The organism is Streptomyces pallidus (ex Mingjun et al. 2026) (assembly GCF_051550185.1).
Taxonomy (GTDB): domain Bacteria; phylum Actinomycetota; class Actinomycetes; order Streptomycetales; family Streptomycetaceae; genus Streptomyces.
In genome coordinates this window covers 6,264,502-6,360,000 of record NZ_CP196181.1, presented here as the reverse complement: position 1 = coordinate 6,360,000, position 95,499 = coordinate 6,264,502, and the positions used below count along the sequence as shown (strand labels likewise).

At 74.2% G+C, this 95,499-nt stretch carries 85 protein-coding genes and 1 riboswitch (2 of these 86 cut by a window edge); of the genes, 36 read left to right on the top strand and 49 right to left on the bottom strand.

Translation table 11 applies throughout. From position 1 onward, the window contains the following. Positions 1–1,344, top strand: partial view of a phosphoenolpyruvate--protein phosphotransferase gene (ptsP, locus tag ACSHWO_RS28275; RefSeq protein ID WP_438316095.1) — the 3' portion only. The gene continues 327 nt to the left of window position 1, outside the view; the window shows 1,344 of its 1,671 coding nt (coding positions 328–1,671); the start codon falls outside the window, past its left edge; its stop codon occupies positions 1,342–1,344. Positions 1,345–1,448: 104 nt separating this feature from the next. Here ptsP and ACSHWO_RS28270 read toward each other — a convergent pair whose 3' ends face one another. Together ACSHWO_RS28270 and ACSHWO_RS28265 are read right to left on the bottom strand one after the other, a co-directional pair. Next, positions 1,449–2,441, bottom strand: a complete 993-nt coding sequence (locus tag ACSHWO_RS28270; protein ID WP_438316092.1) for a hypothetical protein — start codon at positions 2,439–2,441, stop codon at positions 1,449–1,451. Between the two features lie 63 nt (positions 2,442–2,504). Beyond that, the gene (locus tag ACSHWO_RS28265) at positions 2,505–4,499 is read right to left on the bottom strand and encodes an acetoacetate--CoA ligase (RefSeq protein WP_438316089.1); all 1,995 of its coding nucleotides are present in this window, start codon (positions 4,497–4,499) and stop codon (positions 2,505–2,507) included. Positions 4,500–4,708: 209 nt separating this feature from the next. Between ACSHWO_RS28265 and ACSHWO_RS28260 the strand changes: the two genes are divergently transcribed. Continuing rightward, positions 4,709–7,216: a glycoside hydrolase family 31 protein gene (locus tag ACSHWO_RS28260; RefSeq protein WP_438316086.1), complete on the top strand. Its 2,508-nt coding sequence runs from the start codon at positions 4,709–4,711 to the stop codon at positions 7,214–7,216. 45 nt (positions 7,217–7,261) lie between these two features. Further along, complete coding sequence (locus tag ACSHWO_RS28255; protein WP_438316083.1) at positions 7,262–7,408, top strand: hypothetical protein; 147 nt, start codon at positions 7,262–7,264, stop codon at positions 7,406–7,408. On the opposite strand, the gene ACSHWO_RS28250 is transcribed toward ACSHWO_RS28255, so the two are convergent. Continuing rightward, positions 7,399–7,908, bottom strand: coding sequence for an NUDIX domain-containing protein (locus ACSHWO_RS28250; RefSeq protein WP_385805300.1), 510 nt, complete (start codon positions 7,906–7,908; stop codon positions 7,399–7,401). The genes ACSHWO_RS28255 and ACSHWO_RS28250 overlap by 10 nt on opposite strands. A gap of 29 nt (positions 7,909–7,937) precedes the next feature. On the opposite strand from ACSHWO_RS28250, the gene ACSHWO_RS28245 reads away from it, so the two are divergent. Genes ACSHWO_RS28245 through ACSHWO_RS28235 form a run of 3 tightly spaced genes read left to right on the top strand, consistent with a single transcriptional unit; the run spans position 7,938 to position 10,368 of the window. Next, positions 7,938–8,627, top strand: a complete 690-nt coding sequence (locus tag ACSHWO_RS28245) for a M15 family metallopeptidase (protein WP_438316080.1) — start codon at positions 7,938–7,940, stop codon at positions 8,625–8,627. A 38-nt stretch (positions 8,628–8,665) separates the two neighbouring features. Beyond that, positions 8,666–9,175, top strand: a complete 510-nt coding sequence (locus ACSHWO_RS28240) for a Zn-ribbon domain-containing OB-fold protein (RefSeq protein ID WP_438316077.1) — start codon at positions 8,666–8,668, stop codon at positions 9,173–9,175. Then, entirely contained in the window at positions 9,172–10,368 is a 1,197-nt protein-coding gene (locus tag ACSHWO_RS28235) for a lipid-transfer protein (RefSeq protein WP_438316074.1), read from the top strand. Before ACSHWO_RS28240 ends, ACSHWO_RS28235 begins: the two co-directional genes overlap by 4 nt. Before the next feature lie 234 nt (positions 10,369–10,602). On the opposite strand, the gene ACSHWO_RS28230 is transcribed toward ACSHWO_RS28235, so the two are convergent. The 4 genes from ACSHWO_RS28230 to ACSHWO_RS28215 all read right to left on the bottom strand — a co-directional run bounded on the left by ACSHWO_RS28230 (position 10,603) and on the right by ACSHWO_RS28215 (position 14,962). Continuing rightward, positions 10,603–11,229 (bottom strand): GTP-binding protein, encoded by a 627-nt coding sequence (locus ACSHWO_RS28230; protein ID WP_361091207.1) that lies wholly within the window; start codon positions 11,227–11,229, stop codon positions 10,603–10,605. Next, on the bottom strand, positions 11,210–11,629 hold the full coding sequence (locus tag ACSHWO_RS28225) for a DUF742 domain-containing protein (RefSeq protein WP_361091732.1): 420 nt from the start codon (positions 11,627–11,629) through the stop codon (positions 11,210–11,212). The genes ACSHWO_RS28230 and ACSHWO_RS28225 overlap by 20 nt, the downstream gene beginning before the upstream one ends. A gap of 79 nt (positions 11,630–11,708) precedes the next feature. Further along, the gene (locus ACSHWO_RS28220) at positions 11,709–12,146 is read right to left on the bottom strand and encodes a roadblock/LC7 domain-containing protein (protein ID WP_361091210.1); all 438 of its coding nucleotides are present in this window, start codon (positions 12,144–12,146) and stop codon (positions 11,709–11,711) included. Continuing rightward, the gene (locus ACSHWO_RS28215) at positions 12,143–14,962 is read right to left on the bottom strand and encodes a nitrate- and nitrite sensing domain-containing protein (protein ID WP_438316069.1); all 2,820 of its coding nucleotides are present in this window, start codon (positions 14,960–14,962) and stop codon (positions 12,143–12,145) included. The genes ACSHWO_RS28220 and ACSHWO_RS28215 overlap by 4 nt, the downstream gene beginning before the upstream one ends. Positions 14,963–15,381: 419 nt before the next feature. Between ACSHWO_RS28215 and ACSHWO_RS28210 the strand changes: the two genes are divergently transcribed. Then, complete coding sequence (locus ACSHWO_RS28210; protein WP_438316066.1) at positions 15,382–15,861, top strand: hypothetical protein; 480 nt, start codon at positions 15,382–15,384, stop codon at positions 15,859–15,861. 55 nt (positions 15,862–15,916) lie between these two features. On the opposite strand, the gene ACSHWO_RS28205 is transcribed toward ACSHWO_RS28210, so the two are convergent. The 4 genes from ACSHWO_RS28205 to ACSHWO_RS28190 form a co-directional block, all read right to left on the bottom strand. Then, positions 15,917–20,602 carry a hypothetical protein gene (locus ACSHWO_RS28205; RefSeq protein WP_438316063.1) on the bottom strand — a complete coding sequence of 1,562 codons (4,686 nt, stop codon included), beginning with the start codon at positions 20,600–20,602 and terminating at the stop codon, positions 15,917–15,919. A gap of 75 nt (positions 20,603–20,677) precedes the next feature. Continuing rightward, positions 20,678–21,577: a hypothetical protein gene (locus ACSHWO_RS28200; protein ID WP_385805294.1), complete on the bottom strand. Its 900-nt coding sequence runs from the start codon at positions 21,575–21,577 to the stop codon at positions 20,678–20,680. Continuing rightward, positions 21,574–21,723 (bottom strand): hypothetical protein, encoded by a 150-nt coding sequence (locus ACSHWO_RS28195; protein ID WP_438316060.1) that lies wholly within the window; start codon positions 21,721–21,723, stop codon positions 21,574–21,576. Before ACSHWO_RS28195 ends, ACSHWO_RS28200 begins: the two co-directional genes overlap by 4 nt. Further along, positions 21,720–23,225, bottom strand: a complete 1,506-nt coding sequence (locus ACSHWO_RS28190) for a hypothetical protein (RefSeq protein WP_385805292.1) — start codon at positions 23,223–23,225, stop codon at positions 21,720–21,722. The genes ACSHWO_RS28195 and ACSHWO_RS28190 overlap by 4 nt, the downstream gene beginning before the upstream one ends. Before the next feature lie 134 nt (positions 23,226–23,359). On the opposite strand from ACSHWO_RS28190, the gene ACSHWO_RS28185 reads away from it, so the two are divergent. The 5 genes from ACSHWO_RS28185 (at position 23,360) to ACSHWO_RS28165 (ending at position 27,041) form a co-directional block, all read left to right on the top strand. Further along, positions 23,360–24,121 (top strand): LamB/YcsF family protein, encoded by a 762-nt coding sequence (locus tag ACSHWO_RS28185; RefSeq protein ID WP_438319293.1) that lies wholly within the window; start codon positions 23,360–23,362, stop codon positions 24,119–24,121. Continuing rightward, the gene (locus ACSHWO_RS28180) at positions 24,118–24,735 is read left to right on the top strand and encodes a 5-oxoprolinase subunit B family protein (protein WP_385805291.1); all 618 of its coding nucleotides are present in this window, start codon (positions 24,118–24,120) and stop codon (positions 24,733–24,735) included. Before ACSHWO_RS28185 ends, ACSHWO_RS28180 begins: the two co-directional genes overlap by 4 nt. Beyond that, a complete protein-coding gene (locus tag ACSHWO_RS28175) occupies positions 24,732–25,646 on the top strand; it encodes a biotin-dependent carboxyltransferase family protein (protein ID WP_438316055.1) in 915 nt (304 codons plus the stop codon). Before ACSHWO_RS28180 ends, ACSHWO_RS28175 begins: the two co-directional genes overlap by 4 nt. Before the next feature lie 76 nt (positions 25,647–25,722). Further along, on the top strand, positions 25,723–26,304 hold the full coding sequence (locus tag ACSHWO_RS28170) for an RNA polymerase sigma factor (RefSeq protein ID WP_385805289.1): 582 nt from the start codon (positions 25,723–25,725) through the stop codon (positions 26,302–26,304). Continuing rightward, the gene (locus tag ACSHWO_RS28165; protein WP_438316051.1) at positions 26,301–27,041 is read left to right on the top strand and encodes a hypothetical protein; all 741 of its coding nucleotides are present in this window, start codon (positions 26,301–26,303) and stop codon (positions 27,039–27,041) included. Before ACSHWO_RS28170 ends, ACSHWO_RS28165 begins: the two co-directional genes overlap by 4 nt. Before the next feature lie 91 nt (positions 27,042–27,132). Here the strand turns inward: ACSHWO_RS28165 and ACSHWO_RS28160 are convergent, their stop codons facing one another. Then, a complete protein-coding gene (locus tag ACSHWO_RS28160) occupies positions 27,133–28,530 on the bottom strand; it encodes a HEAT repeat domain-containing protein (RefSeq protein WP_385805287.1) in 1,398 nt (465 codons plus the stop codon). 352 nt (positions 28,531–28,882) lie between these two features. Next, positions 28,883–29,305 carry an ankyrin repeat domain-containing protein gene (locus tag ACSHWO_RS28155; RefSeq protein ID WP_361091244.1) on the bottom strand — a complete coding sequence of 141 codons (423 nt, stop codon included), beginning with the start codon at positions 29,303–29,305 and terminating at the stop codon, positions 28,883–28,885. 270 nt (positions 29,306–29,575) lie between these two features. Between ACSHWO_RS28155 and ACSHWO_RS28150 the strand changes: the two genes are divergently transcribed. Further along, positions 29,576–29,770 (top strand): hypothetical protein, encoded by a 195-nt coding sequence (locus tag ACSHWO_RS28150; RefSeq protein ID WP_030162614.1) that lies wholly within the window; start codon positions 29,576–29,578, stop codon positions 29,768–29,770. A gap of 40 nt (positions 29,771–29,810) precedes the next feature. Further along, positions 29,811–31,484, top strand: a complete 1,674-nt coding sequence (locus ACSHWO_RS28145) for a hypothetical protein (RefSeq protein ID WP_385805286.1) — start codon at positions 29,811–29,813, stop codon at positions 31,482–31,484. Positions 31,485–31,488: 4 nt separating this feature from the next. Here ACSHWO_RS28145 and ACSHWO_RS28140 read toward each other — a convergent pair whose 3' ends face one another. Then, a complete protein-coding gene (locus ACSHWO_RS28140; protein ID WP_438316046.1) occupies positions 31,489–32,991 on the bottom strand; it encodes a PLP-dependent aminotransferase family protein in 1,503 nt (500 codons plus the stop codon). A 266-nt stretch (positions 32,992–33,257) separates the two neighbouring features. Here ACSHWO_RS28140 and ACSHWO_RS28135 point away from each other — a divergent pair, with 266 nt between their 5' ends. The 3 genes from ACSHWO_RS28135 to ACSHWO_RS28125 all read left to right on the top strand — a co-directional run bounded on the left by ACSHWO_RS28135 (position 33,258) and on the right by ACSHWO_RS28125 (position 36,196). Beyond that, positions 33,258–34,028, top strand: coding sequence for a glycerophosphodiester phosphodiesterase (locus tag ACSHWO_RS28135; RefSeq protein ID WP_438316043.1), 771 nt, complete (start codon positions 33,258–33,260; stop codon positions 34,026–34,028). 67 nt (positions 34,029–34,095) lie between these two features. Beyond that, positions 34,096–35,475 carry an MFS transporter gene (locus tag ACSHWO_RS28130; RefSeq protein WP_385805284.1) on the top strand — a complete coding sequence of 460 codons (1,380 nt, stop codon included), beginning with the start codon at positions 34,096–34,098 and terminating at the stop codon, positions 35,473–35,475. Between the two features lie 346 nt (positions 35,476–35,821). Further along, positions 35,822–36,196: an RNA polymerase-binding protein RbpA gene (locus ACSHWO_RS28125; RefSeq protein ID WP_007262928.1), complete on the top strand. Its 375-nt coding sequence runs from the start codon at positions 35,822–35,824 to the stop codon at positions 36,194–36,196. A 180-nt stretch (positions 36,197–36,376) separates the two neighbouring features. Here the strand turns inward: ACSHWO_RS28125 and fxsA are convergent, their stop codons facing one another. The 4 genes from fxsA to ACSHWO_RS28105 all read right to left on the bottom strand — a co-directional run bounded on the left by fxsA (position 36,377) and on the right by ACSHWO_RS28105 (position 40,383). Continuing rightward, positions 36,377–36,961 carry an FxsA family membrane protein gene (fxsA, locus tag ACSHWO_RS28120; protein WP_361091259.1) on the bottom strand — a complete coding sequence of 195 codons (585 nt, stop codon included), beginning with the start codon at positions 36,959–36,961 and terminating at the stop codon, positions 36,377–36,379. A 107-nt stretch (positions 36,962–37,068) separates the two neighbouring features. Further along, a complete protein-coding gene (locus tag ACSHWO_RS28115; RefSeq protein WP_385805282.1) occupies positions 37,069–37,860 on the bottom strand; it encodes a polyprenol monophosphomannose synthase in 792 nt (263 codons plus the stop codon). 295 nt (positions 37,861–38,155) lie between these two features. After that, positions 38,156–39,805 (bottom strand): amidohydrolase, encoded by a 1,650-nt coding sequence (locus ACSHWO_RS28110; RefSeq protein ID WP_438316037.1) that lies wholly within the window; start codon positions 39,803–39,805, stop codon positions 38,156–38,158. Between the two features lie 137 nt (positions 39,806–39,942). After that, entirely contained in the window at positions 39,943–40,383 is a 441-nt protein-coding gene (locus ACSHWO_RS28105; RefSeq protein WP_179178588.1) for an Lrp/AsnC family transcriptional regulator, read from the bottom strand. Positions 40,384–40,601: 218 nt separating this feature from the next. On the opposite strand from ACSHWO_RS28105, the gene ACSHWO_RS28100 reads away from it, so the two are divergent. Then, positions 40,602–41,042, top strand: a complete 441-nt coding sequence (locus ACSHWO_RS28100) for a hypothetical protein (RefSeq protein ID WP_361091265.1) — start codon at positions 40,602–40,604, stop codon at positions 41,040–41,042. A 71-nt stretch (positions 41,043–41,113) separates the two neighbouring features. On the opposite strand, the gene ACSHWO_RS28095 is transcribed toward ACSHWO_RS28100, so the two are convergent. Both ACSHWO_RS28095 and ACSHWO_RS28090 read right to left on the bottom strand, forming a co-directional pair. Then, positions 41,114–42,223, bottom strand: coding sequence for a phosphotransferase family protein (locus ACSHWO_RS28095; RefSeq protein ID WP_438316033.1), 1,110 nt, complete (start codon positions 42,221–42,223; stop codon positions 41,114–41,116). Between the two features lie 41 nt (positions 42,224–42,264). Then, the gene (locus ACSHWO_RS28090) at positions 42,265–43,398 is read right to left on the bottom strand and encodes a hypothetical protein (protein ID WP_385805279.1); all 1,134 of its coding nucleotides are present in this window, start codon (positions 43,396–43,398) and stop codon (positions 42,265–42,267) included. A 218-nt stretch (positions 43,399–43,616) separates the two neighbouring features. On the opposite strand from ACSHWO_RS28090, the gene ACSHWO_RS28085 reads away from it, so the two are divergent. Beyond that, positions 43,617–43,844 carry a hypothetical protein gene (locus tag ACSHWO_RS28085; RefSeq protein WP_438316030.1) on the top strand — a complete coding sequence of 76 codons (228 nt, stop codon included), beginning with the start codon at positions 43,617–43,619 and terminating at the stop codon, positions 43,842–43,844. 50 nt (positions 43,845–43,894) lie between these two features. Here ACSHWO_RS28085 and ACSHWO_RS28080 read toward each other — a convergent pair whose 3' ends face one another. From ACSHWO_RS28080 to ACSHWO_RS28060, 5 genes are all read right to left on the bottom strand, one after another. Beyond that, positions 43,895–44,251, bottom strand: a complete 357-nt coding sequence (locus tag ACSHWO_RS28080) for a DUF6185 family protein (RefSeq protein ID WP_438319292.1) — start codon at positions 44,249–44,251, stop codon at positions 43,895–43,897. Positions 44,252–44,288: 37 nt separating this feature from the next. Continuing rightward, positions 44,289–45,461 (bottom strand): acyl-CoA dehydrogenase family protein, encoded by a 1,173-nt coding sequence (locus ACSHWO_RS28075; RefSeq protein ID WP_361091274.1) that lies wholly within the window; start codon positions 45,459–45,461, stop codon positions 44,289–44,291. Between the two features lie 429 nt (positions 45,462–45,890). Beyond that, positions 45,891–46,043 carry an SCO1431 family membrane protein gene (locus ACSHWO_RS28070; RefSeq protein ID WP_385805276.1) on the bottom strand — a complete coding sequence of 51 codons (153 nt, stop codon included), beginning with the start codon at positions 46,041–46,043 and terminating at the stop codon, positions 45,891–45,893. Positions 46,044–46,227: 184 nt separating this feature from the next. Then, positions 46,228–46,647, bottom strand: coding sequence for an SPW repeat protein (locus ACSHWO_RS28065; protein ID WP_361091280.1), 420 nt, complete (start codon positions 46,645–46,647; stop codon positions 46,228–46,230). 116 nt (positions 46,648–46,763) lie between these two features. Next, complete coding sequence (locus ACSHWO_RS28060; protein WP_438316026.1) at positions 46,764–48,236, bottom strand: peptidase C39 family protein; 1,473 nt, start codon at positions 48,234–48,236, stop codon at positions 46,764–46,766. A 133-nt stretch (positions 48,237–48,369) separates the two neighbouring features. On the opposite strand from ACSHWO_RS28060, the gene ACSHWO_RS28055 reads away from it, so the two are divergent. After that, positions 48,370–49,023, top strand: a complete 654-nt coding sequence (locus ACSHWO_RS28055) for a uridine kinase family protein (protein ID WP_438316023.1) — start codon at positions 48,370–48,372, stop codon at positions 49,021–49,023. A gap of 377 nt (positions 49,024–49,400) precedes the next feature. Further along, the gene (locus ACSHWO_RS28050) at positions 49,401–51,353 is read left to right on the top strand and encodes an AAA family ATPase (protein ID WP_438316020.1); all 1,953 of its coding nucleotides are present in this window, start codon (positions 49,401–49,403) and stop codon (positions 51,351–51,353) included. A gap of 922 nt (positions 51,354–52,275) precedes the next feature. Here the strand turns inward: ACSHWO_RS28050 and ACSHWO_RS28045 are convergent. The 10 genes from ACSHWO_RS28045 to ribD all read right to left on the bottom strand — a co-directional run bounded on the left by ACSHWO_RS28045 (position 52,276) and on the right by ribD (position 60,884). Then, positions 52,276–53,340, bottom strand: a complete 1,065-nt coding sequence (locus ACSHWO_RS28045) for a hemolysin family protein (protein WP_385805271.1) — start codon at positions 53,338–53,340, stop codon at positions 52,276–52,278. Then, complete coding sequence (locus ACSHWO_RS28040) at positions 53,337–54,689, bottom strand: hemolysin family protein (RefSeq protein ID WP_361091292.1); 1,353 nt, start codon at positions 54,687–54,689, stop codon at positions 53,337–53,339. Before ACSHWO_RS28040 ends, ACSHWO_RS28045 begins: the two co-directional genes overlap by 4 nt. Before the next feature lie 208 nt (positions 54,690–54,897). Continuing rightward, a complete protein-coding gene (locus tag ACSHWO_RS28035) occupies positions 54,898–55,362 on the bottom strand; it encodes a PH domain-containing protein (RefSeq protein WP_385805270.1) in 465 nt (154 codons plus the stop codon). 78 nt (positions 55,363–55,440) lie between these two features. Beyond that, positions 55,441–56,289: an ATP phosphoribosyltransferase gene (gene hisG, locus ACSHWO_RS28030; protein ID WP_361091298.1), complete on the bottom strand. Its 849-nt coding sequence runs from the start codon at positions 56,287–56,289 to the stop codon at positions 55,441–55,443. Positions 56,290–56,339: 50 nt separating this feature from the next. Then, the gene (locus ACSHWO_RS28025) at positions 56,340–56,621 is read right to left on the bottom strand and encodes a phosphoribosyl-ATP diphosphatase (protein ID WP_361091301.1); all 282 of its coding nucleotides are present in this window, start codon (positions 56,619–56,621) and stop codon (positions 56,340–56,342) included. A gap of 35 nt (positions 56,622–56,656) precedes the next feature. Then, positions 56,657–57,142 carry a 6,7-dimethyl-8-ribityllumazine synthase gene (gene ribH / locus ACSHWO_RS28020; RefSeq protein ID WP_179176489.1) on the bottom strand — a complete coding sequence of 162 codons (486 nt, stop codon included), beginning with the start codon at positions 57,140–57,142 and terminating at the stop codon, positions 56,657–56,659. Between the two features lie 93 nt (positions 57,143–57,235). Next, positions 57,236–58,531, bottom strand: a complete 1,296-nt coding sequence (locus ACSHWO_RS28015) for a bifunctional 3,4-dihydroxy-2-butanone-4-phosphate synthase/GTP cyclohydrolase II (RefSeq protein ID WP_361091305.1) — start codon at positions 58,529–58,531, stop codon at positions 57,236–57,238. Beyond that, complete coding sequence (locus tag ACSHWO_RS28010; RefSeq protein ID WP_361091308.1) at positions 58,528–59,181, bottom strand: nicotinamide mononucleotide transporter family protein; 654 nt, start codon at positions 59,179–59,181, stop codon at positions 58,528–58,530. Before ACSHWO_RS28010 ends, ACSHWO_RS28015 begins: the two co-directional genes overlap by 4 nt. After that, positions 59,178–59,816 (bottom strand): riboflavin synthase, encoded by a 639-nt coding sequence (locus ACSHWO_RS28005; protein WP_361091311.1) that lies wholly within the window; start codon positions 59,814–59,816, stop codon positions 59,178–59,180. Before ACSHWO_RS28005 ends, ACSHWO_RS28010 begins: the two co-directional genes overlap by 4 nt. Further along, entirely contained in the window at positions 59,817–60,884 is a 1,068-nt protein-coding gene (ribD, locus tag ACSHWO_RS28000; protein WP_438319291.1) for a bifunctional diaminohydroxyphosphoribosylaminopyrimidine deaminase/5-amino-6-(5-phosphoribosylamino)uracil reductase RibD, read from the bottom strand. It abuts the gene before it with no gap. A gap of 223 nt (positions 60,885–61,107) precedes the next feature. Then, positions 61,108–61,237, bottom strand: a riboswitch (FMN riboswitch). A 270-nt stretch (positions 61,238–61,507) separates the two neighbouring features. Between ribD and ACSHWO_RS27995 the strand changes: the two genes are divergently transcribed. The 3 genes from ACSHWO_RS27995 to ACSHWO_RS27985 all read left to right on the top strand — a co-directional run bounded on the left by ACSHWO_RS27995 (position 61,508) and on the right by ACSHWO_RS27985 (position 65,803). After that, a complete protein-coding gene (locus tag ACSHWO_RS27995; protein WP_438316011.1) occupies positions 61,508–63,913 on the top strand; it encodes a chitinase C-terminal domain-containing protein in 2,406 nt (801 codons plus the stop codon). 171 nt (positions 63,914–64,084) lie between these two features. Continuing rightward, positions 64,085–65,002: an RNA polymerase sigma factor SigJ gene (gene sigJ / locus ACSHWO_RS27990; protein WP_438316008.1), complete on the top strand. Its 918-nt coding sequence runs from the start codon at positions 64,085–64,087 to the stop codon at positions 65,000–65,002. 54 nt (positions 65,003–65,056) lie between these two features. Beyond that, positions 65,057–65,803 carry an SDR family oxidoreductase gene (locus ACSHWO_RS27985; protein WP_438316005.1) on the top strand — a complete coding sequence of 249 codons (747 nt, stop codon included), beginning with the start codon at positions 65,057–65,059 and terminating at the stop codon, positions 65,801–65,803. 78 nt (positions 65,804–65,881) lie between these two features. Here the strand turns inward: ACSHWO_RS27985 and ACSHWO_RS27980 are convergent, their stop codons facing one another. Beyond that, complete coding sequence (locus ACSHWO_RS27980; protein WP_438316002.1) at positions 65,882–67,033, bottom strand: ROK family transcriptional regulator; 1,152 nt, start codon at positions 67,031–67,033, stop codon at positions 65,882–65,884. 59 nt (positions 67,034–67,092) lie between these two features. Here ACSHWO_RS27980 and ACSHWO_RS27975 point away from each other — a divergent pair, with 59 nt between their 5' ends. The 4 genes from ACSHWO_RS27975 (at position 67,093) to ACSHWO_RS27960 (ending at position 71,234) form a co-directional block, all read left to right on the top strand. Continuing rightward, a complete protein-coding gene (locus ACSHWO_RS27975) occupies positions 67,093–68,310 on the top strand; it encodes an MFS transporter (protein WP_438315999.1) in 1,218 nt (405 codons plus the stop codon). A gap of 84 nt (positions 68,311–68,394) precedes the next feature. After that, positions 68,395–69,822 (top strand): uracil-xanthine permease family protein, encoded by a 1,428-nt coding sequence (locus ACSHWO_RS27970; RefSeq protein WP_438315996.1) that lies wholly within the window; start codon positions 68,395–68,397, stop codon positions 69,820–69,822. 66 nt (positions 69,823–69,888) lie between these two features. Beyond that, positions 69,889–70,539, top strand: coding sequence for a DUF5995 family protein (locus tag ACSHWO_RS27965; RefSeq protein WP_438319290.1), 651 nt, complete (start codon positions 69,889–69,891; stop codon positions 70,537–70,539). Positions 70,540–70,595: 56 nt separating this feature from the next. Next, positions 70,596–71,234, top strand: coding sequence for a hypothetical protein (locus tag ACSHWO_RS27960; RefSeq protein WP_438315993.1), 639 nt, complete (start codon positions 70,596–70,598; stop codon positions 71,232–71,234). Between the two features lie 61 nt (positions 71,235–71,295). Here the strand turns inward: ACSHWO_RS27960 and ACSHWO_RS27955 are convergent, their stop codons facing one another. Both ACSHWO_RS27955 and ACSHWO_RS27950 read right to left on the bottom strand, forming a co-directional pair. After that, the gene (locus tag ACSHWO_RS27955; RefSeq protein ID WP_361091332.1) at positions 71,296–72,993 is read right to left on the bottom strand and encodes a flavin monoamine oxidase family protein; all 1,698 of its coding nucleotides are present in this window, start codon (positions 72,991–72,993) and stop codon (positions 71,296–71,298) included. Positions 72,994–73,078: 85 nt separating this feature from the next. Next, positions 73,079–73,879 (bottom strand): carbon-nitrogen hydrolase family protein, encoded by an 801-nt coding sequence (locus tag ACSHWO_RS27950; RefSeq protein ID WP_438315989.1) that lies wholly within the window; start codon positions 73,877–73,879, stop codon positions 73,079–73,081. A gap of 418 nt (positions 73,880–74,297) precedes the next feature. Here ACSHWO_RS27950 and ACSHWO_RS27945 point away from each other — a divergent pair, with 418 nt between their 5' ends. Both ACSHWO_RS27945 and ACSHWO_RS27940 read left to right on the top strand, forming a co-directional pair. Continuing rightward, on the top strand, positions 74,298–75,020 hold the full coding sequence (locus tag ACSHWO_RS27945) for a GNAT family N-acetyltransferase (RefSeq protein WP_385805261.1): 723 nt from the start codon (positions 74,298–74,300) through the stop codon (positions 75,018–75,020). Between the two features lie 128 nt (positions 75,021–75,148). Beyond that, positions 75,149–75,475, top strand: coding sequence for a WhiB family transcriptional regulator (locus tag ACSHWO_RS27940; protein WP_438315986.1), 327 nt, complete (start codon positions 75,149–75,151; stop codon positions 75,473–75,475). Between the two features lie 133 nt (positions 75,476–75,608). Here ACSHWO_RS27940 and ACSHWO_RS27935 read toward each other — a convergent pair whose 3' ends face one another. Next, a complete protein-coding gene (locus ACSHWO_RS27935) occupies positions 75,609–76,064 on the bottom strand; it encodes an Lrp/AsnC family transcriptional regulator (protein ID WP_007262967.1) in 456 nt (151 codons plus the stop codon). Between the two features lie 10 nt (positions 76,065–76,074). Continuing rightward, on the bottom strand, positions 76,075–77,544 hold the full coding sequence (locus ACSHWO_RS27930; protein WP_361091344.1) for an amino acid permease: 1,470 nt from the start codon (positions 77,542–77,544) through the stop codon (positions 76,075–76,077). Positions 77,545–77,852: 308 nt separating this feature from the next. Here ACSHWO_RS27930 and ACSHWO_RS27925 point away from each other — a divergent pair, with 308 nt between their 5' ends. The 6 genes from ACSHWO_RS27925 to ACSHWO_RS27900 all read left to right on the top strand — a co-directional run bounded on the left by ACSHWO_RS27925 (position 77,853) and on the right by ACSHWO_RS27900 (position 84,622). After that, positions 77,853–78,869, top strand: a complete 1,017-nt coding sequence (locus ACSHWO_RS27925) for a GDSL-type esterase/lipase family protein (RefSeq protein ID WP_438315981.1) — start codon at positions 77,853–77,855, stop codon at positions 78,867–78,869. A 125-nt stretch (positions 78,870–78,994) separates the two neighbouring features. Next, on the top strand, positions 78,995–79,963 hold the full coding sequence (locus ACSHWO_RS27920) for an SCO0930 family lipoprotein (RefSeq protein ID WP_438319289.1): 969 nt from the start codon (positions 78,995–78,997) through the stop codon (positions 79,961–79,963). Positions 79,964–80,082: 119 nt separating this feature from the next. Next, entirely contained in the window at positions 80,083–80,955 is an 873-nt protein-coding gene (locus tag ACSHWO_RS27915) for a LytR/AlgR family response regulator transcription factor (RefSeq protein WP_438315977.1), read from the top strand. Between the two features lie 174 nt (positions 80,956–81,129). Further along, positions 81,130–81,405, top strand: a complete 276-nt coding sequence (locus ACSHWO_RS27910; protein WP_438315971.1) for a hypothetical protein — start codon at positions 81,130–81,132, stop codon at positions 81,403–81,405. Between the two features lie 164 nt (positions 81,406–81,569). Further along, on the top strand, positions 81,570–83,393 hold the full coding sequence (locus ACSHWO_RS27905; RefSeq protein WP_438315968.1) for a cation acetate symporter: 1,824 nt from the start codon (positions 81,570–81,572) through the stop codon (positions 83,391–83,393). Beyond that, positions 83,390–84,622, top strand: a complete 1,233-nt coding sequence (locus ACSHWO_RS27900; protein ID WP_438315965.1) for a sensor histidine kinase — start codon at positions 83,390–83,392, stop codon at positions 84,620–84,622. The genes ACSHWO_RS27905 and ACSHWO_RS27900 overlap by 4 nt, the downstream gene beginning before the upstream one ends. A gap of 120 nt (positions 84,623–84,742) precedes the next feature. Here the strand turns inward: ACSHWO_RS27900 and ACSHWO_RS27895 are convergent, their stop codons facing one another. The 9 genes from ACSHWO_RS27895 to ACSHWO_RS27855 all read right to left on the bottom strand — a co-directional run. Then, on the bottom strand, positions 84,743–86,191 hold the full coding sequence (locus ACSHWO_RS27895; protein WP_385805321.1) for a GuaB1 family IMP dehydrogenase-related protein: 1,449 nt from the start codon (positions 86,189–86,191) through the stop codon (positions 84,743–84,745). A 221-nt stretch (positions 86,192–86,412) separates the two neighbouring features. Next, entirely contained in the window at positions 86,413–87,786 is a 1,374-nt protein-coding gene (locus ACSHWO_RS27890; protein WP_404238662.1) for an IS701 family transposase, read from the bottom strand. A gap of 71 nt (positions 87,787–87,857) precedes the next feature. Beyond that, on the bottom strand, positions 87,858–88,505 hold the full coding sequence (locus ACSHWO_RS27885) for a TMEM175 family protein (RefSeq protein WP_385805254.1): 648 nt from the start codon (positions 88,503–88,505) through the stop codon (positions 87,858–87,860). A gap of 82 nt (positions 88,506–88,587) precedes the next feature. Further along, positions 88,588–88,929, bottom strand: a complete 342-nt coding sequence (locus ACSHWO_RS27880) for a nuclear transport factor 2 family protein (protein ID WP_361091375.1) — start codon at positions 88,927–88,929, stop codon at positions 88,588–88,590. A gap of 12 nt (positions 88,930–88,941) precedes the next feature. After that, positions 88,942–90,513: an ATP-binding protein gene (locus ACSHWO_RS27875; protein ID WP_438315960.1), complete on the bottom strand. Its 1,572-nt coding sequence runs from the start codon at positions 90,511–90,513 to the stop codon at positions 88,942–88,944. Continuing rightward, a complete protein-coding gene (locus ACSHWO_RS27870) occupies positions 90,510–91,784 on the bottom strand; it encodes an MFS transporter (protein ID WP_438315957.1) in 1,275 nt (424 codons plus the stop codon). The genes ACSHWO_RS27875 and ACSHWO_RS27870 overlap by 4 nt, the downstream gene beginning before the upstream one ends. A gap of 35 nt (positions 91,785–91,819) precedes the next feature. Beyond that, complete coding sequence (locus tag ACSHWO_RS27865) at positions 91,820–92,647, bottom strand: FAD binding domain-containing protein (protein WP_361091385.1); 828 nt, start codon at positions 92,645–92,647, stop codon at positions 91,820–91,822. Continuing rightward, positions 92,644–95,091: a xanthine dehydrogenase family protein molybdopterin-binding subunit gene (locus ACSHWO_RS27860; protein WP_438315954.1), complete on the bottom strand. Its 2,448-nt coding sequence runs from the start codon at positions 95,089–95,091 to the stop codon at positions 92,644–92,646. Before ACSHWO_RS27860 ends, ACSHWO_RS27865 begins: the two co-directional genes overlap by 4 nt. A 4-nt stretch (positions 95,092–95,095) precedes the next feature. Further along, a protein-coding gene (locus ACSHWO_RS27855) for a (2Fe-2S)-binding protein (protein ID WP_361091389.1) crosses the window boundary here: on the bottom strand, positions 95,096–95,499 show its 3' portion. It continues 151 nt past the right edge of the window; only the last 404 of its 555 coding nucleotides appear in the window; the start codon falls outside the window, past its right edge; its stop codon occupies positions 95,096–95,098.

Below are 95,499 nucleotides of genomic sequence, written 5' to 3'. Positions count from 1 at the left end.
CGCGACCTGCTCGCGGGGGCCGGGGAGTACATGGCCGGGCGGGTGGCCGACCTGGACGACGTACGCAACCGCATCGTGGCGCGCCTGCTGGGCGTGCCGATGCCGGGCGTACCGGACAGCAACGAGCCCTACGTGCTGATCGCGCGGGACCTGGCACCCGCCGACACGGCGCTGCTCGACCCGTCGCTGGTGCTCGGCTTCGTCACCGAGGAGGGCGGCCCGACCAGCCACAGCGCCATCCTCGCGCGGGCGCTGGGCGTACCCGCGGTCGTGGCGCTGCCGGGCGCCGGCGAGATCGCGGAGGGCACCGTGGTCGCCGTGGACGGCTCGACGGGTGAGGTCTTCGTCGAGCCGAGCGACGAGAAGAAGGCCGGGCTGGAGGCCGCGGCCGCCGAGCGCAAGGCTGCGCTGGCCGCCTCGTCCGGTCCGGGTGCGACGTCCGACGGGCACAAGGTGCCGCTGCTCGCCAACGTCGGCGGGCCGGCGGACGTCCCGGCCGCCGTCGAGGCCGGGGCGGAGGGCGTGGGTCTGTTCCGCACCGAGTTCCTCTTCCTGGACGACGGCAAGAAGGCGCCGTCCGAGGAGAAGCAGGTCGAGTCCTACCGCAAGGTCCTCGAGGCCTTCCCCGAGGGCCGGGTCGTCGTGCGTGTGCTGGATGCCGGCGCCGACAAGCCGCTGGACTTCCTGACGCCGGCCGACGAGCCGAACCCGGCGCTGGGCGTGCGCGGCCTGCGCACCCTGCTGGACCACCCGGAGGTGCTGCGGACCCAGCTGACCGCGCTGGCCAAGGCGGCCGACGGCCTGCCGGTCCACCTGGAGGTCATGGCGCCGATGGTGGCCGACCGGGTCGACGCGAAGGCGTTCGCCGACGCCTGCCGTGCGGCCGGGCTGCAGGCGAAGTTCGGGGCGATGGTGGAGATCCCCTCCGCTGCGCTGCGGGCGCGCTCGATCCTGCAGGAGGTCGAGTTCCTGTCGCTGGGCACCAATGACCTGGCGCAGTACACCTTCGCCGCCGACCGGCAGGTCGGTGCGGTGTCGCGGCTCCAGGACCCGTGGCAGCCGGCGCTGCTCGACCTGGTCGCCATGGCGGCCGAGGCCGCCCGGGCCGAGGGGAAGAGCTGCGGCGTCTGCGGTGAGGCCGCTTCCGACCCGCTGCTGGCCTGTGTGCTGACGGGTCTGGGGGTCACCTCCCTGTCGATGGGTGCTGCTTCGATCCCGTACGTGCGGGCGACGCTCGCCAAGTACACGCTGGCCCAGTGCCGGCGGGCGGCGGCCGCGGCGCGTGCGGCGGACAGCGCCGAGGAGGCGCGGGTCGCCGCGCAGGCGGTGCTGTCCGGCGAGTAGCCGGTCGGTGCATCCGGTTCCGGCGTCGGTGTGACCCCGGTCCGGTCGAGGGGCCTTCGCCGTGCCGGCGGGGGCCCTCGACCGTTCCGTCCGGGTCCGGCCGGCTACCTCGGGCCGTGGTGCGGGTCGGGGCCGTCCACCTCGTATCCCGGGCAGTATTCGACGCCGTGCTCCGGGGCCACGGGTTCCCCGGTGTCGGCGTCGGTGCAGTACGCGTTGAAGACCGCCGCTGCGGAGAGCGCCACCAGGCGGCCCCGGTCGAGGCGCCATCCGTGGACGCGGTCGCCGGAGTCGGCGCCGGTGGTGCGCAGTACCAGTCCCCCGGGGCCACCGAGGGCGAGGCCGGCGGCCAGGACGGTCACGAAGTCGAGGCTCTCGCGTCCGTCGAACCACGGCGTGGCGTCCGAGTCGCCCCGGCCGCCCGGTGCGTCCGGGCCGGGGACGGTGACCGGTAGGTGCCCGGGCGGGGGTGGGGGCGTCTCGGTGTGGAGCACCGCGACGAGCTGCTGGTCCTGGGTGGGGATGCTGCAGACGAGGTGGTGGTGGCCCGGCCCGGCTCCCCGGACGAGCCGGGTGAGCACGTCGGCGGCCCGTTCGAAGGAGGAGCGGCCGATGTCCTCGCCGCAGTCGGCGCAGGTGCCGACGTCGGAGAGCAGCGTGGTGGCGTACTCCCACGTGGCCTGGCGGACGGCCTCGTCCATCAGGAGCGGGACGATCTCCTCGATGGGACGGCCCGTGTAGGGCAGGCCGGGTCCGGTGCCGGCGAGTTCGGCGGTGTAGCGGCTGCGGGATGCGGGGCTGTCCGGGTCGAGGCGCTGCTCGGCGCAGAAATCGGCGTACGCCTCGGGCTCGAAGAGGGCCACGGTCGTGTGGATGCCCTGGGCGGCGAGGGACCTGAGGAGGTCGTCGACGTGGCGCAGGTAGTCCTGGTGGTCGTCGAAGGCGAAGCTGCCGTAGCGGCGCATGGCCGCGAAGTCCCCGGGGTCGGCGAGGAGGCCGACGGTGCCGGGGATCTCGCGGCGCAGCATGCGGCGCTTGGCCGGGCCGCTGGTGCGGTCAGTGGTGGTGTCGCTGGTGGTGTGGTGCGTGCCGGACATGCTTCCCCCCTGGGTGCGCAATCAATTGCTCACCCAGGGTAATCGCGGCCACTGACAGTGACCTCAGGAGCCGTTGCGGGCACCGCTGCGGCTGCGGGCCAGCTCCTCGTAGAAGTGCAGGAGGTCGAGGTCGTCGACCGAGCCCGGGTTGACGGCCTTCTCCATGGGCGTGCCCTGGAGCAGGCGCTTGACCGGGACCTCGATGCGCTTGCCGGTGAGGGTGTGCGGGATGCCCGGCACCTCGATGACCTCGTCGGGCACGTGCCGCGGGGAGAGCTCCTCGCGGATCGTGGCCTTGATGCGGCCGCGCAGGTCGTCGTCGAGGGTGGCGCCCGGCGCGAGGTGGACGAACAGCGGCATCCAGTAGCCGCCGTTCGGCTCCTCCAGACCGATGACCAGCGACTCCTTGATCTCGGGAAGGCGTTCGACGGCCTCGTAGATGTCGGCCGAGCCCATCCGGACGCCCTGCCGGTTGAGGGTGGAGTCCGAGCGGCCGTGGATCACCACCGAGCCGTGGTCCGTGAGGGTGATCCAGTCGCCGTGCCGCCAGACGCCCGGGAACATCTCGAAGTAGCTGTCGCGGTAGCGGCTGCCGTCCGGGTCGTTCCAGAAGTAGATCGGCATGGAGGGCATGGGGTTGGTGACGACGAGCTCGCCGACCTCCCCGCTGAGCGGCTTGCCGGAGGGGTCCCACGACTGCAGGTCCGTGCCCAGGCAGGGGGCCTGGAGCTCGCCGATGTGGACCGGGAGGGTGGGGACGGCGCCGGCGAAGCAGCTGCAGACGTCCGTGCCGCCGCTGACGGAGGCGATCCACAGGTCCTCCGCGACCTCGTCGTGCAGCCAGCGGAAGCCGTCGGGCGGCAGCGGCGAGCCCGTGGTCGCGACGCACTTCACGGCGGACAGGTCGTGGTCGCGCGAGGGGTGGACCCCGGCCTTGCGGCAGGCCATGACGTAGGCGGCCGAGGTGCCGTACAGGGTGGCCCGGGTCCGCTCGGCGATGCTCCACTGGGCGCCGGTGTCGGGGTAGCCGGGGCTGCCGTCGTAGAGGACCACGGTGGTGCCCGTCAGCAGGCCGGATACGAGGAAGTTCCACATCATCCAGCCGGTGGAGGTGTACCAGAAGAACCGGTCCTCCGGCCCGAGGTCGCAGTGCAGGCCCAGCTGCTTGAGGTGCTCCAGGAGGATGCCGCCCTGCGACTGCACGATCGCCTTGGGCAGGCCGGTGGTGCCGGAGGAGTACAGCACCCACAGGGGGTGGTCGAAGGGGACCGGCTCGAACACCGGCTCGGTGCGGGCGGAGGTCAGGTCCGCCCAGGTCAGGGCGCCGTCGGGGGACGGCGTGCCGAGCAGCGGGATGTGCACGACGGCGCGCAGCGAGGGCAGGTCCGCGCGGAGCTCGGTGACGGTGTCGCGGCGGTCGTGCTCCTTGCCGCCGTAGCGGTAGCCGTCGACGGTGAACAGGACGACCGGCTCGACCTGCTGGAAGCGGTCGAGCACGCTGCGGGCGCCGAAGTCGGGGGCGCAGGAGGTCCAGACCCCGCCGACGGCGGCGGTGGCGAGGAGCGCGACGACGGCCTCGGGGATGTTGGGGAGGTAGCCGCTGACCCGGTCGCCGGGGCGCACGCCGAGGGCGCGCAGCTCGGCGGCGAGCGCGCCGACCTGGCCGCGGAGGTCGGCCCAGGTGAGGGGGGTGGTGTCGTGGGTCTCGTCCACGTACAGCAGGGCGGCGTCCTCGGCGCGGGCCGGGTCCTCGGCGGCGCGCAGGGCGTGCTCGGCGTAGTTGAGGGTGGCGCCGGTGAACCAGCGCGCGCCCGGCATGGAGCGGTCCGCGAGGACGGATGCGTACGGGGTGGTGAACCGTACGTCGAACCACTCGGCGACGGCCTGCCAGAAGGTGTCGAGCTCGGCGACGGACCAGGCGTGCAGCGCGGGGTAGCCGCCGTCCGCGGGGGCCCCGTGGTGCTCGGCCGCCCACGCCTGGAAGGCGGTGATGCGGGCCCCGGCGATCCGGTCGGGCCCCGGGGACCAGAGGGGTTCCGGCTGGGTGGTCGAGGTCATGGGTCGGCTCCCGGTCAGTCTGCGGCTCGCGTGGGTGCGCGCGGGGTGTGCGTACCGTGCCATCGCGCGGTGGGTGTGTGCGCGGCGGCACACAGGGACGATGCCATGTGATCCACCTCCGCACCAGAGGTGCCGGGGAGCTCGATGGACGGGTGAACGGAAGCTGAACGCAGCCCGCTGGGTCGGCGGCCGGTGGCAGGGTGATCGGCATGAACGGTCGCGAACTGGTGCGTGCGGTGAAAGAGATCGGTACGGAGCGCGGGCGGCGCGCCTGGCGTTCGGCGCTGCGCCACCGGCGCGCGGACGCGGTGGGACTGCCGCGCCGGGGGCGGGAGCGGGCGCGCGTGCCGGGGCTGCTGACGGGTGCGGAGGCGAGGCCGGGCGGCGGGGTCCTGCGGTTCGCCCGTTCGGAGCTGCTCGTACGGATCGCGGCGGGCGGGGTCGTGTTCTGGAGCTGGGACGGGGCCGCGGCGACGCCCTCGTACGCGGTGGTCGGCGACGGGCCGGAGCCCGACCCCCGGGCCGTGCTGGAACCGGACACCGGCGGCGGGTGGCGGGTGGTGTCGGAGCGGGTCACGGTGGCCGTGTCCCGGCACGGCGCGGTGGAGGTGCGCACACCGGGCGGCGTGGTGCTGCGACGGGAGCGGCCGCCGCGGTGGTGGGAGGCGGAGGGCGCCGCCGGCGGTGGGGCGCGGTGGGCCGTGCGGGCCGAGGTGCCGGCCGACGCCCGGTTCTTCGGACTCGGCGGGCGGGCCTCGGGGCCGAGGCTGCGCGACGGCGCGTACCGGCTGTGGAACACCGACCCCAAGGGCGGCTTCGGCCCCGGCGACGACCCCCTGTACATCACCATGCCGGTGCAGATGGTGGTCGCGGACGCGGGCACCCACCTGGTCTTCCACGACAACCCCTGGGACGGGCGGGTGGTGCTCCGGGAGGGCGCGGAGGGCGCCGGCTCCGGTCCCGACCGGCCGGGGGCGTGCGAGCTGCGCATGGGCGGCGGGCCACTGCGGTGCTGGGTGCTGGTCGGCGCACCGGCCCGGATCCTGCAGGGCTGGTCGGCCCTGACCGGCGCCCCCGCCGTTCCGCCCGCCTGGGCGCTGGGCTACCAGCACGCGCGGTGGGGGTTCGGCAGCGCGGAGGAGGTGCGGCGCGTGGTGTCCGGATACCGGGAGCGCGGGCTCGCGCTGTCGGCCGTGCACCTGGACATCGACCACTACGCGCAGCACCGGGTGTTCACCGTGGACGGCGAGCGGTTCCCGGACCTGCCCGGGCTGGCCCGGGAGTTGCGGGAGCAGGGCGTACGGCTCGTGTCGATCATCGACCCGGCGGTGAAGGTCGGCGACCCGGTGCACACCGCCGGCCGGGCGGTGGGGCCGGCCGGGGCGTTCGTACGGGATGCCCGGGGGGAGGAGGTGCGGGGCGAGGTCTGGCCGGGCGAGTGCGCGTACCCGGACTTCACTGATCCGGCGGTGCGCGAGTGGTGGGGCGGGCTGTACGAGGAGCGGCTGGCGCAGGGGTTCTCCGGGGTCTGGCACGACATGAACGAGCCCGTGTCCTTCGCCCCGTTCGGGGACCCGACGCTGCCCAGGTCGGCCCGGCACGCCATGGACGGGGCCGGCGGGGACCACCGGTCCGGGCACAACGTGTACGCGCTGGGCATGGCCCGGGCCGGGTGGGAGGGTCTGGTCCGGCTGCGGCCGCACGAGCGGCCGTTCCTGTTCTCCCGGTCCGGGTGGGCGGGCATGCAGCGGTACGGGGGCACCTGGTCGGGGGACGTGGAGACCGGCTGGGCGGGGCTGCGGGCCTCACTGGCGCTGGTGCTGGGGCTGGGACTGTGCGGGGTGCCGTACTCGGGGCCGGACGTGGGCGGGTTCGGCGGTTCGCCGTCGCCGGAGCTGTACCTGCGGTGGCTGCAGCTGGGCGCCTACCTGCCGCTGTTCCGGACCCACTCGGCGATCTGGGCGGGGCGGCGGGAGCCCTGGGAGTTCGGGCCCGAGGTGGAGCGCAGCGCCGGGACCGTACTGGCGGAGCGGGAGCGGCTGCGGCCGTACTTCCTGACGTTGGCGCAGCTCGCGCGGCGGACCGGGGCCCCGTACGTGCGGCCGCTGTGGTGGGGGGCGCCCGAGGACCGGGCGCTACGGGACTGCGAGGACGCGTTCCTGCTGGGCGACGCCCTGCTGGTGGCGCCGGTGCTGGAACCAGGCGCCGACCGGCGGGCCGTCCGGCTGCCGCGGGGGCGCTGGTACGACACCGCGACCGGGACGGCGTACGAGGGCCCGGGCCGGATCCTGCTCGACGCCCCGGCGGACCGGATCCCGGTGCTGGCGCGGGCGGGCGCCGTCGTCCCGGTCCGCGGGCCCGGGGGCGAGGGGGTGGCCCTGGAGGCGTGGGCGCCGGAGCGCGGGCGCACGGGGGGCGGGGTGCTGATCCGGGACCCGGGGCCGGGCTTCGGGCCGGGCGAGGTGGAGCGGTACACGGTGCGGTGGGCCGGGGATGCGGTGGTGGTGGAGCACGAGAGCGGGGGGCGGGTCGCGGGGGCTGTGGTGCGAGGGGTGGGCGCGGGTGCCCAGGATGGGGTGGATGCGGATGCGGATGCGGATGCGGGTGCGGGAGTCGGTGCGGGCGCGAGTGGGGGTGCGGGTGTCGGCACTGGCTCGGATGCGACCGGTGCTCTCGCGTACGAGCCCGACTCCGCGGACGATGTAGGTCCGCTATAGGGGCTCGGGGGACCCGCCCGAGCGCGGCGCACCGGCCGTGCCGCAGTGGAGCGGCCGTACGAGGTGGACGCGTGCCAGCTGCTCGCGGTGTGGGCGCTGGTCGTCGCCGCGGGCTTCGTACTGGAACTGCCGGTGCAGGCGGCGGGAGGAACGGCGAGGCCCTGCTCCGCCGTGGCCCCCGCTCAGGTGTAGGTGCCCGCGAACCAGGCTGCGGCTGCGCGCGTGTGGAGGGGGAAGGCCAGTTCGGCCGGGGTGCGCAGGACGTGCCAGCCCTCGGTTTCGGCCGTGGGCGTCGACGGGGGCAGGGTCGTCACCGGGCGCGGCGGGAGGAGGCCGAAGACCAGCAGGTGGCCGCCCGGGGAGCTCATGGCGTCGGCGAGGGTGACGTCCTCGGCGCGGGCGTGGACGCCCGTCTCCTCGCGCAGTTCGCGGACGACCGCCTCGTGCCAGTCCTCGCCGAAGTCCATGAAGCCGCCCGGGAGGGCGATGCCGCCCAGGGCGGGTTCGATGGTGCGGGTGATCACCAGCAGGCCGGTGCCCGCGGTGTCCTCGACGGGCAGCAGGGCGACCGCCACCGGGAGCGGGTTGCGGTAGGTGACGACCCCGCAGGCGCCGCACGTACGGGGCCAGTCGGCGGTGTCGAACAGTGCTCCGCACGTGGAGCAGTGCGAGTCCCTCAGGTGTGGCGGCATCCCGCGATGGTATGCCAAGGGGCATGCGGATGGCGGTGGTTGCGGGGTGCGTGGCGGTGCTGGCCGGCGGGTCGGGCGCGACGGGGTTCGCGGTGCTGGCGGACGTGGATCCGACCATCGGCCAGGACGTCCGGTACGCCACCCCGCACAATTTCACGGGCCGCGCCGTCGACGGCTACGAGGAACCGACGTGCCTGCTGGCCCGGCCGGCGGCCGAGGCGTTGCGCAGGGCCCAGCGGGCGTTGCTGGTGCGGGGGTACTCGCTGCTGGTGTACGACTGCTACCGGCCGCAGCGGGCCGTCGACCGGTTCGTGCAGTGGGCCGCCGACCCGGAAGACCATGGGACGAAGGCCGAGTTCTACCCGCGGGTCGACAAGGCGCGGCTGATCCCGGACGGGTACATCGCCGAGCGGTCCGGGCACAGCCGTGGGAGCACGGTGGACGTGACGCTGGTGCGGCTGCCGCTGCGGCGCGCGGTGGACATGGGGACGCCGTTCGACCTCTTCGACCCGCTGTCGCACACCGACGGCCCCCGCGTTCCGGCCGCCGCGCGGGCCAACCGGCAGTTGCTGAAGCGGGTGCTCGGGGCCGAGGGGTTCGTGAACCTGCCCGCGGAGTGGTGGCACTTCACGTTCGAGCCGGAGGCGTTTCCCGACACCTACTTCGACTTCCCGGTCGCTGTGCGTTCCGTGCGCGGCGTGGCAGACTGCGACTCCTGACGCTCCATCAGATGGTTCTGTGCTGCTCGGGAGGGGTCTTGGAACGCACAGCTGCACCCGTCGTGGACGGGTGGTTCACCGACACCGGAGCGAAGGGCGGCTTCCGGCTGCTCGGCACCCGGTGCTCCGCCTGCGCCGCGGTGTTCTTCCCGCGCGAGGACGCCCACTGCCGCAACCCCCGCTGCCCCGGCGACGGCGAACTGGCCGAGGTGCCGCTGTCGCCGCGGGGCCGGGTGTGGTCGTACACCGACGGGCGCTACCGGCCGCCCGCACCGTACGTGTCCGATCCGGACGTGCCCTGGGAGCCGTACACCCTGGTCGCGGTGGAGCTGGAGGCCGAGGGGATGGTCGTGCTCGGGCAGGGCGCGCCCGGGGTCACGGTCGCCGACCTGGCGGTGGGGATGGAGGTCGAGGTCGTCGGCGGGGTGCTGGAAGGCGACGGCCGGGGTGCCGGTCCGGTCGACGGCCGGGGCGGCGCGGTACCGGGTCCGTACACCACCTGGTGGTTCCGGCCCGTCACCGCAGCCGCAGCGGGCGGTGCCTCGTGAGCGGGGCCGCCGATGTCGCCGTGCTCGGGGCCGGGATGCATCCGTGGGGCAAGTGGGGCCGCGGCTTCGTCGTGTACGGGCGCGTGGCCGCGCGGGCGGCGCTCGCCGACGCGGGGCTGGACTGGACCGACGTCCGGTCCGTCGTGGGGGCGGACACGGTGCGCTCCGGCTACCCCGGTTACGTGGCCGGGGCGACCTTCGCCCGGGCGCTGGGCTGGCAGGGCGCGCGGGTGACCAGCGTGTACGCGGCGTGCGCTTCGGGGGCCCAGGCGATCGGTGCGGCCCGGGCGCAGATCCTCGCGGGGCTCGCGGACGTGGTGCTGGTGGTCGGGGCGGACGCGGCGCCGAAAGGGTTCTTCGCCCCGGCGGGCGGGGACCGGCCGGACGATCCGGACTGGCTGCGGTTCCGGCTGCTGGGGGCCACCAATCCGGCCTATTTCGCGTTGTACGCCCGCCGCAGGATGGCGCTGTACGGGGACACGCCGGAGGACTTCGCCCGGGTCAAGGTCAAGAACGCGGCGGCGGGCGCCCTCAACCCCCTCGCCCGCTACCGCAAGGCGGTGACCGCCGGGGAGGTGGCGGCGTCGGCGGTGGTGGCCGATCCGCTGCGGCTGCTCGACATCTGCGCGACGTCGGACGGGGGTGCGGCGCTGGTGCTGAGCAGCATGGACTTCGCGCGTGCGCGCGGGGTGGCGGACCCGGTGCGGATCCGGGCGGTGTCGACGGTGACTCCGGTGTACCCGCGGACGGTCCTGGACCTGCCGGACATCGCCACCGACGCGCGGACGGGTGCGACGCCGGCGCCGGACTCGTTCCGGGCGTCCATCGCCCGGGCCGCGTACGAGGAGGCCGGTATCGGGCCGGAGGACCTCTCGCTCGCCGAGGTGTACGACCTGTCCACCGCGCTGGAGCTGCAGTGGTACGAGGACATCGGCCTGTGCGGGCAGGGCGAGGGGGCGGCGCTGCTGCGCAAGGGGGTGACCGCGCCGGGCGGCCGGGTGCCGGTCAACTCCAGTGGCGGGCTGGCCTCCTTCGGGGAGGCGGTGCCGGCGCAGGCGATCGCGCAGGTGTGCGAGCTGACGTGGCAGTTGCGGGGTACGGCCGGGGAGCGGCAGGTGCCGGGGGCACGGGTCGGGATCACCGCGAACCAGGGGCTGTTCGGCCACGGGTCGGCGGTCGTCGCCGTACGGTGACGGGCCCGCCGTACGGTGACCGACCTCTCGGCGGAGGGCCCGGCGGGTCGGTACAGGACGTCCGAAACGAGTACTGCGCTCGTGCTTGACGGCCCCCGGCGGCGGGTTCACACTCGCTCCACGGTCTCGCGCGCAGGCCCGGATCCCCCCCCATGAGAGCCGCGGCCCGTACCCCAGTCGGCGGGGGTACGGGCCGCCTGCGCGCGGTGGGCGGCTCCGTACGGCGCCGTGTGCTCAGGTGCCCGCGGGCAGGCTCCGGCGGCGGGCGCGCGCCAACGACATCGCGTGCTCCACGACCCCGACCAGGACGTCCTTGACGGACTCCCGGTCGCGCGCGTCGCACAGCAGCACCGGTACCCCGGGGTCGAGGTCGAGTGCCTCGCGCACGGACACCACCGGGTGGCGGTCGGCGCCGTCGAAGCAGTTGACGGCGACCGTGAAGGGGATCTCGCGGCGTTCGAAGTAGTCCACGGCCGCGAAGCAGTCGGCGAGGCGGCGGGTGTCGGCGAGGACGACCGCGCCGAGCGCGCCCTGGGCCAGTTCGTCCCAGAGGAACCAGAAGCGGTCCTGGCCGGGGGTGCCGAAGAGGTACAGGACCAGGTCCTCGCGCAGCGTGATGCGCCCGAAGTCCATGGCCACCGTCGTGGTGCTCTTGCTCTCCACTCCCCCGGTGTCGTCGATGCCGACGCCGGGCTCGGAGAGGTCCTCCTCGGTCCGCAGCGGTCTGATCTCGCTGATGGCGCCGACCAGGGTGGTCTTGCCGACCCCGAAGCCGCCCGCGACGAGGATCTTCAGGGTCAGTGGCTCGACCGGGGACACGGCGTGCATGGCACCGGTGCGGCTAGAGCGCCCGAAGGCCATCGATCACCTCACGCAGAATGGATTCATCGGGTAGTTCGGCCGGCGGTACCGGCCGGGTCACATGGACCAGTTCCTCGTCGGCCAGGTCCCCGATCAGGACCCGTACGACACCGACCGCGAGGTCGAGTTCGGCCGCGAGCTCGGCGACCGACTGCGGCCGCTCGCGGCACAGGTCGAGGATGTGGCCGTGCTCCGGGGACAGGTTCATCTCCCAGACCGGATCGTCGGCCGCCGGTTCGGCGACGACGAGCGCGATCAGGTCGAGGCGGTGCTGGCCGGCGTGGCTGGTCCGGCCGCGGGTCATCGCGTACGGGCGGACGACCGGGCCGGCTTCGTCGTCGAACCAGTGGGCGTGGGCGGGGTCCGGTGCGGCGCCCGCACCGTGGCCACGGTGATCCATGTAGTCCCCGTGGTTGCTGTGGTTCCCGTGGTCCGGCTGGTCCCGGTGGTCCTGGCCTGGATCGCTCATACGGTCCGTTTCACCCCCCGGCTGGCAGCCCGGAGCGCGGTGCGGTCGACAGGTGGTCGCCCACCCGCTTGACCATCAAGGTCATCTCGTAGGCGACCTGCCCCACGTCGGAGTCGGCGTCGGAGAGCACGGCCAGGCAGCTGCCCTCCCCGGCGGCCATGACGAACAGGAAGGCCTCGTCCAGCTCGACCACGGTCTGGCGGACGCTGCCGGAGTCGAAGTGCCGTCCGACGCCCTTGGCCAGGCTGTGGAAGCCGGAGGCCACGGCGGCCAGGTGCTCGCTGTCCTCGCGGGTCAGGTCCTTGGAGCTGCCGGTGGGCAGGCCGTCCCCGGAGAGGATCACTGCCTTTCGGATGCTGCCGACCCGGTCGACGAGTTCGTCGAGCAGCCAGTTGAGCTGACCGGAGCCGCGGCTCCGGGTGTCGTTTCCGGTCTGCGGTGCGGTCATCGACCGTCCCCCTCGTTCTCGTTCTCGCTCTGGTGCGCAGGACCGGTGGCGGAGCTGGTCCCCGTCCCGGCCTCGTACTGCTGCTGGGCCTGCTGTTCACGGCCCGCCGTCCAGCCTCGCTGGAGGGCGGACATGCGCTTGCGTACTTCCTCGGCGTCCCGGTCGGTCACCGGGTCGGCCGCGGCTTCGGCGGGTGCCGTGCCCCGGTCCTTCCTCAGCTGCGGCGCCAGGCTGGCCTGGCGGATGCGCTTGGGCAGTACGCCGGGGCCGGCGGCTGCCTGGGGCGGCTGGGCAGGTGCCTGCCGGGGGGCCTGCCCGGGATCACCCGCGGGCCGCCCCGGCTGGACCGCGGAGACCGGGCGGGGCTCCACCCGGCGGCCGTGCTCGGCGACGAGCGTCGGAGTGGGGCGGCGGCGCGGCAGGGGCACGGGGCCGGAGCCCCGGGCGCCGTCGGGGCGGGAGCCGCGCAGCGGGTCGGAGCGGTGGCTGTCGAGCCTGACCGGGCCGGTGGGGGACAGCGGCTCCCGTTCGCGGTCCCGGCCCGTCCCCCGGTCGGAATGCGCCCGGTCGGCGGGGTGGAGTCCCAGCAGGGCGCTGCGCGGGGTGCCGCGGGGCGGGGTCTCGTCGTCGAGGGTGGCCATGGCAGGGCTGCCGACGGCGCCGTTCAGCCCGCCGATGCCGGGGGCCGCCCCGTCCAGGGCGGCGGGATCGTCGAGGCCGTCGAGGTCGAGCGCGCCGAGGGGGGCCTCCAGCTCGACGGGGCGGCGGCGGTCCCCGGAGCGCAGGGGCCGGCCGGCGGCGGGGGCGTGCCGCAGGGCCGTCGGGGCGGTGCGGGCGGGCCGCTTGCCGCCGGCGCCGGGCGCGGAGCCGGGCCTGCCGTGCTTGGCGTCGCCGACGCGGAGGCCGGTGCCGTTGGTGTCGGGGGCGTCGGTCAGCAGGGCGGCGGGGAGGAAGACCACGGCGGTGGTGCCCCCGTACGGGCTGGGCTGGAGGACGACCTTGACGCCGTGGCGCTGGGCGAGGCGGCTGACGACGAAGAGGCCGAGGCGGTCGGTGTCGGACAGCTCGAACTCGGGGGTCTCGGCGAGCCGGAGGTTCGCGTCGAGCAGGGCTTCGGGGTTCATGCCGAGGCCGCGGTCGTGGATCTCCAGGGTGAAGCCGTTGGCGACGTGCTCGCCGTGCACCTGGACCGCGGTGTGCGGGGGCGAGAAGACGGTGGCGTTCTCGAGGAGTTCGGCGACGAGGTGGGTGACGTCGGCGACGGCGGGGCCGGCGATGCCGAGGCGCGGCAGTCGGCGTACCTCGATGCGCTCGTAGTCCTCCACCTCGGCGACGGCGGCCCGGACGACGTCCATGAGCTGGACGGGCTTGCGCCACTGCCGGGACGGGGCGGCGCCGGAGAGGATGACGAGGCCCTCGGCGTGGCGGCGCATGCGGGTGGTCATGTGGTCGAGGCGGAAGAGGTCGGCGAGCTCCTCGGCGTCCTCGGTGCGCCGTTCCATGGTGTCGAGCAGGGTGAGCTGGCGGTGCAGGAGGACCTGGTTGCGGCGGGCGAGGTTGACGAAGACCTCGGAGACGCCCTTGCGGAGCTCGGCCTGTTTGACGGCTGCCTCGACGGCCGCGCGCTGGAGGGTGTTGAGGGCCTGGCCGACCTGGCCGACCTCGTCCTTCTCGTATTCGAGGCGGGGGGCCTCGGTCTCCACGTCGACGTGTTCGCCGGCGGCGAGGCGGCGCATGACGGCGGGCAGCCGGACGCCGGAGACCTCGTGGGCCTCCTTGCGCAGCCGGGACAGGTCGCGGACGAGGTCGCGGCCGATGCGCACGGAGAGGACGACGGAGACGAGGAGGGCGAGGAAGCCGATGACGCCGGCGACGGCCGCCTGGAGGAGGACGCTCTTGGCGACGGGCTCGACGCGCTTCTGGTAGCGGTCGCCGGCGGCCGTGCCCATGGTGGCGAGGTCGTCGAGGACCTTGTTCGCGGCCTCGTCCCACTGGGCCGGGGTGATGCTGCGCGGGTTCTTGCCGGCGCCGCCGGCGAGGAACCGTTCCTCCGCGTCGCGCAGGGGCTTGGTCTGGGGGCCGCTCCAGTACTGCTCGAAGATCTCCCGGTCGGTGGCGGGGAGGATGGCGAGGTTGAAGCCGTAGAGCAGGTTCCGGTTGGCGGCGAGGTCCGAGACGTGCCGGAGGTCGGCGGTGGCGACGTTGCGGGCGGCGAGGGCGGAGGCGATGACGGCGTCCTCGCGGGAGAGCGTCTCGCGGGCGCGGGTGATGCCCACGAGGGCGCGGCCCTGCTTGTCCATCTCCACGTTCTCCAGGGCGTGGAGGTTCATGAGGAAGTCGTAGCAGGGGTCGACCAGGCGGCTGTAGAGCTCCAGCGCCTGGTTGGGGTCGAGGGTGTTCTGGTCGACGGAGCGGCGCAGTGCGCCGATGCCGTGGAAGGCGTCGAGGATGGAGTTCAGCCGCTGGGCGGCCGGGGTGGTGAGCTCCTCGGAGACCTCGGGGTCCTTGGCGTTCTTGCTGATGCGGTCGACGAGTTCGTCGGTGGCGGCGCGCCGCTTGGCCAGTTCGGCGGTGGCGGCGGAGGCGCGGGGGTCGCCGATGACGACCAGGGTCTGGCGGCGTTCCTTCTGCAGGACGCGGACGACGTCCTCGATGGGGTAGCCGACCTTGTCGATGACGTAGGCGACGTCGAGGAGTTGGAGCGCCTCGCGGCCGGTGACGACGGTGGAGAAGCTCCAGAGCGCGGTGAGGGAGACGAGCGGCACGAGCAGCAGCGCCACGATCTTCCGGCGGATGGACTTCCCGCGAAGCCGCATGGCCTCCCCAGCCTCCCCCAGCCCAATCCCGCGCAGGGGACTGGTGTTCCGTCGTACAAACGGCGTGAGCCTACTACTGCCGGGTGCGGCCTTCGAAGGCATGTCCGGGCGTTTTCGGCCTGACGCCCGGGCGTAGATCACGAGTTGTCCGATACTTCCGGTCAAGTGCAGCCCGTTATGTGGCAGATGACACTTCGTGGGGTCTAGGTCCCCTCGATGGGACGGATGGCTGGAATTCTTCCTTCCGTCGTCTCGACAGGGGGCGGTGGGGGCCGGCGGAGCGGGAGGAACCACGCGATGCGGGAATCTCTCGGCGTCGTCGTACGTCTACCTGTTCGAGGGGATTCGTCGGGTGGGGGTCGTTCGGCCGGGGGCGGCCGGGTAGACATGACCGGCAGTACGGAGGGGAGGGCGCGGTCATGGGGATCTACGGGGACAGGGACGCGGAAGCGGGAGCGGCGGCCGGGGCGGACGGGGCGAGGAAGCCGCTGTGGCAGGAGGAGCCGGTCGGGCGGCGACGACTGCCGGATCCGGTGCGGGAGTCGGCGGTGCGGGCGGTGTTGATCGTGGCCGTCACCCTGACGGGGGCGACGATCACGTTCTTCCTCACGCTCACCGGCTCCTGGCTGGCCTTTCCGATGGCGCTGGTGTCGATAGCCGGGACCGTCGTGGCCACCTGGTCCGTGCTGGACGTGCTGATCACCCGACAGATGTGGAACCAGCGGCACGGGGTGCTGTCGGAGCCGAGCAGTACGGTGCGCAGCACGCGGCGGGAGGCGCGCCGGGCCCGGCGGGAGGCCCGCTCGGCCGGCCGAATACCGCGGAACGGCAGGCCGCCGGCCGCGTGGCCGTCGACGGCCGGCGACTCCCGCTACGGGGCGCCCTCGGGCCGGGGCTGAGCCGCCGCCCCGCCGCGGACCGGGGAGGCCGGTCCGCGGGCGGGAGCGGGAGCGGTCAGGACGCCGCGGCGCTGCGACGGAACATGCGGGTCGCCGTGATCTCGCCGTGGATCGTCTCGCCCTCGGCGGACGGCTGCGGCAGGCCGGGGCGCAGGTGCTCCTCGACGCTGATGTACTTCAGGCCGGCCCGCAGGTCCGCGTCGTTGCGCAGCCGGATGACCAGCGGGAACTCGGCGAGGGCCGTCGTGTCGAACAGGCCCGTGGTGTACAGCAGCTGGACGCCGAGCGCGTCGGACACGGCCCGCTGGAGTTCCAGCAGATAGGTGGCGTTGGCGCGACCGATGGGGTTGTCGAGGAACAAGGTGCCCGCGTGGCGGTGCTTGTCGCGGCCGCGGTCGTTGCTGCGCAGGGCCGCCATGGTGCAGTAGAGCGCGATCGCGGCGGTCAGCAGCTGGCCGCCGGAGAAGACGTCGCCCATCTGGCCGACGGGCACGCGCTCGGCGCGCAGCACGGCGTCCGGCTTGAGGATCTCCACCGCGATGCCCTTGGGCTCCAGGGCTGCCTGGACGCCGCGCAGCAGCAGGGACATGCCGTCGCGGCGCCCCTCGCCGAACGCGGCGTTCTTCTTGACCGCCGAGCGGGTGGCGTCGTCGATGACCTCGCCGAGGCGTTCGACGAGGGTGGCCTGGTCGGGTTCCTCGAAGCGGATGCGCAGGAACTCCTGGCCGGACCATTCGCCGAGGCCCTCGGGGAGCCGGGAGAGGCGCTGCGCGGAGCGCAGGGTCGCCAGCGCGGACTCCACCAGTCCGCGGAGCCGGTCGACGATGCTGTCGCGGTTGCGTTCCAGCTGTGCGAGCTCGTCGGTGAGGACGCGCAGGCGGGGCGCGAAGGCGGCCGCCCAGGCCGCGGCGTGCTCGGGCAGGGCGGAGGCGGGCAGTTCGCGGATCTGCTGGCGCGCGGGGGTGCGCACCTGCTCGTAGCGGTTCGCGTTGGCGTGCCGGACGAGGATGTCGCTCGCCTCGCGGACGGCGGCCTCGGCGGCGGAGAGGTCGGCGGCCGCGGCGCGCAGGGCGCGGCGGGTTTCGGCGGCCGACTGCCGGGCCTCTTCCAGGGTGCCGGTGTGGGCGGCCGGCTCCTGCTCGTCCTCGTGCGGGGTGTGGTCGCGCAGCTGGTCCCGCAGGAGGGCGGCGGTCTCGTCGAAGCCGCCGGCTCCGTCCTCGGCGGCGCGGTGGGCGCGCAGCAGGTCGGCGTGGGCGGCGCGGGCGGCCTCCACCGCGGCGGTGTGGGCGGCGAGCTGGGCGGTGGCGGTGCGCAGCAGGACCTGTGCCTGTTCGACGTCCTCGGGGATCATCTCCTCGGGCAGGTCGGTGTGGGCGTCGCCGTCGGCGGGGGCGTGTCGTTCGGCTTCGCCGCGGAGCCGGCCGAGCTGCTCGCTGGCCGCGGAGGCGCGGCCCTCCAGCATCTGGACGAGGGCCTCGGCGCGGGCGGCGGCCGCTTGGCGGGAGGGGCCGTCGGCGCCGTCGGTGCCTTCGAGGAGCTGGGCGGCGCGGGTGCGGACCTTGTTGGTGAGGCGGTCGAGTTCGGCGAGGGCAGCGCTCTCGTCGCTCTCGGCGCGGGCCTGTTCGGCGCGCAGGTCGGCGCCGACGCCCACCTTCTCGTAGAGCTGGGAGGCGGCCCGGTAGGCCTCGCGGAGGTCGGGCAGCGGGCGGTGCCCGTCCGGGGCGGCGGTCTCGTCCTCGGGGAGGGATTCGGGGGCGCCGGCGATCTCGGCGCGTTCGGCGCGCAGGGCGCGGGCGGTGCGGCGGGCGTCGTCGGCGGCGCGCTGGGCGGCGCGGCGGTCCTCGTCGGCGGCGCGGGCCCGGTCGAGGCAGATCTCGGCGCGGGCCTCGCACTCGGCGGCCTCGTCGGCGAGTTCGCGGGCCTTGGCCTGCCAGCCGGCGCGTTCGCGCAGGCGGAAGGCGAGGCCGGCGAGGGCGTCGGCGGCGCGGCGGGCACGCTGGGCGGCGTCCTGGCGCTCGTCGCGGACGCGGGCGGCCTCGGCGGAGACCTCCTCGGCCTCGGCGCGGGCGGTGCGGGCCTCGGCGAGTTCGGCGTCGGCCTCCTCGGCGAAGGCGCGGGCGGCGGTGGCCTGCTCGGCGAGCTCGGTGAGGCGGCCGGGCGGGCAACCGGTGCGCCAGGAGGCGAGCCGGGCGGCGAGTTCGCGGTCCCCGGCGAGGCGGGCGGCGAGGTCGCGGATCTCGGTGTCGCGGGCGGTGGCGCGGGCGCGCAGGGCCTGGCGTTCCTCGTCGGCGGCGTGCTCGTCGTGCATGGCCGGGTTCGGCGGGACGATGAAGATGCCGGAGGCGTCCGCGGCGGGGTCGACGCCGGCCGGGGGGACGGGAGCGAGGAGGGCCGCGGCCGTACCGACGGCGACGGTGGAGCGGGGCAGCAGGGCGGCGCCGCCGAGGACCTCGCGGGCCCGGGTGTGGGTGTCGGGGTCGGTGATGATGACGCCGTCGACGAGTTCGGGGCGGGCCGCGAGCACGGCGGCGTGGTCGGCGGGGGCGACGGACTGGGCGAGGTAGCGCCAGCCGGGCAGGGCCGGGATGCCGTGCTCACCGAGGTACTCGACGGTGGCCAGGACGTCGGGGCCGGGCGGCAGGAGGCCGCCGTCACCGAGGGCGCCGAGGATGCGGGCGTCGTCGGCGGCTGCGGTGCGCAGGTCGAAGAGCTGGCGTTCGGCGGAGGTGACGGCGTCCCCGAGGAGGGCGCGCAGGTCCTCGGCGTTCCGGTCGAGGTCGGCGGCGGAGAGTCCGCCGGCGGCCGCGTCGTGGGCCGGATCGGCGTCGGGGGCGGTGGCCGCGGCCGGGGCGCCGTCGGCGCCGCGCGGGCGGGGGACGGTGGCGGGCCGGGCGGCGGACGGGAGGCCGAGGAGTTCGGCGAGGCGGGGGGCTTCGGCCAGGGAGGCGGCGGCCAGCTGTTCGGCGGCGTGGGCGGCCTCGGCGGCGTCGGCGGCGTCCGCGGCCCGGGCGGCGGTGAGTTCGGCACGGGATTCCGCGGCGGCGGCCTCCCGGGCGGTGTCGGCGGCGGTGCGGGCGGCGTCCCGGGCCTCGTCCCAGGCGGCGACGGCGACGGTTTCGGCATCGCTGGCGGCGAGGGCGGCGCGGGCCGGATCGGCGTCGGGGGCGGAGTCGTCGAGCCAGCCGGCGCGGACGGCCTCGGCGGTCTCCTGCTGGACCTCGGCGAGCCGGGCCCGCAGGTGCTCGGCCTCGCTGCGGGCGCGCTGGGCGGCGGTGGCGGCGGCGGTGGCGTCCCGGTGGGCGGCCTCACCGGCGGCCTGGAGGGTGGCGGAGCGCTCCTCCTCCTCGTTGGCGAGGTCCTCGCCCTGTTCGGCGGCGGTGTGCAGGGCCCGTACGAGGGCGGCGGCGGCCGAGGCGCGGGCGGCGAGGGCCGGGGCGGCGTCCCGCTCGGCCTCCAGGATGGCGGCGGCGACGCGGGCGGAGCGGTCGGCGGCGGCGCGGTGGCGCAGCACGGTCTCGGCGGCCTGCCAGGCGGCGTGCAGGGTGCGGGCCTCGAGGAGTTCGCGGCGCTGGGCGGTGGCGGCCTTGTCGGCGACGGTGAGGGCCAGCGAGGCGTGCCGGTAGGCGAGTTCGGCGGCGATGGCGGCGCTGCGGTCGCGGGCGGCTTCGGCGGCGGTCACTCCGTGGGCGGCGCCGGTGACGCGCTGGGCGAGGTCGGCGGCGCGGCCGCGTTCCTGGGCGGCGCGCGCGGACAGCCGGCGGGCGAGGGTGCGGGTACGGCGCTCGGCTCCGGCGTGCACGTCGCGGAGCCGGGAGCGGGTCTCCGCGGCCTCGACGATCTTGGTGAGGAGGTCCACGGAGCCGGCGGTGAAGTCCCGTTCGGCCATCAGCTCGGCGCGGCGGCCGAGCTTGTTGCCGAAGCCGTGGACGAGGTCGGCGAGGCCGTCGGTGTCGCGGGTGTCGGTGACGGCGCGCAGCAGGAGGTCGGTGAAGTCGGAGTCCTTCTTGACCGCGAAGAGGCCCGCGGCCTCGCCCTCGTCGGCGTTCATCTCGCGCTGGTAGCGGAAGAGCTCGGGGTCGAGGCCGAGTTCGGTGAGGTGCTCGTTCCAGCGGTCGTGGATCTCTTCGAAGTACACCTCGAGGTGCGGGTACGTCTTGCCTGCCTCGGTGAGGGCGTCGCGGAAGCCCTTCATGGTGCGGCGGCGGCCCTGGGCTCCGGAGGCGCCCTCGACGGGCGGGCGGACGGCGGTGGCCTCGGCGACGGGCAGGTTGTCCAGGCTGAGGCCCGGGCCGGGGCGGAAGGAGTACCAGGCCTCGGCGAACTTGCGCGGGTCGTTGGAGACCTGGCGGCCGCGCCATTCGCTGACCTTGCCGACGACGACGCATTCGCCGGTCTGGGTGTGCTGCCATTCCAGGGCGACGTGGCCGCAGTCGTCGGCGAGCAGGAACTTGCGCAGCACGCCGGAGCTGGCGCCGCCGAGGGTGTTGCGGTGGCCGGGCAGCATCACCGAGAAGATCAGCTTGAGCAGGACGGACTTGCCGCCGCCGTTCTCCAGGAAGAGCACGCCGGCGGGCGCGGGGCGGCGCGGCGGGCCGGTGGGCTCGTCCTCGAAGAACTCCGCCTGGGTGGGTGCCGGGTGGGGCACCGGATCGCCGACTCCGCGCAGGTCGAGCACGGTGTCGGCGTAGCGTGCGCCGGCGGGCCCGATGGAGTAGAGGCGGATCCGGGACAGCTCGTACATGGCGGCGGGCTCTCGTGGTGTCTGGTGGGTGGTACGGGACGTGCGGTGGGGGCGGGGGCCCGGTGAGCGCGGGGCTCAGGCGTGGAAGGGCAGGCCGGCGTCGGGGGCGAGCTCCAGGTCGTCGCCCTCGGGCGGCGGGAGGAGGCTGGCGGTGCCGTCGCCGACGGGGACCACTCCGAGTTCGAGGAGTTCGGCCATGGCCGCGCTGCCCGCCATGTCTCGGACCTGGAGCTGGTAGCGGGGGGTGGTGCGGTAGGTGCCGCCGGCGTCGTCGCCGGTGCGCTGGAGGAAGCCGGAGTCGGTGAGGAAGGCGGCGGCCTTGCCGACGATGCCGGTGGTCGAGCCGGCGAGGCGCCGGGCGTCCTTGGTGGCGCCGGTGGCGCTGCGGCGGGCGTAGACGCGCCAGGCGGCCTCCAGGCCGGGGGCGTCGCTGGCCGGGTCGGTGTTCTCGCCGGTCTCCTCGGCCCGCTCCTCCAGGCGGCGGCAGGCCTGGCGGACGAAGGCGTCGACGCCGTTGACGGTGACGCGGCCGATGTAGCCGTCGTCGGCGAGGTCCTCGGGTCGGGGGAAGGCGAGGGCGGCGAGAGCGAGGTGGGCGAGGCCGTGCAGGAAGCGGTCGCCGGAGTCGGCGGTGGTGCGGCGGGCGTAGTCGCCCATCCGGACGGCGAAGACGGAGTCCTCGCCGGCGGCGACGGCCATGCCGGCGCGCGGGGACACTTCCAGGACGACGAGCCCGAGGCCGGTGGCGACGGCGTCGGCGAGGCGGCCGAAGGCGGGGTCCTCGCGGTAGCGGCGCAGAAGTTCGGCGTACTCGGCGTCGCGGGCGGGCAGCAGCTTGGGCTGGAGGCCGAAGGCGACGAGCCGGGCCGCGTCCGCGGCGTCGGCGGGGGTCACGTGTGAGCCGCCCGGGGCGGACGGCGCCGTCGGGGCGTCGGCCTCGCTCCACGCGGGGTGCTCGGCGTGGTGGTCGCTCACGGGTACTGCCTCTCGTGGTGTGCGGTGGTGGTGCGGGTGCGCGCGGCGGCGGCGTGCGGCCGGGTCGGGTGCGGGGCGGCGGCGGACGGGGCGCCGGCGCGGGACCAGGCTCCGGCGCGGGACCGGGCGCCCGCGCGGGGGGTCATGCGGCCTCCGTGCGGTCCGCGGTCATCGCGGCGGCGTCGAGCAGGGCGGTGCCGACGATCAGATCGGCGCCGCCGAACTCGGGATCGTCGAGCTCGGTGCCGTCGTCCACCGCGAACAGAAGCTGCTCCTCGCCCTGCCGGTATGCAGTGCCGACGGCCGGGCTGGCGGCGTGGACGGCCAGCAGGGCCACCAGGTACGGCAGCTCCGGGTCGGTGCGGCGGGCCTCGGCGAGCAGCCCGGACAGCCGGCGCGGCGCGTCGGGCGGCAGGGCCAGGAGCTCCGTCGCGGCGGCGAGCTGCTCCTCGCTGAAGCGGCTGTCGTCGGGGGTGGCGATGAGGTCCGGCTCCGGCATCTCCGCGCCGAGGTGTTCCCGTTCGACGGGCGGGGTCAGCAGGATGTCGACCAGGTCGGTGACGCGGACGGAGACGGGGATGCGCTGGCCGGTGCCGGAGGCGAAGAAGGCGTCGGTGACGCGGGTCGCCTCGGCCACGGGGAGCGACAGCAGGGGGGCCACCAGCTGCCCGTACAGGTCGATCCCTGAGGTCGGCGCGGGAGCGGCGAAGGCTTGCCGGTCCTGTTCGGCGCGGAACAGCGGGCCTGCTTCGAGCAGCCGTGACTGGAGCTGGGTGTGGCGGCGGATGCAGTCCTTGACGATGTCGACGAGTTCGGCGGCGCGCCGCTTGTTCTCCGGCTCCTCCGCCTCGTCGCGGACCTTGCGGATGTTCGTCAGGATGGCGTTCTCGTGCCGGTACCGGTCGGCGACGTGGTCGAGGGCCTCGTCGATCATGTCGGGTACGGACTGCAGCCAGTCGACGGCGCGGACGTTGCGCCGGGTCGCCTCCAGGGTGCGGCGCAGGGTCTCGGCGTACTGGACGGTGCGGTAGCGGGCCTGCTCGGCGGCGAGCTGGGCGTCGGCGAGGCGGCCGCGGCTGACCAGGACCTCCAGCTTGACCTCGGCGGCGATCTGCGCGCTGGTGACGTCGGTGTCGAGGGCGCCGACGAGGACGTTGACGGCCTCGTCGGTGGTGCGCAGGTAGACGGCGCCGCCGTAGCCGGGGACCTCTTCGAGGAGTTTGAAGTCGTAGTCGCGGCGGACGTACACGCCGTCGGGGCCGAAGGTGCCGTAGATCGCACGGAAGCCGCGGTCGACGCTGCCGACGTTGATCAGGTTCTCGAGGACCCAGCGGGCCACGCGCTCGTGCTCGGCCGTCGGCCGGTCCGGGGCCTGGGCGGCGATGCGCGGCAGCAGCCGGGCCACTATCTGGTCGTGGTCGGCCCCGGTGTCGAAGTCCATGTGGAGGGTGACCAGGTCGATCGCGGCGAGGGCGACTTCGGCCATCGCGTAGATCCCGTACTCGCCGGCGAGGTTGGCCTTGCGCACGTCGAGGTCGTGGAGGGGGGCGGTGCAGGCGAGCGCGCGCAGCCGCCGGGCCAGGCCCTCGTCGGCGGCCGGGCCCGGCGCCGGGGACGGAAGGGTCTTCGCCGGGGCAGGGAGAGTCACGGACAAAGATTAGGCGCTGACAGGGACAACAGCCCAAACGGCACGGTTCGGCCCGATCGGTCCGGCGCCCGATGGGCCTCCGGACCGGGCGGTCACGGCACTAGGCTCACGCCATGGCTTCCATGATCACACCTCTGATCGATCTCAATGCCGACCTGGGTGAGGGTTTCGGGCGCTGGACGCTCACCGACGACGAGGCCCTGCTGTCCGTCGTGACCAGTGCCAACGTCGCCTGCGGCTTCCATGCCGGGGACCCGTCCATCATGCGGCGGGTGTGCGAGCTCGCCGCGCAGCGGGGGGCGCGGATCGGCGCGCAGGTGTCGTACCGGGATCTGGCGGGCTTCGGGCGGCGGGCGATGGACGTGCCGGCGGACGTGCTGGCGGACGAGGTGGCCTACCAGATCGGGGCGCTGGAGGTGTTCGCGCGGGCGGCCGGCTCCCGGGTGTCGTACGTGAAACCGCATGGCGCGCTGTACAACCGCACCGTGCACGACGCGGGGCAGGCGGCCGCGGTCGTCGCCGGTGTCCGCACGGCGGCCGGGCCGGACCGCGATCTGCCGGTCCTCGGCCTGCCGGGGTCGCTGCTGCTGGCCGCGGCGGAGACGGCCGGGCTGACGCCCGTCCCGGAGGCGTTCGCGGACCGGGCGTACACGCCGGCCGGGACGCTGGTGCCGCGCGGGGAGCCGGGGGCGGTGCTGCACGACGCGGACGCGGTGGTCGCGCGGGCGGTGGCCATGGCCGCCGACGGCGCGGTCGAGGCCGCCGACGGGTCCCGGATCGCGGTGCCGGCGCGCTCGCTGTGCCTGCACGGGGACACCCCGGGCGCGGCCGGGCTCGCCCGGCGCGTGCGGCAGGCCCTGGAGGCGGCGGGCGTACAGGTGGAGGCCTTCACGTGAGGGCCCTGGTGGTGGGCGGCGGGGCGGTGCTGGTCGAGCTGGACTCGGCGGCGGAAGTGGCCGCGCTCCACGCCGAGGTGCTGCGCCGGCGCGCCGCGGGCGCGCTGGGGCCCGTACGGGACGTCGTGCCGGCCGCGCGGACGGTGCTGCTGGACGGGGTGAGGGAGCCGCGGGCGCTGGCGGAGCGGATCGTGCGCTGGGAGGTGCCGCCGCTCACGGAGGCGGAGGGGCCGCTGGTCACCGTCCCGGTCCGGTACGACGGGCCGGACCTGGCGGAGGTGGCCGGGCGGTGGCGGATGCGGGAGCGGGAGGTGGCGGAGGTCGTCGGGTCGGTGGTGTTCCGGGTGGCGTTCTGCGGGTTCGCGCCCGGCTTCGGGTACCTGACCGGGCTGCCGGAGCGCTTCCACCTGCCCCGGCGGGACACGCCGCGCACCGCGGTCCCGGCGGGTTCGCTGGCGCTGGCGGGAGAGTACGCCGGGGTGTACCCGCGCTCCTCCCCCGGCGGCTGGCAGCTGATCGGGACCACGGACGCGGTGCTGTGGGATCCGGCGCGGGAGCCCGCGGCCCTCTTCGCGCCGGGGGTGCGGGTGCGGTTCGAGGAGGTGGCCGGGTGAGCGGGGCGCAGCCGGGGGCGAGGGCGCTGGAGGTGGTCCGGCCGGGAGCGCTGACCACGCTCCAGGACGCGGGCCGGCCCGGATACGCGCACCTGGGGGTGGGGCGGTCGGGCGCGCTGGACGCGGCCGCGTACGCCCTGGCCAACCGGCTGGTGGGCAATCCGCCGGACGCGGCGGTCCTGGAGACCACCCTGGACGGGGTGGGGTTGCGGGCCGGCTCCGCGGGCGCGGTGACGGTGGCGGTCACGGGCGCGCCCTGCGCGGTACGGGTGGCGGGCCGTCCGGTGGCCTGGGGGGCGCCGGTCCGGGTCCCGGCGGGTGCGGAGCTGGAGGTGGGCCGGGCGGAGTCGGGGGTGCGCAGCTACCTGGCCGTGCGGGGCGGCTTCGCCGTGCCGCCGGTCCTCGGCAGTCGCTCGACGGACCTGCTGTCGGGGCTGGGGCCGGCCGTGCCGGCGGCCGGGAGCGTACTGCCGGTGGGGCCGGCCGGGCCGGATCCGCTGGGCGGGGCGGACGTCGTGCCGGCGCCGGGGGCTCCGGCGGAGCTGGTGCTCCCGCTCGGGCCGGGCCCGCGGGCGGACTGGTTCGAGCCGGCCTCGCTGGCCGGGCTGTGGCGTTCGGTGTTCCGGGTGTCGGCGCGGTCGAACCGGATCGGCCTGCGCACCGAGGCGGGCACCCCGCTGGTCCGCTCCCGCGGCGGGGAGCTGCCGAGCGAGGGCATGGTGCTGGGCGCCGTGCAGGTGCCGCCGGACGGGCTCCCGGTGGTGTTCCTGGCCGACCATCCGGTGACCGGTGGCTACCCGGTGGTGGGCGTGGTCCCGCCGGGCCCGGCCCTGGACGCCGCGGCGCAGGCCCGGCCGGGTGTCCCGGTGCGCTTCACGCAGTGCCGCGGGGGCCTGCGCGGGGGCCGGTGAAACGCTCCGGGGGGCTTCGGCCAAGTACGGGGTGAGAGGGGCCGAAGGGGTCCTGCGGACAGGGGGAGGGTGCCGGGTGAGCAGCCCGAGGAGGGAGACCGGGCCACCGGATCTCACCACGCACGAGGGATTCGGGGCGTTCTACGCCGAGCACGTCGACGACGTGCTCCGCTTCGTGACCCGCCGGGTCGCCGACCCGCACCTCGCCGCGGACCTGACGGCGGACGTGTTCCTCGCCGCCATGGGAGCTGCCGGCACCTACCGGCCGGGCCGTGGTGCGCCGATCGCGTGGCTGTTCGGCATAGCCCGCAACGTAGTGGCCGGGCACGCCCGGGGGCGGGCGCGCGAGAGCGGCGCCCTGGCGCGGCTCAGCGGGCGCAGGCTGCTCGACGCGGAGGACGTGGCGGCGCTCGAGGAGCGGATCGACGCCGAGCGGGCCTTCCGGGTCCTGGCCGAGCGCCACGCGACGCTGTCGGAGCCGCTGCGCGCGGCCCTGGACATGGTGGTCGTCGACGAGCTGACCCCGGCCGAGGCGGCGCTGGCCCTGGGAGTCACCCAGGCGACGGTCCGCGTCCGCCTGCACCGCGCCCGGCGCGCCTTGCGCGCGGCGGTTCCCGCGTCCGACGTTCCCGGATCCCGTCTGGAGGCAACGCGATGACCAGCAGGCCCACTGCGTTCGAGGAGAAGCTGAAGGCGGCGCTGCTGGCGAGGATGCCGGAAGCGCCCGCTCCCGCCCCGGCCCGCTCGTTCGCCAGGCGGTACGGGATCCCGCTGGCCGTGGCCGTTGCGACGGCCGTGGCGGCAGGGCTGGTGGTGGCCCTTCCCGGTTCCGGCCGGGACGGCTCGCTGCCGGCGCAGGTGTCCACGAACCCCACGCCGACGGTTCCTCCCCCTCCGACGGGCTCCGCCGCGACGGCGGTTCCGTCGCCGCCCCTTCCGACCGGGTCGGCCGCGACCTCGGTCTCGCCCGCGCCGACCCGGGACAGCAGCGGGAGCATCACGGTCGACATGCCCCGGCACAGCCAGATTCCGGGACTGGTGGAGCAGCTGCGGGCGCTGGGGGTCCCGGTCGTGCTCATGCCGAAGAAGGCCAGGTCGGAGTGCCCGCATTGGAGCGGGGGCTACCGGGGGCCGCAGTACCTTCCGGGGACCACGACCCACGATCCGGACAGCGAGCTCCGCCAGCGCGAGGGCGACAGGACGGTGATGAAGATCAACTCCAAGACCGTCCCTCCGGGCTACACCCTGGTGTTCGGGTGGCCCGACCGGCAGCCGACCAGTGAGTCGTCGACCAGCTTCGGTGTGAAGGAGACCTCGAAGCTGACGCCGTGCGAGATAGACAACTCCCCGGAGCTGGACCCGGTGTCTCCGACCGGTGCGCCGCCGCCGGAGTAGCGGGGCGCGGACCCCGTACGCGCCGTGGGCCCGGCCCCCCTTCGAGGGGGCCGGGCCCACGGCGTTGCGTGCGGGCGGCCGGGACCGGCGGCTAGACGGTCGACTCGGGGGTGATGCGGCTGCGGACGGCGGACTGGACGTCCTCCTCCTCCGCCGGATCCGACGCCAGGCGGCGCAGCCTCGGGGCGACGCGGACGTCGGCGGTCTCGGCGTGACGGGCGGCCACCTCGCGGGTGGTCTCCTCGCAGTCCCACAGGCACTCGACCGCGAAGCCCGACGCGAACGTGGGGTCGGTGCCCGCGAGGGCGCGGGCGGCGCGGCCGCGGAGGTGGGAGGAGGCCGTCTCGCGGTAGACGTGCCGCAGGACGGGCGCCGCGCAGCCGATGGCGAGCCGGCCGGCGCCGTCGACGAGGGCGTACAGGCGGGCGGAGTCCGGGCCGGAGCCGCGGACGGTGGAGCGCAGGGCGCCGAGGACCAGGTGTGCGTCCTCGGCTTCGCCGTGGGCGGCGAGGAGGGCGGCGGCGGCCTCGCCGAGGGCGTCGGGCCGCTGGACCCAGCTGCGGGCCCGGTCGAGGGCGGTGGGGCCGGTCATGCGTTCGTAGGCGGCGACGGCGGGTTCGTCGGCGGCGGCCTCGATGAGGTCCAGGACGACCGGGTTCTCCGGTTCGGCGAGGACCAGGTGGTGCAGGGCGGTGGCCCGGGCGGCGTCGCCGGCGGCTCCGGCGGCCGCGGCGAGGATGGTGCCGCGGTCCTCGGGGGAGGCCACGGCGGCGAGACAGCGTGCGGCGGGCACGTGCAGGGGGGTGCCGCGGCGAAGGCCCTCGGCGGCCCAGTCGAAGACGGCCTGGACGCCCCAGCCGGGCCGGGGGCCGTTGGGGGTGAGTTGGCGCTGCCAGCGGTCGAAGGAGCCCTGGCGGCGCGCCGCGCCGAGGCGGGCGCCGTACCGGGCGGTCTCCTCCCACAGGCACCACGGGCGGGGCTCGTAGGCGTCGCGGACGGCGGCGGCCAGCCGCGCCTCGCCCTCCGCCGTGGCGGGGAAGCGGGCGAGCACGGGCTCGGCCAGGGACAGCAGTCCCTCGTCGTCGTCGCGCAGGGCGAGCTCGTCGAGGGCCCAGGCCCAGTTGGCGCCGGAGGCCGCGTACCGGCGCAACAGGATGAGGGCGTCGTCGCGCCCGTACGAGGCCAGGTGGCCCAGGACGGACAGGGCGAGGCCGGTCCGGTGGTCGCTGTCGTCGACGAGGTCGTCGACGCTGAAGAGGTGGCTCTCGATCTCGCCCAGGGGACCGTCGAGGTCCAGGTACAGGCGGGCGTAGTACAGGGAGCGGTTCTCCACCTGCCAGTCCTGGCGCGGGTCACGGAGCACGCACTGGTTGAGGGCCTGGAGGGCCTCGGCCCGGGGGGCCGCGAGTGCGTGGAGGGTGCCGTCGCCGCGGCCCCGCTGGAGGAGCCCGAGCAGGGTGCCGCTTGGCGCTATGACTGGTTCGAACATGGGAATGGCCTCAAATCAAGCTGGGGACGCAACCGGGAAACAGGGTTCACAGGGCCGCGTAACAGCATGTGAGGACGTCCGCCGTCGTCTTGTTCCGCTCGATGTAGACCATTGCCTTCTCACTCTCGTCGGTGCTTCGCGACCAGGGCCGGCCGGGGGGGTACGCAGGAGGTGGCCGGGACACGGTCCGTCGTGTCCTGCCCCCTCCTGCCCGTCCGTCGTGCTCGCGAATCGAATCCGACGCCATGATGACCCAGCCGGTTTGTGCGCCGCGACCACATTTACGGCCGCCGTGACCAACCCGTGAGCTCGGCGCCGGGTCACACCATGCCAGGTCACGCCCAGAAGCGGACTACTTGACTCCGAAGAGTTCGAGGAGGTCCGCCTTGGCGAACATGCGGGCGGTGTCCACGGCCGAGGGGGTCCCGGCGTGCGGGTCGGCCCCGGCGGCGAGGAGGGCTCGGATGACGGCCTCCTCGCCCTTGAAGACCGCTCCGGCGAGCGGGGTCTGACCCCGGTCGTTGGCGCGGTCGGCCTCGGCCCCGCGCTGGAGCAGGGCCGTGACGGTCTCGGCGTGGCCGTGGTAGGCGGCCAGCATGACGAGGGTGTCGCCGCGGTCGTTGGTGAGGTTGGCCGGGACGCCTGCGTCGACGTAGGCGGCGAGCACGGCGGTCTCGCCCTGCCGGGCGAGGTCGAAGACCTTGGTGGCCAGCTCGATGACGTCCGCGTCGGGGGCGTCCTCGGATCCCCTGTCGGTGGGCTGGTGCTCGCTCATCGGTCGCGTTCCGCCTTCCACTCGTGCGCGTGCATTCGGGTGAATCGCCAGGGTAGCGCCCCGACCTGCACCGACGGGGTCCGTGTCCTCGGCGCGAGCACCCTCCGGCCGACAGTTGGGGCCCCGCGGCGATCCGGCCGGCCGCCCGGGCTGAGCCGGTCAAGTGAAAGAACCGGAAATTCACCCGTACGCACCTTTTATCGCATTGATACTTCCTGTGAGCTTGGGACAACTGATGGTGACTGTCCCCACCCACCAGGAGAAAACCTCATGATCCTCTCCATTTCAGGCGTCGTCCTGCTCGGCATCATCGCCTTCCTCTTCTTCAAGAAGGACGGGATGAAGCTCAGCCACGCCTTCGTCTGCGCACTGTTCGGCTTCTTCCTCGCCGGATCCGCCATCGCCCCGAGCATCACGGCGAGTACGGCGAGCCTCGCGAGCCTGCTCGGCGGGATCAAGCTCTAGCCCCCCCGCCCCCACCGCACCACACCTCCAGGAGACGCCCGTGGCCCGGCGCCCACTCCCCCGCCTCCTCGGCAGCGGCATCCTGTCGCCCGCCCGGGGACGCGAGCTCGCCCGAACGGCCGCCGACGGTGCCACGGACGTCCTCCATCCGCTGCTGGTCATCGCGCGCGGCCTGCGCCTCCTGGCCGCGGCCGCCCGACGCCGGTGGGCCGCCACCCCCAAGGACAGGCGCGGTCCCGCCCTGTTCCTGGCGGCTTCCGTCGTCCTCGTCCTCGCGCTCGCCCCCTACGGTCCCCTCCTCGCCATGGCCGCCCTCATGGCGGCCGCGGCCTGGCGGGGCCGCGAGCGCAACCCCGTCAAGGCCGGTCCGAGCGAGGCCGAGCTCGAACGGCTCGCCTCCCTGTACGAGGCGCTCGTGCCCTACTTCGCCGTCCCGGAGGACCCCAGCCCGCTCTTCGCGCACGGCGGGGAGTGGCAGCGGGCCTTCAGCGACCACGCCTTCGACGGTGCGGGCCGGATCACCCGGCTCCGGATCCGCTACCCGGCGTACTTCACGGACGGCGAGCCCGCTTCCCGGGCCCGGATCGAGGCCCTGCTGCACGCAAAGTCCGGGCGCGGCCGGGAGTACCTCTTCGACTGGGACGAGGAGGGCAACCGGCTGGACCTGCGGGTCCTGGACCCCCTGCCGACGGACACCGTCGTCCAGCCGTTCGTCACCTCGCCCACGGAGACCGTGCTGGGGTTCACCGACGCGGACGGCGTGCCGCGCACCCTGCCCGTGGCGGAGGAAGGCGGTCAGCGCGACGCGCCGCCGGTGATCTGGCGCACCGGGCCGCGGTCCGCCGAGCCGCACCTGCTGGCCGTCGGCCATCCGGGCAGCGGTACCTCCACCCTGCTGCGCTCGATCGCCCTGCAGGCGCTGCGGCACGGCGGCGAGGTCCTGGTCGTCGAGGGCGGCGGCAGCGGCGAGTTCTCCTGCCTGTCGGGCCGCAGCGGCGTCCCGGCCGTGGAGTGCGGGCCGGCCGGGGCGCTGGCCGCCCTGGACTGGGCGGCGCACGAGACCGAGCGCCGCCTCGTCGCCGCGCTCCGGGCCCGCGAGGCCGGACGCCCCGTCCCCGAGGACGCCCGGAGGCCGCTGTGGATCCTGCTGGACCGGCCCGGCGTGCTCGCCGACGTCGCGGCGGCCGAGGGGGCTCCCGACCCGTTCGGCCGGCTGCAGGTACCCCTGCGGCACGGCCGCGCCGCAGGGGTCACGGTGGTGGTGGCCGAGCAGTTCGACGAGCTGGAGCTCCTGGGCGACGCGGTCTGGCAGCACACGCGGGCCCGGGTCGTGCTCGGCCCCGCCTCGGCCCGGCAGATCGGCGACGTGCTGGGGCTGCCGCCGCACACCACGCCGACCGCGCACGTGCCGCCGGGCCGCGGGTACGCCCGGATCGGCTCCGGGCCGGTGCACCGCCTCCAGGTACCCGCGGCGCCGGACCCGTACGACGAGGACGCGGAGCCGGCGCACCGGCAGGCGGTGCTGGAGCTGCTGCCGGCCCGCGTACAGCCTGGCCCGGGCGGCGGTGGCCAGGGCGGCAGGGGCCCGGCCGGCGGCCCCGGCGACCGGACCCCTGCGACCAAGTCGCCGCACGTCCAGCCCCCGGCGCAGGGGCAGGGGCCGCAGACCGGCGCCGCGGACCGGAACCCGGAGGTCCCGGCGGAGGCCCCCTGAGGCGCTACGCCACGAAGGTGCGCGGGGGCTCCGCGCCGCTGCCGCCCGCGCCCGTGCCGACCAGCCGGGCGGCCGCCGCGAGTCGGACCGCGGCCTCGTCGGCCACCGGCCCGCCGACGGTGAAGGGCAGCCGGACGTAGCCCTCGAAGGCCCCGTCCACGCCGAACCGAGGGCCCGAGGGGACCCGCACGCCGACCCGCTCCCCGACCTCGGCCAACCGCGAGCCGGAGAGCCCGCCGGCCCGGGCCCACAGGGTGAGCCCGCCCTGCGGGACCTCGAACTCCCAGTCGGGCAGCTCCCGGCGCACCGCGGCGACCAGCGCGTCCCGGTTCTCCCGGGCCTGTTCGCGGCGCAGCCCCACGGCCTCCTGCCAGCCGCCGGTCCGCATCAGCCAGTTCAGGGCCAGCTGTTCCAGCACCGGTGTGCCGAGGTCGGCGTAGGCGCGGGCCGCGACGAGGCTGCGGATCACGTCGGGGGCGGCACGGACCCAGCCGATCCGCAGGCCGGCCCAGAAGGCCTTGCTGGCGGAACCGACGGTGATCACGGTGGAGCCGGCCGGGTCGAAGGAGCAGACGGGCCGGGGCATGTCCAGGTCGGGGTCGAGCCGGAGCTCGGCCATGGTCTCGTCGACGACGAGGACGGTGCCGGCGGAGCGCGCGGCCTCGACCATGGCCCGGCGCTGGTCCGCGGAGGCCAGGGCGCCGGTCGGGTTGTGGAAGTCGGCGACGACGTAGGCGAGGCGGGGGGCGGCGTCGCGCAGCACCTGCCGCCAGACGGACAGGTCCCAGCCGGCCAGCCCGTCGGCCATGGCGACCGGTACGAGCCGGAGGCCTGCGGCGCGCATCAGCTGGAGGATGTTGGCGTAGGAGGGGGACTCGACGGCGACCCGCTCGCCGCGGCCGGCGAAGAGGCTGCAGATGGCGTCCATGGCGCCCATGGCCCCGGTGGTCACCATGATCTGCTCGGGCATGGTGGGGATGCCGCGCTCGGTGTACCGGTCGGCGAGCATCCGGCGCAGGGCTGGCAGTCCGGCGGGGTAGTCGCCGTGCGTGTGCGCGTACGGGGGCAGTTCCTCCAGGGCGCCCTGTACGGCCTTGGTGAGCCAGGGCTCGGGGGCCGGGAGCGCGGCGCAGCCGAGGTCGATCATCGAGCCGAGGGACTCGGGCGGCAGCGGTTCCAGGCCGCGGGCGGGCAGCGGGTTGCCGGCCGGTACGGAGGTCCAGCTGCCGGCGCCGCGGCGGGATTCGAGGAAACCCTCGCCGCGCAGGGCCTCGTAGGCGGCGGCGACGGTGGTGCGCGAGACGGACAGGGCGACGGCGAGCTCGCGCTCGGCGGGCAGCCGGGCCGCGACCGGAACGCGTCCTTCGAGGACGAGCAGCCGGATCCCGTCGGCCAGGGAGCGGTACGCGGGCGGCTTGCGCGCGCCGGGGACGGCGGGCCGCTGGTTTTGGGAGGTGATGAGCCGCGCGAGCTGCGCGGCTCCCACTGCCGAGGTCCACTCCGCCATCGCGTCCGGTCCACCTTCCTCGGATTGGCCCCTCCGGGCGCCGACCGCGCCCCGGATTGGATTGCCTTGGAAGGCTCAGGGTGCCACGGCGGGACCGCTGGGGCCAGGGCGGGGTGGCGCGGTGCGGCACGGGCCCGCCGCGCCCGTGGGTCGGGGCACGCGGGCGCGCCCGCACCCGGACGCCGCACCCGGACGCTGCCCCGGCGTTCACCGGGGCTCCACGAAGAGGCTGCCGGAGAGCTGTGAGGAGGGGGCATACTGCGGCGGTGACGCACGCAAGCCTTCGCCATCCGTATCTGGACCACCCCGCGCCGATCGCCTTCGCCCACCGGGGCGGGGCCGCGGACGGGATGGAGAACACCGCCGCGGCCTTCCGGCGGGCCGCCGAGGCCGGGTACCGGTACTTCGAGACCGATGTGCACGCCACGGCCGACGGCAAGCTGGTCGCCTTCCACGACGCGACGCTGGACCGGGTGACCGACGGCCGGGGCCGGATCCGCGAGCAGCAGTGGAAGGCACTGCGGCAGGTCCGGGTGGGGGGCAGTGAGCCGCTCGCGCTGTTCGAGGACCTGCTGGAGGAGTTCCCGGACGCCCGGTGGAACGTCGACATCAAGGCGGAGTCGGCGCTGTACCCGCTGGTCAACCTGATCGCCCGGGCGCAGGTGTGGGACCGGGTGTGCGTGGGTTCGTTCTCGGAGAGCCGGGTGGCGCGGGCCCACAAGGTCGCCGGGCCGCGGCTGGCGACCTCGTACGGCGTGCGCGGGATCCTCGGGCTGCGGCTGCGCTCGTTCGCGATCCCGGCGGCACTGCGGGCGGGCGCGGTGGCGGCGCAGGTACCCGAGACGCAGGGCGGGATCCGGGTGGTCGACCGCCGGTTCGTGCGCGCCGCGCACGCACGGGGGCTGCAGGTCCACGTGTGGACCGTGAACGATCCGGAACGTATGGAGGCTCTCCTCGACCTGGGAGTCGATGGCATCATGACCGACCGGATCGACATCTTGCGCACGGTGCTGGAGCGGCGCGGGGCCTGGGCCTGAGAGGGCTGCGGGGCCGCCGCGCGGTATCCGGAATACCGCGCGACACCGGAACCGCAAGGGGGCACGCATGAGTGCGCAGACGACGGACGAGGCGGGGACCGGCTCAGAGGACGGCAGACCGGCCGCTGCGGCGGCCTCGCGCAAACGCGAACAGCAGGGGTGGTACTTCTACGACTTCGCCGTGTCGGTGTACTCGGCGAGCGTGCTGACGCTGTTCCTGGGGCCGTACCTGACGTCCGTGGCGAAGGCGGCCGCGGACCCCGAGGGGTTCGTGCACCCGCTGGGGATTCCGGTGCGGGCCGGTTCGTACTTCGCGTACGCGGTGTCGGCGTCGGTGGTCCTGGCCGTGCTGCTCATGCCGCTGGTGGGAGCGCTCGCGGACCGGACCGGCCGGAAGAAGCCGCTGCTGGCGGTGGCCGCGTACGTGGGCGCGGCGGCCACGACGGGCATGTTCTTCCTCCAGGGCGACCGCTACCTGCTGGGCGGGCTGCTGCTGGTCGTCGCGAACGCCGCGCTGTCGGTGTCGATGGTGCTCTACAACGCGTACCTGCCGCAGATCTCCACCCCGGACGAGCGCGACACCGTCTCCTCGCGTGGCTGGGCCTTCGGCTACACCGCGGGCTCGCTGATGCTGGTCGTGAACCTCGCGCTCTACCTGGGCCACGACACCTTCGGGATGTCCGAGGGCATGGCGGTGCGGATCTGCCTCGCCTCGGCGGGCCTGTGGTGGGGGGCGTTCGCGCTGATCCCGTTGCGCCGGCTCCGGGACCGGGCGGTCGTGCCCGAGCCGGGTGCGGCCCCGGCCGTCAGCGGCTGGAAGCAGCTCGTCGCCACGCTGAAGGACATGCGGCGCTACCCGCTGACCCTGTCCTTCCTGCTGGCGTACCTGATCTACAACGACGGCGTGCAGACGGTGATCTCGCAGGCCTCGGTCTACGGCGCGGAGGAGCTGGAGCTCGAACAGTCCACGCTGATCTCCGCGGTGCTGCTGGTGCAGGTCCTAGCGGTGGCGGGGGCCCTGGCGATGGGCCGGCTCGCGGGCCGCTACGGGGCCAAGCGCACGATCCTGGGTTCGCTGGCCGCGTGGGCGCTGACGCTCGGGGCCGGCTACTTCCTGCCGGCGCGGACCCCGATGTGGTTCTTCGCACTCGCCGCGATGATCGGGCTGGTACTGGGCGGCAGCCAGGCGCTGTCGCGCTCGCTGTTCTCCCACCTGGTCCCGGCGGGCAAGGAGGCCGAGTACTTCTCCGCGTACGAGATGAGCGACCGCGGCCTGAGCTGGGTCGGACCGCTGGTCTTCGGCCTGACGTACCAGGTCACGGGCAGCTACCGCGACGCGATCGTCTCGCTGGTGGTCTTCTTCGCACTGGGTTTCGTGCTGCTGGCCCGGGTGCCGGTGCGGCGCGCGGTGGAGGCGGCGGGCAATCCTGTTCCGGAGCGGATCTGACGGCGGCCCCGGCCGTGATCAGGACATGGCCGGGCCCCGTCCGGCGGGCGGTCGGAGGCCGGATTTCCATGCGATTTCCGAACGGATTTCGCCGTCGAAGCAAAGGGCCGGTAGTGTACGCCTTTGGCCTGCCAGGCGGACCGTTACTGCGCGCTGAAGAAGTGAAGACGTTGGGTGACATCTGCTGCCAGATGTGACAAAACGGGCATTGGTGGGTACAACAAGGGGCGGCACGACGGGCGACGCATCACCCGGAGCGGGAATCTATACCGCCGACCGGACGTTGACCGGATGACGACGACAGCGACACCTGTCCTGTGGGCGACAAGCCCGGGAGGCACGATTCATGAGTGAGCGAGCTCTCCGCGGTACGCGGCTCGTGGTTACCAGCTACGAGACGGACCGCGGTATCGATCTGGCCCCGCGCCAGGCGGTGGAGTACGCATGCCAGAACGGACATCGATTCGAGATGCCGTTCTCGGTTGAGGCAGAGATTCCGCCGGAGTGGGAGTGCAAGGCGTGCGGCGCCATGGCACTCCTGGTCGACGGGGACGGGCCCGAGGAGAAGAAGGGCAAGCCCGCGCGAACGCACTGGGACATGCTCATGGAGCGGCGTACCCGCGAGGAGCTTGAGGAGGTGCTGGCCGAGAGGCTGGCCGTCCTGCGCTCCGGTGCCATGAACATCGCCGTGCACCCGCGGGACAGCCGCAAGTCCGCCTGACGGTCGGACGACACGTCCACCCGAGGGTCGGACGAGGAGAACAAGCCGAGGGCCCCCGCCACAATCCGTGGCGGGGGCCCTCGGCTTGCCCCGTGCGACCCGGACTCGACCTGTGCGCTCGGGCTCGACCCGTGCGTACGGGCCCGACCCCGTCCGGCGGGACTCGTCCTCGTACGCGGATCAGGGTGCCAGCGGCGGCCGGTACCCGGCGTCCGAGCCCGGGCGGGGCTGCGGTTCCGGCCGGTCCTCGCGGATGACCTCGCCCTGGACGACCTTGCCGTCGGGCTGGTGGATGCGGGCCTGCTGGAAGGCGCCGGCGAAGCTCCCTGCCCGAGCCGCGGACATCCTGCGCTCCAGGAGGCTGCCGGCGCGACGGCTTATCCGGGCCCGGACCGGCGGGATCAGGCACAGCAGGCCCGCCACGTCGGAGAGCAGGCCCGGAAGGATCAGGAGCAGGCCGGCCAGCATGGTGAGGGCGTTGCCCGTGCCCGCCCGTGGCGCGGCGGGCGGCTGCCCCTGCTGGGCCTGCTGGACGGTGTCGGTGAGGTTCTTGAAGGCGCGGCGGCCGGCTCGCTTGACGACCACGGCGCCGAGCACGATCCCACCGGCGATCAGTGCGGCGACGGTGAGGCCGCCCGCCGCGTCGGCGACCAGGCTGAGCAGCCAGATCTCCAGGACCACCCAGGCGGCAACCGCCAGGGGCAGGAACGTGCGGGCAGGCGAGCGCCGCCGGTGGGCCGTCGAAGTGGGTGCGCCGGTCGTCATGTCATCCAGTGTGCCCGGGCCCGGATAAAAGCGGGCTCAGCCGGAGGTACCGGGCAACCCCTAGGGGTTGCCCGGCGGCCGGCCGGGCCGTGCCGACCCGAGGCGGGTCAGGCCCCGCCCTTGCCCCGGGAGCGGTGCTTGTCCAGGCCGGCCAGCTTGGCCGCGTGCGACTGCAGGCCCCACTGGGTGACCCGCCACAGGGCCTCGACCACGATGTCCCGGCTCATCTTGCTGTCGCCGAACTCCCGCTCGACGAAGGTGATCGGCACCTCCACGACGCGGAAGCCCGCGCGCACGGCCCGGCGGGCCAGGTCCACCTGGAAGCAGTACCCGGCGGAGGCGACCTGCTCCAGGCCCAGCCCCTCCAGGGTCTCGCGGCGGAAGGCGCGGTAGCCGCCGGTCACGTCGCGGATCGGGACGTCGAGCATCAGCCGGGAGTAGGTCGAGCCGCCGCGCGAGAGGAACTCGCGGCTCTTGGGCCAGTTCACCACCCGGCCGCCGGGCACCCAGCGCGAGCCGAGCACCAGGTCCGCGCCGGCCAGCGCGGTGAGCAGGCGCGGCAGCTCCTCCGGCTGGTGGGAGCCGTCCGCGTCCATCTCGACGAGCACGCCGTAGTCGCGCTCCAGGCCCCAGGTGAAGCCGGCGAGGTAGGCGGCGCCCAGCCCCTCCTTGCCCTTGCGGTGCAGGACGTGCACGTGGTCGTCGGCGGCCGCCAGCTCGTCGGCGAGCTTGCCGGTGCCGTCGGGGCTGTTGTCGTCCGCGACCAGGACGTGCGCCTCGGGCACGGCCGAGCGCACGCGGGCGACGATCGGCCCGATGTTCTCCGCCTCGTTGTAGGTCGGGATGATCACCAAGGTCGTGCCGAGCGGTCCGTGGGCTCGCTGTCCGCCGTCGCTCACTGGGTCCGCCTTCGTGTTCTCGTACGTCCTGTCACAGGGAATGACTTTAGAACAGTGGTCGGGGCCCGCGGTCCTTCGGGCCGGTACGGCTCCCGCCGGATGCGGGCGGACGTGACCGTTGTCTGCTGGACCGCGGGTCCCCGGCACGGGCCACCTGCCGCCCGGCGAAACCTTCCGCCGCCCCCGAGGCGCGGGCGCGCCGGGCAGACCGTTCCGCCCGGACGGACGTCGGGTGGTGGACCCGGCCGAACCTGTCCGGGCGCGGCGGCGGGCACCGAACCCGGGCCCCGGCGGATCACCCCTGTGGCCGTACGAACACCTCCCGGCCGCCGACGACGGTCGCGAGGCACACCGGGAGGTCCCGGCCGGGGGTCAGGTCGGGCAGTCCGGGGGTGCCGGAGCGGGGGTCGGTGGACCAGCGGGCGACCCGGTCGTCGGGGGCCTGGACGATCAGTTCGTCGGTCTCCCACAGGACGTAGTCGGCGGGGGCGCCGGGCACCAGCACGCCCGCCCCGTCACGGCCGAGCGCCCGCCAGCCGCCGCGGGTGTGGGCGGTGAAGGCGGCCCGGACGGAGATGCGGTGCTCGGGGGTGCGGTGGAAGGCGGCGGCCCGGACGGTGCCCCAGGGGTCGAAGGGGGTGACGGGGGCGTCGGAGCCGAAGGCCAGCGGCACCCCGGCCTTGAGCAGGGCGGCGAACGGGTTGAGCGTACGGGCCCGCTCGGCCCCGAGCCGGTCCGCGTACATGCCGTCCTCGCCGCCCCAGGCGGCGTCGAACGCGGGCTGCACGGAGGCGGTCAGGCCCAGCTCCGCGAACGCGGCGATGGTCTGCGGGGTCATCATCTCGGCGTGCTCGACGCGGTGCCGGGCGGCGCGGACGCGGGCGAGGCCGAGCCGGGCGGCCGCCGTGCGGAAGCCCTCGACGACGGCGGTGAGGGCGGCGTCGCCGATGGCGTGGAACCCGGCCTGGAGGCCCGCCTCCGTGCACGCGGTGACGTGCTCGGCGATCTCGGCCGCGTCGAGGTAGCCGGTGCCGGTGGAGTGCGCGGCGTCGGCGTACGGGGCGTGCAGGCAGGCCGTGTGGGAGCCGAGGGCGCCGTCCGCGAAGAGGTCGCCGGCGGCGCCGATGGCACCGAGGGCCTTGGCCTGCTCCAGGTCGCGGTCCGCCCAGTAGCCGAAGACCCGCGGGCCGGGCCGCTCCCGGGCGAGGTTCAGCAGGTCGGCGAAGTCCTCGGCGGAGGAGATGTCGGGGCCGCCGCACTCGTGGACGGAGCCGATGCCGAGGGAGGCGGCGTGGTCGAGGGCGGCCCGCTGGGCCTCGGCGCGCTGCACCGGGGTGACGGCGGCGAGGGCGGCCTTGCGGACGGCGTGGTGGTCGTCGCGGGTCAGCGGCTCGTCGCCGCGGACGGTGACGGCGGGGACGAGGTCCAGCAGAGCGGTGGTGACCACGGCGGAGTGGACGTCGATGCGACTGAGGTAGAGCGGGCGGCCGCCGGCCGCCTCGTCGAGCTCGGCGCGGTGGGGGGCGCGGCGCTCCGGCCAGCGGGCGGCGTCCCAGCCGTGGCCCAGCAGGACGCGGTCGCCGGGGCGGCGGGCGGCGTGGGCGCGGACCATCTGGAGGGCCTCGGTGAGCGAGGCGGCGCCGGAGAGGTCCAGTCCGGTCAGGGCGAGGCCTGCGGAGGTGGTGTGGACGTGCGCGTCGGTGAACGCGGGGGTGACGAGCGCTCCGTCGAGGTCGACGACCTCGTCCACGCCCTGCGCGAAGGCGTCGGCGGCGCCCTCGGAGCCGACCCAGGCGATGTGGCCGCGTTCGACGACCATCGCGGTGGCGAACGGGTCCGCGGGGCTGTGGACCTCGCCGCCGCGCAGGAGGACGGTCCGGTCGGGGGCCGAGGCGGATGCGATTGCTCCGGCGTCGTCGGCGGAGGGGGCGGTGCGGTCAGTCATGCGCACCAGTCTCCCGGTTCGCGGGGGCCGGTTCGACCGCGCCCCCCTGTGTTCCGCTCGCGCCCGCCTGCGTTCCGACTCGCACCCCCGCTGCGTTCCGGCCCGCTCCCCCGTCGGCGGGCCGCCGGTCGTCGACGTCAGATGCGGGGCGGCCGGGCCTCGTACGGGGTGGACAGGACGACGGTGGTGCGGGTGGAGACGTGGGCGAGGGCGCGCAGCCGGCCGAGGAGGTCCTCCAGTTCGAGCGGGGTGGCGACCCTGACCTTGAGGATGTAGTTCTCGTCGCCGGCGACGCTGTGGCAGGCCTCGATCTCCGGTACGCCGGCGAGCCGGTCCGCGATGTCGTCGGGGGCGCTGGGGTCGAAGGGCTTGACCGAGATGAAGGCCGTCAGGGGCAGGCCGACGGCCTCGGGGTCGACCACGGCCGCGTAGCCGCGGATCACGCCGCGCTGCTCCAGGCGGCGTACCCGCTGGTGGACCGCCGACGTGGACAGTCCCGTGGCCTTGCCCAGGTCCGTGTAGCTCATCCGCCCGTCCCGCACCAGCAGATCCACGATCTGGCGGTCCAGTTCCTCCATAGCGCTCATAGCCGCTCAACCTACGGCCCAAAAGCGGTCCGGGCACAGTGCTGTCCGCCCACAAGTGGCACCTGCGGCGGGCATGTGACCAAAGCCACAAGGGTATGCCCTACTGCGCCGGCTTGTTGTGGTTACTCGTGCCGCGCGACGGGAAGTGCTTGCTGTGGCCGAGGCCGAAGAACATCGCCCGCCCGGCCCACCCAAGGGGGAGTACATCCATGCAGAACACCAAGCGCACCGGTCGCACCGAACCGGAGCCCCTGGATCCCGGCGCGGTCGACTACGCCGACGACGCCGACTACCTCGATGACGGCGAGGGGTTCGAGATCCGCCACGCGATCTGCCCCGACTGCGGCCAGCCGATCGCCCTCGTCGCGGACGAGGAGTACCTGCCGGAGCACGCGCTCTGCCCGAGCCCGTGGAACCCGTTCGGGCTGACCGTGTGCGCGGGTACGGGCCGTCCGGCCGCCGACGCGCTGCCCGCCGCAGAATCGGCGGACGCGGACTCCCAGGAGCTGGAGGTCGTCATGCTGACGCTGCCCCAGGGCCTGGACTGGCGCACCCAGCCGTTCTCCCACGTGGGCGGGCCCGGCTCGCGTCCGGTGCGGCTCGCGGCCGCTGTCCCGCTGCAGCGGAGCCGGCACGCGCAGGCCGCCTGACCTGGACGGAAGGGCCTGGCCGCGGGGCGTGGCGGGCCGATGACCGGGCCCGGGCCGATGCGGCCCGGGCCTCAGCCGTACCGCTCCCAGTACGTGCCGCGCACCATGGCGTCGAGGGTGGCGTGGTGCAGGATCAGCCGGTCGGGGTCGGCCGGTACCTCCACCTCCCCGAAGTGGGCCTGCCGGTAGGCGATGCGGAGCATGACGATCCCGTGCCGCAGGGCGGCGTAGAGGGTGTGGAACTCCATGTCGCGCGGGGTGTGCCCGGTGAGTTCGGCGTAGCGTCGTTCGAGGTCCTCGCGGCGCAGGAAGCCGGGCAGGCCGCCCTGGCCGAAGCCGGTGGTCAGGTCCTGGAAGAAGCGGTGCAGGTAGACGGTCCAGCCGAGGTCGACCTCGCGCGGGGCGAGGGCGGCCATCTCCCAGTCCAGTACGGCGACGGGTGCGAAGCCGTCGTAGACGACGTTGCCGATGCGGGCGTCACCCCAGTTGAGGACGGCGGGGCCCTCGTCGGCGGGCCACAGCTCTTCCAGGCGGTCGAAGCAGCGCTCCAGCAGCGGGGACGGCGCGAGTCCGTCCACCACCCAGGCGTAGTAGGCGCGTTGGGCGTCGACGTGCCGGCGCAGCGGGCTGCCCGGTCCGCCGGGGAGGAGGAACTCGGCCTCCCCGGCGGGGAACTGGTCGTGCAGGCGGCCCAGGAGGGAGATGCTCGCCTCCTGGAGTGCGGCGCGTTCGGCGTCGGTGGCGTCGTACAGCCAGTTGCCCTCGTAGGTGTAGGGCATGACGTCGGGCGGGACCCGGCCTTCGGCGCGGGCCATGACGAAGAAGGGGGCGCCGAGCGGGCCGGGGTCCTCCTCCAGCCAGTGCACGCGCGGCACGGGTACGTCGGTGTGGGCGGCGACCAGGCTCATGACCCGGTGCTGGCGGCCCATGTCGTAGGCGGGGAAGACGGTGTAGGCGGCCGGGTCCGCGGCGAGGCGCAGGGCGCAGGCGCGGACCGGGGTGTCGGGGTGCTCGATGTCGAAGAGCAGCGTCTCGCTGGACATGCCGTTGGAGGCGGGGACGCGGACGCCGGACACGCGGGCGCCGGGGAGGAGGCCGTCGAGCCAGGAGGTCAGGCGCCGGGCGAGCTCTTCGGGCTCCCGGGTGGAGGTGCGGGGACGTGGTGCCGGTGCTGCTGCCATGACTGTGACTGCCCCTCTTCCTGTGTGCGGTCGGTCGTCCGCTACGGGGCGACCGAGGCGAAGTCGGCGAAGCCGCTGGGGTCGTGGCGGCCGAAGCTGCCGTGCTCGAAGATGCCGTGGCCGGTGCGCCCGTCGAGGGTGAAGCGGGCCGAGTGGTCGGTGACGCCGTAGGCGGCCAAGGGGTGGGCGGCGGGGTCGGAGAGGTCGAGGACGCGGCGGTCGGTCCAGCCGCGGCCCTGCCAGGTGCCGTGCTGCCAGTCGGCGGCGGGCGGGTAGCCGGCGCCGACGGCGAGCGGGGAGGAGCCGAGGACCTGCACGCCGAGTTCGAGGGGCTTGCGGGCGGGGTCGGTGAGGTGGACGACGGCGCTCTCGGGGTGCCGGGTGCCGGGGCGGTAGCGGATGTCGGTGTGGGGCCAGCCGAGTTGGACGTCGGGGCGGCCGCTGCCGTCGGGGAAGACCTGGACGGCTTCGTTGAGGGTCCGGTGGCCGTCGGCGTCCTCCTGGACGATGACCATGACGAACCGGTCCGGGAAGCGGACGGGGATCCAGAGCCAGTGGAAGCCCTCGGTCCGGTGTTCCTCGGCGGCGCGGCCGCCGTCCTCGCCGGGGATGGGGCGGACGCCCCAGCTGCGGTCGCGGGTGCCGGTCCAGGCGTCGGGGGTGAGGGTGTGCTCCTCGCCGTCGGCGCGCAGGATGCCGGTGACGTGGCCGGCCTGGACGAAGCGGCGGCCTTCGAGGATGAGCCGGTCGCCGCGCCGCTGGGTGTGGTGCGGTTCCCAGACGGCGGGGAACTCGGCGGTCCAGGTGAGGTCGAAGGAGAGGCCGTCGGGGTCGGCGGGGTCGGGGTCGCAGCGCAGGGTGAGCCGCTTCAGGGGTTCCTCGACGGTGAGGCGCAGCGGGCCGACGGCGAGGTTCATGCGGTCGTCGGTGAGGGCGTCGGAGGCGCGGACGGCGAGGAGCCGGTCCCCGGTGCGGAGGGTGGCGTAGGCGTCGATGACCCCGGTGTTGGGGTAGACGCCGAGGCCGGCGATGAGGACGGCCCGGCCGGCGTGGTCGAAGACGTGGAAGATGCAGCGGTCGTAGGCGTTGCGGTCGCCGGTGACGACGTGCTTCATCGACAGCGGGGCCTGGTGGATGGGGTACTCGTCCAGGGGGATCGGGCGGTCCGCGGGCATGGCGCAGCTCCAGGGGCACGGGGGCGGTGCGGGCGCGGTGCGTGATGCGGATCTGACGGTACGTCAGGCGAGAGCTCCCCGGCCACACCTCCGACATCCCTGACACCCCGACACACCGGCCGCCCGCGTCGGGGCGAGGCGCCGCCCGGGGACGCCTCGAACGGAAACCCGGCGGGCGAGTGCGGTTACCCGCCGGTCGGGCGCGCGTTGCTCCGGATATGACCGCACTCGACACGTCGGCACCGAGAACGGGCCGACGCCGCTGCCCGGCGCCGCACACCGCCGAAGAATCGGTTCACCACCGGCAGTCCGACCCGCCGATCTACCGCGCACTGCTGGCCCGCTGGGCCGCCGACGGCCGCACCCTCCCGGGCCACCGCGACCCGGAGTGGTCCCGCGTCGCAACGTCCCCGATCTGGCCGGCGGGATCCCCGTTCGAGAGCTGATGCCGCCGTGCCCGCGGTTCCCACGGCGGCCGGCCCGCTACGCGGCGGCCTCAACAGGGAGGTGGCGCCGTGGGACCGCCCTCCTTGAACGTCTTCCAGATCGTGGCCGGCGCCAGGACCTGGGCCGGGAAGAACGCCACCGAGGCGATGCGCATCTGGTAGACGTACGAGACCAGGCCGGCACTGGTGGGCCAGTACCGGCGCTCGCTCTCGAAGGTCTGCACGTCCATGAACAGGCCGGTCAGCGTGGTCACCGACGCGAAGGCGGCGATGACGCCCACCGCGACCGGGACGGTCTGCCCGGCGACCACGGAGATCACGTGCTCGGCCGCGACCGGTACGGCGAAGCCGATGGTCACGCAGAACGCCTTCGCCGGGCCGTTGCGCCCCGGGAGGTCCCGCCACAGCGGGCCCGGCCGGGCGGGCCGGGCCTGCCGGGGCGCGTCAGCGGGATTCGGGGCCGGCCAGGTGGCGGGCGATGACCATGCGCTGGATCTGGTTGGTGCCCTCGACGATCTGGAGCACCTTGGCCTCGCGCATCAGGCGCTCCACCGGGAAGTCCTGGGTGTAGCCGTAGCCGCCGAGGATCTGGACGGCGTCCGTGGTGACGGCCATGGCGGCGTCCGTGCAGAACAGCTTGGCCATCGCCGCCTGCCGGGAGAACGGCTTGCCCGCGTCGCGCAGCCGCGCCGCCGCCAGGTACAGGGACCGGCCCGCCTCGATCCGGGTCGCCATGTCGGCGAGCATGAAGCGCAGCCCCTGGAAGTCGGCGATGGGGCGGCCGAACTGCGTACGTCCCTGCGCGTAGGCCAGGGACTCGTCCAGGGCGGCCTGGGCGATGCCGATGGCGCAGGCGGCGATGCCGAGGCGGCCGGCGTCCAGGGCGGCCAGGGCGATGGTGAAGCCCTGCCCCTCCTCGCCGATGCGCCGGGCGTCGGGAACGCGGACGCCGTCGAAGTGCAGCTGGGCGGTGGGCGAGCCCTTCATGCCCATCTTCTTCTCGGGGACGGCCGCGGAGAGGCCCTCGGCGTCGCCCGGCACGAGGAAGGCCGTGATGCCCTTGGGGCCCTCGCCGCCGGTGCGGGCGAGGACGGTGTAGAAGTCGGCGACCCCGCCGTGGGTGATCCAGGCCTTGGTGCCGCTGATGATCCAGTCGTCGCCGTCGCGGACGGCCTTGGTGGCGAGCGAGGCGGCGTCGGAGCCGGCGGCCGGCTCGGAGAGGCAGTAGGCGCCGAGCAGTCCGCCGCCGAGCATGGCGGGCAGGTGGGCGGCCCGCTGCTCCTTGGTGCCGTAGCCGGCCAGGCCGTGGCAGGCCAGGGAGTGGACGCTGACGCCGAGGCCGACGGTCAGGCGGGCCGCGGCGAGCTCCTCCAGGACCTGGAGGTAGACCTCGTAGGGCTGGTCGCCGCCGCCGTACTCGCTGTCGTACGGCAGACCCAGCAGGCCGGACTCGGACAACAGGGTGAAGACCTCGCGCGGGAAGTGCCCGGCCTCCTCCTCTTCGGCGGCCCGCGGGCTAATCTCCCGCTGGGTGATCTCACGTACGAGCGCGAGGAGGTCCCGGGACTCCTCGGTGGGCAGCTGACGGTCCACCGGCTGCGGGGCGCGGTCGATCATGGCGGCGCTCTCCTCCCTCGTGGGCACGGCGGCGACGCGTGAGGTGTGGGACGCGCCGCCGGGTAACGGTGCTCTTACAGCCGATACTGCCCTCCCGGATCACGGAAGGGGCAGTTCAGAGGCTGCGGCGGCATGAGTATGCCCGATCAGGAGCTTCCCGTCACCGGGGCAAGATCACGAGAGAATGCGCAGGCAGAGGGCGGTTGCGGACACTCCGGGACGAACCCTCGGCGGTCGTCCGCGGCACCGGGCGGGGCGGCGGCCGCATCCGCCGAACGGGCGGGCCGGGGCCGCTGACGTGCGCACGAGGGCGCGGCCCAGGGACGTGCACGCACAACGGGCCTGCGTCGGGCGGGAGTTCGGCTCAGCCCGCCGCGGACACGGGGTTCCCGGGGGTGCGGCCGGGGAGCCCGCGCAACCCTGCGGCGGTCAGATCCAGCCGAGCTGGGTGACGAACATGGCGACGACCACCACGAGGGTCCAGCCGAGCACGTGCTCCAGCCAGGAGGAATCGTCCGTGGGGCCTCCGGTGCGGACCCGGGTCCGGGCGGGGGCGGCGGGGGCGGCGGTGTGTGCGGTCATGCCGTCCAATGTGCCAGCGTTCGCGGCTTTCGCGGTAGAGACGAGGGTCACTGGTGGCGCGCCTCACGTCGTGCGGCGCGCCGCCGGGCCCCGGCCGTCGTACGACCGGGGCCCGGTGTGCCGGGGCGCCCGTGCGGGCCGCCGTCCCCGGCGCCGGGGTGTCCGGCACCGGGGAGGCAACGGCTCAGGCGCGGTTGCGGCCCGCCATGCCCGCCATGGCCAGGGCCAGCAGCAGGGCGACGCCGCCCGTGATGACGTTGCTGACCACGGTACGGGTCGTGTCGACGTTGCCGGAGATGCACCACGGGGCCAGGATCGTCCAGGCTCCGATCGCGACCGCGGTCCACGCCATGGCGTGGGTGCGCTCGTAGGCCGAGCCGAGCCCGCTCATGCACAGGCAGTACGCGAGGCCGGCTATCAGGTTGTTCACCGCCAGCGAGGTGAGGTTGCTGAATCCCGCGATCCACGGCGATGCCGCCAGGTACAGGCCCGTGATGAGGGCCAGTGCCTCCACGGCCTGGGCGGCCGGTGTGCTGGTGACCCGCTCGAACCGCGAGCGCATCTCGGCGAGGTCGGGGTGGTGTTCGATGCTGTGGGTGGTCATGGCGGGCCGCCTCCCGTGAAGACTTTATGTGCCCTTTATGGCTTTATGTTGCGCTTGTCCTTTCTCCAGGTCAACGGGTGGCGCGGCCCTTTCAGCGGACCTCCCGGCAACTCCGCTCACAGCACCCCGACGGCCTTCAGCGCCACGATCTGGGCGATGGCCGGGCGGGCCGGGGCGTAGAGGTAGCAGACGCCCCCGGAGCCGGACGCGACCTTGCCCGCGGTGTTGTAGCGCTTGGTGCGCAGCCAGACGTTCTCCCACTCGCGCCGCTTGTACACCCGGCGGACGGCGGAGTTGTCCCGCGCGTTCGGGTCGTTGGCGACGATGTCACCGGCCGCGGTGAAGCCCACGACGGTCATCAGGTGGCCGGCGGTGCCGTAGCCCGCGCCGGTCAGCTCCTCGGCGCGGAAGGACTGCGAGGTGATCACGGGGATGCCGGAGCGGACCAGGGCCTCCAGGTCGGTGAGGGAGCGCAGCCGGGTGACGACGCCGGCGAGCCCCTCGTAGGTGGCGGCGTAGGCGGCGTTGAAGGGCCAGTTCCCGCATCCCCGGTAGGCGTTGTCGTACGTGGCCCGGGCCGCTTGGCAGACCTGCGGGTCGCTGTAGCCGCGGTCCACCCACTCCAGGTCCTTCGCGGCGGGCTTGCGGCCCCAGTACTCGATGACCATCTGGGAGGAGGTGGGGCTGCACCAGGCCTCGCCGCCGTTGTCGTACTCCGGGTACCGGCCGGCGTGGACCTCCTGCGAGTAGCGGGGCACCTTCAGCTCGTGGGCCTGCCCGGAGGGGGTGGAGGCGGTGACGGTGAAGCGGTCCGGGACGTCCGAGGTCACGGCGCCGGCCAGCCACACCGTGGGGCCGTCCGCGGCGCCGGGCCTGCGGTGCAGGGTGAGGCGCAGCTGCCACGCCGCGATGCGCAGCCCCGCCGTCCGGGCGGGCGCGTCCACGGCGAGGGTGTCGGTCCACACGGTGGACCGGCCGTCGGTCTGCCCGTCCACGGAGGTCCGGCGGATGTCCGCTTCGCCGGAGGCCCAGCGGCCCATGACGTACCAGGGGCCGGTGGTGCCGTCGCCGTACGTGGGGCGCAGATCGACCTGGATCCAGGTGCCGGCGGGGGTGGCGGCGTTCCAGGAGGCGATGACCTCGGTTCCGGGGACGGACGAGCGGTGTACCGGGGAGGTCCACACGGCGTACTCCCAGGTGCTCTTCCTCCCGGTGTGCGGGTCGGTGTACTCGGTGCGGCCCGCCGGGGTGGTGATCCTCAGGCCGGGGCGGGCGCCGGCGAGGACGGTGGTGCCCCGGTGGGTGCCGGCCTGCCAGTGGCCGCCGGAGAACCAGAACCGGTTGTCCACGGTGGCACGGGCGGCTGCCCCGGCCCCGGCACCCGCGTCGGCCTCGGCGCCGGCCGCGGCACCGCCGGCGGCGCCGGACCCGGCGGTCCCCGTACCGGCCGCACCGGCCCCGCCCGACTGCGCCGGACCGCCCGGCTGTCCGGCAGCCGCCGCGGCCCGGCCGCCGGGGACGGTGACTGCCGCGGCGGCGGCCGCGAGGGCGACGGCCAGGACGGTCCTGCGTGGTGTGGGTGCGGTCATCGCGGAATCCCCCAGTGGGTCGGTGAGGCGGATGGGTTCCCCACCCTTCCAGTTCCCGGCTGCGGGGCGGCGACGCCCGGGCCCCGTGTCGGGGTGAACCCGTGTGCGCCGGGTCCGGCCGTAGGCTGGCCGGGTGGAGTCACACCAGTCGCTCGCGACTCTCGCGCCGCTCATACCGCTCGCGCGCGCGATCAGCGCCCTGCCCCCGTCCCTCGGCCCCGTACGGCTGATCGGGATCGACGGGCACGCCGGATCCGGGAAGAGCACCTTCGCCGGGCGGCTCGCCGAGACCCTGGGCGGGGCGCCCGTACTGCACCTGGACGACGTGGCCACCCACGAGGAGCTCTTCGCCTGGCCGGACCGGCTGCGCGCGCAGGTCCTGGAGCCGCTCGCCGCCGGGCGCCCGGCCCGCTGGACGCCGTACGACTGGGTGGCGGGGCGGTTCGGTCCCGAGCAGGTGCTGGAACCGGCCCCCGTGCTGATCGTCGAGGGCGTGGGGGCCGGGCGGCGCGCGCTGCGCCCGCACCTGGCGCGGCTGCTGTGGATGGAGACCCCGCGCACCGAGTCCTGGGGGCGGGGACGGCACCGGGACGGGTGTGAGCTCGCCGACTTCTGGGACGGATGGGAGCGCGCGGAGCTCGCGCACTTCTCGGATGACCCTTCGCGCCCCTTCGCGGACACTCTGGTGCGCCAGAGCGGTACGGGATACGAGTGGTCTTCCGGGGCGGGAGCGACCGCCGGAACGGCGGCTTCCGTCACTGAAGGTGACGTACCCGCCCGCTCCTGAGTCCCTCCGGAAAAGCGCTTGCGCAGGCGTTCCCCGGCCTGCTTGACCTCGGCCCCACACCGGCCTTACGTTCTGAATGCGCGGTCTTTCCAGGCCGCAGCGGACGCGAAGCCCCCGATTGTTCCCCCGTGATCGGGGGCTTCGTTCTGCCCCGGCCCCGCCCCGCACCCCCGCCGTCCCGGGCCGAAGCCCCCGCGATCTTCACCCTGAGTCACCTCGGCCCCTGCGGCGCCCCGCGGACCCGTACCCGCCGCACCCTACGTAAGGTGCGTCGCCGCAGGTACGATGCAGCCCTGATTTCATCGGCACGGCGAACAACTCGCGGGAGCGACGCGGGTGTTGCCGGGCACCACGGGGGCAGGCTTGTGGGGGACGTGATGGATTTCGGGACGCCGGGCACTCCGCACGCCCCAGCCGAACTCGCCTGGTTGCGCGGAGTGGACGCCTGCACCATGGGCGCCTACCCGCAGGCCGAGGAGGAGTTCCGGACGGCCGTCCGGCTCGATCCCTCGATGGCCGACGCCTGGCTCGGCCTGCACGCGCTGCGCGTGGACACCACGACCGCGTTATTGCGCATGTACACCCACCGCGACCGCTTCGGCGAGCAACGGACCCGGCACCGCCGGACCCTGAACTCCTGGTACTGGCTGGGCTGGTGGGTCCAGCCGGTACTGGAGAGCCGACGCGACCTGCTGCTCGCCCACGCCTCGCACTGGCTCGACGGCCGCCACGTGCCCGAACTGGACCAGGCACTGGCCGCACTGCCGCCCGTGGACACCGATCCGCAGGTCCGCTTCCTGCACGCCTGCCGGGCCTACCTCGTCAAGGACTGGGATCAGCTGGTCCGGCACACCGAACCCCTCGTCGACGACCCGCTGCTCGGCATCGAGGCCGGACTGTTCGGCGGGATGGCCCGGGTCCGCCTGGAGATGTACGGACAGGCCGAGCCGATGCTCTCGGCCGCCCTGATGCGCTGCCGCAGCGAGCAGCCCCAACGCAAGGAGCTGCGGTACTGGCTGGCCCGGGCCCACGAGGGGACCGGCCGCAGCGCGGCGGCCCTGCCGCTGTACCGGGCCGTGCACCGGGTCGACCCGGCGTTCATGGACACCGCGGCGCGGCTGACCGCGATCGAGGACAGCGAGGACTGCGACGGGTACGCCGGCTACGCCGGAACCGGCTACGAGGCCTACGGCGGGCACGGCGTGAACCAGGCCGGCGGCTTCGCCGCGGTGACCCTGGGCGGCGGCCCGGTGCAGGACGTGGGCGTCGCGGCCGACGGGCAGCCGGAGCCCCCGGACCCGCTGGCCGTTCCCGACCCGCCCGCGCCGCGGTTCGGCGGGCCGGCGGGCGGCCGGGGCGAGGGCGTACGCCACCACAAGACGTCCCTCCCCGGGCAGGGCGCGCCCGAAGGGCTGCCGGCCGGGCCCGCGGACCCGGAACTCCTGGCCGAGGCACTCGCGGAACTGGAGCGGATGGTCGGCCTGGAACCGGTGAAACGGCAGGTCAAGGCGCTCTCGGCGCAACTGCACATGGCGCGGCTACGGGCTGGCCAGGGCCTGCCCGTACAACCCCCCAAACGGCACTTCGTCTTCTCCGGCCCCTCCGGCACGGGCAAGACCACCGTGGCACGGATCCTCGGCCGGGTGTTCTACGCACTCGGGCTGCTGGGCGGCGACCACCTGGTGGAGGCCCAACGAGCCGACCTGGTCGGCGAGTTCCTGGGGCAGACCGCAGTCAAGGCCAACGAGCTGATCGATTCGGCGATCGGCGGGGTCCTCTTCGTCGACGAGGCGTACAGCCTGTCCAACTCGGGCTACAGCAAGGGCGACGCGTACGGGGACGAAGCCCTGCAGGTGCTGCTGAAACGGGCGGAGGACAACCGGGACCACCTGGTGGTGATCCTGGCCGGGTACCCCGCCGGAATGGACCGGCTGCTGTCCACCAACCCGGGGCTGTCCTCGCGGTTCACCACCCGGGTGGACTTCCCCAGCTACCGGCCGCCCGAACTGACCGCGATCGGGGAGGTCCTCGCCGACGGCAACGGCGACTGCTGGGACGAGGAGGCGCTGGACGAACTGCGCAGCATCAGCACGCACGTGGTCGAGCAGGGCTGGATCGACGAGCTGGGGAACGGGCGGTTCCTGCGCACGCTGTACGAGAAGAGCTGCGCCTACCGTGACCTGCGGTTGGCGGGGTTCTTCGGGGAGCCCACGCGGGAGGATCTGGCGACACTGCGGTTGCCGGACCTGATGCAGGCGTACGGGGAGGTCCTCTCGGGGCGGGGCCCCCAGAACCGCCCCCACCCGGACCCGCCGCCACCCCCGCTGTAGCACCACCGCGCCGCGCACGCCCGCCCTGCCCAGCGCCGCCGGACCGCCCGCCCTGCCCAGCGCCGCCGGACCGCCCGCCCTGCCCAGCGCCGCCGGACCGCCCGCCCTGCCCAGCGCCGCCGGACCGCCCGGCGTGCCGCCGACTGCGGCCGCCGCCGTCCGCCACATGCCGCGGGCTCTGGTCGCGGGGCCGCCGCAGCCGCCGCGCCCGCCGCCGTGACCGCTGCGACGCCGCGGGGGCGCGGGGGCGCGGGGGCCGCTGCGCGGAGCCACTCCCCCACCCCGCCCCTTCCCGAAACCGTGGGCTCCGCCCCCGGCCCCGCGCCTCAAGCGCCGGCGGGGCTCGAACTCGGATCAACGCGCCTCAATCGCCGGCGCGGCTCACGACTCGGGGCTCCGCCCCGGACCCCGCGCCTCGAACGCCGGCGGGGCTTGGAATTGCCGGCGGCGCCGGAATCGCCGCGGAGCGGGACCATCCAGCCCGCGCGGCGTTTGAGCGCACCGGGCGCGCAGCGCCCGGAACGGGTCCGGGGCGGAGCCCCGAATCGCCAGCCCCGCCGGCGTTTGAGGCACAGGGGGTCCGGGGGCGGAGCCCACGGTTTCGGGAAGGGGCGGGGTGGGGGACGGCCCCGCAGGGTCCGCCCCCGCACGTGCGGGCCCAGTTCCCGCGGGAGCCGTGCCGGCAGGGCGCGGGAGCAGCCCTGCACGGGTCCGGGTTGCGGGGCTCCGCACCGTGGGCCGGACACGGGGCTCGCGGAGGTCCGGTGCGGAGCCCCGCCGGGACCCGGTGCGGAGCCCCGCCGCGACCCGGGGCCGGAGCCCCGCCGCGACCCGGGGCCGGAGCCTCGGCGGGGCCGGGGCGGGGCCCTGCGGGGACCAGGGCGGGGCCTTGCGGCGGGCCGGGGCGGGGCCGCGGGGGGCGTCAGGCGGTCAGGGCGCGTTGGGGGTCACGGCGGGCCGGGATGCGGTGGGCCGGGTCCCGGACCTCGCCGACCAGCATCTCCAGCACGTCCTCCAACGCGACCAGGCCGAGGATCCGGCCTCCCGGGTCCGCCACCTGCGCCAGGTGGGTGGCGTCGTGCCGCATGACGCTCAGCGCGTCGTCCAGCGGAAGCGTGGCGGACAGTGTCGGCATGCGCCGCCACACCCGCTGCGGCACCGCCCGTTCCCGGTCCTCCAGTTCGAGGACGTCCTTCACGTGCACGTAGCCCATGAAGGCGCCGCCCTCCGAGCGGACGGGGAACCGGGAGTACCCGGTGCGGACCGTCAGCTGCTCGATCTGCCGCGGCGTGGCCCCGGGCCCGACCGTGACCAGCCGGTCGCGGGCGAGCAGCACGTCCGTCACCCGGCGGCTCCCCAGCTCCAGGGCGTCCTCCAGCCGCTCCTGCTCGCGCGGTTCGAGGAGCCCGGCCTGCCGGGAGTCCTCGACGAGCCGGCCGAGCTGGGCGCTGGTGTACACGGCCTCCACCTCGTCCTTCGGCTCGACCTTGAAGAGCCGCAGCACGACGGCGGCGCAGGCGCCGAGCGCGGTCGTGATCGGCCCGCAGAGGCGGGCGAACGCGACCAGGCCGGGGCTGAACCACAGGGCGGTCCGCTCGGGGGCGGCCATCGCGAGGTTCTTGGGGACCATCTCGCCGATGACGAGGTGCAGGAAGACCACGGCGGCGAGCGCGACGGCGTATCCGAGGGGGTGGATCAGGCCCTGCGGGACGTGGAGGGCGTGGAAGACGGGTTCCAGCAGCCGGGCCACGGTGGGTTCGGCGACCGCGCCGAGGGTGAGCGAGCACAGGGTGATGCCGAACTGGGCGGCGGCCATCATCCGCGGGAGGTTCTCCAGGCCGTGGAGGACCTGGCGGGCCCGTTTGGACCCGGCCGCGAGGGGCTCGATCTGGCTGCGGCGTACGGAGACGAGGGCGAACTCGGCGCCGACGAAGAAGCCGTTGGCGAGGACGAGGAGCAGGGCGAACAGGAGTTGGAGCGCGCTCACCGGCCCGCCGCCTCGAGTTCGGCCGGGGCGGCCTGGCTGGGCGCGGTGCGCACCAGGCGGACCCGTTCGGCGCGGTAGCGGCCGACCTGGCGGACGGAGAGCTTCCAGCCGGGGAGTTCGGCCCGGTCGCCGGGGGCGGGGATGCGGCCGAGGAGGTCCGCGACGAGGCCGGCGACGGTCTCGTACGGGCCGTCGGGCACGTCCAGGCCTATCCGGCGCAGGGTCTGCACGCGGCAGCTGCCGTCGGCCTCCCAGGACGGGCGGCCGTCCTCGGCGGGGACCGCGGCCAGCTCGGGGCTGCCGTCCTCGGCGAAGTCGTGCTCGTCGCGGACTTCGCCCACGAGCTCCTCCACGATGTCCTCCAGGGTGACGACGCCCGCGGTGCCGCCGTACTCGTCGACGACCACGGCCATCGGCTGTTCGCTGCGCAGCCGCTCCAGCAGCGGCTGCACCGGCAGGGAGCCGGGCACCAGCAGCGGGGGGACGCTGATCCGGGCCACGGTGGTGCGGGCGCGTTCGGCTTCGGGCACGGCGAGGGCGTCCTTGAGGTGGACGACGCCGGTGACCTCGTCGATGCGCTCGCGGTAGACCGGGAAGCGGGACAGGCCGGTGGCTCGGGTGAGGTTGAGCACGTCGGCGGCGGTGGCCGTGTGCTGGAGGGCGCTGACCTTCACCCGGGGGGTCATCACGAGCTGGGCCGTGAGCTCGCCGAGCGAGAGGGTCCGGACGAAGAGGTCGGCGGTGTCCTGTTCGAGGGCGCCGGCCTGGGCCGAGTGGCGGACCAGGGAGACCAGTTCGCCGGGGGTGCGGGCGGAGGCGATCTCCTCGGCCGGCTCCACGCCGAAGGCCCGTACGAGCCGGTTGGCGACGGCGTTGAGGCCGGCGATGACCGGCCGGAAGGCGCGGGAGAACACGGCCTGCGGGCCGGCCACGAAGCGCGCCACCTGGAGCGGTCGGGAGACCGCCCAGTTCTTCGGGACGAGTTCGCCGACGACCATCTGGACGGCCGAGGCGAGCAGCATGCCGATGCCGACGGCGACGCCGGAGACGGCTCCGGCGGGCAGGCCGGTGGCCTCCAGCGGCCCGGCCAGCAGTGCGGCGAGGGCCGGTTCGGCGAGCATGCCGACCACGAGGGAGGTGATGGTGATGCCGAGCTGGGTGCCGGAGAGCTGGAACGACAGCTCTCGCAGGGCCTTGACCACCGTACGGGCACGGCGGTCGCCGTCGGCTGCGGCGCGTTCGGCCTCGGGCCGCTCCACCGTGACCAGGCCGAACTCGGCCGCCACGAAGAAGCCGTTGGCGAGGATCAGGGCGAAGGCCGCTAGGAGCAGGAGTAGCGGGATGGTCATGCGGCCGCCTCCGCGGGGAGGGCGGCGCGGGTACTACCGGACGGTCCGTCCATTGCCGGAGGGGGTCACTCCTCGAGTTGCAGGTGCCCACGGGCCTCGGGGTCCCGGGGCCGGCGGAAGGGCGCACGGCTGCGCCCCGCCACCAGGGTAGTCATTGAGATCGCCGCCGCAATGGGACGCAGCGGTCCGCTTGTCGGCGGCGGCCGTCTCAGTGGTCGTGGCGCCCGGTTCCGCGGGCTTCGGCGAGGGCGCGCAGGGCGCGGGCGTCGCCGATGGCCTGCTGCTTGGCCACGCCGGGCTGGATGCCGAGGGCGGGCAGGCTGGTGCCGTCGCTGAGGTCCAGGAACACCCAGGGGTCGCCCGGGCGGAGGTTGACGCGCAGGATCTGCGCCCACTCCAGGCGGCGGGTGGTGGTGAGGTTGACCACGGTGACGCCCGTCTCGTCCGCGACCACCTTGGGGCGGCTGAGCAGGACGAGGACGGAGGTCAGCAGGACGGCGGTGAAGAGGAAGCTGATCCGCTCCCCGCCGCTGAGGTTCTCCAGCATGACGGCGATCGCTGTGATCGTGGCGAACATGGCGAGCCCGACGCTCAGGAGCACGACCCGGGTGCGGGTCGGCCGGAAGGTGACCGGCAGGGCGGGCAGTGCGGGCGGGGCGGCGGACTCGGCCATGGTGCTGGTGATGCCTTCTTCAGGGGGCGTACGGGTCGGGCGACGGCGTACGGGCGGGCGTACGGGTCTGCGTACGCGTCACAGGCGGCAGGCGTGGATCGAGGTGGTGAGGATCGCGCGGGCGCCGAGTTCGTACAGGTCGTCCATGATCCGCTGGGCGTCCTTGGCGGGGACCATCGCGCGGACGGCGACCCAGCCCTCGTTGTGCAGCGGGGAGACCGTCGGGGACTCCAGGCCCGGGGTGAGGGCGACGGCTCGTTCGAGGTGCTCGGCGCGGCAGTCGTAGTCCATCATCACGTAGCTGCGGGCGACGAGGACGCCCTGGAGGCGCCGCAGGAACTGCTGCACCTGCGGGTTGTCCGTCTCGGCGCCGGTGCGGCGGACGACGATGGCCTCGGACTTGAGGATCGGCTCGCCGATGACTTCGAGGCCGGCGTTGCGCAGGCTGGTGCCGGTCTCGACGACGTCCGCGATGATCTCGGCGACGCCGAGCTGGATGGCGGTCTCGACCGCGCCGTCCAGGTGCACGACGGAGGCGTCGACGCCCTGGTCGGCGAGGTGCTTGGCGACGATGCCCTCGTAGGAGGTGGCGATGGTCATCCCGTGGAAGTCCTCGGGGCCCTTCGCGGTGCCGGGCCTGGTGGCGTAGCGGAAGGTGGACCTGCCGAAGCCGAGGGGAAGGATCTCCTCGGCGTTGGCGCCCGAGTCGAGCAGGAGGTCGCGGCCGGTGATGCCCACGTCGAGGCGGCCGGAGGCGACGTAGATCGCGATGTCCTTGGGGCGGAGGTAGAAGAACTCCACCTCGTTCTCGAGGTCGACGACCACGAGCTCCTTGGACTCCTTGCGCTGGCGGTAGCCGGCCTCATGGAGCATCGCCGACGCCGCTCCGGAGAGTGAGCCCTTGTTGGGGACGGCGATGCGCAGCATGAGGCTTCCTTCAGTGCGGGGTGCGATGGGTGTGGGTGCTGTGGGTGTGTCTAGAGGTGCTTGTAGACATCGTCGAGGGAGATCCCGCGCGCCACCATCATCACCTGGACGTGGTACAGCAGCTGGGAGATCTCCTCGGCGGCGGCTTCCTTGCCCTCGTACTCGGCGGCCATCCAGACCTCGGCGGCCTCCTCGACGACCTTCTTGCCGATGGCGTGGACGCCCTTGGCGACCAGTTCGGCTGTGCGGGAGGTGCCGGGATCGCCGGCGGCGGCCTTGGCCTGGAGCTCCGTGAAGAGCTCTTCGAAGGTCTTGAGGGGTTCGTTCGCCATGATGGTCCTCAGAATACGGGGTTGTCGGCCGCCACTCAGCGCCAGGGTTCGCTGACGGACCGCAGGGTGGCTGCGGTGGAGACGGCGGCGATGACCGCTTCGTGCCCCTTGTCCTCGTTCGACCCCTCAAGGCCGGCGCGGTCCAGCGCCTGTTCCTCGTTGTCGCAGGTCAGAACACCGAAGCCGACGGGGACTCCGGTGTCGATCGACACCTGTACCAGGCCCTGGGTGACGCCCTGGCAGACGTAGTCGAAGTGCGGGGTGCCGCCGCGGATGACCACGCCGAGGGCGACGACGGCATCGTAACCGCGACCGGCGAGTACCTTGGCCACCACCGGCAGCTCGAAGCTGCCGGGGACGCGGAGCACGGTGGGCTCGTCGATGCCCAGCTCGTGCAGGGCGCGCAGGGCGCCGTCGACGAGACCGTCCATGACCTTCTCGTGCCACTGCGCCGCGATGACGGCGACCCGCAGGTCTCCGCAGTTCCTCACGCTCAGTTCGGGTGCGCCCTTGCCGCTCACTGCTGTGCTCCTCGGTGGTTCGTGTTCGTGTGTTCGTGGTGGTGGTGCGTGGTCCGGGTGTACGGATGCACGGACGTACGGGGTCGTGTCGTGCTACTGGTTGCCGCAGGCGGCGGGCACGGTCTCGCCCAGCCACGGCAGGTCGTGTCCCATCCGGTCCCGCTTGGTGCGCAGGTACCGCAGATTGTGCTCGCCCGCCTCGATCGGCATCGGCTCCCGGTCGTTGACGGCGATGCCGTGCCGGACGAGGGCGGCGGTCTTGTCGGGGTTGTTGGTCAGCAGCCGGACGCTGCGGACGCCGAGGTCGGCGAGGATCTGCGCGCCGGCGGCGTAGTCGCGGGCGTCGGCCGGGAGGCCGAGTTCGAGGTTGGCGTCGAGGGTGTCACGGCCGCGCTCCTGGAGCTCGTACGCGCGCAGCTTGGACACCAGTCCGATGCCGCGTCCCTCGTGACCGCGGAGGTAGACGACGACGCCGCGGCCCTCCTCCTTGATGCGGGCCATGGAGGCGTGCAGCTGGGGGCCGCAGTCGCAGCGCAGGGAGTGGAAGATGTCGCCGGTCAGGCATTCGGAGTGGACCCGGACGAGGACGTCCTCGCCCTGGCCGACCTCGCCGTGGACGAGGGCGACGTGTTCGACGCCGTCCACGGTGGAGCGGTAGCCGTACGCGGTGAAGTCGCCGAAGGAGGTCGGCAGGGTGACCTCGGCCTCGCGGTGGACGGTCGGCTCGGCGGAGCGCAGGTAGTCGATCAGGTCGGCGATGGAGATGATCGACAGGCCGTGCTTGCGGGCGAACGGGATCAGCTCGGGCAGCCGGAGCATGACGCCGTCCTCGCCGGCGATCTCGACGATCGCACCGACGGGGCGCAGGCCGGCGAGACGGGCGAGGTCGACGGCGGCCTCGGTGTGGCCGTTGCGGACGAGGACGCCGCCGGGCTTGGCGCGCAGCGGGAAGATGTGGCCGGGGCGGACGAAGTCGGAGGGCTCGCAGGATCCGTCGGCGAGCAGGCGCAGGGTGGTGGCGCGGTCGGCGGCGGAGATGCCGGTGGTGACGCCGTGCGAGGCGGTCGCGTCGACGGAGACGGTGAAGGCGGTCTTCATCGACTCGGTGTTGTTCTGCACCATCTGGGGCAGTTCGAGCCGGTCCAGCTCGGGGCCCTCCATGGGGGCGCAGATCAGCCCGCGGCACTCGCTCATCATGAACGCGACGATCTCGGGCGTGATCTTCTCGGCGGCGACGACGAGGTCGCCCTCGTTCTCGCGGTCCTCGTCGTCGACGACGACCACGGGCCGGCCGGCCGCGATGTCGCGGATGGCCTGCTCGACGGGGTCGAGCCGGAAGGACTCCTCGAGGAGGGCGTCGAAGTCGGGGACGGGCTTGAGGGTGGTCATGCCGTTGCTCCTTCCAGGGCCGGGGCGGTGGTGGTGCGCGAGCGCTGGTACCAGTCGTGCGCGCCCCACAGGACGAGCGCGAAGTAGACGACGTAGACGAGGCCGGAGAAGGCCAGGCCGTTGGTGAAGGCGAGGGGGACGCCGACGAGGTCGACGAGGAGCCAGGCGAACCAGAACTCCACGAGGCCGCGGGCCTGGGCGACCATCGCCACGACGGTGCCGACGAAGATGTAGGCGTCGGCCCACGGGCTCCACGACAGGTCCGGGTAGAGGGTGAACAGGCCGCCGACGGCGAGGGTGCCGAGGGCCGCGCCGGCCAGGAGCAGCCCGCGCTCGGCCCAGGTGCCGGTGCGTACGGCGAGGGAGCCGTCCTGGGCCTGCCGCTTGCCGCGGTGCCAGGCGCTCCAGCCCCAGGCGGCCACGCCGATGACGAGGAGCTGCTTGCCGACGCCGCCGGAGAGGTGGGCGGAGGCGTAGGCGGCGACGAGGACGACGCCGGAGAGCAGCTGGGCGGGCCAGGTCCAGATGGAGCGGCGCCAGCCGAGGGCGAGGGCGGCGAGGCCGATCAGGTTGCCGATCATGTCGGACCAGATGACCTTCTGTCCGAAGACGGTGAACGCCTCTGCGTTGAGCCAGCTCAGGGCGGTCACCGGTCGGTCTCCTTCGCTTCGTCGGCGCGTGCGGCGAGGGGGTCGACGCCGGCGGCGAGCAGGCGCTCGACGTACTTGGCGAGGACGTCGACCTCCAGGTTGACCGGGTCGCCGGGCTGCTTGATGCCGAGCGTGGTCAGCGCGAGGGTGGTGGGGATGAGGCTGATGGTGAAGTGGTCGGCGGCGGCCTCGACCACGGTGAGGCTGACGCCGTCGACGGTGATGGAGCCCTTCTCCACGACGTACCTCGCGAGGCCCGCCGGGAGGGAGACCTTGACGATCTCCCAGTGCTCGGAGGGGGTGCGCGCGAGGATCGTGCCGGTGCCGTCCACGTGCCCCTGGACGAGGTGGCCGCCGAGCCGTCCGCCGAGCGCCATGGGGCGCTCCAGGTTGACGCGGGAGCCGGCCTGCAGGGCGCCGAGGCTGGAGCGGTTGAGGGTCTCCTGCATGACGTCGGCGGTGAACTCGCCGTCGGCGGTGTCCACGACGGTCAGGCAGACCCCGTTGACGGCGATGGAGTCGCCGTGCTTGGCGCCGTCGGTGACGAGGGGGCCGCGCAGGCGGAAGCGGGAGGCTTCCGAGAGCTGCTCGACGGCGGTGACCTCACCCAGTTCTTCGACGATTCCGGTGAACACTCAGTGCTCCTTGTGGGCGGTGGTGGGGACGGCGGTGATGCGCAGGTCGGTGCCGGTGCGGACGGCCTCGGTGATCTCCAGGCGGACCGCCCGGGCGATGGTGGTGATGCCGGCTCCGGCGAGGGCGGCGGGTCCGGCGCCGAGGAGGGCCGGGGCGACGTAGCCGATGACGCGGTCGACGGCGCCGGCTTCGAGGAAGGCTCCGGCCAGGGTGGGGCCGCCTTCGAGGAAGAGGGCGCGGACGCCGCGGGCGTAGAGCGCGGTGAGCAGGTCGTGGACGCCGACGCGGCCGTCGTGCAGGGGCAGCCGGAGCACGGCGGTGCCGGGCGGCAGGTGCCGGGTGTCGGCGTCCTCGCCGACGACGAGCAGGGTGGGTGCGGCGTCGTCGAGGATGCGGGCGGTCGGCAGGAGGGTGGCGCGGGTGTCGAGGGCGACGCGCAGCGGCTGGGTGGCGCCGTCGATGCCGCGCACGGCGAGGTGCGGGTCGTCGGCGCGCAGGGTGCCGCCGCCGACGAGGACGGCGTCGGACTCGGCGCGCAGGCGGTGGACGTCGGCGCGGGACTCCGGGGAGGTGATCCAGCGGCTGGTGCCGTCGGCGGCGGCGCTGCGTCCGTCGAGGGTGGCGGCGTACTTCCAGGTCACGTGGGGCCGGCCGAGTCGTACGGCGGTCAGCCAGGCGGCGTTGCCGGCCTCGGCCTCGGCCTGGAGGAACCCGCCCTCGGCGGGGATCCCGGCGGCGCGCAGGGTGGTGGCGCCGCCGCTGGCCTGCGGGTTCGGGTCGGGGACGGCGTAGACGACGCGGCTGATGCCGGCCTCGATCAGGGCCTGGGCGCAGGGGCCGGTGCGGCCGGTGTGGTTGCAGGGCTCCAGGGTGACGTAGGCGGTGGCGCCGCGGGCGGCGGTGCCGGCCGCGCGCAGGGCGTGGACCTCCGCGTGCGGGCCGCCGGCGCGCTGGTGCCAGCCCTCGCCGACGACGGTGCCGGAGGCGTCGGTGATGACGCAGCCGACGACCGGGTTGGGGCTGGTGGAGCCGAGGCCGCGGGCCGCGAGCTCGACGGCGCGGCGCATGGCGCGGGCGTCCGCCTCCGCTTCGTGCGGTGCGTGCGCGGCGTGGGGTGCCACCGGGTCCTCCTGCCTCTTCGGGCACGGACTCCGGGGCCTGTCGGGCTACGACAGATGAGCGGTACAGGCACGCGGGGACGCCGAGGCCGGAGGAACGGTCCGCTCGGTACGCGTCCCGGGAGGACGCGTACGGGGACCGCCGACGGCGGCGTACCGGTGTGACTGCCCGCCGCGCACTTCCTCCCATCCGGACTTTAACCGTCGGTCCAGGAATTTCACCTGGTCAACCGGCCGCTGGCTGCGGACGGGTCGCGGACTATACCGCCGGTTCGGAATTGCACCGACCCCGGAGTGCGCTGCTTCTACTGGTACTCCTGCCAGTCTGCCACGGGCGATCGGGAGCCATGCGGGAGAAATGCTGTGGCCTGAGTCACAAGCGGGCGGTTCCGGCGGAGTCCGTCAAGTGCACCGGGATTGGTCCAGACCTATTGACGACTTGGTCTAGTCCTCTTAACGTTCCCTTCACCCTCCCCGGGAGACAGCCCGTCAGATGTGCGCACGTCGCGGGCCGACACGCACCACTTCCCTGCCTGTTGTGTCCTGCACTCCTCCCTTCCCCAGGAGGCACCATGCTGTCCCCCACACGCACGAGAGCACTGCTCCTGGCAGCCGGCGCGGCGATCGCCGGACTGCTGGCGGGCGGGCTCTCGGCGGGCGTCTCGCACGCCGCCGACAACGAGTCCTGCCGGCCGGACGGCCTCCACCGGACCCCCGGGATCGACGTCCCGTACTGCTCGGTCTACGACGCCGAGGGCCGCGAGAAGATGGGCTCCGACCACCAGCGGCGCGTGATCGGCTACTTCACCGGCTGGCGCACCGGCAAGAACGGCCAGCCCGCCTACCTCGCGAACGACATCCCGTGGGACAAGATCACCCACATCAACTACGCCTTCGCCCACGTCGGCGGCGACCACAGGATCTCGGTCGGCTCGGACGGCCCGGACAACGCCGCCACCGGCATGACCTGGCCGGGCGTGGCCGGGGCCGAGATGGACCCGGCGCTCCCCTACAAGGGCCACTTCAACCTGCTGACGAAGTACAAGAAGCAGCACCCGGACGTGAAGACGCTGATCTCGGTGGGCGGCTGGGCCGAGACCGGCGGCTACTTCGACGACAACGGCGCCCGGGTGGCCTCCGGCGGCTTCTACGCGATGGCGACCAACCCGGACGGCTCCGTCAACCAGGCGGGCATCAACACCTTCGCCGACTCCGCCGTCGCCTTCGTCAAGAAGTACGGCTTCAACGGCGTCGACATCGACTACGAGTACCCGACGTCGATGAAGGACGCGGGCAACCCGCTGGACTGGTCCACGGCCAACGCCCGCCGGGCCGGTCTGGTCAAGGGCTACGACGCGCTGATGAAGACCCTGCGCGAGAAGCTGGACCGGGCCGGAGCCGCCGACGGCAGGCACTACCTGCTGACCGTGGCCGCCCCCTCCTCCGGCTACCTGCTGCGCGGCATGGAGACGTACCAGATGCAGAAGTACCTGGACTACGTCGGCATGGAGACGTACCAGATGCAGAAGTACCTGGACTACGTCAACATCATGTCCTACGACCTGCACGGCGCGTGGAACGAGTACGTCGGCCCCAACGCCTCCCTCTTCGACGACGGCAAGGACGGCGAACTCGCCGCCGCCGGCGTCTACGGCTCCCAGCAGTACGGCGGCATCGGCTACCTCAACACCGACTGGGCGTACCACTACTTCCGCGGTTCCATGCCGGCCGGCCGGATCAACATCGGGCTGCCGTACTACACCCGCGGGCACAAGAACGTGCAGGGCGGAACCGACGGGCTGTGGGGCAGGGCCGCGGCCGCCGGCTGCCCGGCCGGCTCGGGCCTGACCAAGTGCGGTGACGGTGCGGTCGGCATCGACAACCTGTGGCACGACAAGGACGACAACGGCAACGAGGCCCCGGCGGGCTCGAACCCGATGTGGCACGCCAAGAACCTGGAGAAGGGGATCGTCGGCGACTACGTCACCCGGTACGGCTTCCCGGCGAACACCACCCTGACCGGCACCTACGTCCGCAAGTACGACGCCGCCCTCGTCGCGCCCTGGCTGTGGAACGCGCAGAAGAGGGTGTTCCTGTCCACCGAGGACGAGCAGTCCGTGGCCGCCAAGGCCGACTACGTGGTCGACCGCGGCATCGGCGGGACCATGGTGTGGGAGATGGCGGGCGACTACGCCTGGAACGCCGCCAAGGGCCAGTACGAGATGGGCTCCACGCTCACCTCGCTGATGTACGACAAGTTCAGGGCCGCGACCCCGTACGGGGCGAAGAAGGCCGGCGCCACCGCGCTGCCGGACCGGGCCGTCGACGTGAAGGTCGAGTTCACCGACTTCAAGCTCGGCGACTCGAACTACCCGATCACCCCCAAGATCAAGATCACCAACAACACCGGGGTCGCGCTGCCCGGCGGCACCGAGTTCCAGTTCGACTACGCGACCTCGGCCCCGAACAACGCCTCCGACCAGTCCGGCTTCGGCACCAAGGTGATCAGCAGCGGCCACACCGGCCCCAACACCGGCGGTCTGAAGGGCGACTTCCACCGGGTGTCGCTGAAGCTGCCGGCCTGGCAGTCGCTGACCCCGGGCGCCTCCGTCGACCTGGCGTTCAACTACTACCTGCCGGTGTCCACCCCCTCCAACTGGACGGTGAGCGTCTCCGGCACCACGTACGCCCTGGCCGGCGACCTGGCACGCGGCACCACTCTGGTGGAACCGGGCGGCGGCTCCCAGCCCCCGACGAGCCAGCCGCCCACCAGCCAGCCGCCCACGAGCCAGCCCCCGACCAGCCCGCCGCCGGGCGGCACCTGCACGAACCCGGCGTACGTGGCGGGCGGCGTCTACACCGGCGGGACGGTCGTCTCCCACAAGGGCCGCAACTGGAGGGCCCAGTGGTGGACGCAGAACGAGGAGCCCGGCACCACCGGAGACTGGGGCGTCTGGAAGGACCTGGGCGCCTGCTGACCCCGGGCGGCAGCTCCGGGGACGGACCGCGCGGCCCGAGGGGGTCGAGACGTGAGGACCCGGTGGCCCGGCGGCCGCCGGGTCCTCGCCGCCCGCCGGGTCCCTCCGCGAGGCCCGCACGCCCGGCCCGCCCGCCCGCCCGCCGGATCGGTGCGCCCGTACCCTGCTGCGGTGACCCATTCCGCCGCCGCCCGCACCGCGCAGTTCGAGGAGCACCGGTCCCGGATGTTCGGCATCGCCTACCGCATGCTCGGCTCCGCCGGCGAGGCCGAGGACACCGTCCAGGACGCCTGGCTGCGGTGGAGCGCGGCGGACCGCGGCGACGTCGAACACCCCGGCGCCTGGCTGGCGAAGGCCGTCACCCACCTGTGCCTGAACCGGCTCACCTCGGCGCGCGCCCGGCGCGAGGAGTACGTCGGGCCCTGGCTGCCGGAGCCCGTCCTCACCGACTCGGGCGCGCTCGGGCCGCTGGAGTCGGCGGAGCAGCGCGACAGCGTGTCGATGGCCCTGCTGCTCCTGCTGGAACAGCTCACTCCGGTGGAGCGGGCCGTGTACGTGCTGCGCGAGGCCTTCGCGTACGGCCACCGGGAGATCGCCGGACTCCTCGACCTGTCCGAGGCCAACTGCCGGCAGCTCCACCGGCGGGCGTCGGCCCGGGTGGCGCAGGGCCGGGCCGCGGAAGGCCGGTCGGCGACCCCGGGGCGGGGGCGCTTCGAGGCGGACCTGGCGCGCTGGCGCGGGCTGGTGGCGGCCTTCCTCGCGGCGGCCCGGGACGGCGACCTGGCCCGGCTGGAGGGCATGCTCACCGCCGACGTGCGGTACGTGTCGGACGGCGGCGGCGTGGTGAGCGCGGCGCGGCGGCCGGTCGTCGGCCGGGACCGGGTGGCCCGGTTCCTGGTCGGGGCGCTGCAGAAGTACGCCGCGGGCCTCCCGCTCGACCTCGCCGTGGTCAACGGGGAGCCCGCGCTGGTCGTCGGCGGCTCCGGGGTGCTGGTGGTGGAGTTCGAGGACGGGCTGGTGCGGGACGTGCGGGCGGTGGTCAACCCGTACAAGTTGCAGTTCCTGCGGCGGCAGCTGTCACATTCCTGACCGCTGTCCAATCCCTGCTGGTGAAAGCGACTCCCCAGGGAAGGTACGGACACCATGAGCACGATCCTCGTCACGGGCGGTACGGGAACCCTCGGCACGCCGGTCCTCGCCCGGCTCCGGGCGGCGGGCCACGACGTGCGGGCCCTCAGCCGGCGCTCCCGGGAGCACCCGGTCGACCTGACGGACGGCCGGGGGCTGGACGCGGCGATGGCGGGCGCGGAGGTGGTCGTGCACTGCGCGTCCAGTCCGCGCGGCGGGGACGACGTGGCCGCCGGGCACCTCATCGAGGCGGCCCGGCGGGCGGGGACCGTCACGAACGTCGTCTACATCTCCATCGTGGGCGTGGACGTGGTCCCGTTCGGCTACTACCGGGTCAAGCACCGGGTGGAGCGGATGCTCCTGGAGTCGGGGCTGGGCGTGACCATCCTGCGGACGACGCAGTTCCACGACCTGGTGGCGACGGTCACGGACACCGTCGCGAAGGTGCCGCTGCTGCCGGTCGTGCTGCCGAAGGGCGTACGGGTGCAGCCGGTCTCCGTGGTAGAGGTCGCCGACCGGATGGCCGAGCTGGCGGTGCCCCTCCCGGCGGGCCGGGTCCCGGACATGGGCGGGCCCGAGGTGCGCACGCTGGTGGAGCTGGGGCAGGCGTACCTGGAGGCGACGGGCCGCGGCGGGCGCCGGGTGCTCGCGCTGCCGCTGGCGGGCAAGGCGTACGCGGCCTTCCGGCGCGGCGGCAACCTGACCCCGCAGCACGCGGTCGGCAAGGTCACCTTCGCCGACTACCTGGCCGACCGGTCCTGAGCCGGGCGGTCCTGAGCCGGGCGGCAGCCGCCCGGGGCGCGGCGCGGGGCGCACCGGGGGCGGGCGGCGACCGCGCCGTCAGGTGCCGAAGAGGACCGCCTGGGCGGCGTCGGCCGCGGCGAGCCGGGCTCCGGCGAGGACCGCCGGGTCACCGAGGGCGGTGGCCCGGACGGAGGTCGGTACGGGGGTCAGGGCGGCGAGCCGGCGGGCGACACGGTCCGCGAGGGCGGTTCCGCCCGCGTGGCCGGTCTCCCCGCCGAGCACCACGCACCCGGGGTCGAGGACGGCGGTGACGGCGGCCGCGCCGAGGGCGATCCGCTCGGCGAGGGCGTCGAGGAAGGCGTCCCCGGCGGCTCCGGCCACCGCGTCCCGCACCGGCCCGGTGAAGCCGTGCGCGGCTGCGAGCCCGGCCACCGCGGCCCGGCCGGCCAGGCTGTGGAAGCCGCCCGCGCAGTCGGCGCCGGAGGGCAGGGCCCCCGTGCCCGGCACGGGGAGGAAGCCGATCTCGCCCGCGCCGCCGGAGGCCCCCCGGCGCAACCGGCCGTCCAGGACCACGGCCGCGCCGACGCCGGCGCCGAGCCACAGCAGGACGAAGGAGTCCGCGTCGCGGGCGGCGCCCACGCGCTGCTCGGCCAGTGCGGCCAGGTTGGTCTCGTTCTCCACGGCGACCTGTGCGGGCAGCCGCCGCCGGAGGGCGGCCAGCAGGTCCCGGTGCCAGGCCGGTAGCCCGGCCGTGCTGCGCAGTTCCCCGCCGGCCCGGGCCACCAGGCCGGGGGCGCCGACCACCACCGTGTGCAGCCGGTCCGCGCCCGCCTCGGCCGCCAGCGCTTCCAGTGCGTCCACGGCCTCCTCGACCGCGTCCACGGGCAGCGCCCGTTCGGCCAGGGGGCGACCGAGCAGGTCGGTGACCACGGCGGTCGCGCTGTCGGTCCGTACGTCCAGCGCCGCGAGGTGGGCGCGGCGGGCGACGATCCCGTACACCCGGGCGTTGGGGCCGCGGCGCTGCTCGCCGGACTCCCCCACGACCTCGACCAGCCCGGCCTCGGTGAGCCGCTCGACCAGGTCGGCCACCGAGGGGCGGGACAGGCCGGTGAGCGCCTTGAGCTGAGCGGCCGTCAGGGGGCCCTCCTCCCGCAGCAGGCGCAGGGCGAGGCGGTCGTTGAGGGCGCGGGCCGTGCTCGGCGAGGCGGGGGACGGGGCGGCGGTGGGCCGGACCTTGGCAGCAGTCACGGCCCCATCCTAAGGAGCTCTCCTTACCATCAGGCAGCCTTCCTGATAGTTTCGTGCCCATGACCGGGGAATCCGATCCCAGCCCCGCGCGGCTGCGCCGCGCCCGCCTCGCCATCGCCGCCGTCTTCTGCATCCACGGGGCAGTCACCGGCTCCTTCGCCACCCGCATCCCCTGGATCCAGGACCACGCCCAGCTCGGGGCGGGCGCCCTCGGCCTCGCCCTCGCCTTCCCCGCGCTCGGCGCGGCGCTCGCCATGCCGCTGGCCGGGCGGGTCAACCACCGCCTCGGGGCCCGGCCCGCGCTGCGCGTGATGCTGGCCCTGTGGACGCTGTCCCTCGCCCTGCCCTCCCTGGCCCCGAACCTGCCGGCACTGTGCGCGGCGCTCTTCACCTACGGCGCCGCCTCCGGAATGTCGGACGTGGCCATGAACGCGCTCGGCGTGGAGACCGAGAACCGGCTCGGCCGCTCGGTGATGTCCTCGCTGCACGGGATGTGGAGCGCGGGCGCCCTGCTGGGTTCGGCCGCCGGTACCGCCGCCGCGCACACGGGGGCGGGGGCGCAGCTGCACCACCTGCTGGCCGCGCTGGTGCTGACCGCGGCCGGGCTGGCCGCCGTACAGGGCGTACTGGACCTGCGCAGCGGGGCGGACGAGCCGGCGCCGCCGCACTTCGCGCGGCCGCCGGCGTCCGTGCTGCTGATCGGCCTGATCGGGTTCTGCGCGGTCTTCGCGGAGGGGGCGAGCCTGGACTGGTCGGCGGTCTACCTGCGGGACGTGCTGGACTCGGACGCCGGTCTCGCGGCCGCGAGCACCACGGCGTTCGCGCTCACCATGACCCTCGCGCGGCTCGCCGGGGACCGGGTGGTGGACCGGTTCGGGGCGGTGCGGACGGTCCGGGCGGGCGGGGCGCTGGCCACGGCGGGGGGCCTGCTGGTGGTGACGGCCCGGCATCCGGCCGCGGCCATGGCGGGCTTCGGGCTGATCGGGCTCGGCGTCGCGGTGGTGGTGCCGCTGGCCTTCGCGGCGGCCGGGCGCAGCGGGCCGGCGCCCGCACAGGCCATCGCGGGGGTCGCGACGATCACGTACACGTCCGGGCTGATCGCCCCGTCGGCGATCGGCGCGGTGGCGGACGCGACCTCGCTCGTGGTGTCCTTCGGGCTGGTCACGCTGCTGGCCTTCGGGCTGACCGTGGGGGCGACGGCGCTGCGACCGCGGCCCGCCGTCGAGAAGGGGGCCGTGCCCACCAATCGGGACGAACCCACCGGTATGCGGCCGTAATATAACGCTGGCCGCGGCGAGCTGACCGATCCTCCGCGGCCAGGATGCTTCAACGACCGGCTCGACGGAAATGGTGGGTGGGACATGGGCCTCGGCGTGCGCTGGACCCTGCACGGAGACGGGCGGATCCCCGCCCCCGGCGCGGTGGTGCGGCCGGACGAGCGGCTGACGTGGCCGCGGACCGCGGGGCTGGGCGCCCAGCACGTCGTGGCGATGTTCGGGGCGAGTTTCGTCGCTCCGGTCCTGATGGGCCTGGACCCCAACCTGGCGATCATGATGTCGGGTGTGGCCACGATCGTCTTCCTGTTGGCCACGCGCGGCCGGGTGCCCTCGTACCTGGGTTGCTCGCTGTCCTTCGTGGGCGTGGCGGCGGCGATCCGCGCCTCGGGCGGGGACAGCGCGGTGGTCACCGGCGCCCTGTTCACCGTCGGCGTGGCCCTGTTCCTGGCCGGGCTCGTGGTGCAGCGGTTCGGCGCGCGGATCATCCACACCGTGATGCCGCCGGTGGTGACCGGTGCGGTGGTCATGCTGATCGGCTTCAACCTGGCGCCGGTGACGGCCTCGACGTACTGGCCGCAGGACCAGTGGACGGCCCTGCTGACGATGCTGGCCACCGGGCTGGCCGTGGTCTGCCTGCGCGGGTTCTGGTCGCGCATCGCGATCTTCCTCGGGCTGGTCTTCGGGTATGCGGTCTCCGCCCTCTTCGACCTCCTCTTCGGCATGATCCATTCGCCGGCCGGCGACACCGAGCCGGTGGACCACTGGCGGCTCGACCTCTCCGGGGTCGCGAAGGCCGACTGGATCGGCCTGCCCGCCTTCCACGCCCCGCGGTTCGAGTGGTCGGCGGTCCTCGTCGCCCTGCCCGTGGTCATCGCCCTGATCGCCGAGAACGCCGGGCACATCAAGGCCGTCGCCGAGATGACCGGCGACCCGCTCGACGACACCCTCGGCACGGCCATCGCCGCCGACGGCGCCGCGTCCATGCTGTCCACCGCCGTCGGCGGCCCGCCGAACACCACCTACTCCGAGAACATCGGCGTCATGGCCGCCACGCGCGTCTACTCGACGGCCGCCTACTGGGCGGCGGCCGGCTTCGCCCTCCTCTTCGGCCTGTGCCCCAAGTTCGGCGCGGTCGTCGCCGCGATCCCCGGCGGGGTGCTCGGCGGGATCACCGTCATCCTCTACGGCATGATCGGCCTGCTCGGCGCCCAGATCTGGCTCAACGGCCGGGTGGACCTGCGCAATCCGCTGAACCTGGTGCCGGCCGCGGCGGGCGTCATCATCGGCATCGGCGGGGTCAGGCTCCAGCTGTCCGACTCCTTCGAGATCGGCGGGATCGCCCTCGGCACGCTGGTCGTGATCACCGGCTACCACACGCTGCGCTACTTCGCCCCCGCGCACATGAAGGAGCAGGAACCACTGCTCGACGAGGGCACCTCCACGTACGACGCGGACGCCGGCAACGGTGACGGCGGCACCGGGACCGCCGGCGGCGCGGACGGGCGCCCCTGAGCCGGTTCGCCCGAACCGGCGAAGCAGACGGCCAAGTTCCCCGGATGCGGGCCGCCGGCTGGGACCCTGCCTCCCGTGGACGAAGTGCTCGCGCGGATGCGCGCCCTGGACGAACGGCTCCCCGCGCGGGACGGCGTTGCCGTCTTCAACCGGGTGTACCTGACGGTGACGGAGACGCTGCACGAGCGCATCCGCCGCGGGGAGTTCCCCGCGCCCCGGCGTGCGGAGACGCTCAGCGTGCGGTTCGCGCAGCGGTACCTGGCGGCCGTGGAGGCGGACCGGGCCCCCGCCTGCTGGCGGCCGCTGCTGCAGTACCGGCGCCACCCCGGGGTACGGCCCCTGCAGCACGCGCTGGCCGGGATCAACGCCCACGTCGGCCACGACCTGGCACTGGCGGTGGTCGCCACCTGCCGGGCGCTGGGCTGCGAACCGCGGGCGCTGGAGGCCGACTTCGACCGGGTCGGTGACGCCCTGGTCAGCCTGGAGGAGCGGATCCGGGAGGACCTGATGCCGGGCCCCGACCTGCTGGAGGTCGCCGACCCGCTGACGCACCTGCTCGGCTCGTGGAGCCTGGAACGGGCCCGCGGGGCCGCCTGGTCGGCGGCCCGCCTGCTGTGGGGGCTGCGCCGCTCCCCCGACCTGGCGGAGGAGTTCACGGAGTCGCTGGACGCGGGCGTGGGCCTGGTGGGCCGCTGCCTCCTGACCCCGACCGGCTGACGGCTCCCGCCGGGCCGCCGTCGGCAAGGCCGGGCGTGCTCGCATACGGTCGGGCCGTGACCAGCTTCGCCACGCACCGCCGCCGTGTCCACAACGTCTCCCGCCCGCCCCGCCGGCGGCTGTCGGCCCTGTGGACCTGCCTGACGGAGTTCGCCCCGTACGGTTTCCGCGCGACCTACCACCACCTGACGGTGAGCGCCGGGATCCCGGCCCGGCTGGAGGACGATCCGGGTGCGCTCGTGTGGGCGGTGGAGGAACTGCACGCCGCGCGGGAGCTGTGGCGGGCCGAGTACGCCGCCTGGCAGGTCCGGCGGACCGTCCAGAAGGCTTCGGGCGTACGCGTGCCGAACCCGCCGGAGCCGGCGCGGCGCCTGTGGTGTCCCGATCCCGAGTTCCACCCGGACGAGCCCTTGCACGTCGTCATGGCTCGGATCCTGCGCACCGCGTCCGGGGCCCCGGAGGGCTGCCCGGTCTGCGGGACGGACCGCGGCACCCGGGTCCTCCGCGACGGCCACCACCGCCACCGACTCTGCGCGGGCTGCGGGGTGAGCCTCGGCGCCACCCCGACGGCGCGGGACGGGGCGGTGCTGGCCGCGCGGGCGGAGCACTGGCGGCTGGTGTGGCGCCGGTCGGCGCCGCCCCGGGATCCGGTGGCGGGGGCCGCGCCGCACGCAGCGGGCGCCCCCGGGCATTGAGAACGGGCCGCCGCCGCGCTGTGCACGCGGGGGCGGCCCGTGGTCGCGGGGGCTGCGGAGGTCAGTCCTCCGGCAGCTCGACCGGGGCGATCTCGTCGTAGACGTCGCCCGGGCCCGGGTTGGTGGAGTCCGTGGCACCGCCGAGGTGGTGCATGACGCCCCAGACCGCGTTCAGCGCCGTCTGCACGGCACCCTCGGCCCAGCCGGCCGTCCAGGAGATGTCGTCGCCGGCGAGGAAGATGCCGCGCTTGTCCTCCGGGAGGCGGTCCTGCATGAAGTGGGTGAACAGGCGCCGCTGGTAGCGGTAGTGACCCGGCAGGTTGGCCTTGAACGCGCCCATGAAGTAGGGCTCGTTCTCCCAGGAGACGGTCACCGGGTTGCCGATGATGTGGCGGCGGATGTCGACCTTGGGGTAGATCTCGCCGAGGGATTTCAGCATGACCTCCATCCGCTCGTTCGCGGACAGCGGGAGCCACTTCAGGCTGTCGTCGCACCAGGTGTACGACAGGCAGATCACGGCCGGCTGGTCCGGGCCGTTGTCGAGGAGGTAGGTGCCGCGGGTCATGCGGTCCGTGAGCGTCATCGACATGACGTCGCGGCCGGTCTCCTCGTCCTTGTCCAGCCAGAACGGCCGGTCGACCGGGACGAACAGCTTGGAGGACTCCATGTAGTGGGTGCGCTCCATCGCCGTCCAGTGGTCGATGGGGAAGAGCGAGTCGTCGCACTCGATCTTGGACAGCAGCATCCAGGACTGGGCCGTGAAGATCGCGGCACGGTAGGTGCGGATGTCGCCGGAGGCGTCGGTGACCGTGATGCGGTTGCCGGCCGTGCGGTGCAGGCGGGTCACCGCGGGGCGCGGGGTGCCGTCGTGCAGGGAGGACAGCGAGGTGCCCTGGGCCCAGTGGATGATCTTCTCGGGCTCGCGCTCCCACAGGCGCAGCGGCAGCTGCTGGGAGCCGCCGACGATGCCGCGGTGGTGGTCGTCGGCCTCGGTGTAGACGACGCGGAGGATCTCCAGGATGGAGTTCGGGAAGTCGGTGTCCCAGCCGCCGGTGCCGAAGCCGACCTGGCCGAAGATCTCGCGCTTGCGGAAGGACTGGAAGGCCTCCGACTCGCACAGGTAGCCGTAGAACGTCTGGTTGTCGAGCTTCTCGACGAGCTTGGCCCAGATCTCGCGGATGCGCGGGACGTCGCGCTCGCGCATCGCGGTGTTCATGTCGGAGAAGTCGGCGCCCTCCTCCAGGCAGGCGTTCCACGCCTCGGCGACGTCGCGGTAGATCTGCGGGAGGTCGGCGATCGTCTCGGCGTAGTGGCTCTCGCCCTTGAGGTCCACGACCGTCGAGGGGGTGGCCTCGGCCAGCGGGTTCGGGAACGGCTCGGTCTTCAGGCCGACGAGGTCGATGTAGTGCTGCAGGGCGGTGGAGGAGGGCGGGAAGCGCATGGCGCCCATCTCCGCGGTGAGCCCCTCGGTGCCGGTGCCCTCGAAGCCGACGGTGCGCAGGCGGCCGCCGATCTGGTCCGCCTCGTAGACGACGGGCTTGAGGCCCATCTTCATGAGCTCGTAGGCGGAGATGATGCCGGAAAGGCCGCCGCCGATGACCGCGACCTCGGTGCCGTGCTCGGTCGCCGGTATCTGGCCCAGGCCCGCCGGGTGGGCGAGGAAGTCGTCGTACGCGTACGGGAAGTCCGGGCCGAACATGGTGATCGGCGGCTGGCCGTCGCTGTGCGGGACGGCGGTGGTGGGCACCGTGGACGTCATGGGGTACGACTCCTTGCAGGGTGGGGCAGGGGGGAGGACGGAGCGGGCCGGGTGGCCGGGGGCGGGCCGGGGCGGGCCGGGTGGCTCAGACGAGGGAGGAGTAGAGCCCGGGGCGGCGGTCGCGGAGGTAGGGGTTGTTCTCGCGCGAGTTCCGCAGCAGTTCGGGATCGGCCTCGCCGATCACCATCTCCTCGCCGCGGCCGGCCCGGGTGCGGGTGACCCCGTCCGGGGAGGCGAGGCAGCTGAGTCCGACGAACTCGAACTCGCCTTCCGGGCCGGTGCGGTTGACGTACGCGATGTACATCTGGCTCTCGAAGGCCCGCACGGGGACGAGCTGTTCGGCGACGAACTGGAACGGGTGCATCTGCGCGGTCGGCACGAGGAGGAGGTCGGTGCCGGCCAGCGCGTGCGCCCGGACGTTCTCCGGGAACTCCACGTCGTAGCAGATCATGATGCCGATGCGGAGGCCGTTCAGCTCGGCCTGGACGACCTGGACGTCGCCGGGGGTGAAGGCCTCCTGCTCGAAGCAGCCGAACAGGTGCGTCTTGCGGTAGTTCGCGAGGCGGGCCCCGTCCGGGCCGACGAGCTGCGCCGAGTTGTAGACGGTCTCGCCGTCCCGCTCCGGGTAGCCGTACAGGACGGCGAGCCCGTGGCGGCGGGCGATCTCGCCGATGGCGCGGGCCGACATGCCGTCGGCGGCCTCGGCGAGGGAGGCGATGTCCTCGACCGGCAGTGCGTAGCCGGTCAGGAACATCTCGGAGGTCACGAGGAGCCCGGAGCCGGCCTCGGCGGCGCGGGCCGCGGCCTCGTCGAGCGCCTTCAGGTTCACGGCGGTGTCGCCGAGAACTCCGGAGCTCTGGAGGAGGGCGGTGCGCAGCGGGGGCATGGGCGTACCTCTGTGGCAGATGGGGCGTGGTGTCCTATGAAGGTACGGTTACGCGTTCGACCCCGACAAGCCGTGACCGTTGCGCTGCGCGCATCGATTCGTTGCGCGTTTGTCCGCCGGTGCGGCGATTCGTTGCGCGGGCGCGCGGGGTTCCTCGTCACGGCGGGACGGAACGGGCCTCGGGGCACCGCTGCGGGCGGGCGGCCGGAAGTCGGGTCGCCGCAGGTCGTCCAGCATATCGGCCGTCGTCGGCGCGGGCCGTGGGCCCGTCCGGCGCTCCACGGGGCATAAAGCCGCCCGCGACCGTTGCTGACCATGGTGACCGTCGTACCGAGCAGTCTGTCGGCGGTGCGCGGGGCCGTCGAAACGCTGTGCCGGGGCCCGGGCGCGCCGTCCGATGGAGAGGAGCGTCCCGCACATGTCGCCCGAAACCGAGACCGCAGCGCCCGCGCACGTCCTGGACAACCCGGTCTGGGCCGCGCTGAACGGCCCCGGCGGCGGCGCCTTCGCCGAGACCGCGCCTGGCGGGCTCGCCGCCCGCTACACCGCCGACACCTCCCCGTTCGCGGCGCTGGCGGACCCGGGGGACCCGCGCGCCTGGGCCGACCTGGCGGAGCTGGTGGGGCCGGACGCGCCGGTGTGGGTCACCGGGCTGCTGACCCCGCCGGACGGGTGGACGACGGTGCTCTCGATCGGCGGGGTCCAGCTGGACGGTTCGGCGGTCCGGGCCGAGCACGCGCCGGAGGCGGTGCGGCTGGGCCCGGCGGACGTGCCGGAGATGCTGGAACTGGTGGAGCTGACGAAGCCGGGGCCGTTCCTGGACCGGACCGTCGAGCTGGGCACCTACCTGGGGATACGGCACGAGGGGCGGCTCGTCGCGATGGCGGGCGAGCGGATGCGGCCGCCGGGCTGGTCGGAGATCAGCGCGGTGTGCACGCACCCCGACCACCGGGGGCGGGGGCTCGCCGCGCGGCTGGTCCGGGCGGTGGCGGCGGAGGTCGTGGCCCGCGGCGAGCAGCCGTTCCTGCACGCCGCGGCGGACAACACGGGGGCGATCGCCCTGTACGAGTCGATGGGCTTCGCCCTGCGCCGCCGCCCGGCCTTCATCGGCCTGCGCACCCCGGCGGCCCCGCAGTCGTGACCCGGCCCCCGCCCTCGGCCCTCCAGGGGCGGAATCGCGCCATCCGGTGCGGGGCGGGGCGGTCGGCAGGTTTGGCGGGGCGTCGAGCGGTCACACGCGGACTCATCGACGACAGGAGGTACACCGCCATGAACGACGTCTCACGGCTGCCGGGGGCCGCGTACCACCACTGGCAGTGGCAGCTGCGCGCGGCCTGCCGGAACCTGGGCCCCGGCCGCTTCTACCACCCGGCGGGCGAGCGGGGTCCGGAGCGGGATGAGCGCGACGGGGCGGCCAAGCGGGTGTGCGCGGTCTGCCCGGTGCGGGTCGCGTGCCTGGAGCACGCCCTGCGGACGCGCGAGCCCTTCGGGGTGTGGGGCGGACTGACGGAGGAGGAGCGGCGGATGCTGCTGGCCCGCCGACAGGCCGTCGGGGCCGACCCGGCGCCCGCGGCCGCGGCCCGCGGCGGCCGGTGAGCGCCGCCCCCGCCCCCGCCCCCGCGGGGCGCGGTGCGGGTAGGCGGAAGGCCCCCGGCACGATGTGCCGGGGGCCTTCCGTCGTACCTCTGCTGCCGCCGCGGGCCGTGGGGACCCGTCTCCTGCCGGGCCCCTACGCGGGGGCGCCGGAGGTGAAGCGGCGCAGGAGCGGGGAGAGGACGAGCACGGACTTGGTGCGCTCCACGAAGGGCTCGCCCGCGATGCGCTCCAGGACCCGCTCGAAGTGCCGCATGTCGGAGGCGAAGACCTGGACCAGGGCGTCCGCGTCGCCGGTCACGGTCGACGCGGACACCACCTCCGGGTACCGCTCCAGTCCCCGTCGGATGTCGTCCGGGGAGGTGTTGTGGCGGCAGTAGATCTCGATGAAACCCTCGGTTTCCCAGCCCATGGCGGCGGGGTCGACGCGGACGGTGAAGCCGGTGATGGCCCCTTCGGCGCGCAGCCGGTCCACCCGCCGCTTCACGGCGGGGGCGGAGAGTCCGACCTCGGAGCCGATGTCCGCGTAGGAGCGGCGGGCGTCCTCGGCGAGGGCGTGCACGATGCGTTCGTCGAGATCGTTCAGTCGCACTGCGGGTGGATCACATTTCTGCTGTGGCCACTTCTTCCGTGGCCAGTCGGGAGCGGCGGATGCCGTAGCTGAAGTACACCACGAGGCCGACCGCCATCCAGCCACCGAAGACCATCCACGTGGCCATATCGAGGCTGAACATCATGTAGCCGCAGGCGAGGAAGCCCAGGATCGGCGTGACCGGGAAGAGCGCCACCTTGAAGGTGCGCGGCATGTCGGGCTTGGTGCGGCGCAGGACGATCACGGCGACGTTGACCAGGCCGAAGGCGAAGAGGGTGCCGATGCTGGTGGCGTCGGCGAGCTTGCCCAACGGGATGAAGGCCGCGAGGACGCCGCAGAAGACGGAGACGAGGACGACGTTGGCGCGGGGGGCGCCGGTCTTCTCGTCGACCTTGGCGAAGACCTTGGGGACGAGGCCGTCGCGGGACATCGCGAAGAGGATGCGGGTCTGGCCGTAGAGGACGGCGAAGACGACGGAGAAGATCGCGATCACGGCGCCGGCGGCGAGGACGACGCCCCAGACGCTGGTGCCGGTGACGTCGGTCATGATCTGGGCGAGCGCGGCCTCGGTGCCCTCGAAGTCCTGCCACGGCATGGCGCCGACGGCGACGAAGGCGACGAGGACGTAGAGGACGGTGACGATGCCCAGCGACAGCATGATCGCGCGCGGCAGGTCCTTCTTCGGGTTCTTGGCTTCCTCACCGGCGGTGGAGGCGGCGTCGAAGCCGATGTACGAGAAGAAGAGGGTGGAGGCGGCGGCGCTGATACCGGTGACGCCGAGCGGGGCGAGCGGCGTGTAGTTGCCGGACTTGATGCCCATGACGCCGATGCCGATGAAGAGCAGCAGGGTGACGATCTTCACCGCGACCATGATCGAGTTGACCGTGGCGCTCTCCTTGGCGCCGCGCATCAGGAAGACCATCGAGAGCAGGACGACGACCAGCGCCGGCAGGTTGATGAAGCCGCCCTCGCCCAGCGGTGCGGAGACCGACTCGGGGATGGTGACGCCGATGGTCCCGTCGAGGAGCTCATTGAGGTACTGGCCCCAGCCGACGGCCACGGCCGCGACGGAGACGGCGTACTCCAGGACCAGGCACCAGCCGCAGATCCAGGCTATGAACTCGCCCATGGTGGCGTACGCGTACGAGTACGAGGAGCCCGAGACCGGAACGGAGCCGGCCAGCTCGGCGTAGGAGAGGGCCGAGAAGAGCGCGGTCAGGCCCGCGATGATGAAGGAGATCGTCACGGCGGGGCCGGCCTTGGGGGCGGCGGTGCCGAGGACGACGAAGATGCCGGTGCCCAGGGTGGCGCCGATGCTGATCATGGTCAGCTGCCACATCGTGAGCGAGCGGCGCAGCGTGCCGCCCTCACCCTGGCCACCCTCGGCGACGAGCTGCTCGACGGGCTTGCGGCGGAGCAGCGGGTTCACAGACCCCCGCGACTCCTTCGGGAGCGGCGGCGCCTGGTCGTGGTCGAGCACGAGGGGACTCCTTTGACACTGCGGATGGGGGTTGAGGCATCGGCCGCAGCGATCCGGAGCAGGACGCAGACAGGTGTCTGGGCATGGGCGGACCGCCGAGCAGGCGGACCGCGCCACTCCACGTACAGCGAGTGAGCCTACGAGCTGAGAGATACCGCCCGTAATGCACCATCCTTGCACATTGGCGCACGATCGTTGCACGGATCCGTTCTGAGCAGCCCTTTGTTGCACGCGGATGATCGATCAGTGCGTGAATCGCCCAAACCGTCCTTCTTGACAGACCGTCAGAATTGCCGCAGCGTGCGGCCATGGATGCCGACACCACGGCCACCGCCTGGCTCGATCCGCAGCCCTTCCTGCGCGGGGTCGCCTGGCTCGACCGCGGCCGCCCGGTCCGCGCCGATCCCGACGACACCCTGCGGCTGCCCTGGGACACCGGCGAGCGGGCCACGCTGCCGATCGGGGTGCGGCTGGAGTTCACCGCGGACGACACGGCGCGCGCCCTGGAGATCCACTACCGGGCCACCGTCCCCGGCCCCACCGACGCGCTGCGTGACCTCTCCCACGGCTTCGCCCTGTGGGACCGCCACGGCATGGTCCGCGAGGTGTGGACCGACCCGGCCCCCGAGGCCGTCGTCCGGATCGGCCTGCCCGGTGGGCCCGGCCCCTTCACCGTCCACCCGCCCGAGGCGCAGTCCCCGCTGATCCTGGGCCTGCGCGGGATCGGCGGCCCCGTCGCCCCGGCGCCGGCCGCGCCGCGCTGGGTGGTGCACGGCGACTCGATCACCGAGGGCTGGTGGTCGACCCGCCCCGCCCACGGCTGGCCGGCCGTCGCCGGGCGGGCGCTCGGCTGGGACACGATCAACCTCGGGTACGCGGGCGCCGCGCGCGGCGAGCTCGCCACCGCCGAGCAGCTCGCCGCCCTCCCCGCCGACGTCCTCACCCTCGCCTTCGGCACCAACTGCTGGTCCCGCGTGCCGCATTCGGCACCCCTGCTGTACGAGACCACCCGCACCTTCCTCGACCTGGTCCGCCAGGGGCACCCCCGCACCCCGCTGCTGCTGGTCTCCCCGGTGCTGCGGCCCGACGCCGAGCGCACCCCGAACCGGCTCGGCGCCACCCTGGGCGCCCTGCGCGACGCGATGGAGCGGGCCGCCCGGGACCGGGTCGCCGCCGGGGACGACCGGCTGGCCCTGCTGCCCGGCCGGGACCTGCTCGGACCCGAGCACCTGGAGGACGGGCTGCACCCCAATGACGCCGGACACCGGGCGATGGGCCTTGCTGTGGTCACGGCTCTGCGGCGGGCCGGGTTCGACGGCGGCTGAGTGAAACACCCCACACCGCCCGCCGTGAACAGACCGGGCTCCCCACCCCGTGTCCTGAGCACAGTTGCCGACGCACCGCACATCGGGGCGCCGGACACGGGAACACCGACGTGGGAGAGATCGAGATGGGCATCAAGCGCGGAACCACCCTGGCCACCGTGGCGGTCTTCGTCGCACTGACCGCCACGGCCTGCGGCCAGGGCGAGACCAAGGCCGGCGCGGTCAAGCCGGCGGGGGCCGCCGCGCAGGCGGGTTCGGAGTACGGCTCGGACTACGGCTCGGGCGGCGACGCGGGTGCGGGCGCGAACCCGGGCACCAAGGCCGCCGGGCAGCTGGCGATCGCGCAGACCGAGCAGCTCGGCCAGGTCCTCACCGACAGCGCCGGCTTCACCCTCTACCGCTTCGACAAGGACACCCCCAAGCCGCCGAAGTCCAACTGCGACGGCGACTGCGCCAAGGCCTGGCCCGCGGTCGCGGCCGGCGACGTCACCGCCGCCTCGGGCATGGACGCGTCCGTGCTCGGCGAGGTCGTCCGCAGCGACGGCAGCAAGCAGCTGACGGTGGGCGGCTGGCCGGTGTACCGCTACGCCAAGGACACCAAGGCCGGCGAGCAGAACGGCCAGGGCGTCGGCGGCACCTGGTTCGCGCTCGCCCCCGACGGCAAGAAGGCCGCCAAGGGGGCCGGCAGCTCCGGCTCTGGCTCCGGTGAGGGCTCCGGCGGCGCCGCCCCGGCCCAGGGGTCCCTGTCCGTGGCGAAGGACCCCAAGCTCGGCGACCACATCGTCGACGGCAACGGCATGACGGTCTACCGCTTCAAGAAGGACACCGCCTGGCCGATGGCCTCCAACTGCACCGGCGACTGCGTGGCCAAGTGGCCGGTCGTGCCCCCGGTGGACAAGGCCAACGCCAAGGGCATCATCGAGAAGGGCTTCTCGGTCCTCGACCGCCCCGACGGCAAGAAGCAGCAGAGCGTCGACTGCTGGCCCATCTACACCTTCACCGGCGACAAGAAGCCCGGTGACACCAACGGCCAGGGCGTCGGCGGCACCTGGTACGCCGTCTCCCCCGACGGCAAGCTGATCACCATCTCCTGACCCCTTCCCCTCACCTCCCCCCCACCCTGCGAGCCGCGCGGCCCCCCGCCTCCCCCTCCCCCGGCGGGCGGGCCGCGCACCGTTCCGCCACGGCGCGCCGCTCCCTACACTCTCGTCGCATGCTGCGCGTACTGGCCGTCGACGACGAGAAGCCGCTCCTCGAGGAACTCCTGTACCTGCTGCGGTCCGACGACCGCGTCCTGAGCGCCGAAGGCGCCTGCGACGCGACCGGGGCCCTGCGCCGGATCACCCGCGCGCTGGAGAGCGGGCCCGACGGGGCCGACGCCATCGACGTGGTCTTCCTCGACATCCACATGGCCGGGCTCACCGGCCTCGACGTCGCCCGCCTGCTGGCCGGGTTCGCGCATCCGCCGCTGGTCGTGTTCGTCACCGCCCACGAGGGCTTCGCCGTACAGGCCTTCGACCTCAAGGCCGTGGACTACGTCCTCAAGCCGGTCCGGCCGGAGCGGCTGGCCGAGGCCGTCCGGCGGGCCAGCGACCACCTCGGCCGCAGCGCCGCGCAGCGGCCGCCCGGCGCGGCCGGCCCGCCCGGCCCGCCCGCGGTGCCGCTGGCCGGCCCGGCACGGCACCGCCCCGCCCCGGACACCGCCGCGGCCCCCGCCGCGGGGAGCGCGGCCGCGGCCGCCGCCGACCGCGCCCAGGACCTGATCGCCGTCGAGCTCGGCGGGGTCACCCGGTTCGTGGCCATCGCCGACATCGCCTACGTCGAGGCCCAGGGGGACTACGCCCGGCTGCACACCGACGCCGGCAGCCACCTGGTCCGCATCCCGCTGTCCACCCTGGAGGAGCGCTGGGCACCCCGCGGGTTCGTCCGCATCCACCGCCGCCACCTGGTGGCACTGCGCAGGATCGACGAGCTGCGGATCGACGCCGGCACCACCAGCGTCCGCATCGGCGCCGCCGAGCTCCAGGTCAGCCGCCGGCACGCGCGCCAGCTGCGGGACCTGCTGATGCGCCAGGCGACCGGCTGATCCGCCGACCGTCCGGCGCGCGGCCGGGCCGTTCGTCGCGTCGCACGGGACGTACGGCGCCCCAGCCGTGCCGTCGGTCGCAAGGGCGGCGGTCGCATGCGCCCGGCCCCCCGGCCGCCCCTATCGTGGGAACGCGGGTCATCAGCGAAGGTCAGGGAAGGGGGGTGGGTGCCGATGGCCGAGATCCAGGCGCTGCTCGACGCAGTGGCCGGACTGCCCCGGACCCGGCCGGCCGGTCCCGCCGAGGCCGAGGTGCTCCTCGCCCGGCTGCGCAGCGCCGCCGCCCGCTGGGCCGACGTCCTGTACGCGGTGAACGAGGGGTCCCACCTCCAGCTCCCGCCCCGGGCTGAGGCCGCACTGCGGCTGGCCTTCCGGCGCGCCGAGGACTCGTACGTGGAGCTGGAGATCGCTCTGCGGGACTGCACGGACCACCGCGACCCCGCGCCCTGAAGCCCCCGAGGCGCCTCCCGAGGCGCCTTCGCAGGCACCTCCGCAGGTCCCGGGTGGCCGACGGCAGGCCCCGGAACACGCCGGATCCCGCCTGTCGCGGGCCGGTTGCGCTGCGTAGAATCCGGTCACCCCGCCCTCCCCCCTCCCCGGCCGAAGGACCCCCGGTGAACCAGACGTACGCGCTGACCGCGGTCACCGTCGTCGTCCTGGTGACGGTCCTGGTCGGCGCGCTGGGCCTGCGGATATCACGGACCACCTCCGACTTCTACGTCGCCTCGCGCACCGTGGGCCCCCGCCTCAACGCAGCGGCCATCAGCGGGGAGTACCTCTCCGCGGCCTCCTTCCTGGGGGTGGCGGGGCTGGTGATGCTCCAGGGGCCCGACATGCTCTGGTACCCGCTGGGCTACACCGCCGGCTACCTGGTGCTGCTGGCCCTCGTGGCGGCCCCGCTGCGCCGCTCGGGCGCGTACACGCTGCCCGACTTCGCCGAGGCCCGCCTCCAGTCGCAGGCGGTGCGCCGGACCGCGGTGCTGTTCGTGGTCGGGGTCGGCTGGCTGTACCTCCTGCCGCAGTTGCAGGGCGCCGGGCTGACCCTGGAGATCCTGACCGGGGCCCCGCACTGGGTGGGCGGGGTCGTCGTCGCCTCCGTGGTGACCGCGGCCGTGGCGGCCGGCGGCATGCGCAGCATCACCTTCGTGCAGGCCTTCCAGTACTGGCTCAAGCTCACCGCGCTGCTGGTCCCCGCGTTCTTCCTGCTGGCCGCCTGGGCCGGGGACGGCGCGCCCCGGGCCTCCTTCGACGCCCCGGCGGCCTTCCGCGAGCACACCGCGGTCACCCTCGCCGAGGACGTCCGCCTCATCCTGGACGCACCGCTGACGGTGACCGTCACCGGGCAGGTGGACGGCCGGACGCACACGGACGCCCTGCTGACCCTCCCGGCCGGGGAACACCTCGTACGGGCCCCTGCGCGGCTGGAGTTCACGCCCGGCACCCCCGTCCCGCTGTCCCGGCCGGCCGCCGGGGCCGGGGCCTCGCGCTGGTCGCAGCCGCTGGGCGGGGACCGGCAGGCGTTCGGCCTGTACGCGACGTACGGGCTGATCCTGGCGACCTTCCTGGGCACGATGGGGCTGCCGCACGTCGCGGTGCGGTTCTACACGAGCCCCAACGGCCCGGCCGCGCGCCGCACCACCCTGGCGGTGCTCGCCCTGCTCGGCTTCTTCTACCTGCTGCCGCCGTTGTACGGGGCCCTCGGCCGGACCTACGTGCCCGAGCTGGCGCTGACCGGCGACGCCGACGCGGCGGTGCTGGTGCTGCCGGAGCGGATGCTGGGCGGACTGCTCGGGGAGCTGCTGGGGGCGCTGCTGGCCGGGGGCGCGTTCGCGGCGTTCCTGTCGACGGCCTCGGGGCTGACCATGGCGGTGGCCGGGGTGCTGCACCAGGACGTGCTGGCCCGGCGAGGGGTGCGGACCTTCCGCATCGCGGTGCTGGTGGCGATGCTGGTGCCGCTGGCCGGGAGCGTGGCCCTGGCGGACGTACCGGTGGCGGACGCGGTGGGGCTGGCGTTCGCGGTGTCGGCCTCGTCGTTCTGTCCGCTGCTGGTGCTGGGGATCTGGTGGCGCGGCCTGACCCCGCCCGGGGCGGTCGCCGGCATGGTCACGGGCGGCGGGGCGGCGCTGGGCGCGGTGCTGGCGACCCGGGCGGGGCTGGCCCGGGAGGGCTGGGCGCACGCGCTGCTGGCCTGGCCGGCGGCCTGGTCGGTGCCGCTGGGCTTCATGACCATGGCGCTGGTGTCGGTGGCGACCCGGTCGCGGGTCCCGGCGGGGACGGCGGCGACCCTGGCCCGGCTGCACCTGCCGGAGAGCGTGGCCGGGGCCCTGCCGGGCGGCGGCCGCCCGGACCACGGGCGTACGGGCCGCGGCCGTACGGGCGGCAGGCGTACGGGCTGCCGGCGTGCGGGCGGTGCTCGAACCACCGGAGGCACGGCGTGACCACGGCGCTGCTGGCCGCCTCGGCGGTGTCGGGGGCGGTGCTACTGGTCCTGGGCTGGGCGGGCGGGCGGTGGCACGCCCGGCGCGCCGAGCGGGCGGCCGGCCCGGACCTGGGCACTCCGGTGGAGCGGGCCACGTTCCACACCCTGTACACCGCGGCGCTGGCCGCTCCCCCGCTGCGCGCCGGGCTGACCGAGGACGCCGCGCGCAAGGCCGCCCGCCGGCTGCGCTCCCTGCTGGGGACGGAGGCGCTGTGCCTGACGGACCGGGATGCGGTGCTGGCCTGGGACGGGCCGGGCGCCGACCACCACCAGCGGCGGGCGATGGCCCGGGTCGCGGTCATGCTGGACTCGGGGCGGAGCCAGAGCGTGCGGACCGAGTGCCAGCGGCCCGACTGCCCGCTGAAGTGGGCGGTGGTCGCCCCGCTCACCGGCGAGGACGGGGTGCTGGGGGCGCTGGTGGCGTACGGCTCGCGGGAGTCGGCGGTGCTGGTGCGGGCGGCGACCGAGGTGGCGCGGTGGGTGTCGGTGCAGCTGGAGCTGGCCGAGCTGGACCGGTCGCGGACCCGGCTGATGGAGGCGGAGATCAAGGCGCTGCGGGCGCAGATCTCCCCGCACTTCATCTTCAACTCCCTGGCCGCGATCGCCTCGTTCGTCCGGACCGACCCGGAGCGGGCCCGTGACCTGCTGCTGGAGTTCGCCGACTTCACCCGCTACTCCTTCCGCAGGCACGGGGAGTTCACCACGCTCGCCGAGGAGCTGCGGTCCATCGAGCAGTACCTGGCCCTGGCGGGGGCCCGGTTCGGGGACCGGCTGAAGGTGACCCTGCAGGTGGCTCCCGAGGTGCTGCCGGTGGCGCTGCCGTTCCTGTGCCTGCAGCCGCTGGTGGAGAACGCGGTCAAGCACGGGCTGGAGAACTCCGCCGGGGAGTGCCTGATCACGATCGCCGCCCGGGACGCGGGGGCGGAGGCGGTGATCAGCATCGAGGACAACGGGGTGGGGATGGACCCGACCCTGCTGCGGCGGATCCTGGCCGGGGAGCAGGCCGGCTCCTCGTCCGGGATCGGGCTGACGAACGTGGACGAGCGGATCCGGCAGGTCTACGGGGACGCGTACGGGCCGGTGATCGAGACGGGCGTCGGGGCCGGCATGAAGGTCACCCTGCGGATCCCCAAGTACCGGGCGGGCGTGCACAGCTCCGCCCCCGGGGAGCAGCGCCCCCGCCCCTGACCAGGCCTGGCCTCCGCCTGACCAGGCCGGGCCGCCCCCGGAACGCCGGTGGCCCCGGGCCCGTCCGCGAGGAACGGGCCCGGGGCCACCGGGACGACCCGGGTGGGCCTCAGGGGCGGGTCAGCTCCAGCTGGCGTGGAGCGGCTTGCCCTCGGCGTAGCCGGCCGCGGACTGGACGCCGACGACGGCGTTCTCGGCGAACTCGGCCAGGGAGCCCGCGCCCGCGTAGGTGCAGGAGGAGCGGACACCGGCGATGATCGAGTCGATCAGGTCCTCGACGCCCGGGCGCTGGGGGTCGAGGAACATGCGGGAGGTGGAGATGCCCTCCTCGAACAGCGCCTTGCGGGCGCGGTCGTAGGCGGACTCCTCCGAGGTGCGGTTGCGGACGGCGCGGGCCGAGGCCATGCCGAAGGACTCCTTGTAGAGCCGGCCGTCGGCGGTCTGCTGGAGGTCGCCCGGGGACTCGTAGGTGCCCGCGAACCAGGAGCCGATCATCACGTTGGACGCGCCGGCCGCCAGGGCCATGGCCACGTCGCGCGGGTGGCGGACGCCGCCGTCGGCCCAGACGTGCTTGCCGTACTTCCTGGCCTCGGCGGCGCACTCCAGCACCGCGGAGAACTGCGGGCGGCCCACGCCGGTCATCATGCGGGTGGTGCACATGGCGCCGGGGCCCACGCCGACCTTGATGATGTCGGCGCCGGCGTCGACGAGGTCCTTGACGCCCTCGGCGGCGACGATGTTGCCCGCGACGATCGGGACCTGCGGGTCCAGCGCGCGCACGGCCCTGACCGCGTTGATCATCGACTCCTGGTGGCCGTGGGCCGTGTCGATGACGAGGGTGTCGACGCCCGCGTCGAGGAGCTGCTTGGCCTTGCCGACGTAGTCGCCGTTGATGCCGATGGCCGCGGCGATGCGCAGCTTGCCGGCGGCGTCGGTGGCCGGGGTGTACAGGGTCGCGCGGAGGGCGCCCTTGCGGGTCAGGATGCCGACGAGGCGGCCGTCCCCGTCGACGGCGGGGGCCAGCTTGCGGTGGCCGGCGTCGAGCTGGTTGAAGGCCTCGCGGGGGTCGATGTCGGCGTCGATGAGCAGGAGCTCCTTCGACATGACCTCGGAGAGCTGGGTGAAGCGGTCCACGCCGGTCAGGTCGTGGTCGGTGACCACGCCGATCGGGCGGTTGTCGGCGTCGACGACGACACCGGCGCCGTGGGCCCGCTTGGGCAGCAGCGACAGGGCGTCGGCGACGGTCTGGGTGGGCGCCAGCGTGATCGGGGTGTCGAGCACGTGGTGGCGGGTCTTGACCCAGGAGATGACGTCGGTGACGACCTCGATCGGGATGTCCTGCGGGATGACCACGAGGCCGCCGCGGCGGGCTACGGTCTCGGCCATCCGGCGGCCCGCGATGGCGGTCATGTTCGCCACGACGAGCGGGATGGTGGTGCCGGTGCCGTCGGGCGACGCGAGGTCGACGCCCTGGCGGGAACCGACCGCAGAACGGCTCGGCACCATGAACACATCGTCGTACGTCAGGTCGTACGGCGGCTTCAGGTCATTGAGGAAACGCACGTGCAGAACATCCCAGTCAGTCGGAGGATCCCGTCATACCCATGCGGGGCAGCCGGGAAAACGCACGTACTTCATTCTCCCACGGACCGGCACGAATGCCGCCCGGGCCGATCGTCCAGGACGTGGCGGACCCTCTCGTGGCTTCCTACGGGACATGACCCCGAAAGGCCGCGAGAGGGATCCGGGCCACGGTGCGCCCCCGTCCGGGGCGGGTTCCGGCGGACGGGTCAGCGGATGTACGCGCGCCGGGCGCTCTGGCCGGGGATGAACGGCCGGGGAGGCAGCACCGGCGCCGGGCCGGTTCGGGCGGCGCTGGTGGCGGGTGCCGTGGCGGTGACGGCGGGCGCGGCGCCGGTGGGGCGGCCCGCCGGGGTGACGGCGGCGCGGGCGGGGCCGAGGGGGCCGCGGGCGGGGCCGGGGTATCCGGCGCCGGCGGACGTCCGGCCACGGGAGCCGAGCAGCATGGACGCGTGGGCGACGCTCGCGAGGGTGGCGTGGTGGTGCCAGCCGCGGAAGGAGCGGCCCTCGAAGTCACGGATGCCGACGGGTTCGCAGGTCTCGGCGAAGTCGAGGGACACCCGGTCGGTGAGTTTGGCCAGCAGGAAGAGCTGGGCCAGGGGCCGGTCGCCGATGTTGGTGATCCAGAACTCGGTGGGCATCAGCGCCGCCTCCGTCCAGGCGCCCATGAGCAGCAGCGGGGTCGGCGGGAGCGGTACGGGACGGTCCTCGCCGGGAGCGGCGAGGATGGCGGCCGAGGTCAGCAGGGTCACCGCTCCCTCGGCCCGGCCGTGCCGGGTCCACTCGACGACGCGCCGCTGGGAGCGCAGGGAGTCGATCAGCTCGCGGGCGGGCGCCGTGTACGGACCGGGCCGCTGGCGGCCGGCGCCGCCGAAGGAGACCGGCAGCGAGCCGTCGACCTTGAAGACGAACGGGATGTCCTGGAGGGTGAAGGACTCGACGCAGCTGGCGACGTCGCCGCCCGCGACCTCCATCACCACGGGCCGCCGCTGGAGCTGCCAGGTGGCGGCCATCCGCTGGACGGCGTGCACGGCGTCCTGGGCGGGGGTGAGCGAGCGCGCCGTGTCGGGGATCCCGGCCCGGCGGCGGCGCAGCAGTTCGCTCGTCCAGGGCGCGGGCAGGGTGAGGGTCCACTCGACGGGGAAGCTGGACTCGCTGGAGGCGAGCCAGATCCCGCTGGCCTGCTGGCAGTTGGCGGTGCGGCCGAGCTGGGGGACGAACTGCCGGCCGACGCCGACGGAGCGGTCGCCCGCCTTCTCGATGACCATGGGCCGGACCACCCAGGCGAGCGGGCGCTGGGCGGTGCGTTCGAGGTACTGGGCGAGCGAGCGCCGTACGGGGGTCCAGTCCCACGGCGACTTGCTGATGAACTGCTGGAGGCTCTGCTCGACGGAACTCGCTCCCGTTCCGGCGATGTTGCGGATCGTTTTCTTCCCGCTGGTGCGCACGAGGCCGTTGAGATATACGCGGGCCCAGTTTCGCTGGTCCCGCCGGGGTAACGATTCGAAGAACAGAGAGATCAGGACGTCGATCAATTCGGAGATTTCCTTGGCGGATTCCTCCGGCAGCACTGTTCGAGCCATCTGGGCCTCCCCCGCGACCACTAGATCCAATACCCTACTTGACGGCCCCAAACGGCCGTAGGCCGTGGCGGCTACTTCCTGAGGTCGCTGGCAGATTCGAGCCGCTCTTCTTCTACCACGAGGGGGATGGGGATCTGGTTCGCCGCATAGTAGAGCGCAATGACGAAGTGTGCGACGAGAGTGAGGGTGGCGGAGAAGAGTGACAGGACGACGGTGAGCGGGTAGGCGACGGCGCCCAGACCGAAGCGCATGCGGGTGGCGCGGGCGCCTTCCCGGTCGACGTGTTCGTGGAACAGGTGGCCGACCCGGGTGACGTACCACCAGAAGGCCAGGAAGGCGAGCGCGTAGGCGACGGTGACCGAACTGTAGAGCACCGCGGCCGAGTTGGCGGAGCTGCCGCCGTGGACGAGGTGTTCCGCGAGGACGGTGGTGGTGTACGGGATCACCGATACCACCATCAGCACCACGAGATTCAGGAACAACAGGGGTCGGTCCACTCGCTTGAGATGCGTGAAGATGGTGTGGTGGTTCACCCACATCACGCCGATGATGAGGAAACTCACCACGTACGCCGCATAGTGCGGCCACTGTTCCCACACGCCGTGCCAGAAGTCGGATCCCGTCTCCTCCGGAACCTTGAGCTCCAGGACCAGAATCGTGATGACGATGGCGAATACACCATCGCTGAATGCCTCGATACGACCGGTTTCGCGTTCCATGACCTCCCCTTAGCCATTTCCCTACGCGCACGGGGAGGGCGCTGCCCCGCCCTCCCCGCACACGCTACCCGGATATCGCCGGTCAGCTCCCGAAGCCGGCGGTCTGGCGCCAGATCCGGCCATCGCGGACCACCAGTGTCCCGAATGCGTGCTCCGGCGCGCCGTTCAGATTCATGATCGCCCGGTAGAAGATCGTGTCGTCGGTCTCGATGTACTCCTTCAGTTCCACCAGGGTCGGCTTCAGCGTCAGGTAGCCGGCGAACGTCTCGCGCACGGCGTCGATCCCGACCGAGGCGCCCTCGAAGCGGACCAGCACGGCGTCGTCGGTGTAGTTCTTCATCACCGCGTCGATGTCCAGCGCGGCGAGCGCGTCCATCTGCCGGACGAAGACCGGGTGCAGCTTGGAGATGTCGTACGTGGCCATGGCGACTCCGTTTCAACTGGTGGTGGTGGGTTCGGACGGTGGTTCGGCGCAGGCGGCGGCCGCGCCCAGCGGCAGCCGGACGATCATCCGGGTCTCCCCCGGACGCGAGCGGGCCGTGATCGACCCGCGGTGGCGCTGGGTCACGATGCGGTAGCTGAGGTGCAGCCCGAGGCCGGTTCCCTTGCCCACGTCCTTGGTCGTGTAGAAGGGCTCGAAGATCCGCGGCAGGGAGTCCTCGGGGATCCCCCGCCCGGTATCGGCCACTTCCACGACCAGGCAGGCGCCCTCGGCCCGCACCCGCAGGGTGAGGGTGCCGGAGCCCTCCATGGCCTCGGCCGCGTTGTCGACCAGGTTCGTCCACACCTGGTTCAGCTCGCTCGGGTAGCCCGTCAGTTCGGGCAGGTCCGGTTCGTACGCGCGCACGATGGTGATGCCGACGAGCTTGGCACGCAGCACGACCAGCGTGTTCTCCAGTCCGTCGGGCACCGCGAAGCGCTGCTCGGGCGCCCGGTCGAGATTGGCGTAATCACGGGTGGCAGCGACCAGTTGGGAGATCCTCGGACCGGCCGCGCGCAGCTCCGCGGCCAGCGCCCGGACCTCCAGCAGGGCCGCCAGGTGGTCCAGGGCGACGGGCAGGGCCGGCTCTCCGATGCCCTCCAGCCGCTCCAGCAGCCAGCCCAGCTCCAGCCCGAGGTCGGCGATTCCCGCGCCGAGCAGGCCGGGGCGCTCGGCGCCCGCCTCCTCCGCCCAGTCGGCGACCTCCTCCTCGGCGTCGGCCTGCGCGAGCGGGTCGGTGGTGGCGGGCGGGGGCAGCTTGTCCAGCTCCTCCGCCACCCGGTCCAGTACGGCGCGCTCCGCGCCGCCCGCGGCGGCGCCCCAGGCGTGGGCGCTGCGGGTGAGCCGGTCCAGGGCCGGCGAGAGCTCCTGGGCCGCCCGGGCGACGGCGGCCGCCGGGTTGTTCAGCTCGTGCGCGAGGCCCGCGGCGAGCGTCCCGAGGGCCTCGACGGTGGCCCGTTTGCGGGCCTGCACCTCGGAGGACTTGATCCGCCAGGCCAACACGGGGATCAGCACGGCCGCCACGCCGTTGCAGCGGGTCAGCATCTCGAAGAACACCGGCTTCGGGTAGGCGACCACGATCGTCGCCGGCCCGCTCGCGGCGGCCGTGGCCACGTACGCGCCGTCCGTCAGCAGCGGCAGCTCGCCGGTGAAGCGGTGCGCGGCCGAGGGCTTGCCGTCGTGGTCCTCGGCGGCGACGCCCTCCTCCTCGGTGGAGTGCCGGGTGAGCACCTCCTCCCGGCCGTCCACGACCTTGGTGACGACCAGCCCGCCCGAGAGCAGGACGTGGAAGCCGGTGGCCTCCTCCCCGTCGCGGAAGAGGACCTCCCCGTCGGCGAGGACCCGGGGCTCGGAGACCGAGACCAGCCAGTCGAGCTGCTCCCCGGTCAGCGCGGCGAAGACCTCCAGCCCGGCGAGGGCCCGGCGCAGGTCGATGCCGCCCGGGTCGGTGCCCCCCGGGTCGGTGCCCCCCGGATCGGTGGCGCCCGGATCGGTGGCGCCCGGGTCGGTGGCGTCGGCGGCGCTCACGGCGTACTCCCTTCGGCCCGGGTCCGGGCGGCCAGCCGCAGCGTGGCGGTCAGGGCCAGGACGCACACCCCGGCGACGGCGGCCATGAAGCCGACGGAGGTGCGGTGCAGCCCGTGGATGTTGGTGAGCAGTCCGGCGAGCACCGCCGGGACGCTCATCGCGAGGTACGCGAAGACGTAGACGGCGGCGGTCAGTTCGCCCCGGTGTTCCGGTTCGGCCAGGGCGCTCAGCGCCCGGAAGGCACCGAGGAAGGCCGCGCCCCAGCCGCTGCCGAGGACGGCGGTGCCGGCCAGGAACACCGCGGCGGAGCCGGTCCACAGGGCGAGCAGGACCAGTGCGAGCCCGGCGAGCAGCCCGCACAGGCCGAGGACGGCGGTCCGCAGCGGTGCGGTGCGGCCCAGCAGCAGCTGGGCCGCGGTGGCGGAGCCCGCCAGCAGGGCCACGGTGGCCCCGCCGACGAGGTAGTTGGTGCTCCGCAGCAGCGACAGGGCCAGGTGCGGCCCGAGCGAGAGGTAGAAGCCGCCGACGGTCCAGACGGCGACGACGGTGAGCACGAGCACGGCGAACCGGCCGCGCACGGCGGCCGGGACCCCGATCCGGTGCGGGACGACCCGCCAGCTGCGCCCGCCCGGGCCGAGCGGGGCGCTCTCCCGCATCCGGGCGACCCCGACCAGCGTGGCCGCGAACGCGGCGACGAGCAGCAGGTAGCTGAGCACCGTCGGGGCGGGCGCGTACTGGACCAGGAGCCCGGCTCCGATCCCGCCCAGCCCGATGCCCACCGTCGGCCCCGCACTGTTGACCTGGGCGCCGAGGGCGGGCCGCGAGCGCGGGGCGAGTTCCAGCAGGGCCGCCCCCATCGCCCCGGTGGCCAGGCCCACGGCGAGCCCCTGCACGGCGCGGGCGGCGAGCAGCAGCGCGGGCCCCTGGGCGCCGGCGAACAGTCCCATGGAGGCGATCGCCAGGACCAGCCCGGCGCCCAGCACGGGGCGCCGGCCCAGGGTGTCGGACAGGGACCCGAAGAGCAGGAGCCCGAGCAGGACGGTGACGGCGTACACGGCGAAGACGACGGTGACCATCCCGGAGGACAGGCCCCATCTCTCCTGGTAGAGCACGTAGAGGGCGGACGGTACGGAGGAGGAGAGCATCAGCAGGACGAGGACCGCGCCCACGACCCAGAAACCGGAACCTTCGGTGCCGGAGGCGTGGCCCCCGGAGCCGGCGGCCGGCGGGCCACCCGGGCGCGGGTGGACCCCCGCGGTCGTCCTGGTCACGTCGGCCACTCCTGTCGGTTCCGCGTGGTGGGCGGTCAGGCGAGGGCCCGTTCCGCCCTCTGCAGCGCGCGGGCGGTGAGTACTCCCGCGAGGTGGCCGAGGTACTCGGCCGAGGCACCGCGCCCGGGGACGAACAGCTCCCGGGGCTCGGCGCGGAAGGCCGCCAGCACGGCCTCGGTGGTGTACGGGCCCCCGAGCAGCCGGGCCTCGACCCCGCGCAGCCGCAGCGCGCGGGCGGTGGCCCCGGTGACCGCGATCCGCGGCCCCTCGGGGGTGATCCGCACGGCGGCGGCGCACACCGGGTAGCGCGTCGCCCGGTCGGCCGTCTTCTCGAAGGCGGCGGCCGGCCCGGCGGCGGGCACCAGCAGTGCGGTGATCACGGCACCGGGCGGCGGCCCGTCGCTCTCCAGTTCCTCGGCGGTGGCGGTGGTGCGCCCGCCGGGGCCGGCCAGTTCGACCACCGCGCCGGCGGCGATGGCGGCCGCGGGCAGGTCGGTGGCGCGCGGCCCGCGGACGGCCAGGTTGCCCCCGGCGGTCCCGAGGTTGCGGACCTGGGGGTCGCCGTTGGCGCGGGCGGCCGCGGCGAGCTCCGGGGCCTCGGCGAGCACGAGCGGGTCGGCGGCGAGCTCGGCGAGGGTGGTGAGCGCGCCGATCCGGATCCCGCCGGGGGTGCGGGTGATGCCCCGCAGCTCCGGGAGCCGGCGTACGTCGACGAGCAGGCGGGCGCTGTCCTGCCCGGCGCGCAGGGCGGGCAGCAGGCTCTGGCCGCCGGCCAGCACCCGGGCGTCCGGGGTGCCGGAGAGCAGGTCCAGGGCCTCGGCGAGGCCGGCGGGCCGGACGTAGTCGAAGTCGGTGAGGATCACTGGGCTTCTCCTCGCAGGCGGCGCCAGACCTTCTCGGGGGTGAGCGGCATGTCGATGTGGGTGACGCCCAGGTCGGACAGGGCGTCGACGACGGCGTTGACGACGGCCGCGGCGGGCGGCACGGTCGCGATCTCGCCGGCGCCCTTGGCGCCGAGCACGTTGTGCGGGCTGGGCGTGACCGTCCGGTCGAGCGTGAAGAACGGCGCGTCCGCCGCGCGCGGCAGGGCGTAGCTGCCGAGGTCGCGGGTGAGGAGGATGCCCTGCTCGTCGTAGACGGCGGCCTCCATCAGGGCCTGGCCGAGGCCGTGGAGGATGCTGCCCTCGATCTGGCCGCGCACCACCTTGGGGTTGCCGATGTTCCCGGCGTCGTCGACGGCCGTGTACGCCACCACCTCCGTCTCGCCGGTGAGTTCGTCGATCTCGACGACGGCGACGTGCGTGCCGAAGGGGTAGTTGAAGTCCGGCGGGTCGAAGTGGGTGGTCTCGTCGAGGGCCGGCTCGATCTCGGGGGGCAGCCCCCAGCCGTACCAGAGGGCCATCGCCATCTCGGAGAACGTCTTGCCGTTGTCGGGGTTGCCCGCCTCGTGGACCCGGCCGGCGTCGTAGACGACCTGGTCCTCGGGGACGCCGAGGAGCACCGCTCCGGCCCTGACCATCTTGGCCTTGATCTTGCGGGCGGTGAGGGCGACCGCGGGCGCGGCCATGCTGTACGAGCGGGAGCCGTAGGTGCCCTGCCCGTACGGGGCCTTCAGCGTGTCCCCCTCGTACACCCGGACGGCGGCCGGGTCGATGCCCAGCTCGGCGGCGGCGACCTGCGCGAAGACCGTGCCGTGGCTCTGGCCGGTGGAGGCGGAGCCGACGGTGACGGCGACCTCGCCGGTGGGGTGGACGCGGATGTTGGCGCTCTCCCAGGTGCCGCCCAGCATGCCCTCCTGGGACATGCGGGTGGAGGGGCCGACGCCGCAGATGGCGACGTAGGTGGCGAGCCCGACGCCGAGGCGCTTGCCGCGGGTGCGGGCCTCGGCCTTGCGGGCGGGCATGTCGGCGTAGCCGGCCAGCCGCAGGGCCTTGTCGAAGTTGTGGGCGTAGTCCCCGGAGTCGTACGTCCAGCCGAGGCCGTTGTCGTACGGGAAGCGGTCGTTCGGCACCAGGTTGACGCGGCGGACCTCGGCCGGGTCCATGCCGATCTCGCCGGCGTACCGGTCGACGAGGCGTTCCATCAGGAACGCGGCCTCGGCGCGGCCGCTGCCGCGCTGGGCGCCGAGCGGCACGGTGTTGGTGAAGGCGGCGTAGACCTCGCAGAACGCGGCGGGGATCGCGTACATGCCGGTGATGGAGCGGCCCATGAGGGCGGTGGCGACGCCGGGGCCGATGGTCGACGGGTAGCCGCCGAGGTTGGCGTAGCTGGTGCAGCGCACGGCGGTGATGCGGCCGTCGCGGGTGCCGGCGAGGGTGACGTGCTGGCGGTGGTCGCGGCCCTGGACGGTGGAGTTCATCAGGCCGGTGCGGGTGTCCACCCACTTCACGGGCCGGCCGAGCGCCTTGGACAGCAGCAGGACCAGCGCCATGTCGGGGTACAGGTAGCCCTTGGTGCCGAAGCTGCCGCCGACGGTCGGGGCGATCACCCGGAGCTGGTTGAAGGGGATGCCGAGGACCAGTGCGGACAGCAGGAAGCGGTGGTTGTGCGGGCCCTGGGTGGTGGCGTACAGGGTGTACTCGCCGGTGGCGGCGTTGTAGTCGCCGACGGCGGCGCGGGGTTCGATGGGGCTGTTGATGGTGCGCTGGTTGACCAGGTCGAGTTCGACGGTCACCTCCGCCGCGGCGATGGCCGCGTCGGTGCTCTCCCTGTCCCCGCAGGTCCAGTACGCGTTGAGGTTGCCCGGGACGGCCTCGTGCAGCTGCGGGGCGCCGTCGGCGAGGGCGTGGTCGGCGCGGGTGACCACGGGCAGCGGCTCGTACTCGACGGCGATGGCGGCCAGGGCCGCGGCGGCCTGCTGCGGGGTCTCGGCGACGACCGCGGCGACCGGGTCGCCGACGTGCCGGACGGTGTCGCCGGACAGGACCGGGCGGGCGCCGGGAAGTCCGTAGGGGTGGGGCGGGAAGTGGCTCTCGACGCCGCCGGGGATCCAGATGCAGGGCAGCGGCATGACGTCGGCGAAGTCGGCGGCGGTGGCCACCTTCAGCACCCCGGGCAGCTGCTCGGCGGCCTTCGTCTCGATCGACAGGATCCGCGCGTGGGCGAGCGGGCTGCCGAGGATGGCCATGTGGGTGGTGCCGGGCAGGTTGACGTCGGCGACGTACACCGCCTCCCCGCGCAGCAGCTGCGGGTCCTCGCGGGCGTCGAGGGGCACGCCGAGCACGCTGCCGCCCGGATCCCGGTCCTGTGACTCCACCCGGTCCTGCTCCTGTTCCCGGACCGGGCTCTCCCCCGTCACTGCGGTCATGTCCTCACCCCTCCTGTCCGGACGCGGTGGCGGGCACGGCCGCGCTCTCCCCGAGGCCCTCGCGGACCTCGGCCCGGGCGGCGGCGCAGGCGCGCTGCACGCCCCGTACGACGCTGTGGTAGCCGGTGCAGCGGCACAGGTTGCCGGTGAGCCACTCGCGGATCTCGGGCTCGGTCGGGGCCGCGCGGCCGGCGGCGTCGTCGGTGAGCGCGGTCTCGACGAGCTCGCCGAGGGCCATGACCATGCCGGGGGTGCAGAACCCGCACTGGGTGCCGTGCTCCTCGCGCAGCGCCTCCTGCAGGCCGGTGAGCCCGCCGTCCTCCGCGGCGACGCCCTCGATGGTGGTCACCGAGGAGCCGGCGGCCGCCGCGGTGAGGACCAGGCAGCTCTTGACGGACCGGCCGTCGA

Coding starts and splice junctions, on each gene's coding strand:
- ACSHWO_RS28270 (WP_438316092.1), bottom strand. CDS start 2,441: ATGTCCGGCACGCACCACACCACCAGCGACACCACCACTGACCGCACC.
- ACSHWO_RS28265 (WP_438316089.1), bottom strand. CDS start 4,499: ATGACCTCGACCACCCAGCCGGAACCCCTCTGGTCCCCGGGGCCCGAC.
- ACSHWO_RS28260 (WP_438316086.1), top strand. CDS start 4,709: ATGAACGGTCGCGAACTGGTGCGTGCGGTGAAAGAGATCGGTACGGAG.
- ACSHWO_RS28250 (WP_385805300.1), bottom strand. CDS start 7,908: ATGCCGCCACACCTGAGGGACTCGCACTGCTCCACGTGCGGAGCACTG.
- ACSHWO_RS28245 (WP_438316080.1), top strand. CDS start 7,938: ATGGCGGTGGTTGCGGGGTGCGTGGCGGTGCTGGCCGGCGGGTCGGGC.
- ACSHWO_RS28230 (WP_361091207.1), bottom strand. CDS start 11,229: ATGGCCTTCGGGCGCTCTAGCCGCACCGGTGCCATGCACGCCGTGTCC.
- ACSHWO_RS28225 (WP_361091732.1), bottom strand. CDS start 11,629: ATGGATCACCGTGGCCACGGTGCGGGCGCCGCACCGGACCCCGCCCAC.
- ACSHWO_RS28220 (WP_361091210.1), bottom strand. CDS start 12,146: ATGACCGCACCGCAGACCGGAAACGACACCCGGAGCCGCGGCTCCGGT.
- ACSHWO_RS28215 (WP_438316069.1), bottom strand. CDS start 14,962: ATGCGGCTTCGCGGGAAGTCCATCCGCCGGAAGATCGTGGCGCTGCTG.
- ACSHWO_RS28210 (WP_438316066.1), top strand. CDS start 15,382: ATGGGGATCTACGGGGACAGGGACGCGGAAGCGGGAGCGGCGGCCGGG.
- ACSHWO_RS28205 (WP_438316063.1), bottom strand. CDS start 20,602: ATGTACGAGCTGTCCCGGATCCGCCTCTACTCCATCGGGCCCGCCGGC.
- ACSHWO_RS28195 (WP_438316060.1), bottom strand. CDS start 21,723: ATGACCCCCCGCGCGGGCGCCCGGTCCCGCGCCGGAGCCTGGTCCCGC.
- ACSHWO_RS28165 (WP_438316051.1), top strand. CDS start 26,301: ATGACCAGCAGGCCCACTGCGTTCGAGGAGAAGCTGAAGGCGGCGCTG.
- ACSHWO_RS28160 (WP_385805287.1), bottom strand. CDS start 28,530: ATGTTCGAACCAGTCATAGCGCCAAGCGGCACCCTGCTCGGGCTCCTC.
- ACSHWO_RS28155 (WP_361091244.1), bottom strand. CDS start 29,305: ATGAGCGAGCACCAGCCCACCGACAGGGGATCCGAGGACGCCCCCGAC.
- ACSHWO_RS28150 (WP_030162614.1), top strand. CDS start 29,576: ATGATCCTCTCCATTTCAGGCGTCGTCCTGCTCGGCATCATCGCCTTC.
- ACSHWO_RS28140 (WP_438316046.1), bottom strand. CDS start 32,991: ATGGCGGAGTGGACCTCGGCAGTGGGAGCCGCGCAGCTCGCGCGGCTC.
- ACSHWO_RS28130 (WP_385805284.1), top strand. CDS start 34,096: ATGAGTGCGCAGACGACGGACGAGGCGGGGACCGGCTCAGAGGACGGC.
- ACSHWO_RS28125 (WP_007262928.1), top strand. CDS start 35,822: ATGAGTGAGCGAGCTCTCCGCGGTACGCGGCTCGTGGTTACCAGCTAC.
- fxsA (WP_361091259.1), bottom strand. CDS start 36,961: ATGACGACCGGCGCACCCACTTCGACGGCCCACCGGCGGCGCTCGCCT.
- ACSHWO_RS28110 (WP_438316037.1), bottom strand. CDS start 39,805: ATGACTGACCGCACCGCCCCCTCCGCCGACGACGCCGGAGCAATCGCA.
- ACSHWO_RS28105 (WP_179178588.1), bottom strand. CDS start 40,383: ATGGAGGAACTGGACCGCCAGATCGTGGATCTGCTGGTGCGGGACGGG.
- ACSHWO_RS28100 (WP_361091265.1), top strand. CDS start 40,602: ATGCAGAACACCAAGCGCACCGGTCGCACCGAACCGGAGCCCCTGGAT.
- ACSHWO_RS28095 (WP_438316033.1), bottom strand. CDS start 42,223: ATGGCAGCAGCACCGGCACCACGTCCCCGCACCTCCACCCGGGAGCCC.
- ACSHWO_RS28090 (WP_385805279.1), bottom strand. CDS start 43,398: ATGCCCGCGGACCGCCCGATCCCCCTGGACGAGTACCCCATCCACCAG.
- ACSHWO_RS28085 (WP_438316030.1), top strand. CDS start 43,617: ATGACCGCACTCGACACGTCGGCACCGAGAACGGGCCGACGCCGCTGC.
- ACSHWO_RS28075 (WP_361091274.1), bottom strand. CDS start 45,461: ATGATCGACCGCGCCCCGCAGCCGGTGGACCGTCAGCTGCCCACCGAG.
- ACSHWO_RS28070 (WP_385805276.1), bottom strand. CDS start 46,043: ATGACCGCACACACCGCCGCCCCCGCCGCCCCCGCCCGGACCCGGGTC.
- ACSHWO_RS28065 (WP_361091280.1), bottom strand. CDS start 46,647: ATGACCACCCACAGCATCGAACACCACCCCGACCTCGCCGAGATGCGC.
- ACSHWO_RS28060 (WP_438316026.1), bottom strand. CDS start 48,236: ATGACCGCACCCACACCACGCAGGACCGTCCTGGCCGTCGCCCTCGCG.
- ACSHWO_RS28050 (WP_438316020.1), top strand. CDS start 49,401: ATGGATTTCGGGACGCCGGGCACTCCGCACGCCCCAGCCGAACTCGCC.
- ACSHWO_RS28040 (WP_361091292.1), bottom strand. CDS start 54,689: ATGACCATCCCGCTACTCCTGCTCCTAGCGGCCTTCGCCCTGATCCTC.
- ACSHWO_RS28035 (WP_385805270.1), bottom strand. CDS start 55,362: ATGGCCGAGTCCGCCGCCCCGCCCGCACTGCCCGCCCTGCCGGTCACC.
- hisG (WP_361091298.1), bottom strand. CDS start 56,289: ATGCTGCGCATCGCCGTCCCCAACAAGGGCTCACTCTCCGGAGCGGCG.
- ACSHWO_RS28025 (WP_361091301.1), bottom strand. CDS start 56,621: ATGGCGAACGAACCCCTCAAGACCTTCGAAGAGCTCTTCACGGAGCTC.
- ACSHWO_RS28015 (WP_361091305.1), bottom strand. CDS start 58,531: ATGACCACCCTCAAGCCCGTCCCCGACTTCGACGCCCTCCTCGAGGAG.
- ribD (WP_438319291.1), bottom strand. CDS start 60,884: ATGCGCCGCGCCGTCGAGCTCGCGGCCCGCGGCCTCGGCTCCACCAGC.
- ACSHWO_RS27995 (WP_438316011.1), top strand. CDS start 61,508: ATGCTGTCCCCCACACGCACGAGAGCACTGCTCCTGGCAGCCGGCGCG.
- ACSHWO_RS27985 (WP_438316005.1), top strand. CDS start 65,057: ATGAGCACGATCCTCGTCACGGGCGGTACGGGAACCCTCGGCACGCCG.
- ACSHWO_RS27975 (WP_438315999.1), top strand. CDS start 67,093: ATGACCGGGGAATCCGATCCCAGCCCCGCGCGGCTGCGCCGCGCCCGC.
- ACSHWO_RS27970 (WP_438315996.1), top strand. CDS start 68,395: ATGGGCCTCGGCGTGCGCTGGACCCTGCACGGAGACGGGCGGATCCCC.
- ACSHWO_RS27955 (WP_361091332.1), bottom strand. CDS start 72,993: ATGACGTCCACGGTGCCCACCACCGCCGTCCCGCACAGCGACGGCCAG.
- ACSHWO_RS27950 (WP_438315989.1), bottom strand. CDS start 73,879: ATGCCCCCGCTGCGCACCGCCCTCCTCCAGAGCTCCGGAGTTCTCGGC.
- ACSHWO_RS27945 (WP_385805261.1), top strand. CDS start 74,298: ATGTCGCCCGAAACCGAGACCGCAGCGCCCGCGCACGTCCTGGACAAC.
- ACSHWO_RS27940 (WP_438315986.1), top strand. CDS start 75,149: ATGAACGACGTCTCACGGCTGCCGGGGGCCGCGTACCACCACTGGCAG.
- ACSHWO_RS27925 (WP_438315981.1), top strand. CDS start 77,853: ATGGATGCCGACACCACGGCCACCGCCTGGCTCGATCCGCAGCCCTTC.
- ACSHWO_RS27920 (WP_438319289.1), top strand. CDS start 78,995: ATGGGCATCAAGCGCGGAACCACCCTGGCCACCGTGGCGGTCTTCGTC.
- ACSHWO_RS27915 (WP_438315977.1), top strand. CDS start 80,083: ATGCTGCGCGTACTGGCCGTCGACGACGAGAAGCCGCTCCTCGAGGAA.
- ACSHWO_RS27910 (WP_438315971.1), top strand. CDS start 81,130: ATGGCCGAGATCCAGGCGCTGCTCGACGCAGTGGCCGGACTGCCCCGG.
- ACSHWO_RS27890 (WP_404238662.1), bottom strand. CDS start 87,786: ATGGCTCGAACAGTGCTGCCGGAGGAATCCGCCAAGGAAATCTCCGAA.
- ACSHWO_RS27885 (WP_385805254.1), bottom strand. CDS start 88,505: ATGGAACGCGAAACCGGTCGTATCGAGGCATTCAGCGATGGTGTATTC.
- ACSHWO_RS27880 (WP_361091375.1), bottom strand. CDS start 88,929: ATGGCCACGTACGACATCTCCAAGCTGCACCCGGTCTTCGTCCGGCAG.
- ACSHWO_RS27860 (WP_438315954.1), bottom strand. CDS start 95,091: ATGACCGCAGTGACGGGGGAGAGCCCGGTCCGGGAACAGGAGCAGGAC.